This window comes from Amycolatopsis sp. NPDC104819 (genome assembly GCF_055583145.1).
Map to the genome: position 1 here is coordinate 1 of NZ_JBVJON010000015.1, position 113,432 is coordinate 113,432.

The 113,432-nt window shown below is 71.7% G+C and carries 108 protein-coding genes and 2 pseudogenes (1 of these 110 running past the window's edge); 50 read left to right on the forward strand and 60 right to left on the reverse strand.

Annotated elements, in window-relative coordinates:
* Positions 1–119 precede the first annotated feature (119 nt).
* From ACZ63E_RS37065 to ACZ63E_RS37080, 4 genes are all read right to left on the reverse strand, one after another.
* Complete coding sequence (locus ACZ63E_RS37065) at positions 120–554, reverse strand: hypothetical protein (protein ID WP_465340950.1); 435 nt, start codon at positions 552–554, stop codon at positions 120–122.
* A 111-nt stretch (positions 555–665) separates the two neighbouring features.
* A complete protein-coding gene (locus ACZ63E_RS37070; protein ID WP_465340951.1) occupies positions 666–1,328 on the reverse strand; it encodes a response regulator in 663 nt (220 codons plus the stop codon).
* Positions 1,328–2,830 (reverse strand): GAF domain-containing sensor histidine kinase, encoded by a 1,503-nt coding sequence (locus ACZ63E_RS37075; protein WP_465340953.1) that lies wholly within the window; start codon positions 2,828–2,830, stop codon positions 1,328–1,330. Before ACZ63E_RS37075 ends, ACZ63E_RS37070 begins: the two co-directional genes overlap by 1 nt.
* A gap of 150 nt (positions 2,831–2,980) precedes the next feature.
* Positions 2,981–3,382: a pyridoxamine 5'-phosphate oxidase family protein gene (locus ACZ63E_RS37080; RefSeq protein ID WP_465313826.1), complete on the reverse strand. Its 402-nt coding sequence runs from the start codon at positions 3,380–3,382 to the stop codon at positions 2,981–2,983.
* Between the two features lie 268 nt (positions 3,383–3,650).
* Between ACZ63E_RS37080 and ACZ63E_RS37085 the strand changes: the two genes are divergently transcribed.
* Together ACZ63E_RS37085 and ACZ63E_RS37090 are read left to right on the forward strand one after the other, a co-directional pair.
* Complete coding sequence (locus ACZ63E_RS37085; protein ID WP_465313959.1) at positions 3,651–4,271, forward strand: sigma-70 family RNA polymerase sigma factor; 621 nt, start codon at positions 3,651–3,653, stop codon at positions 4,269–4,271.
* 95 nt (positions 4,272–4,366) lie between these two features.
* Positions 4,367–4,828 carry a P-loop nucleotide/nucleoside kinase family protein gene (locus ACZ63E_RS37090; protein ID WP_465340955.1) on the forward strand — a complete coding sequence of 154 codons (462 nt, stop codon included), beginning with the start codon at positions 4,367–4,369 and terminating at the stop codon, positions 4,826–4,828.
* On the opposite strand, the gene ACZ63E_RS37095 is transcribed toward ACZ63E_RS37090, so the two are convergent.
* Positions 4,803–6,191 carry an MFS transporter gene (locus tag ACZ63E_RS37095; RefSeq protein WP_465340957.1) on the reverse strand — a complete coding sequence of 463 codons (1,389 nt, stop codon included), beginning with the start codon at positions 6,189–6,191 and terminating at the stop codon, positions 4,803–4,805. The genes ACZ63E_RS37090 and ACZ63E_RS37095 overlap by 26 nt on opposite strands.
* Positions 6,192–6,338: 147 nt before the next feature.
* Positions 6,339–7,133, reverse strand: a complete 795-nt coding sequence (locus ACZ63E_RS37100) for an IclR family transcriptional regulator (protein WP_465340958.1) — start codon at positions 7,131–7,133, stop codon at positions 6,339–6,341.
* A 118-nt stretch (positions 7,134–7,251) separates the two neighbouring features.
* On the opposite strand from ACZ63E_RS37100, the gene ACZ63E_RS37105 reads away from it, so the two are divergent.
* From ACZ63E_RS37105 to ACZ63E_RS37120, 4 genes are all read left to right on the forward strand, one after another.
* The gene (locus ACZ63E_RS37105) at positions 7,252–8,460 is read left to right on the forward strand and encodes a CaiB/BaiF CoA transferase family protein (RefSeq protein WP_465340960.1); all 1,209 of its coding nucleotides are present in this window, start codon (positions 7,252–7,254) and stop codon (positions 8,458–8,460) included.
* Between the two features lies 1 nt (position 8,461).
* On the forward strand, positions 8,462–9,364 hold the full coding sequence (locus ACZ63E_RS37110; RefSeq protein ID WP_465340962.1) for a hydroxymethylglutaryl-CoA lyase: 903 nt from the start codon (positions 8,462–8,464) through the stop codon (positions 9,362–9,364).
* Positions 9,365–10,042: 678 nt separating this feature from the next.
* Positions 10,043–11,473, forward strand: a complete 1,431-nt coding sequence (locus tag ACZ63E_RS37115; RefSeq protein ID WP_465340964.1) for a DUF1996 domain-containing protein — start codon at positions 10,043–10,045, stop codon at positions 11,471–11,473.
* 317 nt (positions 11,474–11,790) lie between these two features.
* A complete protein-coding gene (locus ACZ63E_RS37120; RefSeq protein WP_465340965.1) occupies positions 11,791–13,881 on the forward strand; it encodes a YcaO-like family protein in 2,091 nt (696 codons plus the stop codon).
* On the opposite strand, the gene ACZ63E_RS37125 is transcribed toward ACZ63E_RS37120, so the two are convergent.
* Positions 13,872–15,098: an MFS transporter gene (locus ACZ63E_RS37125; RefSeq protein WP_465340967.1), complete on the reverse strand. Its 1,227-nt coding sequence runs from the start codon at positions 15,096–15,098 to the stop codon at positions 13,872–13,874. The genes ACZ63E_RS37120 and ACZ63E_RS37125 overlap by 10 nt on opposite strands.
* A gap of 75 nt (positions 15,099–15,173) precedes the next feature.
* On the opposite strand from ACZ63E_RS37125, the gene ACZ63E_RS37130 reads away from it, so the two are divergent.
* Positions 15,174–15,737, forward strand: a complete 564-nt coding sequence (locus ACZ63E_RS37130) for an ArsR/SmtB family transcription factor (RefSeq protein WP_465340969.1) — start codon at positions 15,174–15,176, stop codon at positions 15,735–15,737.
* Between the two features lie 116 nt (positions 15,738–15,853).
* Here ACZ63E_RS37130 and ACZ63E_RS37135 read toward each other — a convergent pair whose 3' ends face one another.
* The 9 genes from ACZ63E_RS37135 to ACZ63E_RS37175 form a co-directional block, all read right to left on the reverse strand.
* Complete coding sequence (locus ACZ63E_RS37135) at positions 15,854–16,612, reverse strand: SH3 domain-containing protein (RefSeq protein WP_465313833.1); 759 nt, start codon at positions 16,610–16,612, stop codon at positions 15,854–15,856.
* A 145-nt stretch (positions 16,613–16,757) separates the two neighbouring features.
* Positions 16,758–18,197: a glycoside hydrolase family 3 protein gene (locus ACZ63E_RS37140; protein ID WP_465340971.1), complete on the reverse strand. Its 1,440-nt coding sequence runs from the start codon at positions 18,195–18,197 to the stop codon at positions 16,758–16,760.
* Between the two features lie 3 nt (positions 18,198–18,200).
* The gene (locus ACZ63E_RS37145) at positions 18,201–19,031 is read right to left on the reverse strand and encodes a carbohydrate ABC transporter permease (protein ID WP_465313835.1); all 831 of its coding nucleotides are present in this window, start codon (positions 19,029–19,031) and stop codon (positions 18,201–18,203) included.
* Positions 19,028–20,014: a carbohydrate ABC transporter permease gene (locus ACZ63E_RS37150; protein WP_465313836.1), complete on the reverse strand. Its 987-nt coding sequence runs from the start codon at positions 20,012–20,014 to the stop codon at positions 19,028–19,030. Before ACZ63E_RS37150 ends, ACZ63E_RS37145 begins: the two co-directional genes overlap by 4 nt.
* On the reverse strand, positions 20,011–21,315 hold the full coding sequence (locus ACZ63E_RS37155) for a sugar ABC transporter substrate-binding protein (protein ID WP_465340973.1): 1,305 nt from the start codon (positions 21,313–21,315) through the stop codon (positions 20,011–20,013). Before ACZ63E_RS37155 ends, ACZ63E_RS37150 begins: the two co-directional genes overlap by 4 nt.
* 644 nt (positions 21,316–21,959) lie before the next feature.
* Positions 21,960–22,337, reverse strand: a complete 378-nt coding sequence (locus tag ACZ63E_RS37160) for a hypothetical protein (protein ID WP_465340975.1) — start codon at positions 22,335–22,337, stop codon at positions 21,960–21,962.
* Entirely contained in the window at positions 22,338–23,120 is a 783-nt protein-coding gene (locus ACZ63E_RS37165; RefSeq protein ID WP_465340977.1) for an FHA domain-containing protein, read from the reverse strand.
* Between the two features lie 90 nt (positions 23,121–23,210).
* Complete coding sequence (locus ACZ63E_RS37170; RefSeq protein WP_465340979.1) at positions 23,211–25,304, reverse strand: (Fe-S)-binding protein; 2,094 nt, start codon at positions 25,302–25,304, stop codon at positions 23,211–23,213.
* Between the two features lie 31 nt (positions 25,305–25,335).
* Entirely contained in the window at positions 25,336–25,755 is a 420-nt protein-coding gene (locus ACZ63E_RS37175; RefSeq protein WP_465340981.1) for a hypothetical protein, read from the reverse strand.
* A 222-nt stretch (positions 25,756–25,977) separates the two neighbouring features.
* Between ACZ63E_RS37175 and ACZ63E_RS37180 the strand changes: the two genes are divergently transcribed.
* Entirely contained in the window at positions 25,978–26,640 is a 663-nt protein-coding gene (locus ACZ63E_RS37180; RefSeq protein WP_465313842.1) for a nitroreductase family protein, read from the forward strand.
* A 7-nt stretch (positions 26,641–26,647) separates the two neighbouring features.
* On the opposite strand, the gene ACZ63E_RS37185 is transcribed toward ACZ63E_RS37180, so the two are convergent.
* From ACZ63E_RS37185 to ACZ63E_RS37195, 3 genes are all read right to left on the reverse strand, one after another.
* A complete protein-coding gene (locus tag ACZ63E_RS37185) occupies positions 26,648–28,750 on the reverse strand; it encodes a diguanylate cyclase domain-containing protein (RefSeq protein WP_465340983.1) in 2,103 nt (700 codons plus the stop codon).
* A 90-nt stretch (positions 28,751–28,840) separates the two neighbouring features.
* Complete coding sequence (locus tag ACZ63E_RS37190) at positions 28,841–29,872, reverse strand: alpha/beta hydrolase (RefSeq protein WP_465341190.1); 1,032 nt, start codon at positions 29,870–29,872, stop codon at positions 28,841–28,843.
* Positions 29,873–30,004: 132 nt separating this feature from the next.
* Positions 30,005–31,333, reverse strand: a complete 1,329-nt coding sequence (locus ACZ63E_RS37195; protein WP_465340985.1) for a cytochrome P450 — start codon at positions 31,331–31,333, stop codon at positions 30,005–30,007.
* Between the two features lie 117 nt (positions 31,334–31,450).
* Between ACZ63E_RS37195 and ACZ63E_RS37200 the strand changes: the two are divergent.
* From ACZ63E_RS37200 to ACZ63E_RS37225, 6 genes and pseudogenes are all read left to right on the forward strand, one after another.
* A pseudogene (locus ACZ63E_RS37200) lies at positions 31,451–32,265 on the forward strand (SAM-dependent methyltransferase).
* Between the two features lie 692 nt (positions 32,266–32,957).
* Positions 32,958–33,965, forward strand: a complete 1,008-nt coding sequence (locus ACZ63E_RS37205) for a LacI family DNA-binding transcriptional regulator (RefSeq protein ID WP_465313847.1) — start codon at positions 32,958–32,960, stop codon at positions 33,963–33,965.
* Positions 33,966–33,998: 33 nt separating this feature from the next.
* On the forward strand, positions 33,999–35,231 hold the full coding sequence (locus tag ACZ63E_RS37210) for a sugar ABC transporter substrate-binding protein (protein ID WP_465340987.1): 1,233 nt from the start codon (positions 33,999–34,001) through the stop codon (positions 35,229–35,231).
* Positions 35,228–36,127: a carbohydrate ABC transporter permease gene (locus tag ACZ63E_RS37215; protein ID WP_465340989.1), complete on the forward strand. Its 900-nt coding sequence runs from the start codon at positions 35,228–35,230 to the stop codon at positions 36,125–36,127. The genes ACZ63E_RS37210 and ACZ63E_RS37215 overlap by 4 nt, the downstream gene beginning before the upstream one ends.
* Positions 36,124–36,939, forward strand: coding sequence for a carbohydrate ABC transporter permease (locus ACZ63E_RS37220; RefSeq protein WP_465340991.1), 816 nt, complete (start codon positions 36,124–36,126; stop codon positions 36,937–36,939). Before ACZ63E_RS37215 ends, ACZ63E_RS37220 begins: the two co-directional genes overlap by 4 nt.
* Positions 36,936–38,936: a glycoside hydrolase family 31 protein gene (locus ACZ63E_RS37225; RefSeq protein ID WP_465340993.1), complete on the forward strand. Its 2,001-nt coding sequence runs from the start codon at positions 36,936–36,938 to the stop codon at positions 38,934–38,936. The genes ACZ63E_RS37220 and ACZ63E_RS37225 overlap by 4 nt, the downstream gene beginning before the upstream one ends.
* 7 nt (positions 38,937–38,943) lie before the next feature.
* Here ACZ63E_RS37225 and ACZ63E_RS37230 read toward each other — a convergent pair whose 3' ends face one another.
* Positions 38,944–39,873 (reverse strand): pentapeptide repeat-containing protein, encoded by a 930-nt coding sequence (locus ACZ63E_RS37230; RefSeq protein ID WP_465340995.1) that lies wholly within the window; start codon positions 39,871–39,873, stop codon positions 38,944–38,946.
* Between the two features lie 54 nt (positions 39,874–39,927).
* Between ACZ63E_RS37230 and ACZ63E_RS37235 the strand changes: the two genes are divergently transcribed.
* Positions 39,928–40,533 (forward strand): TetR/AcrR family transcriptional regulator, encoded by a 606-nt coding sequence (locus ACZ63E_RS37235; protein ID WP_465340997.1) that lies wholly within the window; start codon positions 39,928–39,930, stop codon positions 40,531–40,533.
* 21 nt (positions 40,534–40,554) lie between these two features.
* Here the strand turns inward: ACZ63E_RS37235 and ACZ63E_RS37240 are convergent, their stop codons facing one another.
* Positions 40,555–41,112 (reverse strand): YceI family protein, encoded by a 558-nt coding sequence (locus tag ACZ63E_RS37240; RefSeq protein ID WP_465340999.1) that lies wholly within the window; start codon positions 41,110–41,112, stop codon positions 40,555–40,557.
* A 107-nt stretch (positions 41,113–41,219) separates the two neighbouring features.
* Between ACZ63E_RS37240 and ACZ63E_RS37245 the strand changes: the two genes are divergently transcribed.
* The 4 genes from ACZ63E_RS37245 to ACZ63E_RS37260 all read left to right on the forward strand — a co-directional run bounded on the left by ACZ63E_RS37245 (position 41,220) and on the right by ACZ63E_RS37260 (position 43,977).
* Positions 41,220–41,687, forward strand: a complete 468-nt coding sequence (locus ACZ63E_RS37245; protein ID WP_465341001.1) for a MarR family winged helix-turn-helix transcriptional regulator — start codon at positions 41,220–41,222, stop codon at positions 41,685–41,687.
* An 8-nt stretch (positions 41,688–41,695) separates the two neighbouring features.
* A complete protein-coding gene (locus ACZ63E_RS37250; protein ID WP_465341003.1) occupies positions 41,696–42,682 on the forward strand; it encodes a glutathione S-transferase family protein in 987 nt (328 codons plus the stop codon).
* 18 nt (positions 42,683–42,700) lie between these two features.
* Positions 42,701–43,483, forward strand: coding sequence for an SDR family NAD(P)-dependent oxidoreductase (locus ACZ63E_RS37255; RefSeq protein WP_465341004.1), 783 nt, complete (start codon positions 42,701–42,703; stop codon positions 43,481–43,483).
* Between the two features lie 65 nt (positions 43,484–43,548).
* Positions 43,549–43,977, forward strand: coding sequence for a sigma-70 family RNA polymerase sigma factor (locus ACZ63E_RS37260; protein ID WP_465341006.1), 429 nt, complete (start codon positions 43,549–43,551; stop codon positions 43,975–43,977).
* Positions 43,978–43,983: 6 nt separating this feature from the next.
* Here the strand turns inward: ACZ63E_RS37260 and ACZ63E_RS37265 are convergent, their stop codons facing one another.
* Together ACZ63E_RS37265 and ACZ63E_RS37270 are read right to left on the reverse strand one after the other, a co-directional pair.
* On the reverse strand, positions 43,984–44,544 hold the full coding sequence (locus ACZ63E_RS37265; protein WP_465341191.1) for an LmrA/YxaF family transcription factor: 561 nt from the start codon (positions 44,542–44,544) through the stop codon (positions 43,984–43,986).
* Positions 44,426–45,079 (reverse strand): GNAT family N-acetyltransferase, encoded by a 654-nt coding sequence (locus ACZ63E_RS37270; RefSeq protein ID WP_465341007.1) that lies wholly within the window; start codon positions 45,077–45,079, stop codon positions 44,426–44,428. The genes ACZ63E_RS37265 and ACZ63E_RS37270 overlap by 119 nt, the downstream gene beginning before the upstream one ends.
* Positions 45,080–45,334: 255 nt before the next feature.
* Here ACZ63E_RS37270 and rox point away from each other — a divergent pair, with 255 nt between their 5' ends.
* The 3 genes from rox to ACZ63E_RS37285 all read left to right on the forward strand — a co-directional run bounded on the left by rox (position 45,335) and on the right by ACZ63E_RS37285 (position 49,650).
* Positions 45,335–46,771, forward strand: coding sequence for a rifampin monooxygenase (rox, locus tag ACZ63E_RS37275; protein WP_465341009.1), 1,437 nt, complete (start codon positions 45,335–45,337; stop codon positions 46,769–46,771).
* A 28-nt stretch (positions 46,772–46,799) separates the two neighbouring features.
* Positions 46,800–48,959, forward strand: coding sequence for an RNA polymerase recycling motor ATPase HelR (gene helR / locus ACZ63E_RS37280; RefSeq protein ID WP_465341192.1), 2,160 nt, complete (start codon positions 46,800–46,802; stop codon positions 48,957–48,959).
* 91 nt (positions 48,960–49,050) lie between these two features.
* Positions 49,051–49,650: a hypothetical protein gene (locus ACZ63E_RS37285; RefSeq protein ID WP_465341010.1), complete on the forward strand. Its 600-nt coding sequence runs from the start codon at positions 49,051–49,053 to the stop codon at positions 49,648–49,650.
* Positions 49,651–49,653: 3 nt separating this feature from the next.
* Here ACZ63E_RS37285 and ACZ63E_RS37290 read toward each other — a convergent pair whose 3' ends face one another.
* From ACZ63E_RS37290 to ACZ63E_RS37335, 10 genes are all read right to left on the reverse strand, one after another.
* Positions 49,654–49,881, reverse strand: a complete 228-nt coding sequence (locus ACZ63E_RS37290; protein WP_465341012.1) for a hypothetical protein — start codon at positions 49,879–49,881, stop codon at positions 49,654–49,656.
* 67 nt (positions 49,882–49,948) lie between these two features.
* Entirely contained in the window at positions 49,949–51,640 is a 1,692-nt protein-coding gene (groL, locus tag ACZ63E_RS37295) for a chaperonin GroEL (protein ID WP_465341014.1), read from the reverse strand.
* Positions 51,641–51,650: 10 nt separating this feature from the next.
* Positions 51,651–52,676, reverse strand: a complete 1,026-nt coding sequence (locus tag ACZ63E_RS37300) for an NAD(P)-dependent alcohol dehydrogenase (RefSeq protein ID WP_465341016.1) — start codon at positions 52,674–52,676, stop codon at positions 51,651–51,653.
* Positions 52,673–53,371, reverse strand: coding sequence for an iron-sulfur cluster assembly protein (locus ACZ63E_RS37305; protein WP_465341017.1), 699 nt, complete (start codon positions 53,369–53,371; stop codon positions 52,673–52,675). Before ACZ63E_RS37305 ends, ACZ63E_RS37300 begins: the two co-directional genes overlap by 4 nt.
* A complete protein-coding gene (locus ACZ63E_RS37310) occupies positions 53,368–54,405 on the reverse strand; it encodes an amidohydrolase family protein (protein ID WP_465341019.1) in 1,038 nt (345 codons plus the stop codon). Before ACZ63E_RS37310 ends, ACZ63E_RS37305 begins: the two co-directional genes overlap by 4 nt.
* A gap of 40 nt (positions 54,406–54,445) precedes the next feature.
* On the reverse strand, positions 54,446–54,820 hold the full coding sequence (gene mimD / locus ACZ63E_RS37315) for a propane 2-monooxygenase effector subunit MimD (protein ID WP_465341021.1): 375 nt from the start codon (positions 54,818–54,820) through the stop codon (positions 54,446–54,448).
* A complete protein-coding gene (locus tag ACZ63E_RS37320; protein ID WP_465313867.1) occupies positions 54,817–55,986 on the reverse strand; it encodes a ferritin family protein in 1,170 nt (389 codons plus the stop codon). The genes mimD and ACZ63E_RS37320 overlap by 4 nt, the downstream gene beginning before the upstream one ends.
* A 17-nt stretch (positions 55,987–56,003) precedes the next feature.
* Positions 56,004–57,047 carry an FAD-binding oxidoreductase gene (locus ACZ63E_RS37325; protein ID WP_465341023.1) on the reverse strand — a complete coding sequence of 348 codons (1,044 nt, stop codon included), beginning with the start codon at positions 57,045–57,047 and terminating at the stop codon, positions 56,004–56,006.
* A gap of 20 nt (positions 57,048–57,067) precedes the next feature.
* Positions 57,068–58,720: a ferritin family protein gene (locus tag ACZ63E_RS37330; protein ID WP_465341025.1), complete on the reverse strand. Its 1,653-nt coding sequence runs from the start codon at positions 58,718–58,720 to the stop codon at positions 57,068–57,070.
* 144 nt (positions 58,721–58,864) lie between these two features.
* On the reverse strand, positions 58,865–59,113 hold the full coding sequence (locus ACZ63E_RS37335; protein ID WP_465341027.1) for a hypothetical protein: 249 nt from the start codon (positions 59,111–59,113) through the stop codon (positions 58,865–58,867).
* Between the two features lie 169 nt (positions 59,114–59,282).
* On the opposite strand from ACZ63E_RS37335, the gene ACZ63E_RS37340 reads away from it, so the two are divergent.
* Positions 59,283–61,085 (forward strand): sigma-54-dependent Fis family transcriptional regulator, encoded by a 1,803-nt coding sequence (locus tag ACZ63E_RS37340; protein WP_465341029.1) that lies wholly within the window; start codon positions 59,283–59,285, stop codon positions 61,083–61,085.
* Between the two features lie 16 nt (positions 61,086–61,101).
* Here ACZ63E_RS37340 and ACZ63E_RS37345 read toward each other — a convergent pair whose 3' ends face one another.
* The gene (locus ACZ63E_RS37345) at positions 61,102–62,256 is read right to left on the reverse strand and encodes an FAD-dependent oxidoreductase (RefSeq protein ID WP_465341031.1); all 1,155 of its coding nucleotides are present in this window, start codon (positions 62,254–62,256) and stop codon (positions 61,102–61,104) included.
* Between the two features lie 92 nt (positions 62,257–62,348).
* On the opposite strand from ACZ63E_RS37345, the gene ACZ63E_RS37350 reads away from it, so the two are divergent.
* Positions 62,349–62,921 (forward strand): TetR/AcrR family transcriptional regulator, encoded by a 573-nt coding sequence (locus ACZ63E_RS37350; RefSeq protein ID WP_465341033.1) that lies wholly within the window; start codon positions 62,349–62,351, stop codon positions 62,919–62,921.
* Here ACZ63E_RS37350 and ACZ63E_RS37355 read toward each other — a convergent pair.
* A complete protein-coding gene (locus ACZ63E_RS37355) occupies positions 62,905–63,522 on the reverse strand; it encodes a DUF4142 domain-containing protein (RefSeq protein ID WP_465341035.1) in 618 nt (205 codons plus the stop codon). The two genes, ACZ63E_RS37350 and ACZ63E_RS37355, sit on opposite strands and share 17 nt — an antisense overlap.
* Positions 63,523–63,736: 214 nt before the next feature.
* Here ACZ63E_RS37355 and ACZ63E_RS37360 point away from each other — a divergent pair, with 214 nt between their 5' ends.
* The 3 genes from ACZ63E_RS37360 to ACZ63E_RS37370 all read left to right on the forward strand — a co-directional run bounded on the left by ACZ63E_RS37360 (position 63,737) and on the right by ACZ63E_RS37370 (position 66,613).
* Positions 63,737–64,213 carry a MarR family winged helix-turn-helix transcriptional regulator gene (locus ACZ63E_RS37360; RefSeq protein WP_465341037.1) on the forward strand — a complete coding sequence of 159 codons (477 nt, stop codon included), beginning with the start codon at positions 63,737–63,739 and terminating at the stop codon, positions 64,211–64,213.
* Entirely contained in the window at positions 64,210–64,644 is a 435-nt protein-coding gene (locus ACZ63E_RS37365; protein WP_465341039.1) for a DUF5655 domain-containing protein, read from the forward strand. Before ACZ63E_RS37360 ends, ACZ63E_RS37365 begins: the two co-directional genes overlap by 4 nt.
* A 325-nt stretch (positions 64,645–64,969) precedes the next feature.
* On the forward strand, positions 64,970–66,613 hold the full coding sequence (locus ACZ63E_RS37370) for an SNIPE associated domain-containing protein (protein ID WP_465341040.1): 1,644 nt from the start codon (positions 64,970–64,972) through the stop codon (positions 66,611–66,613).
* 19 nt (positions 66,614–66,632) lie between these two features.
* On the opposite strand, the gene ACZ63E_RS37375 is transcribed toward ACZ63E_RS37370, so the two are convergent.
* The 3 genes from ACZ63E_RS37375 to ACZ63E_RS37385 form a co-directional block, all read right to left on the reverse strand.
* Positions 66,633–67,850: an FAD-dependent monooxygenase gene (locus ACZ63E_RS37375; RefSeq protein WP_465341042.1), complete on the reverse strand. Its 1,218-nt coding sequence runs from the start codon at positions 67,848–67,850 to the stop codon at positions 66,633–66,635.
* A gap of 31 nt (positions 67,851–67,881) precedes the next feature.
* Positions 67,882–70,887, reverse strand: a complete 3,006-nt coding sequence (locus ACZ63E_RS37380) for an ATP-binding protein (RefSeq protein ID WP_465341044.1) — start codon at positions 70,885–70,887, stop codon at positions 67,882–67,884.
* 71 nt (positions 70,888–70,958) lie between these two features.
* Positions 70,959–72,089 (reverse strand): epoxide hydrolase family protein, encoded by a 1,131-nt coding sequence (locus ACZ63E_RS37385; RefSeq protein ID WP_465341193.1) that lies wholly within the window; start codon positions 72,087–72,089, stop codon positions 70,959–70,961.
* 53 nt (positions 72,090–72,142) lie between these two features.
* On the opposite strand from ACZ63E_RS37385, the gene ACZ63E_RS37390 reads away from it, so the two are divergent.
* Positions 72,143–73,108, forward strand: a complete 966-nt coding sequence (locus ACZ63E_RS37390; protein ID WP_465341045.1) for a helix-turn-helix transcriptional regulator — start codon at positions 72,143–72,145, stop codon at positions 73,106–73,108.
* Here the strand turns inward: ACZ63E_RS37390 and ACZ63E_RS37395 are convergent.
* Together ACZ63E_RS37395 and ACZ63E_RS37400 are read right to left on the reverse strand one after the other, a co-directional pair.
* Entirely contained in the window at positions 73,077–73,556 is a 480-nt protein-coding gene (locus tag ACZ63E_RS37395; RefSeq protein WP_465341046.1) for an SRPBCC family protein, read from the reverse strand. The two genes, ACZ63E_RS37390 and ACZ63E_RS37395, sit on opposite strands and share 32 nt — an antisense overlap.
* A gap of 1 nt (position 73,557) precedes the next feature.
* The gene (locus ACZ63E_RS37400) at positions 73,558–73,893 is read right to left on the reverse strand and encodes an ArsR/SmtB family transcription factor (protein WP_465341047.1); all 336 of its coding nucleotides are present in this window, start codon (positions 73,891–73,893) and stop codon (positions 73,558–73,560) included.
* An 89-nt stretch (positions 73,894–73,982) separates the two neighbouring features.
* Between ACZ63E_RS37400 and ACZ63E_RS37405 the strand changes: the two genes are divergently transcribed.
* The 6 genes from ACZ63E_RS37405 (at position 73,983) to ACZ63E_RS37430 (ending at position 80,109) form a co-directional block, all read left to right on the forward strand.
* On the forward strand, positions 73,983–75,176 hold the full coding sequence (locus tag ACZ63E_RS37405) for an ROK family protein (protein WP_465341048.1): 1,194 nt from the start codon (positions 73,983–73,985) through the stop codon (positions 75,174–75,176).
* Positions 75,177–75,277: 101 nt separating this feature from the next.
* Entirely contained in the window at positions 75,278–76,297 is a 1,020-nt protein-coding gene (locus ACZ63E_RS37410; RefSeq protein WP_465341049.1) for an ABC transporter substrate-binding protein, read from the forward strand.
* Positions 76,294–77,067, forward strand: coding sequence for an ABC transporter ATP-binding protein (locus tag ACZ63E_RS37415; protein WP_465341050.1), 774 nt, complete (start codon positions 76,294–76,296; stop codon positions 77,065–77,067). Before ACZ63E_RS37410 ends, ACZ63E_RS37415 begins: the two co-directional genes overlap by 4 nt.
* Positions 77,064–77,906: an ABC transporter permease gene (locus ACZ63E_RS37420; RefSeq protein ID WP_465341051.1), complete on the forward strand. Its 843-nt coding sequence runs from the start codon at positions 77,064–77,066 to the stop codon at positions 77,904–77,906. The genes ACZ63E_RS37415 and ACZ63E_RS37420 overlap by 4 nt, the downstream gene beginning before the upstream one ends.
* A complete protein-coding gene (locus ACZ63E_RS37425; RefSeq protein ID WP_465341052.1) occupies positions 77,903–79,216 on the forward strand; it encodes an LLM class flavin-dependent oxidoreductase in 1,314 nt (437 codons plus the stop codon). The genes ACZ63E_RS37420 and ACZ63E_RS37425 overlap by 4 nt, the downstream gene beginning before the upstream one ends.
* Positions 79,213–80,109 carry a TauD/TfdA dioxygenase family protein gene (locus tag ACZ63E_RS37430; RefSeq protein ID WP_465341053.1) on the forward strand — a complete coding sequence of 299 codons (897 nt, stop codon included), beginning with the start codon at positions 79,213–79,215 and terminating at the stop codon, positions 80,107–80,109. The genes ACZ63E_RS37425 and ACZ63E_RS37430 overlap by 4 nt, the downstream gene beginning before the upstream one ends.
* Positions 80,110–80,128: 19 nt before the next feature.
* Here the strand turns inward: ACZ63E_RS37430 and ACZ63E_RS37435 are convergent, their stop codons facing one another.
* Positions 80,129–81,316, reverse strand: coding sequence for a M20 family metallopeptidase (locus ACZ63E_RS37435; protein ID WP_465341054.1), 1,188 nt, complete (start codon positions 81,314–81,316; stop codon positions 80,129–80,131).
* Positions 81,317–81,441: 125 nt separating this feature from the next.
* On the opposite strand from ACZ63E_RS37435, the gene ACZ63E_RS37440 reads away from it, so the two are divergent.
* Positions 81,442–82,536 (forward strand): carboxylate-amine ligase, encoded by a 1,095-nt coding sequence (locus tag ACZ63E_RS37440; protein WP_465341055.1) that lies wholly within the window; start codon positions 81,442–81,444, stop codon positions 82,534–82,536.
* Here the strand turns inward: ACZ63E_RS37440 and ACZ63E_RS37445 are convergent.
* On the reverse strand, positions 82,533–82,913 hold the full coding sequence (locus ACZ63E_RS37445; protein ID WP_465341056.1) for an STAS domain-containing protein: 381 nt from the start codon (positions 82,911–82,913) through the stop codon (positions 82,533–82,535). The two genes, ACZ63E_RS37440 and ACZ63E_RS37445, sit on opposite strands and share 4 nt — an antisense overlap.
* Positions 82,914–83,006: 93 nt before the next feature.
* Between ACZ63E_RS37445 and ACZ63E_RS37450 the strand changes: the two genes are divergently transcribed.
* Both ACZ63E_RS37450 and ACZ63E_RS37455 read left to right on the forward strand, forming a co-directional pair.
* The gene (locus ACZ63E_RS37450; RefSeq protein ID WP_465341057.1) at positions 83,007–83,378 is read left to right on the forward strand and encodes a hypothetical protein; all 372 of its coding nucleotides are present in this window, start codon (positions 83,007–83,009) and stop codon (positions 83,376–83,378) included.
* Between the two features lie 133 nt (positions 83,379–83,511).
* A complete protein-coding gene (locus ACZ63E_RS37455; protein WP_465341058.1) occupies positions 83,512–83,847 on the forward strand; it encodes a hypothetical protein in 336 nt (111 codons plus the stop codon).
* Between the two features lie 4 nt (positions 83,848–83,851).
* On the opposite strand, the gene ACZ63E_RS37460 is transcribed toward ACZ63E_RS37455, so the two are convergent.
* Positions 83,852–84,232 carry a VOC family protein gene (locus ACZ63E_RS37460; protein WP_465341059.1) on the reverse strand — a complete coding sequence of 127 codons (381 nt, stop codon included), beginning with the start codon at positions 84,230–84,232 and terminating at the stop codon, positions 83,852–83,854.
* 174 nt (positions 84,233–84,406) lie between these two features.
* On the opposite strand from ACZ63E_RS37460, the gene ACZ63E_RS37465 reads away from it, so the two are divergent.
* Complete coding sequence (locus tag ACZ63E_RS37465) at positions 84,407–84,727, forward strand: hypothetical protein (RefSeq protein WP_465341060.1); 321 nt, start codon at positions 84,407–84,409, stop codon at positions 84,725–84,727.
* Here ACZ63E_RS37465 and ACZ63E_RS37470 read toward each other — a convergent pair.
* A complete protein-coding gene (locus ACZ63E_RS37470; protein WP_465341061.1) occupies positions 84,718–86,310 on the reverse strand; it encodes a phytoene desaturase family protein in 1,593 nt (530 codons plus the stop codon). The two genes, ACZ63E_RS37465 and ACZ63E_RS37470, sit on opposite strands and share 10 nt — an antisense overlap.
* Positions 86,307–86,519, reverse strand: coding sequence for a hypothetical protein (locus ACZ63E_RS37475; RefSeq protein ID WP_465341062.1), 213 nt, complete (start codon positions 86,517–86,519; stop codon positions 86,307–86,309). Before ACZ63E_RS37475 ends, ACZ63E_RS37470 begins: the two co-directional genes overlap by 4 nt.
* Positions 86,520–86,583: 64 nt before the next feature.
* Here ACZ63E_RS37475 and ACZ63E_RS37480 point away from each other — a divergent pair, with 64 nt between their 5' ends.
* The 3 genes from ACZ63E_RS37480 (at position 86,584) to ACZ63E_RS37490 (ending at position 88,452) form a co-directional block, all read left to right on the forward strand.
* Entirely contained in the window at positions 86,584–87,189 is a 606-nt protein-coding gene (locus ACZ63E_RS37480) for a flavodoxin family protein (RefSeq protein WP_465341063.1), read from the forward strand.
* Positions 87,190–88,084: 895 nt separating this feature from the next.
* Positions 88,085–88,321, forward strand: a complete 237-nt coding sequence (locus ACZ63E_RS37485; RefSeq protein ID WP_465341064.1) for a hypothetical protein — start codon at positions 88,085–88,087, stop codon at positions 88,319–88,321.
* A complete protein-coding gene (locus ACZ63E_RS37490) occupies positions 88,285–88,452 on the forward strand; it encodes a hypothetical protein (RefSeq protein ID WP_465341065.1) in 168 nt (55 codons plus the stop codon). Before ACZ63E_RS37485 ends, ACZ63E_RS37490 begins: the two co-directional genes overlap by 37 nt.
* Positions 88,453–88,469: 17 nt before the next feature.
* Here the strand turns inward: ACZ63E_RS37490 and ACZ63E_RS37495 are convergent, their stop codons facing one another.
* The 3 genes from ACZ63E_RS37495 to htpG all read right to left on the reverse strand — a co-directional run bounded on the left by ACZ63E_RS37495 (position 88,470) and on the right by htpG (position 91,770).
* A complete protein-coding gene (locus tag ACZ63E_RS37495; protein ID WP_465341066.1) occupies positions 88,470–88,904 on the reverse strand; it encodes a DUF6292 family protein in 435 nt (144 codons plus the stop codon).
* Between the two features lie 120 nt (positions 88,905–89,024).
* Positions 89,025–89,675 carry a phosphoribosyltransferase gene (locus ACZ63E_RS37500; protein WP_465341067.1) on the reverse strand — a complete coding sequence of 217 codons (651 nt, stop codon included), beginning with the start codon at positions 89,673–89,675 and terminating at the stop codon, positions 89,025–89,027.
* Positions 89,676–89,865: 190 nt separating this feature from the next.
* The gene (gene htpG, locus ACZ63E_RS37505) at positions 89,866–91,770 is read right to left on the reverse strand and encodes a molecular chaperone HtpG (RefSeq protein ID WP_465341069.1); all 1,905 of its coding nucleotides are present in this window, start codon (positions 91,768–91,770) and stop codon (positions 89,866–89,868) included.
* Positions 91,771–91,935: 165 nt separating this feature from the next.
* Here htpG and ACZ63E_RS37510 point away from each other — a divergent pair, with 165 nt between their 5' ends.
* The 4 genes from ACZ63E_RS37510 (at position 91,936) to ACZ63E_RS37525 (ending at position 95,316) form a co-directional block, all read left to right on the forward strand.
* Complete coding sequence (locus ACZ63E_RS37510; RefSeq protein WP_465341070.1) at positions 91,936–92,874, forward strand: CE1 family esterase; 939 nt, start codon at positions 91,936–91,938, stop codon at positions 92,872–92,874.
* A gap of 117 nt (positions 92,875–92,991) precedes the next feature.
* Complete coding sequence (locus tag ACZ63E_RS37515) at positions 92,992–93,453, forward strand: HNH endonuclease (RefSeq protein ID WP_465313907.1); 462 nt, start codon at positions 92,992–92,994, stop codon at positions 93,451–93,453.
* A 97-nt stretch (positions 93,454–93,550) separates the two neighbouring features.
* Positions 93,551–94,915, forward strand: a complete 1,365-nt coding sequence (locus tag ACZ63E_RS37520; protein ID WP_465341071.1) for a protein kinase domain-containing protein — start codon at positions 93,551–93,553, stop codon at positions 94,913–94,915.
* A 68-nt stretch (positions 94,916–94,983) separates the two neighbouring features.
* On the forward strand, positions 94,984–95,316 hold the full coding sequence (locus tag ACZ63E_RS37525) for a hypothetical protein (protein WP_465341072.1): 333 nt from the start codon (positions 94,984–94,986) through the stop codon (positions 95,314–95,316).
* A gap of 4 nt (positions 95,317–95,320) precedes the next feature.
* Here the strand turns inward: ACZ63E_RS37525 and ACZ63E_RS37530 are convergent, their stop codons facing one another.
* Positions 95,321–96,220 carry a LysR family transcriptional regulator gene (locus ACZ63E_RS37530; protein WP_465341074.1) on the reverse strand — a complete coding sequence of 300 codons (900 nt, stop codon included), beginning with the start codon at positions 96,218–96,220 and terminating at the stop codon, positions 95,321–95,323.
* Positions 96,221–96,292: 72 nt separating this feature from the next.
* Between ACZ63E_RS37530 and ACZ63E_RS37535 the strand changes: the two genes are divergently transcribed.
* Positions 96,293–97,216, forward strand: coding sequence for a DMT family transporter (locus tag ACZ63E_RS37535; protein ID WP_465341075.1), 924 nt, complete (start codon positions 96,293–96,295; stop codon positions 97,214–97,216).
* On the opposite strand, the gene ACZ63E_RS37540 is transcribed toward ACZ63E_RS37535, so the two are convergent.
* From ACZ63E_RS37540 to ACZ63E_RS37575, 8 genes and pseudogenes are all read right to left on the reverse strand, one after another.
* Entirely contained in the window at positions 97,122–98,948 is a 1,827-nt protein-coding gene (locus ACZ63E_RS37540) for an exo-alpha-sialidase (RefSeq protein WP_465341076.1), read from the reverse strand. The genes ACZ63E_RS37535 and ACZ63E_RS37540 overlap by 95 nt on opposite strands.
* Before the next feature lie 2 nt (positions 98,949–98,950).
* Positions 98,951–99,706: a beta-galactosidase gene (locus ACZ63E_RS37545; RefSeq protein ID WP_465341077.1), complete on the reverse strand. Its 756-nt coding sequence runs from the start codon at positions 99,704–99,706 to the stop codon at positions 98,951–98,953.
* A gap of 121 nt (positions 99,707–99,827) precedes the next feature.
* Positions 99,828–100,667: pseudogene (locus tag ACZ63E_RS37550) on the reverse strand (beta-galactosidase); the annotation flags it as partial.
* A complete protein-coding gene (locus tag ACZ63E_RS37555) occupies positions 100,667–101,590 on the reverse strand; it encodes a dihydrodipicolinate synthase family protein (RefSeq protein WP_465341078.1) in 924 nt (307 codons plus the stop codon). The pseudogene ACZ63E_RS37550 and the gene ACZ63E_RS37555, both read right to left, overlap by 1 nt.
* On the reverse strand, positions 101,590–102,528 hold the full coding sequence (locus ACZ63E_RS37560; protein WP_465341080.1) for an oligopeptide/dipeptide ABC transporter ATP-binding protein: 939 nt from the start codon (positions 102,526–102,528) through the stop codon (positions 101,590–101,592). Before ACZ63E_RS37560 ends, ACZ63E_RS37555 begins: the two co-directional genes overlap by 1 nt.
* Positions 102,525–104,429 (reverse strand): dipeptide/oligopeptide/nickel ABC transporter permease/ATP-binding protein, encoded by a 1,905-nt coding sequence (locus tag ACZ63E_RS37565; RefSeq protein WP_465341081.1) that lies wholly within the window; start codon positions 104,427–104,429, stop codon positions 102,525–102,527. Before ACZ63E_RS37565 ends, ACZ63E_RS37560 begins: the two co-directional genes overlap by 4 nt.
* The gene (locus ACZ63E_RS37570; RefSeq protein ID WP_465341082.1) at positions 104,426–105,385 is read right to left on the reverse strand and encodes an ABC transporter permease; all 960 of its coding nucleotides are present in this window, start codon (positions 105,383–105,385) and stop codon (positions 104,426–104,428) included. The genes ACZ63E_RS37565 and ACZ63E_RS37570 overlap by 4 nt, the downstream gene beginning before the upstream one ends.
* Positions 105,386–105,397: 12 nt before the next feature.
* Positions 105,398–106,996 carry an ABC transporter substrate-binding protein gene (locus tag ACZ63E_RS37575; RefSeq protein ID WP_465341083.1) on the reverse strand — a complete coding sequence of 533 codons (1,599 nt, stop codon included), beginning with the start codon at positions 106,994–106,996 and terminating at the stop codon, positions 105,398–105,400.
* Between the two features lie 142 nt (positions 106,997–107,138).
* Between ACZ63E_RS37575 and ACZ63E_RS37580 the strand changes: the two genes are divergently transcribed.
* From ACZ63E_RS37580 to ACZ63E_RS37595, 4 genes are all read left to right on the forward strand, one after another.
* Positions 107,139–107,864 carry a FadR/GntR family transcriptional regulator gene (locus ACZ63E_RS37580; RefSeq protein WP_465341084.1) on the forward strand — a complete coding sequence of 242 codons (726 nt, stop codon included), beginning with the start codon at positions 107,139–107,141 and terminating at the stop codon, positions 107,862–107,864.
* 112 nt (positions 107,865–107,976) lie between these two features.
* Entirely contained in the window at positions 107,977–110,088 is a 2,112-nt protein-coding gene (locus ACZ63E_RS37585) for a hypothetical protein (RefSeq protein WP_465341085.1), read from the forward strand.
* Between the two features lie 14 nt (positions 110,089–110,102).
* Positions 110,103–111,251: a S53 family peptidase gene (locus ACZ63E_RS37590; protein WP_465341087.1), complete on the forward strand. Its 1,149-nt coding sequence runs from the start codon at positions 110,103–110,105 to the stop codon at positions 111,249–111,251.
* Positions 111,252–111,318: 67 nt separating this feature from the next.
* Positions 111,319–111,780 (forward strand): GNAT family N-acetyltransferase, encoded by a 462-nt coding sequence (locus ACZ63E_RS37595; RefSeq protein ID WP_465341088.1) that lies wholly within the window; start codon positions 111,319–111,321, stop codon positions 111,778–111,780.
* 397 nt (positions 111,781–112,177) lie between these two features.
* On the opposite strand, the gene ACZ63E_RS37600 is transcribed toward ACZ63E_RS37595, so the two are convergent.
* The 3 genes in view from ACZ63E_RS37600 to ACZ63E_RS37610 are tightly spaced (at most 33 nt apart) and all read right to left on the reverse strand, a layout consistent with a single transcriptional unit that may run on beyond the window.
* A complete protein-coding gene (locus tag ACZ63E_RS37600) occupies positions 112,178–112,819 on the reverse strand; it encodes a LuxR C-terminal-related transcriptional regulator (RefSeq protein WP_465341090.1) in 642 nt (213 codons plus the stop codon).
* Positions 112,820–112,822: 3 nt separating this feature from the next.
* Positions 112,823–113,212: a hypothetical protein gene (locus ACZ63E_RS37605; RefSeq protein WP_395922494.1), complete on the reverse strand. Its 390-nt coding sequence runs from the start codon at positions 113,210–113,212 to the stop codon at positions 112,823–112,825.
* A 33-nt stretch (positions 113,213–113,245) separates the two neighbouring features.
* On the reverse strand, positions 113,246–113,432 hold the 3' end of the coding sequence (locus ACZ63E_RS37610; RefSeq protein ID WP_465341091.1) for a cytochrome P450. Its footprint extends 1,022 nt past the window's final position; 187 of the gene's 1,209 nt are visible here — the last part of the coding sequence; its start codon lies off the right edge, out of view; its stop codon occupies positions 113,246–113,248.

Genomic DNA, 113,432 nt, shown 5'->3' on the forward strand with positions numbered 1-113,432 from the left:
CCCCCCCCCCCCCCCCCCCCCCCCCCCCCCCCCCCCCCCCCCCCCCCCCCCCCCCCCCCCCCCCCCCCCCCCCCCCCCCCCCCCCCCCCCCCACGGCCGTGTCCGATCCGGACGGTGCGCTAGTTGTCCCGGCGGTGCCGCCCGCCGCGCGACCCGGCGATCGCACGCACCCGCAGCGCCAGGTCGCTCCGGCGGGCCCGGCGCGCGTACTCCAGCAGCGCCTCGACCTGCTCCCGCGGGAGCGTGCCCTGGTCCGCGCCGACCTCCAGGCGCAGCAGGTGCGTCACCAGCTCGCGCGAGTCTTCACCCTGTTCCCCGGCCAGCTCCGCGAACCGCTCGGCCGCTTCGGCCTCACCGTCGCACCAGGCCGTCATCGACAGCAGGGTCGCCGTCGCCGTCAGGATGTCGCCGCGGTGGACGCCCCCTTCGGCCGCCAGGTGCTCCGCGAGCTGGAAGCTGTGTGTGCCGACCCCGCCGGCACCCTCTCTGCGCACCGCTTCCGCGAGCGCCCTGATCTGCTGCGTGACATAGTCCCCGCTCGACAACCCCGCCATGCTGTCCCCTCTGCCGCGCACGACAACTCGTGCGTCACCCCGACAGGTGTATCGCATCGGCGGCCAGATACCTCGGATGCCCCACCGGGTTTCCGCCGAGTGGTCGCATGATCAGGTCGGGCGGCCGCTCTCGCCGCGGCGCTGCGACACGTACACCGCCGCCGAGGTCCGCCGCTCGACCCCGAGCTTGTGCAGCACCGACGACACGTAGTTCTTCACCGTCTTCTCGGCCAGGAACAGCCGTTCGGCGATCTGCCGGTTGGTGAGGCCCTCCGCGACGAGGTCGAGCACCCGGCGCTCCTGCGGGCTGAGCTGCTCGTACCGCGGGTCCGGCGCCGCCGTCGACGTTTCTCCCCGCAGCTTGTTCATGACGGACGCGGTGAGCGTGGCGTCCAGCAGCGAGCCGCCGACGGCGACCGTGCGGACGGCGTCGACCAGCGACCGGCCGGAGACCTGCTTCAGCATGTACCCGGCCGCGCCCGCCATGATCGCGCCGAACAGCGCGTCGTCGTCCGAATAGGACGTCAGCATCAGGCACGCGGGCGGCGGCTCGACCGTCGAGCGGATCTCGCGGCACACCTCGACGCCCTGCCCGTCCGGCAGCCGGACGTCGAGGATCGCGACGTCCGGGCGGACCTGCGGAATCCGGACCAGCGCCTCGGCGGCCGTCGCCGCCTCCCCGGCCACCTCGATGTCGGCTTCGGGCTCGAACACGGTCTTCAGCCCGGTGCGGACCAGCTCGTGGTCGTCGAGCAGAAACACCGAGATCGTCATCACGCACTCCCCTGCTCGCCGGTTCGCGCCGGCAGCTCGGCCGTCCACTCCAGCCGGGAGCCGCCGCCGTCGGCGGCCACCAGCACGCACTTCCCGCTCCACCGCGCCGCGCGGGCGGCCAGGTTGCCCAGCCCGCTGACCCGCCCGGCCGCCGCCGGCGGGCCGGTCCCGTCGTCGCGCACCACCAGGCTCAGCCGCCGGCCGAGCCCGTCCACGGTGACCTCGACCGAGCACGACGTCGCCCCGGCGTGGCGCGCGACGTTCGTCAGGGCTTCGCGCAGCGACGCGGTCAGGTCGGTGCGGACGGCGTCGGGCACGGCGGCATCCAGCGGTCCGTCGAAGCCGACGCGCGGCTCGAAACCCAGCGTGTCCCGGGCGTCGACGGCCACGCGCAGCAGCTCGGCGCGAAGGCTGCCCTGGGCCTGTGACGGCGCCTGCAGCGAAAAGATGCTGTTGCGGATCTCGCGGATCGTGCCGTCGAGGTCCTGGGCGAACCCGGCCACGCGCGCGCCGACCCCCGGGTCGGAGATCAGCCTGCTGACCCCTTCCAGCCCGAGCCCGGTCGCGAAGAGCCGCTGGATGACGAGGTCGTGGAGATCGCGGGCGATCCGGTCGCGGTCCTCGAACACCGCGAGCTGCTGGCGGGCCACCTGGGCCCGGGAGAACTCGACGGCCAGCGCGGCGTGCCCGGCGAACGTCTCGGCCAGCTGGACGTCGGAGTCGGTGAACGGCGACTTGTCGCGGAACTTCGCCACGACGAGCACCCCGAGCGTCTCGTCGCCGACGATCAGCGGCACCGAGATCGCCGCGTCCAGGTCCTTGATCATCGCGGGCATCGGCCCGGCGCGGTCGCGCTGCTCGTTCTGGACGTGCTCGCCGTAGTCGCGGACCACGACGGGTTTGCGTGTGGTGTAGGCGATCCCGGTGGCCGTGCCCTCGGTCGGGACGGTCAGCCCGGTGAGCCGGTCGGAGTCCTCCCCCGGCGGCTCGACGACGTCGAAGACCAGCTGCCCCGGCCCGGCGGGCAGCGCGATCGCGCCGCCGGTGCCGCCCGCCACGACGCGGGCGCGTTCGGCGATCAGCCGCAGGGTCGCGCGCAGGTCCTGCGCGCCCAGCAGCGCGCGGGTGACGTCGTAGGACGCTTCCAGCCAGCGTTCGCGGCGGCGCATCCCGTCGACGAGCACGGCCTTCTCGACCGCCATCCCGGTCGCCGCGGTGAGCGCGCCCAGCACCTCGCGCTGACGACGGCCGAACTCGGCGCCGTCGCCGGGTTCGATCGAGAAGGTGCCGAACATCCGCTCGCCGGCCCGCAGCGGCAACTCGACCGCGACCCCGCTGCCGGGGCGCCCGTATTCGGCGACGGCGCCCTCGGGGCCGGTCACCTCGAGCCGGCCGTGGCGGGCGCCGAGCAGCTCGCACACCGTCTTGGCCGCGCGGTCCAGCACCGCCGGCAGTTCCAGCTCCCGTGCGATCCCGGCCACCGCGGCCAAGATCATCGGCATGCTGACTTCGTCCGCCACTGTTCCCGTCGACCCCGTTGGCTCGCCGTCTCCCGGAGGACTCCCCGGGCCGTCAAGGGTGCCACAGGGGGCTGCCCGTGTCGGTCCAATCCGGTTCGTCCATCCGGTGGGTCGATCGGAGCAGTGGCTTTGTTACTCGGCGTGGCAGGCGATGCGGTGACCGGTGATGGCTTCGACCGGGATGCGCAGGAACCGGCGCCCGGAAAGGGAGGGACACGGGCACAGGCAGGCGACTTCGTCGTCGACGGCGGACTCGGTGGCCCGGCCGAGGAGGCTCACGTACCAGCCCGCGCCGAAGTCGGCGGCGAAGTCGTCGGCTTCGAACGCGACGACGGCGTCACGCGCGCCCGCGTAGAGGGGACTGCCCGCCGGCACGGCGAACACGACGGCTTCCTCGACGACGGTGAACCGCACCGGGCGGACCGCGGGCATGGCGCGGTGGGTGAAGATCACCCGGCCGAGGCTCGCCGTCCGGAGCAGGGCGAGGCACTGCTGCCGGTCGAGCAGCAGCCCGAAGCCCACGTCGTCCACCATCGCGTACCTGTGTTTCTCCTGTGAAAAATCCCCGGTGACCAGCGTGATCGAAAGCCGTGGACGGCCGGTAGGGCCGTTCGGCCCGAGCGCCGCCGCGGTGGACCGCCGACGCCCTTTCGCCGCGGCGACGGCACAGCGCGAGCCCGCGCGGTAGGGCCGGAAGACCCGGGCCGTGGCGGTCGCCCGGCCGGTGTCGCGCTCACGCGCGGCGATCTAGCGTCGTGACCGTCCGTTGCCGGCGAGCGCTGCCGAGGGAGACGTGAGAACGATGCCGCCGCACTCCGCCGAGGGTGACGCCGCACCCACGGCGACGTTCGTGCTCGACCCGGCGCTGGTCCGCTCCGCCGTCGGCGGGAACCGGGCCGCGGTGGCCGGGCTGCTGCGCGCGCTGCGGCCGATGGTGTTCCGCTACTGCCTGGGCCGCCTCGGGGCGTGGCAGGACGGCTCGTCGGACGCCGAGGACTGCGCCCAGGACGTGCTGCTCGCGGTCGTCCGGGCGCTGCCGGGTTACCGCTACGAGGTGGACGGCTTCGTGCCGTTCGTCTTCGGGATCGCCGGGCACAAGGTCTCCGACTTCCACCGCCGCCGGGCGCGCGACCGCACGAGCCCGGTGGCCGACCCGCCCGCCGAGCGCTGGGTCGGCGCGGACCCGACCGGCGACGAGGTCGAGCGCTCCGCCGCGCTCGACTGGTCGGCCGGGCTGCTCGACACGCTCCCGCCGCGCCAGCGGGAGATCCTGGTGCTGCGCATCATCCTCGGGCTCTCGGCCGAGGAGACGGCCGCGGCGGTCGGCCTGGCCAGCGCGGGCGCGGTCCGCGTCGCCCAGCACCGGGCGCTCACGACGTTGCGGCGTGGCCTGCTCGCCCAGAAGCGCGAGGCGGCCTCGTAAAGCCCGGCTACGGCCGGGGTTGCCGCATCGAGGGACTTGGCCTCCTTCGATGCGGCTTCCTTCGTGTCCCGGGGCGCGGGACTTAGAGTCCCCGGATGAGACCTTCACGGACTTTCGCGGCGCCTCCCCGGCTGATCGTCGTCGGAGGGCTGCCCGCCACCGGGAAGTCCACCATCGCCGCGGAACTGGCCCGGCGCACCGGGTTCTCGTTCCTGCGGGTGGACACCATCGAACAGGCCATCGTCCGCGCGAGCCCGCTGGCGCAGCCGCTGGGACCGGTCGGTTACGTCGTCGCGCGGGACGTCGCCGCCGACCTGCTCCGCACCGGCGCCGGAGCCGTGGTGCTGGAGACCGAGATCGTCTGCTCGGACCCGGCCGAACACCGCCGCCGCGCCGAGTCCCGCGACGTCGGCATCGCGGACCTCGTGCCGCCGACGTGGCAGGAGATCCTCGACCGCGAGTACGAGCCGTGGACCCGGGACCGCCTCGTCGTCGACACCGCACGGGCCTCGGTCGACGAGGCGGTGGCGGTCATCGCAGCTGCGGCGCGGCCGTGACGTCGTCGTTGACGCTCTCCAGGCGGCGGCCGGTGGTGCGCGGGCCGAGGACCGCGACGTCCACCGCGACCACCACCAGCGCGGCGGCGACGATCAGGAACAGCGTCGTCGGGCCGTGCGAGCTCAGCAGCGGCACCAGCACGAACGGCATCGCGCCGCTCGCCAGCCGCGACAGCGAATAGGTGCCGCTGGAGGCCGTCGAGCGCAGTGCCGTCGGGAAGATCTCGGCCTGGTAGATGTGGTAGGCGTTCGAGAACAGGTTGCTGGTCGCGGTGTAGAGGAAGCCGAACACGAGGATCAGCGCCATCGAGCCCGCGTAGCCGAACGCGATGCCGAACACCGCCATCGCTAGTACCGAGCCGACCACCAGGTACTTGCGCTCCACGCGTTCGACGATCGGCAGCGACAGCGCCGAGCCGACGGGGTAGCCGAGATAGGTCAGCGCCGCGAACAGCAGCGACTGCGAGACGGCGTACCCCTTCGCCGCCAGCACGAGCGGCACGAGCGTGCCGAAGCCGTAGTAGCCGAGGGTCTGCAGGATGTGGAAGACGACCATCATCCAGGTGCGGCGGCGCAGGCCCGCGCCGAACAGCTTGCGCACCGGCGCCGCGGCGCGCTTGCGGGTGGTGCCGCGCGGCGGCGCGGGGTTTTCGTGCACGGCGCCCCGAGCTTCGGCTTCCAGCCCGGCCACCAGGTGCTCGGCTTCTTCGGTGCGGCCGACGGAGTCCAGCCACCGCGGCGACTCGGGCAGGCCGCGCCGCAGCAGGAAGACCGCGCCCGCGCCGAGCGCGCCGAGGACGAACAGCCAGCGCCAGCCGGCGATGCCGAGGACCTCGTGCTCGGTCAGCCCGCGGGCGAGGAAGCCGACCACCGGGAAGCCGCAGAAGGCGAGGGTGTAGGCCCAGGCGATGAACCGGCCGCGCTTGCGGGCGGGCAGCAGGTCGGTGAGGTAGGTGTCGGCCAGCGGCGGCTCCGCGCCGAGGCCGATGCCCGCGAAGAACCGCGTCACGAGCAGCATCAGCGCACTGCCGCTGAACGCGCCGAGCAACGAGAACAGCGAGTACAGCCCCAGGTTGAGCAGGAACGCGCCGCGGCGGCCGAACCGGTCGGCGAGCCGGCCGAGCAGCAGCGCGCCGAAGAACATGCCGACGAACGTCGACGCCAGCAGCGGCGGCAGGTCCGCTTTGGACAGATCGAACTCTTCCACCAGCACCGAGCTCAGCACGCCGGTCAGGAAGACCTCGTAGAAGTCGAAGAACAGGCCGAGCCCGACGGCGACGGTGGCCCGGCGGTGGGTGCGGGTGATGGGCAGCCGGTCGAGCCGGCCCGCGATCGTGCCGGTGTCCGGCGCGGTGTTCGCCATCCGTCGTCTCCTTTGACTTCGCCACGATGTGGTTGGCCGACCCATGATGTGACGGTCGACGCGCGGAGTCAAGGACACCCCGGACGAAGTCCGGATGCGTTAACGGGCAACGTGCCGCTCACCGGTACGAACCGGACAGCCTCGCGTTCAGAGCGCGGCGACCCGCTCGGCACCCGGGCGGTACCCGAGCCGCTCCGAGGCCCGGCGGCCCGCCTCGACCACGACCGGCGCCAGCCGCGGCACGTCGGCCGCCGTCATCCGCTGGGTCGGCGCGCCGATCCCGATCGCCGCGCTGACCTCGCCGTTCAGGCCGAACACCGGCGCGCTGAGCGACGCCGCGCCGAGGTCGCGCTCTTCGAAGCTCACCGCGTACCCCGTCTCGCGGATCTGCCCGAGCTGCTCGGTGAGCAGGTCGATGTCGACCGTCGTGCGCGGGGTGAAGCGGGCCAGGCCGTGGCCGATCGCGTCCTTGACCGCGAGCTTGTCCCAGGCCAGGAACACCTTCCCGGCCGAGCCGGCGTGCAGCGGCATCACCATGCCGACGACGAACAGCCGCACCACCGGGTGCCGGGACTCGGCGAGCGAGATGACCGTGCGGTACGCGCCGTCGCGGACGTAGAGGCACGCCGTCTCGCCGGTTTCGTCGCGCAGCTGCTGCAGCACCGGGCGGGTCAGCCGGACCAGGTCGAGGCCGAACGTGCCGGGCGCCGCCCAGCGGACCAGGCCGAGCCCGACGCGGTAGGTGTCGTCGTAGCGGTCGAGGAAGCCCTCGCGCACCAGGTTGTGCACCAGCCGCTGGCACGTGCTCGCCGGCAGCCCGGTGGACCGGGTGATCTGCTGCAGCGTCAGCTCGGGGTTGTCGATGGTGAACGACTCGAGGATCTGCTTGAACTTGCGCAGCACCAGCACCGGCGTGGTGCCACTGCGTTCTTCCTCGGCCATTCGCCCCGTCCCGTGCCCCGTGGTGTGCCGCACAGTCTATCCACGCTCATCGCTGTTGACTCTCCGACACCCGCCCGTATTCTGGGTTGACAACTCACATAGTGGTTGGGAGTCGGGCATGAGCGAACAAACCGGGCCGCTGACCGGTGTCCGGGTGGTCGAACTGGGGAACTTCATCGCCGCGCCGACCGCCGGGCGCCTGCTGGCCGACTTCGGCGCCGACGTCGTCAAGGTCGAGCGCCCGGGCACCGGGGACGAGCTGCGGCGCTGGCGGCTGCACGGCGGGGACACGTCGCTGCTGTTCCGCACGCTCGGCCGCAACAAGCGCTCGGTGACCGTCGACCTGCGCCGTCCCGAAGGCCAGGAGATCGTGCGTGGGCTGGCCGCCCGCGGCGACGTCCTGCTGGAGAACTTCCGGCCCGGCACCCTGGAACGCTGGGGACTCGGCCCGGACGAGCTGCGCGCGCTCAACCCGCGGCTGGTCGTGGTCCGCGTGTCCGGCTACGGCCAGACCGGCCCCTACCGCGACCGGCCCGGCTTCGGCGGGGTCGCCGAGGCGATCGGCGGCCTGCGCGCGCTGACCGGCTATCCCGACCGGCCGCCGACCCGGGTCGGGGTCAGCCTCGCCGACTCCGTCGCCGGGCTCTACGCGGTGATCGGCGCGCTGATGGGCCTGCTGCGGCGCGACCGCGAGCCGGGCGCCACGCCGGGCGAGGTGGTCGACGTCGCGTTGTACGAAGCCGTGTATTCGCTGATGGAGTCGCTGGTCCCGGACTTCGAGGCGTTCGGCGTCACGCGCGGCCCCGCCGGGTCCGCGCTGCCCGGCGTGGCGCCGTCCAACACCTACCGCTGCGCCGACGGGAAGTACATCGTCGTCAGCGGCAACGGCGACGCGATCTTCCGGCGGCTGATGCGCGCGATCGACCGCGACGACCTCGCGGACGACCCGCGTTTCGCGGACAACGCCGGGCGCGTCGAGCACGCCGGCCTGCTCGACGACGCGATCGGCGCGTGGACGGCGACCCTCGCCCAGGAGGCCGCCGAAGCGGCGCTGCGCGCGGCGTCCGTCCCTTGTGGACCGATCCTGACCGCGGCCGACATCACCAAGGACCCGCACTTCGCGGCGCGCGGCATGCACGAACGGCACCGCGTGCGCGGCCACCACACCGAAGTCACCTTCCCCGGCATCGTGCCGAAGCTGACCGAACGGCCCGGGTCGACCCGGGCGCTCGGGCCGGAGCTGGGCGAACACACCGAGGCCGTGCTCGCGGAGCTCGGTCTCACCGGCGAGGCCGTTGCCCACCTGCGCGAGAAAGGCGTGATCTGACATGAGCGAGGTCCTCATCACCGAGGTCGTGCTGCGCGACGGCCTGCAGGACGAGCCGGTCACCGTGCCGTCGCACGAGAAGGTCCGGCTCGCCCGTGGCCTGATCGACGCGGGCCTGCGCTCCCTGGAGGTCGGCTCGTTCGTCTCGCCGCGGCGGGTGCCGCAGCTGGCCGACACGGGCGAGGTGCTGCGGACCCTGCTGCCGGACGTGCCGGCGAGCCTGCACACGCTCGTGTTCACCGAACGCGGGGCGCGGCAGGCGATCGACGCCGGCGCGAAGGCGGTGCGGCTGGTCGTTTCGGCCGGCGACGGGCACAGCGCCGCCAACGCCGGGGTCCCGACGGCCGCGGCCCTGGACCGGCTGGCCGGGTGCGCCGAATTGCTCGCTGCGGCGGGCGTGGCGATGGAAGCGTCGGTCGCGACGGCGTTCGTGTGCCCGTTCGACGGGGACACCGACCCCGCCCGGACGGCCGGCGTCGCCGCCCGGCTGGGCGCACTGGGCGCGCGGGTGGTCCACCTCGCCGACACGATCGGCGCCGCCCGGCCCGGCCAGCTGCGCGCGACCGTGGCCGCCGTGCGCGACGAGCTGCCGGACGTGCCGCTCGGCCTGCACCTGCACAACACCTACGGCCGCGCGGCGGCCAACGCGTGGGAGGGGCTCGGCCTCGGCATCCGCCGCTTCGACTCGGCGCTCGGCGGACTGGGCGGCTGCCCGTTCGCCCCGGGCGCGTCCGGCAACGTCGCGACGGACGACCTCGTCGACTTCTTCCACCGCGAAGGCGTCGCGACCGGGATCGACGTCGGGAAGCTGGCCGAGCTGCGCGACCAGGTGGCCCTCGCCGTGGGCCACCGCCTCGACTCGGCCCTGGCCGCGATCCCGGCGGTCCCGGCGGCGCTGCGCTGACCTTCCGGCAACGCCGTGAATGACTCATTCCTGGCGTCGGACGTCAGGAATGAGTCATTCACCACGGCGGCCTGGCGCCCGGCGGCCGGGAATCTGATCTCCGGCCGGAACGGTTCTCCCGCCGTGGCGCGAACACAGATTCCCCAACCCGCGGCCGGCGGGCATTCCGCGCGCCTCACTCAGGGATACGGATGCCGGTTCGGATCGGTTCAAAGTTTTTCGCCACACCCCTCGAAGCTGGACAACGCCCTGGTCGGCGGCCCAAGATGACCGCGCACCCGAGACCGCCGGAGCGGGTCACGCGCGGCTACCCAGCGTGATCCACCTGTGAGCCGTCGCGTCCGCGTCATTTGGTGTGCGCCATTCTTCGTCAATTCTTGACGCCCTTTCACGCCCGCGCCCGGCTACGGAAACGGAAACCGGCCCTGACGGTTCGTGATTGCCGGAAATACCTTCTTGCCCGGCGTCAAGTCCCGGTGTAGCTTCCATCACGGAACGATAACCAGCCGGTTGACGGCGCGGCCACGGGCAGGTGGTCGCGCATCCGCCGATGTCGGGTCGGTGGACCAGCCGGGAATCGTTCCCCCCGCCGACGTTTTTCCTGATGGGCCGAGCCCTGCCTCGCGTCCGTTCAGTGTCGTGCGTTCCCGCCAGCCCGACACCCCCGGAGGATTCCGCATGTCCCGCACCCAAGGACGGCATCGCCTTTCCCGCAGAACGAAGATCGCGACCGGCGGCCTCGCCCTCGCGATCGCCGTGGGTGGCATCGTCGTCGCCACGACCACCGGCGGCACCGGCGAAGCCAGTGCCGACGAAGCCGATCCCGCGCTCTACGTCGACATCCTGAAGGTGAAGCCGAACCAGTTCGACCCGCGGCCGGTCTACGGCGCGTCGACCGGCACCTTCACCGTCGACTGCGGCCGCAACGAGAACGGCCACTTCAACCCCGACAACTTCATCGCCCAGCCCGGCGTCCGCAACGGCGCCCAGCACCTGCACGACTACGTCGGCAACCTCTCGACCAACGCCGACTCGAACAACAAGAGCCTCGTCAAGGCCGGCACCACCTGCCGCAACGGCGACAAGTCCGCCTACTTCTGGCCCGTCGTCCGCATCGACACCGGCGAAGCAGAAAAGAACGCGCCGGCGAAGAAGCCCGACGGCGACCGCGCGCAGGCCGACCAGGAGGCGAAGACCGTCCAGGTCGCCTGCCCGGACGTCGCGAGCAAGCTCACCGACGTGCCCGACCAGGCGATGGCGGAGGTCGACGGCAACCTCGACCAGCTCGACACGCAGACCGACGAGGCCAACCAGCGTGTCGCGCAGACGCAGGGCCAGGGCGGCGCGGACTTCGTGCAGAACGCCATCCTGAACCCGCTGAAGGACCGGCGCGCGGCGATCCTCGAGCGGATCGCCAGCATCATCGCCCGGTTCGCGCCGAAGCCGAAGGACCTCGGCGGGCTCGCGCCGTGCGCGCCAAAGCCCGGCAAGGACACCGGCACGCCCACCCCGCCGCCGAGCAGCACCGCGGGTGGCGCGCTGCCGGGCCAGGACGAGAACAACGAGCTCCCGGGCAACGACGGGGAGATCCAGCGGCCGCAGAAGGTCCAGATCACCTTCCGCGGCAGCCCGGTAGGCAAGGTCGTGGCGATGCCGCGCTTCCTGCGTGTCCTCTACGGCGACGCCAAGCAGAGCACCAACGGGCCGGCCAACGCCCGGGCGAGCTGGACGTGCACCGGCTTCGAGAACCGCGTCACGGACAAGTACCCGATCTGCCCGCAGAACAGCAAGGTCAAGCGGATCCACACGTTCCCGAGCTGCTGGGACGGGAAGAACACCGACAGCGCCAACCACCGCACGCACATCGTGTTCCCGGACAAGTTCGGGCAGTGCGCCAAGGGGTTCAAGGCCGTGCCGCAGCTGCAGATCTCGCTGACCTACGACATCCCGCACGACATCCAGGTCAAGAAGCAGTACAAAGTGGACGCCTTCCCCCAGGAGAAGCACAACCCGCTGTCCGACCACGACGACTTCGCCAACGTGATGTCGCAGCGGATCATGAACGGGCTGGTCAACTGCGTGAACCGCGGCAAGAACTGCCGCGCGTGAGCTGAGCGGACCCCCTCCCACGGCCTCCCACCGGCGATCCGCCGGTGGGAGGCCTTCATGGTTCCGGGCGTGCGTATCTCCCGGACCGGACCGTGACGAACGGGGGCCCGGCACGTGCGGACCGCAGTCCAGAAGACGCCGGAACACCCGGGCGCGACCGAAACTGGATCACCTCACCACTCTCCGGTTGCGGCCGGGGCCCGCACACCGAAGAGGAGGAACCGCGGGATTTCCGCCCCAACGCACCCCACCACGTGCCGCGGCCCCCTGGCTCCGGGGCCGCGGCACACCCACGTCCGGCCCACCGGAGGTTCGTGATGCCCGCCGACGACGTCCGCCTGCGGTTGACCGGGGCCGAGGTCCACGACCTCGGCCCCGGACGGTGCCTGCTGATCACGCCGAGCGGCGGTGAGGTCCCGATTCCCGCGCCCGCGCACGAGATCCGGGACTGGGTCCGCCGCTGCGACGGCACCCGCGGCCGCACCGAGCTGCTGTCCTGGATGGACCCCGGCTTCGGCGAGATCGTCGATCGCCTGGCCGCGGACAGCGTTTCCGCGCCGGCGCGCCACCCCGGCGTCAGGTCCCCCCGGATCACCACGACCACCGTGCTGCTGGCCGGCTCGCCGGAGCTGACCGCCCCTCTGGCGGACATCCTGGCGACGTCCGGTTACGCGCGGGTCGAGGTGCTCACCGGCCTCGACCGCCCCTTCCCGGTGACCACGGACGACACCGTCCTCGTCGCGGTGTACACCCGTCCGGCGCATGCCGAACTCACCGCGCTGGGCGCGTTGTGCGCCCGCCACGGGCTGCGCTTCTTCCCGTTCCGCGCCGAACACGGCCGGGGTCTCGCCGGGCCCGCGGTCACGCCGGGCACCGGCCCCGGATTCGCCGACGCGCTCGCCCGTCGTGCCGCCGCCGAGGATCCGCGGGAGCTCGACGAGGCCGGCTCGCGGTTCTCCCCCGCCGACGCCCGCTGGCTGCTCACCACCGTCGCCGTCCAGCTGGGACGCTGGATCGCCGGCGAACCCGCCGCCACCACCACCGGGGAGCTCGAGCTCGACCCGGCGCGGCTGACGGCGTTGCCGCGGCCCGTGCTGCCGTTGTCCTCCCGGCGCGGGCAGGCGGCGGACGAGCCGCGCCCCGGCCTGCTCGTCGACGACCGGACCGGGATCGTGACCGGCGTCCACGAACTGCCGGGCGCCCCGGCGCGGCTGCGGGTGTATGCCGCCGATGTCGCGGGCCACGGACGGGTGGTCGGCGCGTCGTGGCAGGACGTCGAGTCCGCTCGCGACGCGGCACTCGGCGAGGCGGTGCGGCTCTACTGCGGCGCGTCACCGCTCTCGGACGACGACGTCCGCCACGACAGTTACGCACGGCTGCGGCGCGACGGCGTCCCGGCGCTCGACCCGCGCCGGCTGAACCTCTATTCGCCGCGGCAGTACCGCACCCCCGGTTTCCCGTTCGCGCCGTTGACCCCCGACGTCGCGATCGACTGGCTGGCAGGGTTTTCGCACACCCGGCGGGAACCGGTCTGGGTTCCGGCGTGCCTCGTCTCGCCCGGGCCCGGCGCCCGCTTCACCGCCCCGCTCTCCGCCGGGGCGGCCGGTGGGACCAGCGAAGAGCAGACCCTCACCGCCGGTCTGGAAGCGGTACTGGCCCGGGACTCGGCCATGCTCTGGTGGGCCAACACCCCGCGGCTGCCGCGGCTCCGGCTGACGACCGAACTGCGCGCGCTCGTCGCCGAGACCGCCGAAACCCACGACGTCACGCTCATCCCCCTGGACACCGAGTTCGGCGTCCCGGTAATCGCGGCCGCCGTCTTCGACCGCACCCGGCGGCGGCTGACGACCGGGTTCGCGAGCCGCTCCGACGCGGTCGAGGCAGCCAAAGCGGCGCTCGCCGAGGGTTTTGCGTTGCAGCACACGCAGCTCACCCTCGACGACGAGCGGGCGCCGGGCCGGTCGGGCGCGCTCAAGCCGTACCGCGCCGACCGCCGGTACCTCGACTCCTACCGCGAGGACTTCGCCGACGTCGTGGATCCGGCGTGCCAGCAGCAGGTCCACCTCGACCCGCGCGCGGCGGCCCGGACCGCGCCGTGGGTGCGCGACCTGCCGGCGCGCGGCTGGGAAGGCCTGCCGGCGTTGGGAGAGCGGACTTTCAAGGCCTACCAGGATCGGGTGGAGGCGCGCGGGTTCGAGGTGATCAGTGTCGACCTCACCACTCGCGACGTCGCCGCCGCCGGCTTCCACGTCACGCACACGCTCGTGCCGGGACTGGTGCCCGCGTTCCCGGCCGGGCTGCCCCGCTGGGGCGACGGCCGGATCCGCCGCGCGGCCGTCGACCTCGGGTGGCGGGAGAAGCCGTTGCCGGAGGAGCGGCTGAACGTCTTCCCGCTCCCCTACGCCTGAGAAGTTCGTTCGGTGGCTTCGTTTTCCGCGCGCGTCAGCGTGTCTTCGGTGATCCCGAACAGGCCGCCGACGACGGCGAAGGCCAGCACGGTCATGAGCACGAACACGGTGTGCAGCCCGGCGGCCTGCGCGAGCGCGCCGCCGGCCAGGGCGCCGAGCGACTTGGTGCCCCAGGCGACGAGCCGGTGACTGCTGTTGAGCCGGCCGAGCAGGCGGTCGGGCGTCACGCGCTGGCGCAGTGACACCATCACGACGTTCGAGACGAGGATTCCCGCGCCGCCGAGGAAGAACGCGGCGCCGACGAGGAACGGGTCGGCCGTCACGGTGAGCACGCCGACCGTGAGCCCGCCGGCGAGCCACGACACCCACAGCGCGCGGACGCGGCCGAGCACCCGTTCCACCGGCTCGGCGAGCAGCGACCCGGCCAGGCCACCGGCGGCGGTCATGGCCATCAGCAGGCCGAAGGCGGGTCCGGACAGTCCCATCGCCGAGCCCGGGCCCGCCGCGTAGAGCACGAACACCGCGAAGGTCGCGCCGGTGGCGAAGTTGAACGTGCCGACCATGACCGAGAACGTCCGCAGCACCCGGTGCCGCACGAGGAACCGCAGGCCTTCGGTGATGTCCGCGCGGAGCGAGGTGGGCGCCGGGCGTTCGATCCGGTAGGACCCGCGCACGAGCAGCAGCGCCACGACGGCCACCGCCCACAGCGCCACCGGCGTGACGAGGGCGGCGACCACCCCGGCCGCGGCGAGCACCCCGGCGAGCGGCGGGCCGGCGAACTCGTTGGCCGTCTGCTCGGCGGCGAACATCCGGCCGTTGGCGCGGGCCAGCTGCGCCCGCCCGACCACCTGCGGCACGATCGACTGCGCGGCGGTGTCGTAGATGGTCTCGGCACACCCCACCCCGACGGCGGCGACGTAGAGCGCCCAGATCGACCCCCCGCCGAAGACGGTCAGCAGGCTCACTCCGGCGAGCAGTCCCCCGCGGACGAGGTTGGCGGCGAGCATCGCGCGGCGGCGGTCGAGGCGATCGACCAGCGCGCCGGCGGGCAGCGCGAAGAGCAGCCACGGCAGGCTGAAGGCGAAAGCGAGCCCGGCGATGAGCGCCGGCTCCCGGGTGTAACCGACGGCGACGAGTGGCAGCGCGACCTTGAGCACGCCGTCGGCGAGGCTGGACAGGCCGGCGGCGGTCCACAGCCGCCAGAACACGGGGTTCATGAATGGAGGTTCGCACATCGATGGGGATTTCTCCATCGATGTGACGCGATTCCATCGATGGACTACGCTGCGTTCATGACCGAGCCCCGCCGCCGCCGGCCCGCGACCCCGGCCGAGGCCAAGGCCCTCGGCCACCCCCTGCGGCTGCGCATCATGCGGCTCTGCCTGGTCGACGAGCTGACGAACAAGCAGCTGGCCGACCGCCTGGACCGCGACCCGGGCACGGTCCTGCACCACGTGCGTCAACTGGTGGCGGCGGGCTTGCTGGAGCCGGCACCGGTCCGCACGGGAGCAAGCGGCGCGCTGGAGAAGCCGTACCGTTCGAACAACGAGACGTGGTGGCTGGACGGCCCCTTGGCCGGCGCCGACCCCGAGACGCGGTTCGCGCCGCTGGAGATCTTCCAGGAGGAGCTTCGCGAGGCGGGGCCGGAGTCGGTGGTGGTGCACGAGAAGTTCCTGCTGCACCTGTCCCCCGACGAGGCTGCGGAGCTGGATCGGCGGATCTTGGCGGTGCTGGACGAGTATGTGGCGACCGATCATGAGCGCTCGGACCGCCCGGCCGTTGGGGGGATTTTTGTGCTGCACCACGTGAAGCGGGAGGGTGCGGATACGCCGGGGCGGCCCGAGCGTCGCGAATGACCCATTCGGGACGCCAGACGTCCCCAATGACCCATTCGCGACGCTGGACCAACGACACGCGCGGCCCCTGCCCGGGGGAGGTGGGCAGGGGCCGCGCGTGACTACCGCTCAAAACGTCAGTGGTTCACCTTGAACCAAGGCTGCGACCAGCCGAGGTACGTCTGCCCCCACTTGCTCTTGATCTGCGCGATCGTCGTCTCGGTGTAGCTGCCGTAGCCGTTGATGTCGTTCGACAGGAACTTGCCGCCGCCGATGGAGATCATCGTGTGGCCGGCGCCGCTGCTCTTGAAGAACGCCAGCCCGCCGGCCGGGACCTGGGTGTCGCCCGGGTGCTTGAACGAGGCCGGGATCTGCGTCCAGTGGACGTACGCCGTCTCCGAGCCCGATGCGGTCCAGCCGTAGTTCTGCGCGTTGATCCGGTCGCACCAGCCCTCGTAGGAGTCGAGGTCGTTCGTGTGGACGCGGGTCTTGGCGTAGGCCACCGCCTGGGCGCACGTCTTGGGGTTGCCGGTGCCCGCGGTGGTGCAGGTCAGGGTCGAGCCCGCGCAGTCCGGGGCCACGCGGCCGTCCGAGCCGGTGTAGACGTAGGCGTCGCTGATGTAACCGTCGCCGACCTTGTCCCAGATGTCCGAAGTGCCGTACTTGCCGTCGACGGTCGAGCCGTTGGTCTGGCAGGAGATGGTGACGGCGGTGCCGTCGGCGACCGTGCCGACCGGGCTCCCGCTGGTGCTCGGGGTGGCCCGCACGGTCAGCGCGATCCCCGAGTCCGTGTGCACGGTCCCCGTGGCCGCCAGGGCCGGGGTGGCGCCGGCGAGCACGATCGCCGCGGCGATGCCGGCCACGCCGGCCGCCCGCTTCCCGATCCGAATTCTCATGGTCTGTCCCTCCAGGATGTGTGTGGGGACAGCATGGAGACCGCCGGTACAAGGCCCGTACAAAAGTGCGGACCCCTTGTGGAGATGCGGCAAACAGGACGAGCCCCGCCGGTCGGCCGACCGGCGGGGCTCGTCGAAACCGGGCTCAGGCCAGGTATTCGGCCACCGCGCGCAGGCTCACGTACGAGCCGCTGAACGTGTCGATCCGCGGCTTGCCTTCGGCCACCGGACCCGGCGCGCCGGTCTCCACGCGGATGAAGTCCACCCCGGACAACGCGGCCAGCAGCTCCCGCACCCGCGGGTGCCGGTGCGCTTCCCGCGTGACCACGACGACGCTGCCGAACCCCTTCGCCGCCTCGAGGATCGTCTCGACGTCTTCGGGGGTCGCCGTCATCGCCCGGGTGCCGGGCACCAGCTCGGCCAGGTGCGCGCCGAGGCCCCACGGCATCGGGCCGGCCGCGATGGTCGGCTCGGTCTGGACGTCGACCACCAGCGGCGGACCGGCCAGCCGCGGCTCGCCGGTGACCCGCAGCGCCTTGCGCGCCGCCTCCAGGCCGAGCCGCCGGTCGACCGGGCCGACCGTCGCCGGGGCCGGGTCGGTGCCGAGCGACGCCGTTCGCGAAGCCGCCTCCTCGAGCCGCTCCAGCGGCAGCTCCCCCGACGCCACCGCGGCGACGATCGCCGCGTTGATGGCGTCCAGGGCGTCGGCCTCGAAGGCCGCGCCGCCGATGCACAGCGCGTCCGCGCCGGCGACCAGGGCCCGTACGGCGGACTGGCCCAGCCGGTCGTGCCGGCCGTACGCGCCGGACACCGCGCCCATCTCCAGCGCGTCGGTGATGATCGCGCCGGTGAAGCCCAGCTCGCCGCGCAGGACCTCGGTGAGGGCCGTCCGGTTGAGCGTGGCCGGCTCGTCGCCCCAGGCCGGGACGACCAGGTGACCCGACATCACCGAGCGCACCCCCGCCCGGATCGCCGCGGCGAACGGGACCAGCTCGATCTCGCGCAGCTCTTCCGGGGTCCGCGGCAGCACCGGCAGCGCCACGTGCGAGTCCTCGGTCGCCGCGCCGTGGCCCGGGAAGTGCTTCGCGCACGCCGCGACGCCGTACTTCTGCAGGCCCGTCACGTAGGCCGCGACGTGCGGTGACGCCTTCGCCGGGTCGGACCCGAACGCCCGGACGCCGATGATCGGGTCCTCGGCCGCCAGGGTCAGGTCCGCGCACGGCGCGAGGTTGATCGTGACGCCGCAGGCCGCGAGCCGTTCGCCGAGCGCGGCGGCGACCGCCGTGGTCAGCTCCGGGTCGTCGGCCGCGCCGAGCGCCAGCGGGCCCGGCACGAACGACCCGGTGTTGACGTCGAGGCGGGTGACGTCGCCACCCTCCTCGTCGATGCCGACGACCACGCCGTCCCGCTCGCCCCGCAGCTGCGCGGTGAGCGCGGCGACCTGCTCGTCGTTCACGACGTTGCGGCCGAACAGCACCACCCCGCCGAGGCCCTCGGCGATCCGGCGGCGGAGCCAGTCCGGCGCGGTGGTCCCGGCGAAGCCGGGCAGGACGACCGCTTCGGCGAGCTTTTCGGGAGCGGACACCGGCTACCCCTTCACCGCGCCGGCCGTCACGCCGGACACGAGCTTGCGCTGCACGATCAGGAAGAACACCAGCGCCGGGATCGCGTAGATGACCGACGCGGCCATCACGCCGCCCCAGTCGGTCGCGAACGCCGTGCGGAACGACGCCAGCCACACCGGCAGCGTCTCCTTCGGCTTGTCCCGGATGAACACCAGGGCGAACAGGTACTCGTTCCAGGCCGTGATGAAGCTGAACACCGAGGTGGTGACCAGCCCCGGCCCGAGCAGCGGCAGCGTCACCCGGCGGAACGCGCCGGTCTGGCTGCAGCCGTCGATCATCGCGGCCTCTTCCAGCTCGTACGGGATCCCGTTGACGAACCCGTAGAGCATCCAGACCGTGAACGGCAGCGTGGTCGCGAAGTAGATCAGCAGCAGCGACGGCAGCGTGTTGAGCAGCCCGGCGTCCCGCATCAGCAGGAACAGCGGGATGAACAGCGCCGACACCGGGGCCAGCTGCGCCACCATGACCAGCACCAGGAAGCCCTTGCGGCCGGTGAAGCGCAGCCGCGAGAGCGGGATCGCCGCCAGCGTCCCGGCGACCAGCGCGCACAGCACCGACCCGACCGTGACGATCAGGCTGTTGAGCAGGTACGTCGGGAAGTTGTCCTTGGACAGCGCGGTGGCGAAGTTGCCGAAGGAGAACGACGTCGGGATCAGGTCGTACTTGGGCGAGAGGATCTCGCCGGGCGTCCGCAGCGACGTGACGAACATCCAGTACGTCGGGAACACGATCGCGAGCGCCACGAGCACGCCGACGACCGAGAGCGCGATCCGCTGCGACAGCGGTTTCCTCACGTCAGATCACCTTCCGGGGTCCGGACCAGCAGCTGGATGTACCGGCCGGTGATGAGCGCCAGCACGATCAGCATCAGGGTCGCGATCGCGCCCGCCGCGCCGAAGTGGTTGCCCGCGATGCCCTTGAGGTACAGCACGACGGCGAGCGTGGTGCTCCCACCGTCCGGGCCGCCCTCGCGGATCGCCCAGATCTGGGCGAAGGCGTTGAAGTCCCACAGCACCGACAGGAAGGTCACCATCGTGGTGATCGGCCGGATGGCGGGCCAGGTCACCGCGCGGAACGTTTGCCACGGCCCGGCGCCGTCGATGCCGGCGGCCTCGTACTGCTCGCGCGGGACGCCGATGAGGCCCGCGTACAGCGAGAACGTCACGAACGGCACGGCCTGCCACACGATGAGCAGCCCGATCACGGCGAGCGTGCTGGGGCCGCTGGAGAACCACGAGAAGCCGATGAAGCTGTGGAACCCGAGCCGGTCGAGGGTCTTGTTGAGGATGCCGTACTGCTCGTCGAAGATCCACTGGAAGACGGTGGTCGTGGCGATCACCGGGGTCGCCCAGGCCAGCACGAGCGTCACCTGCACGATGATCCGGACGACCGGGTCGAGGTGGCGCATCAGCACCGCCAGCAGCAGGCCGCCGAGGATGGTCGCGGCGACGATCGAGGCGGTGAACACCAGCGTCCGGACCGTGATGGCCCAGAACTCCGGGTCCGAGAGCGTGTTCGTGTAGTTGTCGAACCCGACCCAGATGGTCTTGCCCGAGATGAGCTGGCCGATGTCGAGCTTGCGGAAGCTGATCGCGAGCACCTGGACCAGCGGCCAGGCGAGCAGGACGAGGATGGCGGCGAGGGCGGGGAGGAGGAGCAGGTACGGGAGCACCCGGTCGCCGAACCGGCCCCGCTTGCGCCTCCTGACCCCCGCGTCGCGCGGCGATGCCGGCGGGGTAGCCCCCGCCGGCATCGTCACATTCGCGGTCGCTGTCATCCGCCGATGAGCTTGTTCAGCGCTGCGTTGGCGTCGGCGGTCGCCTGGTCGAGCGTCTTCTTGCCGGTCAGGTACGCGGTCAGCATGTCCTTGACCGGGTTCTGGCCGGACTCCACGTCACCCCACTTCGGGCTGGCCGGCACGGCCTTGCCGTTGGTGGAGGCCTTCGCCATCACCGTGCCCAGCGGGTCCTTGTCCAGGCCCGCGAGGTCGGTCGACGTGCCGGGCACAACGCCGGCGGCGGCGAGCTGGCCCTGGTACTTCGCGCTGGAGAGCAGCTTGATGTACTCCTTGGCCGCGGCCACGTTCTTGCTGTTGGCCGGGATCGCCAGGTTGGAGCCGCCCAGGAAGACCGGGGCGCTCTGGCCGGCGGTCTTGCTCGGGATCGGGAAGGCGCCGGTCTTGGCGGTCAGGCTCGGGTCGGTCTTGGCGGCCGTCGGCAGCTCCCACGGGAGACCGATCATCATGGCCACCTTGCCGGCGCCGTAGACGGTCGCCTGCTGCGGCTTGGCCTCGTCAGCGTCCTTCGGCGCCTTGGTGCCGGAGGTGTCGACGAGCTTCTTGTAGAAGTCCAGGCCCGCCTTCGCCCCGGCGCTGTCCAGCGTCGCCTTGAAGTTCTTGCCGTCGGGCTGGGCGATGTCGCCACCGTTGTCCCAGATGAACGACAGCAGCGCGTACCAGTTCTGGCCCGGCATGTACAAGGGCTGGAAGTCGGGGTCGGACCCGAACTTCGTCTTCAGCTTGGTGATCGCGTCGACCCACTCGTCGTTCGACGTCGGCGTCTTGGTGATGCCGGCCTGCTCGAACATGTCCTTGCGGTAGATGACCTCACGGTTGGCCGCGTAGAACGGAACGCCGTAGACCTTGCCGTCGTAGCTGCCGGAGTCCGCGAGACCCTTCAGCCACTGCGCGCCGTTGAAGCTGTCCTTGTCGGCGGTCAGGTCGGTCAGCACACCGTCCTGCGCGGCGAACGCCGCGGTCTGCGTGTTGCCGATCTCGATGACGTCCGGCGGGGCGCCACTGGCCAGCGCGGTCGTCAGCTTCTGCTGGATGCCGTCCCACTGCTGGATTTCGTACTTGACCTTGACGCCCGGGTGGGCGGCCTCGAACTCCTTGTTGAGCGCGTCGGTCAGCGTGGTCGGCGCGGAGCCCGTCATCAGCCAGACCGTGACGTCGCCGGTGATCTGCGCGGGAGCACCACTCGACGAAGCGGCGGTGTCCGTGCCGCTGGAACCCGCGCAGCCCGCGGTCGCGAGGGTGAGTGCGGCGGCGCCCGCCGCCAGCTTGAGCCAGCGTTTCACTCGATGCCGTCCTTTCCATGCCCGGCCACCGTGGCCGGACGCCCCAAATGGTGTAGACCAATGTTGGAGCTAGAGTGGTACGTACCACAGGCGGTGTCAAGGCGGTTGCCGGAACGTTGTAAACGCACCGGGCACTCTGACGAAGAGTAGTCGACCGGTCACCCGCACTGCCCCGACCTGCGGCGGAAGTCGTCCGAATAGGAGGGTGTCCGGAACGTTTTTCACCGGTGGGCACGCGGAATCCGCGGCGGCACCACCCGGACGGCGCAGCAAAAACCGTCCCGGGAAAGAATTACCGGGACGGCGATGAAGCGCGTGCGGTTTCCGTTTCCGGTGACCAGGCCGCCGCGGGTGCGGGGTGACGGCCGGTCCGGTCGGCGCCGGTGTGCTTTCCGGCCGGAATCCGGCCTTGAACCGGCCCTGAAGTGCGGAAACGGGCTTTGCTCACCCGAGCGCGGCGGCACGGCCCGCCCGGCCGGTCAGGCGGCCGCGCTACCGCCGCCGCGAGCCCCCGCACGGCTGGAACGGGGAACTCCCACCACCGCGGCGAGCGCCCGCACGCTGGAGCGGGACTCCCACCGCCGCGCCAAGCACCCGCACGGCTAGAACGGGGGTCCCCACCGCCGCGCCGAGCACCCGCACAGCTAGAACGGCACTCCCACCGCCGCGCCGAGCGCCCGCACCGCCGTCCACAGCCCGGCACCCGCCGTCGCGAGGCCGCCGGCCTCGCGCAGCAGGTCTCGCGCCCGGCGCACCTTCGCGCCCGCGGACCCTGCCGCCCCGCCGTGGACCACGTCCCGGTCGACCTCGTCGAGGGCGTCGTGCACGGCGTCCTTCGTGGCCGGGGGCAGCCGGGCGGTGTCCAGCTCGGCGTGGACCGCGCGGACCAGCCCGGCGACCTGCCGCGCGTCGAGGCCGCGGCGGATCTCCTGGTGTCCACCGTGGACGGTGTTGATGTCGCCGTGGACGGCGTTGTTGACCGTCCCCGCACGGACTTCGCCGTGGAAGTGGATGCCGTCCATCTAGCCCCTCCTGCTCCGCTGACGGCGCCTGCGCTCGCGCGCCGCCTTGGCCATCACCAGCCCGATCATCGTCACGACCGTGCCGAGCACGAACAGCGCGAACCCGACGACACCCAGCGGCACCCCGTCGATCACGTCCGGGCCGAGTAGCGGCGGCGGCGCGTCGAACGAGCCCGCCGAAACCGCGTCGGAGCCCGCCTTGACGAACTTGAGGATCACCGACGCCCAGATCCCGAACCCGCCGAGCAGCATCAGCAGCCCCAGCAGCATCACCGCGCGGCCGGCGCCCTGCCCGGTGGCCAGCTCGGTGAACACCTGGCCCTCCGGCGTGCTGAACTCGTACTGGTGGTGCTGCCGGTGGTCGTAGCTGTCGTTGACGTCGCGGCCGGCGTTGTTGATCGTCCCGGCGGACACGTCCCCGAACGCGACCCCGCCGGCCGAGGACCGCTGCCACGTGCGGGTGTGCGCGGCGCCGCTCTCCCCGTCGGAGTAGACCGCGGCGATCGGGCCGAACTCGAGCCGGTCGCCGTTGCGCAGCGCGTGGTCCTGCCTGGCGGCCAGGCGGTGGCCGTTGACCCAGGTGCCGTTGCGCGAGCCGGCGTCGGACACCCAGGTGCCGCGGCCGTCCCGGCGGACCCACGCGTGGTGGCTGCTGACCTGGTCGGAGTACAGCCGCAGGTGCGCGTCCGGGCCGCGGCCGACCAGCCACGAGCCGCGGCGCACCACCAGCCGGGCGACCGCGCCGTCGAGCGTCTCGATCTTCGCTTCGTCCTGCCCGCTCATCGGCACTCTCCTCCCGCCGCGGGGCTCTCCGCTGCTTCAAGGAAGAGCCCTGCGGCGGCCGGGAGATATCCGGCGAACGGGTGAACCCGTTCAGGCCTTCGGCGCCGGTGTCTTCACCCGCTCCAGCAACAGCTGGGCCACGTCGCGGACGTCGACGTTCTCCGCCTTCTGCTCGCTCTGCCGCTGGACCAGGCCGTCGGTGAGCATCACGCGGCAGAACGGGCAGCCGGTCACGATCGTCTCCGCGTCCGTCGCGATGGCTTCGTCGACGCGCTCCAGGTTGATGCGCTTGCCGATCTGCTCCTCCATCCACATCCGCGCGCCGCCCGCGCCGCAGCAGAGCGCGCGATCGGCGTGGCGTGGCATCTCCTCGAGCGTCGCGCCGGTCGCCCCGACGAGCTCGCGCGGCGGGGTGTAGACCTTGTTGTGGCGGCCGAGGTAACACGGGTCGTGGTAGGTGACCTTCGGACCGTCTTCCACCGCCTTGACCGGCGTCAGCTGCCCGCCGCGCACCAGCCGGTTGAGCAGCTGGGTGTGGTGCACGACCTCGTAGTGCCCGTCGAGGTCCGGGTACTCGCGGCCGAGCGTGTTCAGGCAGTGCGGGCAGGTCGTGACGATCTTGCGCAGCCGCGGCTCGCGGCCCTCGAACACAGCGTTGAGCGTCTCCGCCGTCTGCTGCGCCATCATCTGGAAGAGGAACTCGTTGCCCGCGCGGCGCGCCGGGTCACCGGTGCAGGACTCCTCCTTGCCGAGCACGACGTACTTCACACCGGCGATGTGCAGCAGCTCGGCCGTCGCGCGGACGGTTTTGCGGGCGTTGTCGTCGAACGCGCCCGCGCAGCCGACCCAGTAGACGTATTCGACGTCTTCCGCGAGCTCACCGTCGAACACCGGGACGTCGAAGCCGAGGTCCTTGGTCCAGGCGAGGCGTTCGGAGTTGTTCTGGCCCCAGGGGTTGCCCTTGGTCTCCAGGTTCTTGAACAGCCCGCCCAGCTCGGTCGGGAACGCCGACTCGATCATCACCTGGTAGCGCCGCATGTCGACGATGTGGTCGACGTGCTCGATGTCCACCGGGCACTGCTCGACGCACGCGCCGCAGGTGGTGCACGACCAGAGGACGTCGGGATCGATGACACCGCCGTCGGCTTCCGGCCCGACCAGCGGGCGCGCGTCCTCGTGCTCCTGGCCCGAGAGGACGTAGGGCGCCTCCTCGAAGAGGTTGTCGCGCAGGCCCATGATGAGCAGCTTGGGCGACAACGGCTTCCCGGTGTTCCACGCCGGGCACTGCGACTGGCAGCGGCCGCACTCGGTGCACGTGGCGAAGTCGAGCATGCCCTTCCACGTGAAGTCGCCGATCTTGCCGCGGCCGAACGTGTCGTCCTCGCCCGGGTCCTCGAAGTCGATCGGCTTGCCGCCGGACTCCATCGGCAGCAGCGGGCCGAGCGCGTCCGGCAGCCGCTTCGCCGAGACGTTGATCGGCGCGACGAAGATGTGCAGGTGCTTGGAGTAGAGCACGATGCTGAGGAACACGAGCATGACGCCGATGTGCAGCAGCAGGCCGACCGTCTCCAGCACCTCGGTCGTGGAGTGCCCGAGCGGCTCGAGGAGGTTCCCGACGCCGAGCGAGACGTACGCGCCGTTGTCATACGGGAAGTTGCCCGACGCCGAAGACGCGCCGCGGAAGAAGAACATCGTCCAGACGACGTTGAAGATCATGACCAGGATCAGCCAGGCGCCGCCGGTGTGCGAGCCGTAGAACCGGGACGCGCGGTCCTTGCGCTCGGGGGCGTTCCGGATGCGGATCACGGTGAACACGCCCAGCGAGACGGCCACCATGACGGCGATGAAGTCCTGCAGGAAGCCGAGCACCGCCCAGTGCCCGATCCACGGGATCGCGAACCGCTCGTCGAAGAGCGCGCCGTACGCCTCGAGGTACACCGAAGCGAGGATCACGAAGCCCCAGAAAGTGAAGAAGTGCGCGAGGCCGGGCACCGACCACTTCAGGAGCTTGCGCTGGCCGAACACTTCGCGCACCTGCGCGAAGAGGCGGGCGCCCAGCTCGTCCGACCGTTTCGTGTCGGGCTGGCCGGCCTTGATCAGCCGGTACAGGAAGGCCACGCGCTTGCCGGCGACGGCGAGGCCGACGACCGTCATGAGCAGACCGAGGATGAGACGAACGAGCACGAGTCCTCCGTGACGTGCTGGAAGGAACGGCTCAGTGCGAGCCGGTGTAGTAGCGGCACGCCTGGCACGCGTACCGCATCTTCGCGACCCGCCAGTGTTTCCGGTACAGATCGAGGTCGGCCGACCGGCGGACGCCGAGGCGCTGGTAGCGCCCCGGACGGCGGCGGCCGGTTTCGTACTGCTCGGTCGCGCGGCCGAGGTGGGCGCGCCGCAGCACGCACCCCCGCGTCCCGCAGCGGCCGAGCGCGCCGCGGCAGAACCGGTGCAGCAGCACCAGCTCCCCGCTCACTTCGTCGACAACGCCGTAGCCGGGGTGGCTGCCCGGTCCGGTGAGCCGCACCGGCAGCCCGCAGTACCCGCATTTGAGGGTGCAGGAGAGACAGCCGGTGATGTGCCTGAGCCGCAGTTCGCGCCGATCTTCGGAGCCGGGTCCTCGGACGCGCGACACCATGGGGCCTCCTGGAGCGACTGTGATCGGCACCACTGCCTGCTACTGGAGGGTAATGAGAGGCTCACGTCGTGCGACAGGACCAAATAGCCTAGTTTGCATAGGCTGTTCGGCGTAAAAAAGAGAGGAAGGATCGCCTTACTGTCCGTACAGCGAACGACCTTGTGACGGAGATCGTACGTTCGGCCCTGCCGCGGCGACCGTGTCCCCCGCCACACTCCGGACATGACCTACCACCCCGTGCCCTACCGGCCCGCCCGGCTGCCCGCCGCCGAAGCCGTCGCCCGGTCCGCCGCGCTGCGGCAGCGGATGGAAGCACGGCGCTCGGTCCGGATGTTCTCCCCCGACCCGGTGCCGGAGCGCGCGGTCCTCGACGCGATCGCGGTCGCGTCCACCGCACCGAGCGGCGCGCACCAGCAGCCCTGGACGTTCGTCCTCGTCACCGACCCGGCGGTCCGCCGCACGATCCGCGAAGCCGCCGAGGAAGAGGAACGGATCTCCTACGGCGGCCGGTTGGGCGACGCGTGGCTCGACGCGCTGCGGCCCCTGGGCACGGACGCGGTGAAGCCGCACCTGACGGACGCGCCGTACCTGATCGTGGTGTTCCAGCAACGTTTCGCCCTCGACGAAGACGGCGGCGTACACAAGCACTACTACGTCGACGAGTCGGTCGGCATCGCGGTCGGCATGCTCCTGACGGCGTTGCAGGTCGCCGGCCTGGCGGCGTTGACGCACACCCCGTCCCCGATGCGGTTCCTCGGCGAGCTGCTCGGCCGGCCCCGTAACGAAAAGGCGTTCGCGGTGATCCCGGTGGGGTATCCCGCGGACGACTGCGTGGTGCCGGATCTGCAGCGGAAGCCGCTCGAGGAGGTGCTGGTCCGGGTGTGAGCGCTGCTCAGCTGCCGGGCAACCCGCCCGGCAGCTGCGCGAACACCGCACCCGCCACCAGATCCACCCCGCGCTCCCGCCACCACTGCGCCAACTCGCGGCTCCCGACCTCGGTCACCGAAACCGTCGCCCCGCCCAGATGGGCCACTTCGATCAAATTCGCCGTCGACAGCTCCACCAGCGGGTGGTCCCGGCGGGCCACCACGTGCGGCGCCAGGCGGACCGTGCGGACCGGCAGGTCCACCAGCCACGTCAAATCGCCCGCCGCGCCGTGGATCTCCGAGGCCACGCCGATTTCCGCCAGCACCTTGAGGTTGTCGGCCGCGTCGACGGCGTCCGGGGGCAGGGCCGCCGCCGGGAAGCCCGGGCGGAGCCGTTCCGGGGGCAGGCCGGTGTCTTCGAGCACCCGGCGGATCTCCCCCACCAGCTCCGGATCGGCCGCCTGCGGCGCCGTGAGCTCCACCGTCAGCGGCACCTCGACGCCGGACTCGGCCAGCCGCTCGGCCGCCGTGCGCAGCAGCCACGTGCCCAGCGGCAGCGCCAGCCCGGTCTCCGCGGCCAGCCGGACACACGTGTCGTGCGGCAGCACGCCTTCCCGCGGATGCGGCCAGCGCAGCCGCGCCTCCACCCCGGCCACCTCGTCGCCGGCGGCGACCAGCGGCCGGTAGCGGACCTCGATCTCGCCGTTCTCCCAGGCGCCCGCCATCGACGCCGCGAGCCCGAAGTCGTGCCGGTCGCGCCGGTCCAGCTCCCGGTCGTAGAGGCCCCACTGGTTGCCCGTGCGCTGGACGCGGCGCAGCGTCAGGTCCGACGCGCGCAGCAGCTCCGCCGGCGTGATCTCGCGCGGCGGCCGGTGGACGACGCCGATGCTGGCCGACACCGCCACCCCGCGGTCGCCGTCGACGTACTCCGCCTCCGCGAGCTCGTGGGTGATCCGGCGGACGAGCGTCACGACACCCGGCGTCTCGGCGGAGTTCTGCACCAGCACACCGAACTCGTCGCCGCCGAGGCGGGCCACGAGCGCCTTTTCCGCTTCGAACACCGTCTTCAGCTTCGCCGCGACGCCGCGCAGCACGCGGTCCGCGAGCTCCTGGCCGAGCCCGCCGGCGATCTGCGAGAAGCCGTCCAGGTCGAGGTGGAAGAGCGTGACGCCGCGGGCCGCGTCGGCCTCGCGCAGCAGGTTTTCCAGCCGGGTGCCGAAGAACTGCCGGTTCGGCAGCCCGGTGAGCGCGTCGTGCAGGGCCTGGTGGGACAGGCGCCGCTGCAGCAGCGAAACCTCGGTGTCGTCGTCGACGATCGTGAGCACCTGCCGCGGGGTGCCGACGGCGTCGCGGATCACCGAAGCGGCGAACGTCGCCCACATCGGTTCGCCGTCCAGGCCGAGCAGGCGCCGGCCCGCGCGCAGCCGGTGCAGCTTGCCGGCCACCAGGTCCCGGTAGGCCTCCCGCAGCAGCTCGACGTCCTCCGGGTGCACGAAGTCGAACAGGCTCAGCGCGGCGATCTCGGCCGGCGTGCGGTTGAGCGTCTTGGCGAGCGCCGCGTTGGCCCGCAGCACCCGGCCGTCCAGCTCGGTGAGCGCGATGCCGCTGGCGGAGCCGGCGAACACCTCCTCGAACTGCGCGCGGGTGATGACCTGCTTCTGCCGCGTCTCCTGCTCGACCTTCAGCAGCGCGCGGCTGAGGCCTTCCTGCCGCTTCTGGATGTCCTCACGCATCATCTCGCCGTACCCCGAGCTGAGCGCGCCGAGCACGACCACGACCCGCTCGGCCAGGCGGTCGACGTGGTGCAGCTCCGGCTCGCGCAGCAGCGCCTTGCCGAGCACCTCCAGGCTGCGGCGCAGGCTGTCCGCGCCGACGCACCGCAGTTCGACGAGCCGTTTCCCGGCCGCCGCGGCGCTCGCCTGGTCCGGCGGCTCGCTCGCGACCGCGTCGAACAGCCGGCCGGCCAGGACCGCCAGCTCGCGCTCGATCTCTTCGGGCGTGTGCGGCAGGTAGGCGGTCGTGCTGACCAGGTAACCCCACTTGCGCGCGAGGGTGCCGAGCCGGCGTGCCGCGCGTTCGGCGGACGGCTTCTTCCGCGGGGTGTCACCGCGGGGATGGGGAGCAGTCACCTCTGCCTGTCCAAGGGGTCTCGGGCATACTCCGATTCGGTCAGCCGATATATCTTGGCGCGAAACAACGCGACACGCACGGTTTAATATTCATCCAATCGAGTGATAACCCTGCGGAGCGATACCCAGGCTGTTTCGCAGCCACGACCGGGTGGCGTCCCGGTAGTCACCGGCGTTCCGGTGCAACGCAACGGAATGACCGGCACCCGGGAGGACGTACATCGACAGTTTCGACGGATCGGCGTAGTAGGGCGCCTCCTGCGCGCGCAACACTCCGGGTTCCGCGCAGTCACGCAGCGCGAGCAGTCCGCAGAAAAGAACGTCTTTTTCTCCCACCACCTGGAAAACCGGTGCGGTAATTCCCCTCGTCGCCGGCAGCACGATCCCGAACAACGCGACCGTGCCCATCCCGGGCACCGAGACCTGGTCCTTCGTGGCTTCGTCGGCCGCGATCACGCCCGGGTCTGCGTCGGCGGTGTTGTAGAACAGCCCGGCCCGCGCCCCCGGCCGCGTCGTGAAGTACAGCGGATCGCTGCCGAGGTGCCCGAGCTGGCCGTCGAGCAACGCGGGCTGGAGGCCGAGCGCCGCGCCGAGCGCCAGCACCGGCAGCGCGGGCAGGTGCGTGATGCCGGTGAGGACCACCCCGTCGACGTCGTGGTAGGTCGACGCTTCGACGGCGACCACACCGGAGCCGACCGAGTGCCCGACGATCACGACCTTCGCGAACCGCACCCCGCCGACGTGCCCGGCGCGCAGGTGACCGACCACCTCGTGCGTCGACTCCGCCGCGGCGAACACCGACAGCGGCAGGCTCAGCGGGTGACTGCTGTTCCCGGCGCCGAGCTGGTCCGCGGCGAAGGTCGCGTAGCCGTGCGCGGCCATGTCGCGCTGGTAGGAGTACCGCTCGGGCTGGTACGGCAGGTCCCAGTACGCGCTGTTGTACGTCCCGCCGTGCACGAGCAGCTGGACGGTGTCCGGCGCGTCACCGGCGGGCAGGCACAGCCGGCCGTGCATCGTCGCGGGCGCGCCCGGCACCAGCGGCGGCAGACCCGGGCCGCTGACCGGCAGATCCGTGTCGGTGCACGAGATCGCGGCGGCCTCGGCGGGCATCGCGGCGGTCATCGAGGCGAGCAGGACACCGCAGGCGAACAGGGCCGACGTCACCTTGACGGGCAGCTTCACGCCGCACTCCCTCTGGACTCGGACAGGTGAACGAACTCCGGAACACTACACCCGGTAGCCGAACGGGCACCGTCAGGTCCGCGGTACCAGCGTCATCGGCAGCCGGTTCGGCTGCATCGTGGCCTTGAGCTGCGCGTAGACCTTCTTGCCCGGCACCGGAACCAGCCGCCAGCGCGCCCCGATCGTCGCGGCGACGATGCCGAGCTCCGTCGGCGCGAACACGTGCCCGGGACACAGCCGGGCACCCGCGCCGAACGGAATGTACGCGCCCTTCGGCAGTTCCGCGGTGTGGCCGGGAGCCCACCGGCCGGGGTCGAACCGCCCGGGATCGGGGAACCAGCGCGGATCCCGGTGCAGGGTGTGCTGGCTGACCGCGACCTCGGCGCCGGCCGGGATGCGGACGCCGCCGAGCTCGACGTCTTCACGCGCCCGGCGCATGAGGATCAGCGGCGGTGTGCGGCGGACGATCTCGTTGACGATCTGGTGCGTGTACACCAGATCCGGCAGGTCCTCGAACCGCGCGGCCCGGCCGCCGAGCACGGCGTCGACCTCGGCGTGGAAGCGGCGTTCGACGTCCGGGTGCTGGCCGAGCTCGTGGAAGAACCAGGCCAGGGCGACGGCGGTGGTTTCGGCGCCGGTGGTGAGGATCGTGATGACCTCGTCGTGCACCTGCCGGTCGGACATGCCCTCGCCGGTGTCCTCGTCGCGCGCCATGAGCAGCATCGACAGCAGGTCGCCGTGGTCGGCGCCCTGTTCCCGGGCGGTGACCACGGTTTCGCCGATCACGTCGCGCAGCCGCGCGGCCGCGGCGTCGAACTTCCGGTTCGGCGGGATGGGCAGCTTCTCCACGAACTTCGGGGAAAACGCCCGGATCAGCACGTATTTCAGCATGACCGGGATGGAACGCTGGATTTCCGCGAGTGCTTCGTCGCCGAGCGCGGTCGAGAAGAGCGTCTGCCCCGCGATGGTCAGCACCAGGTCTTGCATCCGCCGGTCGAACTCGACGACTTCGCCCGGCTGCCACGATGTCGTGATCTCGTCGGCCAGCTTGGTCATGGTGTTTTCGGCGTAGCCCGCGATCCGCGTCCGGCCGAAGGCGGGCATCACGAGCCGGCGCTGACGGCGGTTGAGCTCGCCGTTCGAGGTGGCCAGGCCGTCGCCGAAGAGCGGGCGCATCTTGTCGAAGACCAGGCCCTTGTCGAACTTGTCGGCGTCGGTGGCCAGCACCTGCCAGGACAGTTCGGGGGTGGTGACCACGTGCACCGGCAGCGGGCCGAGGTGGAGTTTGACGACTTCTCCGTGCGCGGGCAGGGAAGTGAAGAGTTTAAGCGGGTCACGCAGCAGCGCCACTGTGTGCCCGAGCACGGGCCAGCGGCCGGGAACGGGACGCGCGTCGGTCATGTCTCGCCTCCTCGCGACCGGGACACCTTAGCGACGCGGCGGGGTCTCCGAGCGCGGGTCCACACGAACGGATGAGGGCGCTACACTCCGGCATCTCGAGCGAGGGTGGGAGGTCCCGTGACCGGGGAACCGAGCTGGGTGCCGGCGGAGATCGACACGACGGTGCCGAACCCGGCGCGGGTGTACGACTTCTGGCTCGACGGCGACCACAACTTCGCCGCCGACCGCGCGCTCGGCGAGCAGATCCTCAAGATCATGCCGGGCGTCCGCGACGCGGCCCGCCTCAACCGCGCGTTCCTGCGCCGCGCGGCGCGGTACCTCGTCGACGCCGGCGTGCGGCAGTTCCTCGACATCGGCTCCGGCATCCCGACGGTGGGCAACCTGCACGAGATCGTCCAGCAGGCCGACCCGTCGTGCCGCGTGGTGTACGTCGACCGCGAGCCGGTCGCCGTCGCGCACAGCGAGCTGCTGCTGCAGGACAACCCGGGCTGCCTGGTGCTGCAGGCGGACCTGCGCGACGTCGACGAAGTCCTGGAGGGTGCCGCCAAGCTGCTGGACCCGGACCAGCCGATCGCCGTGTTCATGTTGCTGCTGCTGCACTTCGTCCCGGACTCGTGGGACCCGGCGGGCATCGTCGCCCGGTATCGCGATCGTCTGGCCCCGGGCAGCTACCTGACGATCTCGCACGTCGCGGCGGACTCCGAGTCCGAGCGCCTCGACGAGGCGGTCGAGGTGTACAAGAGCAACCAGAACCAGCAGAACCAGCCGGTCCCCCGCACCCATGCCGAGGTCCTCCGCTTCTTCGACGGCTTCGAAATGGTGGAGCCGGGGCTGGTGGGGTGCGCGATGTGGAACCCCGCGGCGCCGGCGACATGTCCGACGACCCGGCGATCAACGCGCTGCCGTATGCGGGGATGGGCCGGAAACCCTAGTCACCGCAGGGAGAAAATCGCCGGTCGGCGAGTCCGGGCGCACGGTGAGGCGCGATTACTCCACTGTGGACACCGCGAAGCGGTGAACCGCGATGAGCCGTTCAGCGCGGGCGCCCCCGGCTCGAGCCCAGGGTTCCGGCAAAGTCGGATTCGCGCAGCCGAGCTGCCGTCGATGACTGCCACCCTCTGCAGCGGCGAGCCGCATCCCAACCCGCTCCGACCACGACCTTCGTGTCGCTCGAAAGTCCGGTCGCGATGGTGTTCACCTCATGTGCGCGGCCACCGCGCCGGTGCCCCTTGCGGCGCCACCGACGTTGCCGGAACCCTGTGGTCGAGCGCGGCACACGGACGGCCTCCCGGATTCGTCGAATCGTTTCGACGGCGCGGCGCGGAACATTCGCGTCGAAGGTGAGGATGGTGACGACCATTACAGTCGCCGGAGTCGAAGGTCAAGAGTTACTGGGAGCGCACCCAGGAAGTTTCGGTCACGCTCCAAACTGCACTCTGAGCTGGGAGAAGATCCGTTACCAGCGCCGTTCGACAAATTCGACTCCGAGGCCCGCCGTCGAATGCGAATCGAATATCTCCACACGGCAAAGCGTGCTTGTGTTTCGCGCGGGTGTCACCTACCTTCTTGCCATCGTCGATGCGCTTCGACGCACTTCTCCCGCTTCGTCCCCAGGAGGCCGCACGTGGTCACGATCAACGACGTCGCCAGCGCGGCGGGCGTGGCACCCAGCACGGTGTCGTACGTGATCAGCGGAAAGCGCTCGATCTCGCCGAAGACTCGCCGGCTGGTGGAAGAGAGTATCCGCAAGCTCGGGTACCACCCGCACGCCGGGGCCCGCGCGCTCGCCAGCAGCAAGACCAACGTGCTGGCCCTGGTCGTCCCGCTGCGCACCGACCTCAACGTCGCCGTGGTGATGGAGTTCGTCGCCGCGGCGGTCACCGCGGCCCGCGCGCACGACCAGGACCTGTTGCTGCTCACCAAGGACGAAGGCCCCGCCGCGCTGCAGCGGGTGGCGTCCTCGGCGATCGCCGACGCGCTGATGGTGATGGACGTCGAGGCCGCGGACCCGCGGGTGCCGATGCTCATCGCACTCGACCGGCCGGTGGTGCTCATCGGCGTGCCCGACCACCCGGCCGGGCTGAGCTGCGTCGACCTCGACTTCACCGCCGCGGGCTCCGCGTGTGTCGCGCACCTGGCCGACCTCGGCCACCGCTCGGTCGCGCTGATCGGTCCCTCCCCCGCCGTCTACCGGCGCGGCACCAGCTACGCGACGCGCTTCCTGCGCGGGTTCGACGACGCCGCGCAAAGCCGTGGTGTGCGGGCGACGAACCGGCCCTGCGCGCACTCCTACGAAGCCGTGAGCGCCTGTCTGGACGAACTGCTCGCCGCCGACCCGGACCTGACCGGGCTGGTCGTGCACAACGAGGCCGTGCTGCCCGGGCTGCTCTCGAACCTGCGCCAGCGCGGTCTGCGCGTGCCCGAGGACATCTCCGTCGTCGCGGTCTGCCCGGACAGCATGGCCGCGCAGCACGCGGTCGCGCTGACCACCGTGGCCATCCCGGCCGAGGAGGTCGGCGCCCAGGCCGTCGAGATGACCATGCGCCGGCTCGCCGGCCACACCACCCCCGAGGTCCGGCTGCTCGGGCCCCGCCTCACCCCGCGAGACAGCACCGCCGCGCCGCGCGCCTGACCGGTTCCACTCCAGCGACGAAGGAGAACCACCATGTCCGCAGCTCGTCGCGCCCTCGTCCTGGCCGCGAGCGCCACCCTACTGGCCGCCTGCAGCCCCAGCCCCGCGCCGCCGGTGTCGAGCGCCGCCGGCGCGCCGGCCGCCACCTCGATCACCGAGCTCGACTACTACGCCGACGAGCAGGGTTCGGCCGCGTGGCAGAAGATCCTCGACACGTGCGCCACGCAGACCGGGGTCAGGATCGACCGGCAGAAGGTGCCGACCGCGCAGATGCTGCCGAAGATCCTGCAGGACGCGAGCTCGAAGACGCTGCCGGACCTGCTCTTCACCGACAACCCGACACTGCAGCAGGTCGCCGCCACCGGCGCGCTGACGGCGCTGGGCGACTACGGCATCACCACCGACGGCTACTACGACAGCATCGTCAAAGCCGGGACCTACCAGGGAAAGGTGTACGGCGTCGCTCCCGGCGTCAACGGCCTCGCGCTGATCTACAACAAGGACCTCCTCACCGCGGCCGGTGTCGAACCGCCGAAGACCTGGGACGAGCTGAAGGCCGCCGCGGCGAAGCTCACCAAGGACGGCAAGTACGGCCTGGCGTTCTCCGCGATCCCGTCCGAGGAGGGCACCTGGCAGTTCCTCCCGTTCTTCTGGAGCAACGGCGCGGAACTGTCCCAGCTGGACTCCCCCAAGGCCGTGCAGGCCCTGCAGTACGTCACGGAGCTGGTCAGCTCCGGCTCGGCGTCGAAGTCCGTGGTGACGTGGAACCAGAACGACGTCGCCGACCAGTTCGTCGGGGGCGCCGCGGCCATGATGGTCAACGGGTCGTGGAACCTGGCCCGGCTCGACGAGCAGAAGTCGCTGCACTACGGCGTGGTCCCGATCCCGGTGCCGCAGGCGGGCGGCAAACCGGTGGTCGCCCTCGGCGGCGAGGTCGGCGCCGTGCCGGTCACCAGCGGGCCCGCCCAGCAGGCCGCCGGGAAGGTGCTCTCCTGCATCCTTTCCGAACCGACGATGCTGCAGTGGAGCAAGGCGCACGCCTACGTCCCGTCGAAGACGGCCGCGGCCACGAGGTTCGGCGCCGAGCAGCCCGCGATGCAGGCCTTCGTCGACGAGGTCGGCTCGGCCCGCTCCCGCACCGCCGAGCTCGGCGAGAAGTACCCGAAGGTCTCGCAGGCGCTGGCCGACGCGCTGCAGGCGGCGCTGACCGGGAAACAGCCGGCCGACCAGGCCCTGAAGACCGCGCAGCAGGCGAGCGGGTCGTGACACCGGCCGCCCGCCGCGAGCCCCGGTTCACGGCGTGGGCGTTCCTCCTGCCGGCACTGGCCTACGTCGGGGTGTTCTTCGGGTATCCCCTGGTCGCGAACCTGGTGATGAGTGTCCAGGACTACACGGTGAAGTCGTTCTACACCGGTGAAGCGCCCTTCGTCGGCTTCGCCAACTACTCCGCGGTGTTCGCCGACCCGTTGTTCTCGACGGCCGCGCTCACCACCGTGCTGTTCACCGCCGGGTCGCTCGTCTTCCAGTTCGGCATCGGCCTGGCGCTGGCGGTGTTCTTCACCGGCCGGTTCCTCGGCAGCGCGCTGCTGCGGTCGCTGCTCCTGCTGCCGTGGCTGCTGCCGCTGGTGGTCAGCGGGGCGGTCTGGCGGTGGATGTTCGACCAGGACCACGGGGTGCTCAACGCGGGCCTGCGCCTCCTCGGCTTCCCCGCGGTGCCGTGGCTGAGCAGCACGACCTGGGCGCTGCCCGCGGTGATCCTCACCAACGTCTGGATCGGCATCCCGTTCAACCTGGTGATCATGCACGGTGGGCTGCGCGCGATCCCGGCGTCGCTCCACGAAGCCGCGGCGCTCGACGGCGCGAACGTGTGGCAGCGGTTCCGGCACGTCACCTGGCCGCTGCTGCGGCCGGTCACCGGGATCGTGCTCATGCTCGGGCTGGTCTACACGATCAAGGTGTTCGACGTGATCATGGTCGTCACCGGCGGCGGGCCGGCCAACGCGACGCAGACGCTCACGACGTGGTCCTACCGGCTGTCCTTCCAGGACTTCGCGTTCGGGCAGGGCGCGGCCGTCGGCAACCTCCTCATCCTCGTCGCCACGGTGTTCGGGCTGCTGTACCTGCGCTCGGCGCGGGCGACGCTGGCCGAGGCGGCGACGTGAAGGCCCGGACGGTCTTCGGTGTCCTGATCGTCGCCGTGCTGCTGTTCCCGCTGTACTGGATGGTCAACGCGTCGCTGCAGCCCAGCGGCGCGCTGCTGCGCCCGGACGCGGCCTTCTTCCCGGTCGGCGGCACGCTGGACGGCTACCGCGAGGCCCTCGCCTCGCAGGGGCCCCACCTGCTGTCCAGCGTCGTCATCGCGCTCGGGACCGTGCTCGTGTCACTCGCGGTCGCGGCGCCCGCGGCGTACGCGCTGGCCCAGCTCAAGGTCCGCGGCGGCCCGGCGCTGGTGTTCGTGCTGCTCATCGTGCAAATGATCCCGGGGATCGTGATGGCCAACGCGCTCTACACCGTGTTCGGCAACCTCGGGCTGATCGACAACTACCTCGGCCTGGTGCTCGCCGACTCCACCGCGACCATCCCGTTCGCGGTGCTGCTGTTGCGGGCCTTCATGATCTCCGTGCCGAGGGAGCTGACCGAAGCGTCGCGAGTGGACGGCGCCGGGTACTGGCGGACGTTCGTCTCGATCATCCTCCCGGTCAGCCGCAACGCGCTCGTCACCGCCGGGCTGTTCTCGTTCCTGTTCGCCTGGGCGGACTTCCTCTTCGCCGTCACCCTCACCACCGGCCGGTCGATCGAGCCGATCACCGTCGGCGTCTACCGGTTCGTCGGCAACCAGTCCGCGGACTGGAACGGGGTCATGGCCACCGCCGTCCTCGCCGCGGTCCCCGCGGCCGTCCTGCTCGTCGTGGCTCAGCGGTACGTCGTCGCCGGGCTGACCAGCGGCGCCGTGAAAGACCAGGAGACCGCGTGATCGCCACGACCGAAGACGGCCGCTCGCTCGAAGTCACCGTGCGGCACGAGGTGCTGCGGATCGAACCGTGGGGCGCGGACAGCCTGCGCGTGCGCGCCGGACGACACCGGATCCTCGACGACGTCCCGGGCGCGCTGCTGCCCGCGAAGCCGTCCGCTGCCACCGCCGAGGCCGGCGAGCGGTCCGGCCGGGTGGTCAACGGCGCGCTCACCGCGATCGTCGAGCTGACCGACACCGACACCGGCGTCGACGCGCAGCTGAGGTTCGTCCGCACGGACACCGGCGAGGAGCTGCTGGCCGAGCAGCGCGCGCACTTCTGGTGGCCCGGCGCCCGGCTGTTCCTGCCGTCGCGCAACGGGTACGGCCGCCTCGAACAGCGGTTCGCCGCCCACGACGACGAGCGGGTCTACGGCCTCGGCCAGCACACGCACGGCCGGCTCGACCAGAAGGGCCTGGTCCTCGACCTGGTGCAGCGCAACGCCGAGGTGTCGGTGCCGTTCCTGCTCTCGAGCCGCGGGTACGGCTTCCTCTGGAACAACCCCGCCGTCGGCCGGGTCGAGCTGGCCGCCAACGGCACCCGCTGGGTCGCCGACGACGCGCGTCAGCTCGACTACTGGGTGACCACCGGCGACGGCCCGCGGCAGATGCTCGGCCACTACGCCGACGCGACCGGGCACGCGCCCATGCTGCCGGAGTGGGCGACCGGGTTCTGGCAGTCGAAGCTGCGCTACCGGACGCAGGAAGAGCTGCTGGCCGTCGCGCGGGAGTACCACTCGCGCGGGCTGCCGCTGTCGGTGATCGCCGCCGACTTCTTCCACTGGACACACCTCGGCGACTGGAAGTTCGACCCGGCCGAGTGGCCCGACCCGGCCGGGCTGGTGCGGGAGCTCGACGAGCTGGGCGTCAAGCTGATGGTGTCGGTGTGGCCGTCGGTCAGCCCGCTGTCGGAGAACTACCGCGAGCTGCACGAGCGGGGCCTGCTGGTGGCCGCGGAAAACGGCGTCCCGGCCCACGCGCCGTGGCGGGACAAGGGGTTCGACGTCGAGCTGCCGGTGGCGTTCTACGACGCGACCAACCCGGCGGCGCGGCGGTTCGTCTGGGGCAAGGTCAAGGAGAACTACTACGACCTGGGCGTGCGCGCGTGGTGGCTCGACGGCGACGAGCCGGAGATCCAGCCCGGCCACCCGCACAACCTCGGCTTCCACGCCGGGCCGGGCTCGGAGGTCTTCAACCTCTACCCGCAGGCGAACGCGCACGCCTTCCACGACGGCATCCGCGGCGAGGGCGACGACGAGGTGGTGCTGCTCAGCCGCTCGGCGTGGGCCGGCAGCCAGCGGTTCGGCGCGGCGCTGTGGTCGGGGGACGTCCCGGCGACCTGGGCGTCGCTGCGGGCGCAGGTGCGGGCGGGGCTCAACGTCGCGGTCGCCGGGATCCCGTGGTGGACCACGGACATCGGCGGGTTCCACGGCGGTGACCCGGCGTCACCCGGTTATCGCGAGCTGATGGTGCGGTGGTTCTCCTACGGCGTGTGCTGCCCGCTGTTCCGCCTGCACGGCTTCCGCGACCCGCGGCCGCCGTTCGGGCCGGAGATGACCGGCGGGCCGAACGAGGTCTGGTCGTACGGCGCCGCCGCGCTGGCGGCGATCGAGGAGTCGTTGCGGCTGCGGGAGCGGCTGCGACCGTACCTGATGGCCCAGATGCGGGTGGCGCACGAGCAGGGTGTCCCGCCGATGCGGCCGCTGTTCGTCGACTTCCCGGGTGACCCGGGCGCGTGGGACGTCGACGACGCGTTCCTGCTCGGCCCGGACCTGCTGGTCGCGCCGGTGCTCGAACCGGGCGTCACGGCACGCCGGGTGTACCTGCCCTCGGGTGCGCTGTGGACGGACGCGGTGACCGGTGCGCGCCACGACGGCGGGGCCACCGTCGAGGCGGCCGCCCCGCCGGAGCGGATCCCGCTCTTCCTGCGCGACGACACGAAGCTGCCGATCCGCGGCTGACGGCGGGTCACGAGCCGTGCAGCTCGGCCCAGAAACCCGGGCGCCACGGCACCGGCTCGCCCGCGTGGACGCCGTCCGGCCACGTGCGGACCACGTGGACGTCCGTGCGGACCCGCGCGCTGGGGAACCGGAACCGGGTGGCCGTCGCGCCGCTGAAGTCGGCGTGACCGCTGAACCGGGCGCCGCCGAAGAAGGCGTCGGTGAACCGGGCGTCGCGGAAGGTCGTCCGGCCGGCGAAGCCCGCGCCGGCGAACGACGCGTCGTCGGTGAACTCGGCCGCCGAGAAGTCCGTCAGCGCCGAGAACCGCGCGTTGTCGAACCAGGTTTCGCCGTGGCTGGTGCTCCCGGCGAACGCCGCCGTCCCGGTGAACGTGACGCCCTCGAAGTCCGCTCCCTCGGCGAACCGGGTGTCGCGGAACGAGGCGTGCCTCGCGAAGCACGAGCCTTCGAAGCTCACGAGGCCGGTGAAGACGGTGTCGTCGAAGCGCGCGTCGCCGACGAAGCGGACACCGCGGAAGACGGCGTCACGCACCGAGCACCCGCGCAGGTCGACCGCGGGCAGCACGGCGTACCCGACGTGCAGGTCCATGTCCGGCCAGAACCGCGGACCGGCCCGCCGCAAGCGCGGCCGCAGCAGCTCCCACAGCGGCGCGTGCGGACCGCCGTCGCGGAGCTGGGCGAGGACCTCGTCGACGCACTCCTGGCGCAGTTCGGGGTCTTCGTCGGCCGCTTCGGCCAGGTCCCGCAGCGCGGCGAGGCGTGCCGCGCCCTCGTCGGCGAGCAGGTCCGCCAGGACGTCCGGCGGCATCGGTTCCGGCCGCGCCGACGGCGTCAGGACCTCGGCCGGCCGGTCGCGGCGGAGCAGCAGCCACGCCGTGACCGCGCCCGAGACCGCACCGATGAGCGCGAGGACCGGGAACGGGGTGAGCGTGGACATGCCGGGATTGTCCCGTCCCGGCCCGGCTCGGCGACACCGGTTTAAAGTGGACCTGTGAGTCCAACGCTGACGAAGAAGGGCGCCGCGACGCGGCAGCGGATCATCGAAGGCGCGGCGGCGGAGATCCGCGAGCGCGGGGTCGCCGTCACGACGCTCGACGACGTCCGGGCGCGCACCGGCACCAGCAAGAGCCAGCTCTTCCACTACTTTCCGGACGGCAAGGAAGAGCTCCTGCTGGAGGTGGCGCGGTTCGAGGCCGGCCAGGTGATGGCGGCCCAGCAGCCGCAGCTGGGCGAGCTGGGCTCGTGGGCGGCGTGGAAGCGCTGGCGCGACACGGTCGTCTCGCACTACCGCGAGCGCGGGCAGTACTGCCCGCTCAACGTGCTGATCTCCCAGCTGGGCCGAGCGACCCCGGGCGCGCAGGCCGTGGTGACGGAGCTGTTGCGCGGCTGGCAGAACGAGCTGGAGGCCGGCATCCGCCGGCTGCGGGAGGCGGGCGAGGTGAGCGCGGAGCTGAACGTCGAACGCACCGCGGCCGCCCTGCTGGCGGGCCTGCAGGGCGGCGTGGTGGTGATGCTCTCAACCGGCCGCATCGACCACCTGGAAGCGGCGCTCGACGTCGGGATCGCGAACCTGCGGGCGAGCGGAAACCGGGGCTGAGCCCGGCTTCCGCTCCCGGGGTCAGGCGTTCTTGATCGCGGAGATCTCGAACTCGAGGGTGACCTTGTCGCTCACCAGGACACCGCCGGTCTCGAGGGCGGCGTTCCAGGTGATGCCGTAGTCCTTGCGGCTGATCGTGGTCGAGCCCTCGAAGCCGATCCGGTCGTTGCCGAACGGGTCCTTGGCCGAGCCCTCGAACTCGAAGGGGATCGTCACCGAACGGGTGACGTCCTTCAGGGTCAGGTCGCCGGTGACGTCGAAGCTGGTCTCGCCGGTCTGCTTGATCTCGGTGGTGGCGAAGGTGATCGTGGGGTACTCGTCCATCGACAGGAAGTCGTTGCTCTTCAGGTGCCCGTCGCGGTCGGCGTTGCGGGTGTCGATGCTGTGCGCCTGGATGGTCACCTGGGCGGAGGACTTCTCCGGGGCGTCACCGTCGATCGTCGCGGTGCCGGTGAAGTCGTTGAAGCTGCCGCGCACCTTGGTCACCATCGCGTGCCGGGCGACGAACCCGATCCGCGAGTGGGCGGCGTCCAGGGTGTACTCGCCGGTGAGCTGGGGGTACGTGGTCGCGGTGGTCATCGCTGGTCTTCTCTCCTCGTGCTGGCGTCCCCCCGGTGATTGAGGGCTCAACAACACTGTACTCAGAATGACTGGTTGCGCAAGCAAGCTTTGGATAGACTGCCGGTATGGGTGATCTGGACGAGGAGGAAGCCGCCTTCTGGCGGTCGCTGATCCGCATCACGACGGTGCTGCCACGCGCCCTCGACGACCAGTTCCTCCCCGAGACCGGGCTGACGATCAGCGACTACGGCGTGCTCGTCGCGCTGTCCGAGGCGCCCGGCCACCTGCTCCGCATCTCCGCGCTGGCGGCGACCACCGCGTTGTCGCTCAGCCGGATCAGCCGGGTGGTCGACGACCTCACGCGGCGCGGGCTCGTCGAGAAGCGCCGGTGCGCCGAAGACGGCCGCGCGTCCAACGCCGTGCTGACCGCGGCCGGACTCGCCAAACTGGAGGCGGCCTACCCGGGCCACCTCGCCCGTGTGCGGGCTTCGGTGTTCGACCACCTGAGCGCCGGGGACATCCGCACCGCCGGGCCCGTGCTGGCCCGGCTGGCCGCGGCCATGGAGGCCACTCCCCCGACCGACGACTGCTGAGGACGCCGATGACCGACCAGGGCGAGTACAAGCGCGACCTGAACTACATCCCGGACCGCATCACCGCCGACGGCCGCGACGGCTGGCCGGTCGAGGCCGGCCGCTACCGGCTGGTCGTCGCGCGGGCGTGCCCGTGGGCGAACCGCGCGGTGATCGTCCGGCGGCTGCTGGGCCTCGAGCCGGCGCTCTCGATGGGCATCGCCGGGCCGGTGCACGACGAGCGGAGCTGGAGCTTCGACCTCGACCCCGGCGGCAAGGACCCGGTGCTCGGCATCGAGCGGTTGCAGGAGGCGTTCTTCAAGCGCGACCCCGACTACCCGCGCGGCATCACCGTGCCGGCGTTCGTCGACGTCCCGAGCGGCCAGGTCGTCACCAACGACTTCGCACAGATGACGCTGGACATGTCCACCGAGTGGACCGCGTACCACCGCGACGGCGCGCCGGAGCTGTACCCGGAGAAGCTGCGCGACGAGATCGACGACGTCGCGCAGAAGGTGTTCACCGACGTCAACAACGCCGTGTACCAATGCGGGTTCGCCCGGTCCCAGGAGGCCTACGAGCACTCGTACCGCAAGCTGTTCTCGCGCCTGGACTGGCTTTCGGAGCGGCTCGCGGACCAGCGCTACCTGGTCGGCGACACGATCACCGAGGCCGACGTCCGGCTGTTCACCACGCTCGTCCGGTTCGACGCGGTCTACCACGGCCACTTCAAGTGCAACCGCCAGAAGCTCACCGAGCTGCCGGTGCTGTGGGCCTACACGCGCGACCTGTTCCAGACACCCGGGTTCGGCGACACGATCGACTTCGCGCAGACCAAGGAGCACTACTACGTGGTGCACAAGAACGTGAACCCGAGCGGGATCGTCCCGCTCGGGCCGGACGTGTCCGGCTGGCTGACCCCGCACGACCGCGAGCAGCTCGGCGGCCGCCCGTTCGGCGACGGCACCCCGCCGGGCCCGCCGCCCGCCGCGGAACAGGTGCCCGCCCTGGCCTGACTGGCTACGGTGATCGCCATGGAACGCCTGCGCGACCGCCGCATCCTGGTCACCGGAGCCGGCTCCGGCATCGGCCGGGCCACCACCCTGCGCCTGCTGGCGGAGGGCGCCCGGGTCATCGGCACCGACGTCTCGGAGGAGGGTCTGCTGGGTACCCAGCAGGCCGCCGACCGGCCCGGTCTGACGACGTTCGCGATGGACGTGGCCGACGAGGCGTCGGTGGCCTCGGGAGTGGCCTCGGCGATCGAGGCCCTGGGCGGGCTCGACGTGCTGGTCAACGCGGCGGGCATCCTGCTGGCGTCGCACACGCACGAGACGTCGCTGGAGCTGTGGAACCGGGTGCTGGCGGTGAACCTGACCGGCACGTTCCTGGTGACGCGCGCGGCCCTGCCGGCGCTGCTCACCTCGGCGCACGGCGTCGTGGTCAACTTCAGCTCGACGTCGGCGTCGTTCGCCCACCCGTACATGGCGGCGTACTGCGCGAGCAAGGGCGGCATCCAGGCGTTCACGCACTCGCTGGCCCTGGAGTACAGCAAGCAGGGCCTGCGCGCGGTCAGCATCGCGCCGGGCAGCGTGAAGAGCGGCATCACGGACTCGGCGGCGAGCTGGCTGCCCCAGGACGCCGACTTCTCCCTGTTCGGCCGGCTGCTGCCGATCATCCCGGCCGACCACACGACCGAGGTGGGCAACCCGGTGGCGGGCCCGGAGACGGTGGCGGGGGTCGTGGCGATGCTGGCGTCGGACGACGGCAAGTTCATCACGGGCACGGAGATCCGGATCGACGGCGGCACGCACACCTGAGGACTGAACCGGCGGGCCCGCTGACCCGCCTCGCCCACCTGCTCGGCGCCGACGCTCCCGAAGACGTGGCGCAAGAGGCCTTCCTCCGGCTCCGCGCCCCGCTGGGCGACCGCGCGGCCTGCCGCCTTCGCGCGACCGTGGTGCGCCGGTCGCGGAGACAGCGGGCGCGCGCGACGTTCACGGAGCTGGACGCGCTACCCCGGCCGCAGCGCGAGGTCCTCGTGCTGCGCTACGGGCTGGACCTCGGCACGGCCGAGATCGCGGAGACCCTCGGCCGTTCGCCGGGCCGGGTCGAGGCGCTGCTCCGCCGGGGGCTGGACCAGCTGGAAACCCGGCCGGTGGTGGTCCCGCGCGTGCGGCGCGCCGCGTTGGCGGGCGCGGCCTTCGTGATGTCGATCTGCGTGCTCGCCACGAGCCCGCTGGCGTCACCGGACCCGCGAGGCGCGACGCCGTCCCACGCGGACGGCACCTCGAGCCTCCCCGCGCCGACGTAGGCGCGTCTAGTCCACAGTGGACACGGCGGCGTCGAGCAACGGGCGCAGCTCCGCCACCACCGTGTCGAGCGGGGCGACGTCCTGGTGCGCCCGCGCCAGGACGATCGCGCCCTCCAGGGTGCTGAGCATCAGCACCGCCAGCGAGGTGCTGCGGGCCGCCGGGACGCCCATGTCCTCGAGCGCGCCCGCCAGCGGACGCTGCCAGCCGTCGAAGGCCTTGCCGACCGCCTCCCGCAGGAGGTCGCTGGTCGCCACGGTGTCGGCGACCGTCGCGACGAGCGGGCAGCCGGCGTCGAAGCCCTGCGCCGTGAACTCCTCGCGCCACTGGGCGGCCATCGCCGCGAAGAGCTTGCCGGGGGTCGGGTCCTCGAGCTTCGCGGTGACGCGCGCGACGCGCCGGGCCGCGTAGTCGCCCGCCCAGGTGACCGCCTCGGCGATCAGCTGGTCCTTACCGCCCGGGAAGTAGTGCTGCAGCGACCCCCGCGGGGCTTCGGCGTGCGCCACGACGTCCCGCATGCCGGTCGCCCCGACACCGTGGATCCGCACCAGCTGCGCGGCGCTGAGCACCATCCGCTCGCGCGGTGTCCTCGTCATCGGCTGCCTCCTTCATGACGTCCGTCATGGTAGCCCAGCCGGGAACGACCAGGACGAAGTCACGCTCTCCGCGTTCGAAAGCGGGGACCGGACGGAAGCCCTGGCGCAGCAGCAGTGCCTCGGCCCCGGTGTTCCCGGCCTGCACGGTGCCCCGCACGACCCAGCCCGGGAACCGCCCGGACGCCCACAACCAGCGGCTCAGCGCGCTGCCGATCCCCTGCCGCTGCCACGCGTCGGCGACCAGCAGTCCGATCTCCGCCTCGCCCGGGGTTTCCGCGACGAAGTTCAGCAGGCCCACCGGAACCCCGCCGCGGGTGGCCAGCAACGCCGGTGAGCCGGCGAGCAGGAACCGCTGGCAGCGCCGGAAGACGTCACCCGGCTCGGCCGGGCCGCCCATGATGAAGCGCCGCCGGAGGCTGTCCGGCGAGCAGGCCGCGACCAGCGCGGCCACGCACTCCCGGTCCGCCGGGCGGTCGCCCAGCTCCCGGATCTCCATGACGGCTGTCATAGTCCCATCACAGCACGATGCGGCCCGGAACACACTATGACCGCTGTCATAGATCGACGGCGCGCGAAAAGTCTGCGACCGTGCCTGAAGGCTGGACCTGGGAAGACGCTCCCGAAGCGGAGAGAGGAAAGACCACTCCCTTCCGTAACTAATATATAGCGCACCCCCGGGCTTGCGGCAAGACCCCGGTTGTCCCCCACAATTCTCGACCGAAGCCACAACCTGCACAAACGCGGGAATTTCCCAGGGGGTCTCTTGTCTGACGTGATCATCGCCGGGGGCGGGCCGACCGGCATGATGCTGGCGGCCGAACTGCGGCTGCACGGCGTCGACGTGCTCGTGCTGGAGCGCGACGCGGAGCCGACCAAGGTCGTCCGGTCGCTCGGCCTGCACGCGCGGAGCATCGAAGTGATGGACCAGCGGGGGCTGCTGGAGCGGTTCCTGGAACTGGGCACGAAATACCCGGTCGGGGGTTTCTTCGCGGGAATTCCGAAGCCCTCGCCGGAGCGGCTGGACACCGCGCACGGCTACACGCTCGGCATCCACCAGCCCGTGATCGACCGGCTCCTGGCCGAGCACGCGGTCGAGGCCGGCGCCGAGGTCCGGCGCGGCCGCGAGGTGACCGGGCTGGAGCAGGACGACGACGGCGTCACGGTCGAGCTGGCCGACGGCGAACGGCTGCGGACGCGCTGGCTCGTCGGCTGCGACGGCGGGCGCAGCACGGTGCGCAAGCTGCTCGGCGTCGGCTTCCCCGGTGAGCCCAGCCGGATCGAGACGCTGCTGGCCGAGGTCGAGGTGACGGTGTCGCGGGAGGAGATCGACACCGCGAACATCGAGGTCCGCAAGACCCAGAAGCGCTTCGGTTTCATGCCCGTGGAGGGCGGCACCTACCGCGTGGGCGTCCCCGCCGAAGGGGTCGCCGAGGACCGCCGGACCCCACCGACGCTGGCGGAGCTCAAGGAGCAGCTGCGGAAGACCGCCGGCACGGACTACGGCGTGCACTCGCCGCGCTGGCTGTCCCGCTTCGGCGACGCCACCCGGCAGGCCGAGCACTACCGGGTGGGCCGGGTGCTGCTGGCCGGCGACGCCGCCCACGTCCACCCGCCGACCGGCGGCCAGGGACTCAACCTCGGGGTCCAGGACGCCTTCAACCTGGGCTGGAAGCTCGCGGCCGAGGTGAACGGCTGGGCGCCGGCCGGGCTGCTGGACAGCTACGAGGCCGAGCGGCACCCGGTCGGTGAGGACGTCCTCAACAACACCCGCGCCCAGATGGAGCTGATGCAGCTCGAGCCGGGCCCGCAGGCGGCGCGCCGGCTGCTCGCGGAGCTGATGGACTTCGACGAGGTCAACCGGCACCTCACCGAGAAGATCATCGGGATCGGCATCCGCTACGACTTCGGCGAGGGCCACCCGCTGCTGGGCCGCCGGCTGCGGGACGTCGAGCTCAAGCAGGGGCACCTCTACGGGCTGCTGCACGCGGGCCGCGGCCTGCTGCTCGACCAGACCGGCTCGCTTTCGCCGGCCGGCTGGGAAGACCGGGTCGACCACGTCATCGACGTCACCGCCGTCGGCGAGGACCTGGACGTGCCCGCGGTGCTGCTGCGCCCGGACGGGCACGTCGTCTGGGCCGGGGAAGACGGCGCGGACCTGTCCGGGGCGCTGCACAAGTGGTTCGGCGCGCCCACCGCCTGAAACGCTGTTGTCCGACCACGAAGAGGGAATCTTGTCTCAGGGGTACGAAGAAGAGCTGCGGGCCGAACGCGGCTACGTGGCGGGGCTCTACGCGCGGCTCGACGCCGAGCGCGCCCGGGTGAAGGGCGAGTACGAGGCGGCGTTGCGGGGCGACGGCGCGGGCGCCATGGAACGCGACGTCGGCGTGCGCGCGCTCGGCCGTCAGGTGAAACGGCTGGACGTCGTGGACAACGGGCTGTGCTTCGGGCGGCTGGACGCGGTTTCGGGCGAGGTCTCCCACATCGGGCGGATCGGCCTCTTCGACGAGGAGGACGAGTACCGGCCGGTGCTGCTCGACTGGCGGGCGCCCGCGGCGCGCCCGTTCTACACCGCCACCGGCGCGAACCCGGAGGACATGCGGCGGCGCCGGCAGTTCCACACGCGCGGCCGGCGGCTGCTCGGGTTCACCGACGAGGACCTCGGCCGCCCGGACGCGCAGGCGCAGGGGGACGCGGCCCTGCTGGCCGCCGTCAACGCGCCGCGCGGCGAGGGCATGCGCGACATCGTCGCGACGATCCAGGCCGAGCAGGACGAGATCATCCGGCTCGACCACCCGGGTGTGCTCGTGATCGAAGGCGGGCCGGGCACCGGGAAGACGGTCGTCGCCCTGCACCGCGTCGCGTACCTGCTCTACACGCAGCGGGAGCGGATGGAACGCCACGGCGCGCTGGTCGTCGGGCCCAACCCGGCGTTCCTGGACCACATCGGCCGCGTCCTGCCCTCGCTGGGCGAGACGGACGTCGTGTTCACGACCGCCGGCGGGCTCGTCCCGGGCCTGCACGTCACCGCCGAGGACACTCCGGAAGCCGCGCGGCTCAAGGGCTCGCTGAAGATCCTCGACGTGCTGAAGGCGGCGGTCGCCGACCGGCAACGGCTGCCGGCGGAGCCGATCCCGATCCAGTTGAAGGACGTCACGGTGCGGATCGACGCCGAGACCGCCGAGTGGGCCCGGCAGGAGGCCCGCGACAGCGGGCTGGCGCACAACGAAGCCCGCGCGACGTTCACCGAGATCATCACCTACGTGCTCACCGAACGGGCGATCGGCCGGATCGGCCGCGGCTGGCTCAGCCGGGACGACAAGGAGGAGTGGGAGCAGTTCCGCGCGGGCCTGCTCGACGAGCTCGCCGAAGACCGGAAGTTCGCGGCGGCGCTCGACGAGCTCTGGCCGGTCCTGACACCGGAGGGCCTGCTGTCCTCGTTCTACTCCTCCGCCCCGGCGGACTCGGCGTTGCACCGGGCCCGCGGCGACGCCTGGACGGTGTCGGACGTGCCCCTGCTCGACGAGCTGACCGACCTGCTGGGCCACGACAAGACGGCCGAGAAGGCCGCCGAAGCCGCCGCCGCGCGGGAACGGAAGGCCGAGGCCGAGTACGCCGAAGGCGTCTTCCAGACGATGAAGCTCGACCGGGAGGAGATGGACGAGGACGTGCTGCTCTCGGCCGAGAACCTCCTCTACGCCGAGGACCTGGCCGACCGGTTCGTCGAGCACGACACGCGCAGCCTCGTCGAGCGCGCTTCGGCGGACCGGGACTGGACCTACCGGCACGTCGTCGTCGACGAGGCCCAGGAACTGTCCGAAATGGACTGGCGGGTGCTGATGCGGCGCTGCCCGGGCCGGTCGTTCACGGTGGTGGGCGACCTCGCCCAGCGCCGCTCGGCGGCCGGGGCGCGGTCGTGGGACGCCATGCTGGCGCCGTACGTGCCGGGCCGCTGGGCCTACCGCTCGCTGACGGTCAACTACCGCACGCCGGCCGAGATCATGGCGGTCGCCGCCTCGGTGCTCGCGGACTTCGCGCCGGAGGTCAAGCCGCCGGAGTCGGTCCGGGCCTGCGGCGTCCCGCCGTGGTCCCGGCGGGTGACCGCGGACGAGCGGGCGGCGGCGATCGAGGAGTTCGTCCGCGAGGAGGCCGGGAAGGAAGGCACCAGCGTCGTGATCGGGCCGCCGGGGGTGCCGGGCACGGTGCCCGCGTCGGAGACGAAGGGCCTGGAGTTCGACGCCGTCCTGGTGGTGGAGCCGGCGAGGATCCTCGCCGCCAGCGCGGCCGACCTGTACGTGGCCCTCACCCGGGCGACCCAGCGCCTCGGCGTGCTGCACGAAGGCGCGTTGCCCCCGGCGCTGGCCGGGCTCGCGGAGGTGGTCCGGAGCTAGCTGTGCTGTCCTTGGCCGGCCCACGGTTCGCCGGCGGGGAGCGCGGGTACGTTGCCGACGCCCGCGCTCCCCCACCGCGAAAGGCGTCCCGATGCAGCTTTACGCCGAACGGCCGATCCGCCGCACCGCCCAGCTCCTGGCCGACCTGCTCGCCCTGCTGGTCGTGGTGGTCGCGGTGTGGCTCGGGACCACGGTGTACGACGAGGTCATGAAGCTGCGCGCCCCGGGTGACGGGCTCGTCGACGCCGGAACGGGGCTGCGCGGCACGTTCGACTCGGCGGCGAACTCGGCCGGCGGCCTCCCGCTCGTCGGCGACGCCCTCGCCAAGGCACTCCACGGCGGCTCCGACGTCGGCACCAAGCTCGTCGACTCGGGCCGCTGGCAGATCGAGGCGGTGGAGAACCTCGCCTGGTGGATGGCGGCGGTCATCATCGCGCTGCCGGTGCTGACGTTGCTGGCGACGTGGCTGCCGCTGCGCTGGCACTTCACCCGCCGCGCAACGGCGGCGGCCCGGTTGCGAGCGCTCGGGGATGAGGGCCTCGATCTGCTGGCGCTGCGAGCGTTGGTGACCCAGCCACTGCGCAAGCTGGCTTCGGACGGCGAAGTCGCGACCGGCTGGCGGGAGCGGGACCGCGACGTCATCGAGAAACTGGCCGGCCGCGAGCTGGCCAGCCACGGCCTGGTGACCTGAGGCTCAGGCTCGCGGGCCCTGCTTCCGGCCCACCGACCGGCCGATGAAGTAGCCCAGGAGCAAGCCCACCACCAGGCCGATCGCGATGAAGAAGATCACCGTCGCCGCGGCGATCTTGCCGACCGTGCCGAGGAAGCCCTTGGCTTCGAGGTCCGTCACGGTCGCCAGGGCCTGGACCATCGTGTAGTGCGTCATGATCACCAGCGTCGCACCGGACGGCGTGGCCCGCACGACGTGAAGGTCCCCCGCCGGCGCTCAGGACACCGGCGGGGAGACCCCCACACTCCGCAGGCGGTCCTCAGCCGACGGAGGGGCCCATCCCGAGGGACTGCGGCGTGCTCGCGTCGGGCGAGGGCTGGTGCAGGCCTTCGTCCAGCGGGCCGAACTCGGTCATCAGCGCCGCGCTGCCGCCCCACGGAGTGGCTTCCTCGGCGATCAGGGAGTTCGTCGTCAGCAGCAGCCCGGCCACCGAAGCCCCGTTCTGCACCGCCGAACGGCACACCCGCAGCGGGTCGACGACGCCGAGCGCGATCATGTCGCCGTAGCGGTCGTGCAGGGCGTCGAAGCCCTCGTCGTTGCCCAGCTCGCGGGTGTGCGCGACGATCTCGTGCGCCGGGTGGCCCGCGTTGTGGGCGATGAGGTAGGCCGGTTCCGCCAGCGCGCGCCGGACGATCTCGACCCCGATCGCCTGGTCGCCTTCCAGCCCGAGACCTTCGAGCGCCTTCTCGGCGTGGAGCAGGGCCGCTCCCCCGCCCGCCACGATGCCTTCCGCCATCGCCGCCCGCGTCGCCGACAGGGCGTCCTCGACGCGGTGCTGCAGCTCCTTCAGCTCCGCCGGGGTCGCCGCCCCGACGCGCACCACCGCGACCTTGCCGGTCAGCGCGCCGATCCGCTCGGTCAGCACGTCCTCGTCGACGCCGAACTGCGCACGCTCGAGCTCCGCCCGCAGCTGCCCGACCCGGAACTCCACCGCGCCGGCCGAACCCGCGCCGCCCACGATGGTCGTGTTGTTCTCGGTGACGCGGACCTGCTTAGCCCGGCCGAGGTGCTCCAGCGTCATCGTCTCCATGCTGAAGCCGGAGTGGCGCGAGAGCACCGCGCCGCCGACGATGGCCGCGAGGTCCTCCAGCTTGTGCAGCCGCCGGTCGCCGAACCCGGGCGCGCGCACGGCCACCGACTGGAAGGTGCCGTTCACGTGGTTGTGGATCAGCATCTGCAGGGCCGTGCCCTCGACCGTCTCGCCGATCACGACGAGCGGCCGCGGGTCGCGCATCACCTTGTCCAGCAACGGCATCAGCTGCTGCACCCGGGTGATCTTCTCCGCGCACATGAGGATGTACGGGTCGTCGAGCACCGCCTCCAGCCGGCCCGGGTCGGTGACCAGGTACGGCGAGAGGTAGCCGTTGTCGAACTCGAATCCCTCGACGAAGTCGACGCTCATGCCGATCGTGGGCGACTCCTCGACCGTCACCACCCCGCCGTCACCGACGGTGTGCAGTGCCTTCGCGATCACCGCGCCGACGACGTCGTCGTCGTTGGCCGAGATCGCCGCGACCCGCGCGTAGTCCTGTTCGGACACCACCGGGTGCGCCTGCTTCTCCAGGTGCGCCACCAGCAGCCCGACGGCGTGGTCGATGCCGCGCTTGACGAGCACCGGGTTGCCGCCGCCCGAGATCGCCCGCATGCCTTCGTGGACGATGGCCTGAGCCAGCACGGTCGCCGTGGTAGTGCCGTCGCCGACGACGTCGTTGGTCTTGATCGCCGCTTCCTTGACCAGCTGCGCGCCCATGTTCTCGAACTGGTTCTTCAGGTGGATCTCGCGCGCGATGGTGACACCGTCGTTGGTGACCACCGGCGAACCGGTGATCTTCTCGATGATCACGTTGCGGCCCTTGGGACCCAACGTGGACTTGACCGCTTCGGCCAGCTTGTCGACGCCCGCCAGCAGCAGGTCGCGGGCGTCCGAGCCGAACCGCAGTTCCTTCGCCATGTTCCTGCTCCTAGGGTGTGAGGATGGCCCGACCGCGCACGCGTCCGGCATCGAGGTCGGCGAGTGCGTCGAGAGCCGCGTCCAGCGGGTACTTCTTCGTGTGGAGCGTGACCTTCCCGGCCTGGGCGAGCACCATCAGCTCCACGAGGTCGTTGTAGGTGCCGACCAGGTTGCCGATGACGTTCCGCTCGGTCGAGATGATGTCGATCGTCGGGATGTCGATGTTGCTGCCGTAGCCGATGACGAAGTGCGAGCCGGCCCGCCGGGTCATCGCGAAGGCGTCCTGCTGGGCGCCCTGCTCGGCGACGAAGTCGAGCACGACCTCGGCGCCGTCGCCGCCGGTCAGGTCGAGCACGGCGTCGACCTGCTTGCCGTCGCCCAGCACCGTCTCGTCGGCACCCAGTTCGGCCGCCAGCTTCAACGCGTCGGCGTTGCGGTCCACCACGATCACGCGGGTCGCGGTGAGCGCCTTGAGCGACTGGATGCCGATGTGCCCGAGGCCGCCGGCGCCGTTGACGACGCAGGTGGTGCCCGGGTACAGCAGCGGAACGGCCTTGCGCACCGCGTGGTAGGCGGTGATGCCCGCGTCGGCCAGGGCGGCGACGTCTTCGGGCTGGGTCGCCGGGTCGAGCTTGATGCACGCCCGCGCCGACGTCAGCAGGTACTCGGCCATGCCGCCGTCGCTGTCGATGCCCGGGAAGCTCCCGTTCGGACAGTGCATGTCGTCGCCCGCGCGGCAGGCGTGGCACAGCCCGCACGTCGGCGTCGGGTGCAGGATGACGGTGTCGCCGACCGCGACGTTCGTCACCGCTGGCCCGACCTCGTGCACCCAGCCCGCGTTCTCGTGGCCGATCGTGTACGGCAGCGCGACGCCGGACTTCTCGGCCCACTGCTCTTCGATGATGTGCAGGTCGGTGCGGCACACACCGGCCCCGCCGATCTTGACCACGACATCGAAGGGCCCGGTGGCGCGCGGCTCCGGCACCTCTTCGATCACCGGTTGCTGGTGGTACTTCTGCAGCCGCACGGCCTTCATCCCGTGCCCTCCTCATCCGAAGTCAGCGAGTACCGCGCGCGCAGCATGCCGCGGCACACGCCGGAGTTGGCCTCCATGCTCGTGCGGGTCAGCCGGGCGAAGGCCAGGTGGCGCTTCGCGTCGGCCGGAGCCACCGCCGCCCCGGTCGCGGGGTCGAGCAGCAGCGGGTCGCCGTCCTCGGCGGGCAGGCCCAGCTCACGGCGCCGGGCGCGCAGCCGCTCGAGGTCCGGCCCGAGCGGGACGTCGCCGAGCGTCAGCGACCGCGGGTCGCGCCCGCCGAGGGTCCGGCAGACGCGGTCGGTGCCGGCGAGCACGGCCTTGCGCACGAAGTCGTGGCGCAGCGTGTCGAGCTCGTCGACCGCCTCACCCTCGAACGACGCGACGAACCCCTGCCGCGCCGCCACCCCGCGGTTGATGACATCGGAGGCGAAGTGGTCGTCGAGCCGGATGTCGAGCCCGGTCAGGCCCGGCACCCCGGCGACGGCGTCGTAAGCGTCCGCGACCATCAGGAACGCGAAGTTGGGCGCGCAGAAGTAGGTCGGCAGCCGCAGCCGGATGACGGCGTGGCCCGCCGCGCTCACCTCGCAGCGGGCCACGAAACCCAGATCGGTGAGGGGTTCGTCCAGTTCGGGATCCCGGACGGTGCCCAGTGCCGCCCAGACGGCGGCCCGGACACTGGTGACCAGTGTGGTCATGAGTTCGGCACGCCGACGGGCTCGACGTTCTCCGGCGCCGCCAGCTGCAGCTCCTTCGGCACGTCGATGTCGTAGAGCCGGGCCGCGTTCAGGCCGAGGATCTTCTTCTTCTGGTCGACGGTCAGCGGCGGGAAGTCCGACAGGTCGTCGTCACCGGGCATGTTCCAGTCGACGAAACCCTCGACCTGCCACTTGGGCTCCCAGATGGCGTAGTCCGCGCCGAAGATCAGCTTGTCCTCGCCGAGCCAGAACATCAGCTCGCCCATGACCTTCGCGAAGAACTTCGGCCGGGCGTGCATCAGGCCGCCGACCACCACGGCCAGCCCCGCGTAGACGTTGCGCTCCTGGGTGGCCATGAAGCAGAAGTCCTCGATGCGCGGCAGGCCGACGTGCTCGACGATGAAGTTCAGGCCCTGGAAGTTGGTCGCCACGTGGTCCACATCGGACACGTCGAAGGCGTCCTTGTCCAGCGGCCAGATCGTCGGGCCCTTGTGGATGTGGACGTTCTTGACGCCCAGCTCCTCGCACTTCTCGAGGTACTTGGCGGCTTCCGGGTCCTTGAGGCTCCAGCCGCGGGAGTCCCCGCGCCACTCGGCCGTGTAGAGCTTGACACCCTTGCAGCCGTACTTCTTGACGCGTTCCTCGAACGCCTTCATGCCCTCGTCGCCTTCACGCGGGTCGAAGGTGGTGTTCACCAGGAACTTGCCGGGGTGCTTCGCGGCGAGCGCGCCGTCGGCCTCGGTCGTGTTGAAGCCGTTCGTGTACCACTGCCGCAGGTTGGTCGGCTGGAAGATGGCGGTGTCGACGTGCCCGACCTCGAACAGGTCGTGCATCATCAGCTCTTCGGAGTACTTCTGGAACCGGTCGATCGGCCAGTGCGTCTCCTTCGGGCCGAGGCCCTGGTAGGCGTGGAAGCACTCGATCCAGCCCTTGGCGTATTCCTCCTGCCCCTTCACCCAGTTGTCCGGGCTGGCGTCCCAGAAATGGGTGTGGGCGTCAACTACGAAATACTTTTCGCCGTCTTTTTCGTACACGGGTGACCCTCCTGAGCGGATCGAGTGCTTCCTGCCTGAATTACTTGGTGATGACCTTGAGGTCGAAGTCGAGGTATTCGGCCGCGTCCTCGGGGTTGGCGAACATGATCGTGCGGTCGTCTTCGTGGATCATCCGCCCGTAGTGGGTGGACATGCTCTCCTCGAACTCGGCCGCGTTGAACCAGCCCTCTTCCTCGCCGGCGGCTTCGTCGACCTCGGCGTAGACGAGGTCGGTCCGGCCCTGCGCGTCGACGCGGATCATCGAAGGCAACGGCGTCACGGTCACGTTGTCCTTGCTCGCCATGACTTCCGCGATGATCGCGCCGACCTGGTTGTTCATCAGCGTGAAGCCGCACATGTTGGACGCGGTGTTGTTCGTCTTGTACGGGCTTTCCGCGGTCTTGAAGACAGTCACTGGCTCAGCTCCTCCGGTGCTTTGAGGCCCAATTCGGACAGGATTCCGGCGAACCGGCTCTTCGCCCGGTCGAGACCGTCCTCGAACCGGATCGGCTTGGCGTCGGGCTGCGACCACAGCGGCTGCAGGGCCCGGGCGGCGGCGATGCTCTTCGGCACCCACTCCTCCAGCCACTTCTGCAGCAGCGCCTGGTTGTGCCCGGCGAACTCCTTGTCGTTGATCAGGAGGTGGAACATCGCCTTCGTGTAACGGAGGTCGCGTTCGGAGAAGTCGAACTCCTCGGCGCCGATCAGCGTCGGGGTGACGAAGTCGCCGTTCGCCGGCGCGGCCTGCTGCACCAGGTTGCTGCGGAACAGCTCGCCGACGAGGGGCTCGAAGACGATGTTCGCGGCGAAGATCGCCTCGCACCAGTCCCAGATCCCGGTCAGCTGCTCGGCGGTCTCCCGCACGCCCTGCCAGGCCGGGTCCTCGGCCCAGGTCGTCAGGTGGGCGCTGCCGTCGAAGCCGTCGACCTCTTCGGTCAGCGTCAGGTTGTACAGCGCCAGGTCCTGCGCCGCGCGGATCCGGTGCATGCTGTTCACCGAGATCGCGTTGTTGTGCATGTTCGTCGGGGCGCGCCGGTTGGCGTTGGCGTACAGGTAGAGGCCGAGGCCGTGGTCGACGTGCATCCAGGCGCCGACGTGCTTGGCGACGAAGTCGACCCAGTTCGGGTTCCACTGCTCGAACGCCTTGGCCTGCCGCGCCGCGTCGATGTTCTGGTTGAGCTGGCGCACCACGTTCGCGTTGTACCGGTAGAGGGTGAGCTCCCACTCCTCGTTGGGGTCGCGGAACTCGTGCCAGCCGTGGGCGGGCCAGTCGTAGCCCTTGCCGCCGGAGCCGGGGCTGCGCTCGGGCACCGGCCGGTCCGAGCCCCACGCCTTCAGCGCGGTCCACTCCAGCGGGTAGCCGCCCTTGCCGTCGGCGAAGGCGTAGAGCCAGCCCTGGGACAGGTAGTGCCGCGGGTCGGGCTGGACCTCGACCGTGACGTCCTCGTAGTGGCTCTGCTTGCGCTTGGCCGGGGTGAAGTAGTTGTACCGGCGGGCGTCCGAGTCCGGGAAGACCTTGGCGCCCGCTTCGGCGTCGGTGAACGTCGGCTTCGGCACACTGCGTTCGGAAGTGGCTGTCATGGGATCCGTCCTCTGTCTCAGGCGTCGGATTCGCCCGTGGTGGTGAACTTGTCGTAGAAGACGCGCTTTTCGGCGACGCCGAGCGCGGGCAGCAGTTCCAGCGCGGCTTCCACCATCGGCGGCGGCCCGCAGACGTAGGCGTCGGCGCCCTTCAGGTCGAGGCCGGCCCGGCGCAGGACGTCGGTGATCAGGCCGGTCTCGCCCTCCCAGGTGTCGTCACCCGGTTCGGAAAGCGCTGGGACGTAACGGAAGTTCGGCAGTTTCTGCTCGAGCTCCCGCAGTTCCGCGTGGAAGCAGAGGTCCGCCTCGCGGCGGGCGCCGTAGTAGTAGGTCGCCTTCCGCTCGATGCCGCGTTCCGCCATGGACCGCAGCAGCGACAGGATCGGCGCCATCCCGGCCCCGCCGCCGACGAAGACCAGGTCCGCGCTCGGGTTGTCCCGCAAGGTGAACACCCCGAACGGGCCGGTGATCCGGAGCTGGTCGCCGACCGCGACATCGGTGTCCAGGAACCGGGAGAACAGCCCGTCGGGGTAGATCTTGACGACGAACTCGAGCAGGCCCTCGCGGGCCGAGGTGTTGGCCATGGAGAACGACCGGGACTCCTCGGTGTCCGGGATCGCGAAGTCCATGTACTGCCCGGGGAAGAACTTCAGCGACCGGTCCGCGTCCGCCAGCTTGACGACCAGGTGACGCAGGTCGTGCGTGACGTTGTCGTTCGAGACGACCTCGACCGTGACCTCCTGGATCGGGAGCCCGGACTGGATCATCTCCTCGTCGTAGTTGAGCAGTTCGATGGTCAGGTCTTCGTAGGCGTGGGCCCGGCACAGCAGCGTGAAGCCTTCCTCCTTTTCGTAGTCGGGGAGCGCGAAGGTCGAATAGCGGTCGTGTTCGACGTCGTCGCCGTCGAGGATGAACGACTTGCAGGCCGCGCACTGCCCTTCCTTGCAGCCGTGCATGAGCATGACGCCCTGCTCGGCGGCGGCGCGCAGGATCGTCTGGTCCTCGGCGACGTCGATCTCGATCCCGACCGGCTCGAACCGGACGCGGTGCTTCTCTGCCATGCCAGGCCCTTCCTACGCGGTCAGGCCGTCTGCGGCGCCGGGCGCCCGGCCGGGCCCTGGCGGTTGTAGTCGGCCACGAACGCGGCCCGTTCCTCGGCGGACATCTGGTTCAGCAGCACGTTCGGCGACTGCACCTCCGGCATCCGGCGCAGGTGGTCGAGCGTCCACATCTTCTTGGGGTCGAGGTTCAGGTGCGGCTGCGCGACCATCGTCTTGCCGTCGTCACGCACGAAGCCCATGTCGGAGACGACGTCGGCCCAGTTCCAGCCGTGGTAGAGCGTCTCCCACTCGCGGGCGCCGACCAGCTTGCCCATGTTCGGGGTGTTGCGGCCCTGGTAGGTGGGCCGGAACGCCTCGGCGTCGGTCCAGCGGCACGTCTCCGAGCAGTACGTGCGGTGCTGGCCGTCGACCTCGTCGACCACCATGTCCTCGCGGATCAGGCACGGGACCATGCAGGTCCAGCACCGGTGCGGGTACACGTAGTCGACGTCCTCGGCGACGATCGGGTGGTGCCCGTTCGGCGTCGCGAGGCGGGCGTAGTTCTCCCACCACTTGCCGTACTTGTCGTACCACCCGGGGTACTTGTACTCGAACCACTCGAAGTCCTCGTCCGTCATCGGGTCGATGCGCCAGTAGTTGGCGAGCCACCCGGTGGCGAAGAACTGCGCGACCTCGTGCACGTAGCCCTTGTTCCAGATCCGGTTCCACGCCTCTTCGATGAGGTCGTGCGGGATCACGAGCCCGTACTTCTCGAGCGGGACGAGGTAGGACCGGTAGTAGTCGTCGTAGATCCAGCGGCGCCACATCTCCGCGTAGGACTCGCGGTCCTTGCGGCGGTCCTTGGTGCCGTACTCGATGAACGTGCCGATCGCGGCGTCGACGACGGCGTGGTTGTTCCACCACGCGTACCGCAGGTCGCGTTCGAGCAGCTGGTGGTTGCTCTCGTCCGACAACGCCATCAGCAGTGTCGCGTAGCCGTTGCTGATGTGCCGGGACTCGTCGGACTGCACCGAGTGGAACACCGTCGGCAGCAGGTAGTCGCCGTTCGCGGCGGCTTCGGCCGGCATGGCGACGAACAGCGTGTTGGTGAACGCCGTCTCCGCCACGATCGTGAGGTAGATGCTCGCCGCGGTGATGGCGTCACCGGTGATGAAACCTTCGGCGAACTGGCGGCCGATCGTGCCGCAGTAGTCGTTCTGGAAGTTGCGCAGGCTCGAGTTGAAGCCCGCCGGGTCGATGTAGTTCTGCATGTACAGGCGCTTGAGGTTCTGCTGGATCGTCGAGTGCCGGACCTCGTCGATCATCTGGATCGCCTGGCCGTTGTGCAGCTCCGGGTTGGGCACCGTGCGGAACAGCAGCGGCATCGCCCGCGCGGCCGAGATCTCCGGCAGCGGGATGATCGACAGGAACAGCTTCTGCCATTCCAGCCAGCGTTCCTGCACCTGCCGGAACATGTTGCCGCGGATCGCGCCGTCTTCGGCGCCGTAGACCCGGTGGTCCTTTTCTTCCTGCATCGGGAAGTAGGAACGGAGGACCTGCTTCAGCGGGTCCTTCTTCTTGGCCTTCTGGAAGGTGTAGTCGGTCCCGTAGTGCGAAACCGGGGTGTGGTACGCCGGTTCCCACGACAGTTCCTGGATCTTCTGATGGGCTTTCGCCACACTCTGGCGACTCATGGATCACTCCTTATCCGTGGCTCCTGCCTACGGCGGCCGAGCGGCTCCCCTCCCGGCCGGGGGATTCGGGGCGCACGTCCTGCGTCCACCATTCAAGGGGGGCCCGCGAGTGACGCGGGTCTCAATCTGAGACAGAACCGCTGCTCAGGGCGTTTCGTCTCCGCCGAGCACCCGGGCGCGCAGCTCGGCGAGCTCGCTGTGGACGCTGGTACGCACGCGCGCGTCCCCTTCCACGGTCGGGGTGATCCCGAGGGCGCGCAGCAGCGCCGCGGCCGGCTCACCCGGATGTCCCTCCCCGCCGAACACCGGGTGCAGCCCCTGTTCGGCCAGATGCGTGAAAACCAGGTTGACGATCGTCCACGGGTTGTAGGTCTCCGCGGCATCGGCGGCCATGGGCCCTCCTCCTGGTCAGCGGTCTCTTCCGGGTCCATCCGACCGCCGGCGGCGCGCCCCGGCCGTCTCAATTTGAGACACCGCCGCGGCGCAACGCGCTCTAGGCTGGACGGGCGGCACAACGGGTGTGCCCGCACCCACGTGGGCCGCGGGAAAATGGAGGTCACGCGTGGACGACATCGCGCCCGGAACCCTGCTCGCCGACGACGAGCTCGCCCGCACCCGGGTGCGTTTCCTGACCGCCGAACCGGTGCCCCCCGGAACCGTCCGGCAGACGATCCTCGCCTCCTGGCGGCGGTCGCAGGAGTTCCAGGTGCAGGCCGAGCGGATCGACCCGCTGTTCCACGGTGACCAGAACCTCGACATCCCGCTGATGCGCGGCGCCGAGCCGGTGCTCCACAAGCTGGGCGAGCAGTTCGACGGCCAGCCGATCAGCCTCATCCTCACCGACGCCAGCGGCGTGGTGCTCACCCAGCGGACCGGCGACGCCGACCTGCGCCGGCACCTCGAGCGCGTCGAGCTGGTGCCCGGGTTCAGCTACGGCGAGCAGTCCGTCGGCACCAACGGCATCGGCACCGCGCTGGAGGACGGCCGCGCGACGACGGTGTTCGGCCACGAGCACTACGCCGAGCACCTGGAGAACCTCGCCTGCGCCGGCGTCCCGATCCACCACCCGATCTCCGGCAAGAAGATCGGCGCCGTCGACCTCACCTGCTGGTACAAGGACGCGGGCGGCCTGCTCATCGCGCTGGCCCGCTCGACCGCCGAGCAGATCCGGCAGGCGCTGCTGCGCCACAGCGACCTGCGGGAGATGATCCTCTTCCAGGCCTACCTGCAGACCTGCCGCCGCTGGACCGGCATCGTGCTCGCGTTCAACGAGGACATCGTGATGATGAACGACCGGGCCCGGCAGCTGCTCGACCCGGCGGACCAGTCGGTGCTGCTCAGCCACGCCACCGAGGCGCTGGCCGACGGCCGCCGGACGTCGGCCACGCTCGCCCTCTCCAGCGGCCTGCGGGTGCGGGTGTTCTGCCGCCGCGTCCCCGGCCAGCGGGAGACCGACACCGCGGGCGGTGTGCTGTCGGTCAAGCTGATCGAGGCGGAGGAGACGATCGCGGCGTCGACGCCGATGCTGCCGATGTACCTGCCGGGCGTCGTCGGCTCGGCGCCGCTGTGGCTGCGCTGCGGGCACGACCTCGACACCGGCCACCAGCGCGGCGAGTGGGTCGCGCTGGAGGGCGAGCCGGGCACCGGCAAGCTCACCCTCGCGAAGGGCCTGCACCAGCGCCACCACCCGGCGGACCGGCTGCTCACCGTCGACGCGGCGACGGCGACGGGCCCCGACTGGGCAAGCTCGCTGCTGCGCGAACACGCCGAAACCCCGATCCGCACGCTGGTGGTGCGCCACGCCGACCGCCTGCCGGCGCCGGCGGCGAACGGGCTGGCGACGGTGCTGCGCGAACTGCGGGAGCGGCCCGACGCGCCCTGGGTCGTCGCGACGCTGGTGCCGGAGGCCGAGACCGAGCCGAGGCTGGCCGAGCTGCTGAAGTCGTTCCCGCGGACGGTGCTCGTGCCGCCGCTGCGCCACCACATCGAGGACCTGGCCGAGCTGGTGCCGCTGGTGCTGAGCAAGCTGGGCTACGGCGGCCGGCTCACGTGTTCGGCGGCGGCGCTGCACCTGCTGATGCGGGCGGAGTGGCCGGGCAACACCGGGCAGCTCTACCAGGTGCTGCGCAAGGTGGCCCAGCGCCGCCGGGCGGGCACCATCCGTCCGGGCGACCTCCCCGCGGAGTTCCACGCCGTCACGCGGCGGCCGCTGAACCGCTTCGAGTCGATCGAGCGGGACGCCATCGTCCGGTGCCTCGAAGACGCCGACGGGAACAAGGTGCGGGCGGCCAAGCTGCTCGGCATCTCGCGGGCGACGATCTACCGCAAGATCCACGAGTACGGGATCGTGCCGCCGACCCGCTGACCCCTGGCTCCGCCCCTCAGCGCGCGTCCAGCTCCGCCAGCTGGTGGGCGAGCTTCCCCCGCACCGGCGGCAGCGAAAACGCCGCCTTCAGCACGGTGTTGCGCAGCAGGCGCGCCGGGCGGGGCCGCAGGGTCGCCATCCGGGTCATGCGGTCGGTGAACGCCACGACGCCGGTCGCGATCGGGCGACGCGTCGTCTCGTAGGTGTCCAGCAGCGCGTCCGGCTCCCCGCCGACGACCCTGGCGAGCAGCCGGCCGAGCACAACGGCGTCCTGGATGCCGGTGTTCATGCCCTGCCCGCCCGCCGGGCTGTGCACGTGGGCCGCGTCGCCGGCCAGCAGGACCCGGCCCGCGCGGTAGTGGTCGGCCACCCGGTGGTGCACCCGGAACCGCGAGCTCCAGACGACCTCGGTGACCCGGCTGCGGGCGCCCTCCGGCCCGCGCTCGTCCACAATGGACTGGATGTCGGCGGTCCCGGGGTGCTCGGGGGCCTCGGCGACCGTCGCGACCACCCGGTAGTGGTCGTCGCCGCCGGGCAGCGGGGCGACCACCGTGACCCCTTCCGGCGAGAGGTGCAGGCTGACCTCGTCGCGTGCCAGCGGCCAGCTCATGCGGACGTCGGCCAGCACGAACGACTCGGCGTAGCTCGCCCCGGTGAAGCCGATGCCGGCCTGCTCGCGCACGGTGCTGTGCATGCCGTCGGCGCCGATGACGTGCTTCGCGCGCACGGCGCCGCCGGTCGTCGTGACCGTGACGCCCGTGTCGTCGCCGTCGACCGCGGTGACCTCGTACGGGCGGTGCACGTCGCCGCCGGCTTCGCGCAGCCGCTCGAGCAGCACCGCTTCGGTCCGGTCCTGCGGCACCATCAGCGTGTACGGGTACTCGGTGGGCAGGTCGCCGAACCCGATCCGGGCGAGCACGGTGGCGCCGTCGCGGACGGTGAACGTCGGGACGACGACACCCAGCTCCTTCAGCCGTTCGGTGACCCCGAGCTCGGCCAGCACCTCCAGGGTCCGGGCGTGGATCACGCAGGCCCGCGAGGTGTTCGCGCCCTCGGCCTGGCGGTCGAGCAGCACGAAGTCGACGCCGGCGTCGGCGAGGGCGATCGCGGCGGTGAGCCCGGCGGAGCCACCGCCGACGACCAGGACATCGGTGCGGGCGGGCAGGAACATGACGGCTCCTCCATAGTTGCCAACAACTGTTGGCATCCACGTAAGCACCGTCCGCCTGGCTTGTAAACAAGTGTTGGCCTACACTTGTTGACATGAGCTCCCCTCGCCGTTCGGACGCCACCCGGGCGACCATCCTGGAGGCCGCGCGCCGCCGGTTCGCCGCCGACGGCTTCCGCCGCGCGACGATCCGCGCGATCGCCGCCGACGCGGACATCGACCCGTCGATGGTGATGCGCTACTACGGCAGCAAGGACGGCCTGTTCGCCGCGGCCGTCGACGTCGAGCTCGACCTGCCGGACCTGGCCGCCGCCGACCCGGACACGGTCGGCGAACTGCTGACCCGGCAGTTCCTCGTGCTGTGGGAGCAGCCGCCGACCGACGAGATCCTGCTGACGCTGCTGCGCTCGGCCGTCGCGGACGACGCCGTCGTCGAGAAGATCCGCGACGTGTTCGCCGGCCAGGTCACCCCCGCGGTCCTGCGGTTCGGCAACCCGGCCGACGCCCCGCGCCGCGCGGGCCTGATCGTGAGCCAGCTGTTCGGCCTGGCGCTCACCCGGTACGTGCTGCGCCTGCCGCCGGTGGTGGCGCTGACCCCGGCGGAGATCGTCGCCGAGATCGCGCCGACCGTGCAGCGCCACCTGTCGGGCGTCACTTCGGCGGGTTGACCGCCGCCGCGACGTCGGCGATCGTCTGCGGGTCGACCAGGCCGGTGTCCTCCAGGACGTTCATGTGGTCGAGCACCGTCTGGTTCGCCTGCGTCGCGTGCCGGCGGATGACGTCGTTCTGCGTGCCGGCCCGGACCTCGGCGATGGTCGCGAAGATCTTGCCGTGCGAGGCGCGCAGCAGGTTCACGAACAGCTTGTCGAACTCGAGCCCCTGGGCGGCGGTCAGCTGCCGGACCCAGCCCTGCTGCTCGGCGCCGGCCAGGTCGGGCAGCGTGACGCCGAGCATTTTCGCGTCTTCGCGGACGAGCTGGTCGAGGTGGGAGTGCCCGTCCAGCAGGTGCAGCCCGGCGCGTTTCACCGCGTCGCTGCTGGCGTGGGTCTGCGCCAGGTCACCGGCGGGCATCTCCCACAGGCCCGCCTGGCGCACCTTGACCAGGAACGTCTTGTCCAGCTCGGTCACTGGCCCAGCGCCGGCGACGTTCGCTTCCGCCACCGAGCCCGCCTGCATGCCCGCCATGGTGTGGCCGTAGGCCGGGACCTGCGCCTGCGTCGACCCGGGGGCGGTCTGGGCGCTGGCCTTCAGGCCACGGTGATCCGGCATCGTTCCTCCTTCTGACGACGGGCGTGTACCGGGCACTACGGCTCCCGTCGTGGCGGAGTTCACCGGAATCTCGATTATTTTTGTTGCGCGCCAACGGTTTTCCACAGTCCACAGTGGAGGCACGAGGAAGGGCGGCCGATCCGGCCGGACGGCCCGGCGAGCGCCGGGGTGACCCATCTTGACCGATGCTCTTGCGGTTGGCAAGTATTGCGTCATGCAAACCCTCGAAACCGCGGAGCCGGGCGCCGACCCGGACGTCGAAGCCCTGGACGGCCTCACCCTGGTCCTGGTCGGCATCGCGTGGGAGTGCGCGCACGCGGCGCCGCCGGAGGTGTCGTTCCCGCAGACACGGCTGCTGCTCATCCTCGACCGCCTCGGCCGGGTCCCGAGCTCACGGCTCGCGGCGGCGATGGGCGTGAACGCGTCGTCGGTGACCCGGCTGGCCGACCGGCTGGAGGCGTTCGGGTACGTGGTCCGCGGCCGCGACGCGCGCAACCGGAGCGTCGTGACCCTGGAGGTCACCACGGCCGGGCGCGAGCTGGTGACGCGGATCCTCGACCGGCGGCACGCGGCGTTGGGCGAGCTGCTCGACCGCCTGCCCCCTGGCCAGCGGAAGACGGCGGCCACAGCGGCCCGGCGCCTGGTCCAGGCAGCCGCGACGATCCCCGCGCTCGGCCCGGTCCCGCTGTGAGTGCCATCCTGGACGGCATGCCGACCCGCTGGACGTGCCCGCAGTGCGACCGCGAGTTCGCCCGCGCCGGCCAGGGCCACACGTGCGTCCCGGGCTGCACGGTCGACGAGACGTTCGCCGGCCGCGCCCCCTGGCAGCGCGAGGTCTACGACGCGGTCGTCGCACACCTGCGCACCCTGGGCGACGTCCACGAGGACGCCGTCAAGGTGGGGGTGTTCCTCAAGCGCGATCGGAAGCTGGCCGAGCTGCGCCCGCGCTCACGCGACGTCCTCGTGTACCTGTGGCTGCCCTACCCACTGGAGACGGCGCGGATCGCCCCGGCGAGCTGGGCGAGCGGCCCCCGCGTGGGACACAAGCTGAGCCTGCGCATGGTGTCCGATGTGGACGACGACGTGCGCGAGTGGCTGACGGTCGCGTTCGAGATCGCTTGATCCACCCGCGACGGTCGGGGCGCCGGCCGCACTCCGGCGGCGTTCGTGCTCCCCCGGGCTCATCACGCGGACCTCGCCGAGTTGCCGGGCGACAGCGGCGCCCGGATGTGCGTGATTGCGAAGAGCTGGCGGAGGTGGCGATGAACGCACAGCGCTTAGGCGGGGCGCATATTCTCCGTGCGGTGCATCGCGGTCTTCTCGCCTTTGACGAGGTATTGCCGCCAACGCGCCGATAACGATTGAGGTAGCCGTCGTAACAAGCTCCGATCCGCCTCCGACCACGATGCAGACGCCACGATGCGACGCCAGGGAGGAGCTGAACGGCATGAGGTACCGGTTCAACCCGCCGCCGAACTGGCCCGATCTTCCTCCCGGATGGACGCCTCCCCAGGGCTGGCGGCCGCCACTCGACTGGCCGGCATTGCCGAAGGATTGGCAATTGTGGTTACCCGACACGGATCCGCAGGCGCAGTCCCCCGCCGTCGCTGCGCCGCATGGACGTCCTGGGTTGTTCGGAGCCCGGAAACTGCTGCGGACGACCGAGGCGGAACTCGCCGCGGCGCGGTTGCTCACGGACCAGACGTCGGCGGCGCTACGAGCCGAGACCGCGAAGGCTGACGACTTGGCTCGCCAGGTCCGCGCCGGCACCGCCCGGAACTCCGCGCTGTCGACTCGGCTGCGAGATCTCTCCGCGAGCTATGACGAGCTTCGAGGTAAAGACGCAGTCGCGCTCGCGCAGGAAATCGAGTCGATGCGCCGTACTCTCGACCAGCTGACCCGTGACCGGCAGACCCAGGAGGAAGCCCGCGAGCGAAGCAAGGTTGCGGCCGAGGCAGAACTGGCGGCTGTCCGGCAGCAGATCGACGAGGCCGGCGGAAGGCTGAAAACACTTCGCGCCGAGATCGTCGAAACCAAAGAGATCACGTTGCTCCAGGAAGCGGGCATCTACGACTTCCGGCACCGGTTGGCGGACGCCGTCGCTTACAAGGCTGCCCTGCAACGTCTCAAGGACTCGATCAAGATCTCCGCGAAGAACAACCACGCCATCACCGCGAGCACCGACTGGACCGTCAACGGCTCCGCGGTCGAAGGGCAGCGGATGATCCGCGACTTTTCGAAGCTGATGTTGCGCGCGTACAACGCCGAGGCCGACAACTGTGTCCGGTCGATGCGCCCGTACCGCTTGGACTCGGCCAAGGACCGCCTCACCAAGACACGGGACGTGATCTCCCGGCTCGGCAAGACCATGAACATCAACATCTCCGCCGGCTACCACCGGATGCGGCTGGAGGAACTTGACCTTACCGCCGATCACCTGGCGATGGCCGAGCAGGAGAAGGAACGGATCAGAGCCGAGCGGGAGCGGCAGCGAGACGAACAGCAGGCCCAACGCGAATTCGAACGCGAGAAGGCCCGGCTGAGCAAGGAACAGGCCCACTGGCAGACAGCGATGCGCAAGTGGGCGGAGTCCGGTGACGAGGCCAAGACCACTGCGGCCCAGGCGAAGCTTGACGAACTCGATGAAGCGATCAGAGGCGTCGAAGAGCGCGAGGCCAACATCCGCACCGGATGGGTGTACGTGATCTCCAACATCGGCTCTTTCGGGGAGGGGGTCGTCAAGATCGGCCTGACGAGACGACTCGACCCACTCGAGCGCGTGCGAGAGCTGGGCGACGCATCCGTGCCGTTCAGGTTCGACGTCCACGCGAAGATCTTCGACGCCGACGCGGTCAGCCTCGAGACCCGGCTGCACCAGCACCTCGCGGACCGGCGGGTCAACAGAGTCAATCTCAGACGGGAGTTCTTCTACGCAACTCCCAATGAGATCCTCGAGATACTCGAAGAGTTGGGCCTCCGGGACAACCTCGTCGACTACGTGCAGGAGCCCGAGGCTCAGGAATGGCGATCTAGTCGGCAGCTCGCCGGGACCGGCAGCCTCCACGGGTTGCTCCCCGCCGCAGCTCAGTAGGCTGCGGCGGGTACGTCGGTCACCGCTTGCCCGCGTTGAGCGGATAGTCCTTCAAAACCACAGCATTCGCCGCCTCCCGAATCGGGCGGGACATCTGCTCAAGCACCCGGTTGCGCCCCGGGAGGTGGGGCATCAGCTTGATCATCCGGGTGTTGAACCACGCGAACGCCCGGGACTGCGGGATGATCCCGCGCAGCGCCGTCTTCGCCAGCGCCTGGTTCTTCTCGATGTACGGCCGCATCTCGGTCTCGTACCGGGACAACGCCGTCGCGAAGTCGTCCGACGCCGCCAGTTCCCCCGCCAGGACGTACGCTCCCACCAACGCCAGGCTCGTGCCCTGGCCCGATGCCGGGGACGCGCAGTAACCCGCGTCGCCCAGCAGGGTCACGCGGCCGGTCGACAGGTGGTCCATGACGATCTGGCAGACCGGGTCGAAGTAGAAGTCGCCCGCCGAGCGCATGGCTTCCAGCAGCTCCGGGATCGCCCAGCCCAGCCCCGCGAACTGGCCGGCCACGAGGTCCTTTTGGCCCTCGACGTCACGGCGGTCGTAGGACAGCGGCGGCGCGGAGAACCAGAACGCGGCCTTCGCGTCGTCGGCGCGGGCGGTGCTGTAGACGTTGACCATCTTGCCCGGCGCCGCCGAGTGCAGCAGCTCCCAGCGGTCCAGGTCGAAACTGTTGGGCACGGTCGAGATCGAGATGTAGGCGTCGAACCGGCGCAGGAAGTCCTCCTCCGGACCGAACGCCAGCGCGCGAACGCCGGAGTGCAGGCCGTCCGCGCCGACCACCAGGTCGAACCGGCGCGGCGAGCCGTGGGCGAACGTCACGTGGACGCCGTCCGCGCGCTCCTCGAGGCCGGTGACCCAGTCGCCGAAGACGTACTCGGTGTCGTCGCGGGTCGCGGCGTAGAGGATCTTCGCGAGGTCGCCGCGCAGGATCTCGGTGTCGTCGCCGTGGCGGAAGCCGAACGTGTCGGCGTCCAGCGTCGCGAGCTCCTTGCCGCGCTTGTTCACGAACGCGGCGCCCTGCATGTCGGTGCTCGCCGCGTGCACGTGCTCCAGCAGGCCCATCCGGCGCACGACGTCCACGGCGACCCCGCGGATGTCGACCTTGTAGCCGCCTTCGCGCAAGCTCGGGGCCCGCTCGACGACGGTGGCGCGGAAGCCGTGGCGGTGCAGCCAGAAGGCGAGGGCGGGGCCGGCGACGCTGGCGCCGGAGATCAGGATGTTCTTCGTCATGCCCCGAACTCTGGGCGCGGCCGCCAACCGCTCACGAACCGAGCGCGAACCGCCGCTGACCGAACTCCTGAAGTGCCTGCTCAGGGGGCATCTCGCGGCCGCGGTCGAAGGCTTCGGCGTAAGCCTCGGCGCCGATGCGGGCCCGCACGCGTTCGGTCACCGCGGCGACGTCGGCGTCCCCGGTGACCGGCGCGCCGCGCAGCCCGACGGCGGCCCCGAGCAGGAACGCGGCCCGGTGGTCATCGGCCCGGGCGGCGAGCACCCCGGCCAGTCCTTCGACCGCCTGCGCCGCACCGGGCAGGTTCACGTGGTCGAGCGCCGTCGCCAGCGCCTCCTGGTGCAGCTCGGTCGCTTCGTCGAGCTCACCCTCGGCGGCCGCGGTCCAGCCGAAACCGGTGTAGAGGCGGATCCGCGTCTCGCCGCCGGTCACCGGGCCCGCGGGCAGCGCGAGCGCCGAGGTGTACCAGTGCCGGGCCGCCGCCGGGTCACCCGCGCGCCGCGCGATCTCCCCCAGCCCGCCGCGGGCCCGGGCCAGCATCACCGGTGTCCCGGCCGCGCGGGCCTGCTCGGCGGCGGCTTCGTAGTCGGCACGGGCGGCCTCGGCGTCCCCGGCCCGGAGCACCCCGTCGGCGCGGCGGCAGAGCAGGTCGGCGGCGTCTTCGCCGGCTCCGAGCTCACCGGCCAGCCGGACGGACTCGTCCATCAGCTCGCGGAACCGCGCGTGCTCACCGCGCCAGTCGGCGAACTCCGCGAGCTTCTCCAGCGCGCTCGCCTCACCCCAGCGGTCACCGAGGGTGCGGAACCCGTCCAGCGCCGCCGAAAAGTGCGTCTCGGCTTCGGCGACCCGGCCGCGGTACTGCGCGCCGAGGCCGTCGCCGACCCGGGTGAACGCGCGCGACCACGCGTCGTCGCCGACGAGCGCCGCCAGCCGTTCACCCTCCTTCACCTTGGTACGCGGGGAAAACGCCCACAGCAGGAAGAGGTACGGGTACCGCAGCGGGCCGGGGTGGGCGGCCAGGATCGGCTCGATCTCGACGTCGGTGTCCGACGCGTGGATCACGCACAGGACGTACTCCTCGACGAGCCCGGGCGGCGGCTCGGGCCCGACGGCGGCGAGCACGGCGTCCGCGAACAGCGCCGCCTCGCCGCGCAGGCCGCGTAGCCACCAGTACCAGGTGAGCGCCGCGAGAAGCCGCAGCGCGACGTCCGGCGCGTGCTCGACGCTCCAGCGCAAAGCCGCGTGGAGGTCGGCGTGCTCAGCGGTCAGTTCGGCCAAGGCGGTCAGCTGGTCCGCGCCGCGCAGTTTCGGTTCGGCAGCGCGGGCGAGGTCGAGAAAGTACTTCGCGTGCGCCTCGCGCCGGTCGTCACCCTGCTCGGCGCAGAACGCGCGGATCGTCTCGAGCATCCGGTAGCGGCCGCCGGCGAACTCGACGAGGGACTTCTCGACCAGGCCGGTGAGCACGAAGTCGGTGTCGGGGACGTCGCAGACCCGCTCGACCGCGTCGAGCCGGGCGCCGCCGGTGAACACCGCGAACCGGCCGGCGAGCCGCTGTTCGTCCGGCTCGAGGAGGTCCCAGCTCCACTCGACGACCCCGCGCAGCGTCCGGTGCCGCGGCTCGGCGGTCCGCTCCCCGCGGGACAGCAGCCGGAACGGCTCGCCGAGCCGGGCGGCGACGTCGGCCGCGGACATCGACTTCAGGCGCGCGGCGGCGAGCTCGATCGCCAACGGGAGACCGTCGAGGGCGGTGCAGATCCGCGTGACCGCCGTGGGATCGGGTTCCTGACCACCGGCCACCGCCGCGGCCCGGTCCCTGAACAGCCGTTCGGCGGCTTCGGCGGGCAGCGCGCCGACCGGCACCAGCGTTTCGCCGGTCAGGCCGAGCGCCTCCCGGCTGGTGGTGAGCACCCGCAGCCCGGCGCACTCGCCGAGCAGCCGCCGGACCAGGGTGGCGGCCCCGGCGACGACGTGTTCGCAGTTGTCGAGAACCAGCAGCAGCGGCCGGTCGGTCAACCCGGCGACCAGCCGGTCGGCCGGATCCGCGGGCGCGCCCGGCGCGAGCACACCCTGTTCCCGCAGGCCCAGCGCGGCGAGCACGGCTCGCGGGACGTCGGTCGTCGTGGCCAGCTCGACGAAGCACACTTCGCCGGTTTCGCCGGCCGCGGCTTCGACGGCGAGCCGGGTCTTCCCCGCGCCGCCGGGCCCGGTGAGCGTCACGAGCCGGGCGTCACGCAGGGCCGCGGTCAGCCGGTCGAGCTCCGTCCGGCCGACAAACCCGGTGAGCGGCACCGGGACCCGCCGCGCCGGCGCGGGCGCGGCGGCCCGCAGGACGGCGACGTGCGCGTCCGCGAGTTCCGGTGACGGGTCCGCGCCGAGCTCGTCGGCGAGGCGCTCCCGGATTTCCGCGAACACGGCGAGGGCTTCGGCCGGACGTCCACTGCCGTGCAAGGCCCGGACGAGCTGGGCGGCGAGCCGCTCCCGCAGCGGATGTTCCTCGGTGAGCTCACGCAGTTCGGCGACCAGCCGCTCGTGGTGGCCGAGCGCGAGCCCGGCTTCGACGCGGTCCTCGGTCGCGGCCAGCCGCAGCTCGGCCAGCCGGGCCGCGCGCGGCGGGTCCGCGAGCCCGTCGAGCGCCGGGCCGCGCCAGAGCGCGAGCGCCTCGCCGAACAGCTCGAGCTTGGTGGCCGGATCGGGTGTCTCCCGCGCTTCGGCGGTGAGCCGTTCGAACCGGTGGACGTCGACGGCCCGCGGTTCGACGGCCAGCCGGTACCCGGCGGGCGTGAACTCGACGAGCCCGTCGGGCGCGCCGCCGTCCCGCAATCGCCGCCGGAGCCGGGAAACCTGGGACTGCAGGGCGTCGGCGGCGCCCTCGGGCGGGTGCTCGCCGTGGAGACCGTCGATCAGCCGCTCGGCGCTGACGACCCGCCCGGCGTCGAGGGCGAGCAAAGCGAGCAGCCCGCGCAGCTGCGGCCCGCCGAGGGCGACCGGGGTCCCGTCGGGACGGCGGGCTTCGACCGGCCCGAGGATGGCGAACTGCACCCGCTGATTCTGACCCGGCGACGCCGGTCGCGGACGGCTTTCCGCCGAACCGCCCGCTCGCGGCCCGCGGCTCACCCCCGAAGCGTGCGGAAGAACGCCCGGATGTCGGCCACCAGCAGCTCCGGCTCCTCCATCGCCGCGAAATGGCCGCCCGCGGCGAAGTCCGACCAGTGCTCGATCTTCTCCTCCGGGTCCATGATCCGGCGGACCACCGGGGAGGAGTCGAACACCGCCCAGCCCGCCGGGACGTCCGACGGCGCGAGCCAGCCGTGCGCGGCGTGGGCGGCTTCGTAGAGGAAGCGGGCGGCGGTCGCGCCGCTGCGGGTGAACCAGTACAGGCTCACCGTCGTCAGGAGCCGGTCGCGCGCGATCCCGCCGGACGCGTTCGTCCACGCCTCGAACTTCTCCGCGATCCACGCCAGCTGGCCGACCGGGGAGTCGGTGAGCCCGGCGGCGAGCGTCTCGGGCTGGTGGGACTGCAGGTCCAGGTAACCGCGTCCGGCTTTCCACGCTTCGCGCGCCGCGTCCAGCTCGGCCTGCTCGGGCTCGGTCAGGTCCGGCGGCAGCGGCAGCTGCTCCCCCGCCAGCGCGATGGTGCCGCGGTCGCTGTTCACGTGGGTGCCGATCACGCGCTCCGGGTACAGCGCGGCGAGCCGTCCGGTGACACCGGCGCCGATGTCCCCGCCCTGCGCGGCGAAGCGGTCGTAGCCGAGGCGGGTCATCAGCTCGGCGAAGGCGTCGGTGGTCCGCGCCAGCTCCCAGCCCGGCCCGCTCAGCGGCGTCGAGAACCCGAAGCCGGGCACCGACGGCACGACGACGTGGAACGCGTCCGGGCCGGCCTCGGTCAGCGGGCCGATCACGTCGAGGAACTCGGCGAAGGAGCTGGGATACCCGTGGGTGAGCAGCAGCGGCATCGCGTCGGCGCGGGGCGACCGGACGTGCAGGTAGTGGATCGTCTGGCCGTCGATCACGGTCGTGAACTGCGGGACCGCGTTGATCGCCGCTTCCTGGGCCCGCCAGTCGTACTCGTCGCGCCAGTACTCGGCCAGCTCTCGCACGACGGCGGCCGGGATGCCCCGGGACCAGTCCGGCTCGTCGCCGGGCACGGGGTCGGCGAACCGGGCTTCGGTGAGGCGCCGGTGCAGGTCGTCGAGGTCGGTCTGCGGGATGTCGATCCGGAAGGAGTTCGTCATGAGCACCACGGTAGGAACCATTGCGGAAGGCTTTCTTCCGCGATTCGTGCGATGCTCGGAAAATGTTGCAGACCTCCGCCCGCCTGCTGCGGTTGCTGTCGCTGCTCGAAACGCGGCGCGACTGGACCGGCGCCGACCTGGCCGAGCGGCTCGACGTCACCCCGCGCACCGTCCGCACCGACATCGGCAAGCTGCGGGACCTCGGCTACCCCGTCGAGGCCTCCCCCGGCGTCCAGGGTGGCTACCGGCTGGGCGCCGGCGCACAGCTGCCGCCGTTGCTGCTGGACGACGACGAGGCGGTGGCCGTCGCGGTCGGCCTGCGCACAGCCACGGGGGTCGCCGGCATCGGCGAGACGTCGGTGCGGGCGCTGGCCAAGCTCGAGCAGGTGCTGCCGTCGCGCCTGCGGCATCGGGTGCAGGCGCTGGAGGCGGCGACGGTCTCGGTGCCCGGCGCCGGCCCGGCCGTCGACGCCGGCGTGCTGACCGCGATCGCTTCGGCGATCCGGGCCGCCGAGCGGCTGCGGTTCGACTACACCAGCCACGACCGCGCGGCCGGCCGCCGCGACGTCGAGCCGCACCGGCTGGTCAGCTGGGGCCGGCGCTGGTACCTCGTCGCCTGGGACACCGGCCGCGAAGACTGGCGCACGTTCCGCGTCGACCGGATGACCCCGCGGGTGCCGAACGGGCCGCGGTTCACCCCGCGCGAGGCGCCGGAGGGTGACGTCGCCCAGTTCGTGCAGCGCAGCGTGGGCGCCGCGACCTGGCGGTTCCACGCGAAGGTGCGGTTCCACGCGCCGGCCGAGCAGGTGCGGGCCCGCCTCCCGATGGCCGTCGAGGTGACCGCCGAGGGGCCGGATCGCTGTGTCGCCGAGGTCGGCTCCGACCACGCGCCGATGCTGGCGCTGTACCTCGGGCTGCTCGAAGTGGACTTCGAGGTGCTCGACGCGCCGGCGCTGGCCGCCGAGCTGGCCCGGGTGGGCGCCCGGTTCCTGCGGGCTAGCGCAGGGAGTTCGCCAGCTCCTCGATGAGCACCATCTGCTCCCGGACGCCGACCTCCATGCCGGACCCGAGGATGACGTCGCGCAGCTCCTTGCTCCCGGTCTCGGTCAGCAGCTCCAGGCGCGTCCGGTCGCCGTCGAGGGCGGTGAAGGTGGCGGTGTTGAGCGGCCCGTCGACGGAGTCGAGGTCGACCCCGGGCAGCTCGAACACCTCGGTGTAGACGATCTTCTCCTCCGGCACGACTTCGCGGTACTCCCCGTGGAAGCCCACCTCGGCGCCGTCGTTGGTCTTGAGGACGTACCGCCAGCGGCCGCCGGGCCGCAGGTCCAGCTCGACCTTCGTGGTCGTGCCCCGGTGCCCGGCCCACCAGCGTTTCACCAGCTCCGGCGTGGTCCACGCGCGGTAGACGAGGTGCTTCGGCGCGGCGAACTCCCGGGTGATGAGGATCCGGTCGTCGGCGGGGGTGGTGATCTCCACGTCACTGCTCCTGTTCGTTGAGTTCTTCGAGGACGTCGTCCAGCAGCTCGAAGCGTTCCGACCAGGTCCGCTCGTAGCGGCTGACCCAGTCGTGGATGGGTTTGAGCGCGGGCCCGTTGAGCCGGTAGAGCCGCTGCCGGCCGGCCCCGCGCACGTCCACGGCGCCTACCTCCCGCAGGACGCGCAGGTGCTTGGACACCTGCGGCTGCGCGAGCCCGAGCGCGTCGACGAGGTCGCCGACCGACCGCTCGCCGGCCATGAGGACGTCGAGGATCTGCCGCCGCCAGGGTTCGGCGACGGCGTTGAAGGTGTCGGTCGTTGTTGCTGCTCGTGCCACGCCGCCATCATATGCCGATATGGGTATGCGTCAACACCCACATCCTGGGCACGCTGGGCGGACACCCCGGCGTCTGCCACCATCAGGCCATGACGGGGGCCGGCGGTCCACAGAGGACGGACGCGCGCGGCGCCCGGCGCAGCGCCAGTGCCAGCGCCGTCCTGCGGGCGGTCCTCGACGGCGGGCCGATCGCGCGCAGCACCGTCGCGCGGCGGACCGGGCTGTCCGCCGCCGCGGTCAGCGGGCACGCCGGCGAGCTCCTGCGGCGCGGGCTGCTGCGCGAACTGCCCGAAGCCGAACCGCGGCGGAACGTCGGGCGGCCGCACGTGCCCGTCGACCTCGACACCGGGCGGCACGTCGCCGGGGCGCTGCACCTGGCCGTGCACCACGCGACCGTCGCGCTGCTCGACCTGCGCGGGAACGTCCTGGTGCAGCACGAAGAACCGCACGACGGCCTGGCCGCCGAAGACCTGCTCGCCCGGTCCGCGGAGATCCTCGACGACCTGCTGCTCGGGCACGCGCCGGACCGCGAGCCGCTCGGGCTCGGCGTGGCCACCGGCGGCTGGGTCGACCGCGAGTCCGGCACCGTCGTCGAACACCCGCTGCTGGACTGGAAAGACGTGCCGGTGCGGGACCTGCTGGCCGAAAGCACGGGGCTCACCGTCGCGGTCGACGGGCACGCGCGCTCGTTGGTGCACGCCGAGCAGCTCTTCGGGCATCCGCGTGCGCGGGAGAGCGTCGTTCAGCTGTTCACCGGCAACGTGGTCGACGCCGCGTTCGCCACCGGCGGCACCGTGCACCACGGGCCGCGCTCGGCCGCGGGCGCGGTCGCGCACCTGCCGGTCGACGACAGCACGGAGGCGTGCCGGTGCGGGCGCACCGGCTGCCTCGAAGCCACCGTCTCGGAAGCGACCATCGCGCGCAAAGCCGGGATGCCCTTTCCGGAACTGCTCGCGCTCGCCGCACACGGCGATTCCGCGGCGGTGCGGTTGTTCCACGATCGCGCCCGGCTCATCGGTCAGGCGGGCGCCTTGCTGCTCGACGTCCTCAACCCGGCCGTGCTCGTGGTGGTCGACCGGAGCGTAGCCGGGGTGCCCGGCTGCCTTCCCGCCATCCGGGACGAGGTCGGCCGGCGGTCCCGCCGCCTTGACAGCGCGGAAACCGTTGTGGCTACGAGCTTCCCGGGCACCGAGCTGGCCACGGCCGGCGGCGCGGTCCTGCTCGACCTCCTCTACGAAGACCCGCTCGGGCCGCTGCTCTCCGAACTCTCCCACGCCTCGTGAACCTCCCGAGTTAATTCAGAAACTCGCAAAATTGACCGTCCGCTCGGCCGCCCCGAACAATCGAGGCATCCCCGCCGAATCCCGGAACGGACGAAACCACCGTGAAGAAGATCCTGCCCCTCCTCGCCGCGGCCGCGGTGCTGCTGACCGGCTGCGCGTCGGCGACGGCCACCGGCGCGCCCGGGCAACCCGAGAAACTCGAACTGCGCTACCAGGGCAGCGCGAACTCCGTCACCCTGCCCGAGCTCGCCGAAGACCTGGGCTACTTCGGCCCGGTCAAGCTGAAGTGGGTCGGCAACACGATCAGCGGCCCGCAGGACATCCAGTCCGCGGCCACCGACCAGACCGACTTCGGCGGCGCCTTCACCGGCGCCGTCGTCAAGCTCGTCGAAGCCGGGGCGCCGGTCAAGGCGGTCGTCAACTACTACGGGTCCGACGACCAGGCGTTCATCGGTTACTACGCCAAAGAGGACAGTCCGATCCGGACGGCCCGCGACCTGGTCGGCAAGAAGGTGGGCGTCAACACGGCCGGCGCCAACCTGGAGGCCGCGCTCGACACCTGGCTGAAGAAGCAGGGCCTGTCCGACGACGAGATCAAGCAGGTCCAGCTCGTGGTCATCCCGCCGGTGAACGCCGAGCAGGCGCTGCGCAACGGCCAGCTCGACGTTGTTGCCCTGCAGGGCATTTTGCAGGACCACGCCCTCGCCGCCGGCGGGGTCCGCGCCCTGTTCAGCGACGTCCAGGCGTTCGGCCCCTACAACGGCGGCCCGTACGTGCTGCGCACCGACTTCATCAAGAAGTACCCGGAGACCACGAAGATCTTCGTCTCCGCGGTGGCGAAGGCGATCGAGTGGGAGCGCACGACCCCGCGCGAAGAGGTGATCGCGCGGTTCACCAAGATCATCAACGCCCGCGGCCGCAACGAGAACACCGGCACCCTCAAGTACTGGAAGAGCGTCGGCATCACCCGCGGCGGGCTCATCTCCGACCAGGACTACACGCTGTGGGAGCCGTGGCTGAAGCAGCAGGGCTACATCAAGGGCGAGAAGATCGACACCTCGAAGCTCTACACCAACGAGTTCAACCCCTACCGCGACGGCGCCCCGGCGGTGACCAAGTGATCGGCATCCGGTCCGTCACCAAGACCTTCGGCGAGCTGACCGCACTCGACGACGTCACGCTCGACGTCGCCGAAGGCACCTTCCTGTCCCTCGTCGGGCCGAGCGGGTCGGGCAAGTCGACGCTGCTCGACCTCCTCGGCGGGCTCACCACGCCGACGTCCGGCGAGGTGCTCATCAACGGCGAGCCGGTGCGCGGCCCCGGCCTCGACCGCGGGGTCGTCTTCCAGCAGTACGCGCTGTTCCCGTGGCGCACCGCCCGCGCCAACGTCGAGTTCGGCCTCGAAGGCGGCCCGCTCGGCAAGCGGCAGCGGGCGGACCGGGCACGCGAGTTCCTCGCCCTGGTCGGGCTTTCCGGCTTCGAGGACCGTTACCCGCACGAGCTGTCCGGCGGGATGAAACAGCGGGTTGCGATCGCCCGCAGCCTCGCCTACGACCCGGCCGTGCTGCTGATGGACGAGCCGTTCGCCGCTCTCGACGCGCAGACCCGCGAGCAGCTGCAGGACGAGCTGCTGCGGATCTGGCGCCGCACCGGCAAGACGATCGTGTTCATCACCCACGGCATCGACGAAGCCGTCTACCTCGGGCAGCGGGTCGCCGTGCTGACGTCGCGGCCCGGGCGGCTCAAGGCCGTCGTCGACGTCGACCTCGGCGACCGCACCGGGGACGTCCGGTCCGACCCGGCGTTCGGGCGGCAGCGCCACCGGCTGTGGGAGCTGCTGCACGACGAGGTCCGCAAGGCGGCCGAACACGAACGGAGCGTCCTCGGATGACCACCACCCTCGAAGCGCCACTCGTCCACAGTGGACCCACGGCTCCACCGCCGAAACCACGGCGGTTCACGAAGAAGCTGACCCGCGCGGTGCACGGCTCGGCCGCGATCGTGCTGTTCGTCGCGCTCTGGGAGCTGGTCCCCCGGTTCGTGCTCGACGAAGGCACCCGGACGTTCCTGCCGCCGCTGTCCGAAGACCTGCAGGCCCTCTGGGACCTCGTGCTCGACGGCCAGCTCGCCGACCACTTGCTGGCCAGCGTCGGGCGCTCGGCCGCCGGGTTCGCCATCGCCGTGGCCGTCGCGGTGCCGCTCGGGCTGCTGATCGGCTGGTACCGGCCGGTCGCGCGGTTCCTGCAGCCGCTACTGGAGCTCGCCCGCAACACCGCCGCGCTGGCGCTGCTCCCGGTGTTCACGCTGCTGCTGGGCATCGGCGAGCTGTCGAAGGTCACGCTGGTCGTCTACGCGTGCGTGTGGCCGGTGCTGCTCAACACGATCGCCGGGGTGAACACGGTCGACCCGCTGCTGATCAAGGCGGCCCGCTCGCTCGGCCTGTCCAGCCCGCGGCTGTTCCGGAAGGTGATCCTCCCCTCGGCGGTGCCGACGGTGTTCACCGGCATCCGCATGGCGGCGTCCTACTCGATCCTGGTGCTGGTGGCTGCCGAGATGGTCGGCGCGAAGGCCGGGCTCGGTTACCTCATCAACACCAGCCAGGTGAACTTCCAGATCCAGCAGATGTACGCCGGGATCATCGCGGTCTCGGTGCTCGGAGTGCTCGTCAACCAGGGTTTTGTCGTCCTCGAGCGGCGGTTTTCCACCTGGCGTCCCAAGGAGTCTCAATGATGCATCTCAACGCGTTCGTGATGCCCAACGGCCACCACGAAGCCGCCTGGCGGCACCCGTCGACCGACCCGCACCGGGCCCGGACGCTGCAGCACTACGCCGACATCGCCCGGACCGCCGAGCGCGGCAAGCTGGACTCGCTGTTCCTCGCCGACGGCGTCGCGCTGTGGGGCAACGTGAAGCACAACTCCCACAGCCACTTCGAGCCGTTGACGCTGCTTTCGGCGCTCGCCGCGTCCACGGTCCACATCGGACTGATCGCGACCGCGTCCACGACGTACAACGAGCCGTACCACCTGGCCCGGAAGTTCGCCTCGCTCGACCACCTCTCCGGCGGCCGCGCGGGCTGGAACATCGTCACCTCGGCCGGCATCGACGAGGCCCGGAACTTCAACCTGGCCAAGCGCCCGTCCCACGACGCGCGGTACGACCGGGCCGAGGAGTTCGTCGACGTCGTCAAGAAGCTCTGGGACAGCTGGGACGACAACGCCGCGATCGTCGACCGCGAGACCGGCGTCTACGCCGACACCGACCGGATCCGGCCGATCGCGCACGACGGCGAGCACTTCCAGGTCCGCGGGCCGCTCAACATCGAACGCCCGCCCCAGGGTCACCCGCTGCTGGTGCAGGCGGGCTCGTCCGAAACCGGCAAGGAGTACGCGGCCCGCCACGCCGAAGCCGTCTTCACCGCGCAGCAGACCTTCGCCGAGGGCAAGGCGTTCTACGACGACGTCAAGGGCCGCCTGGCGAAGTACGGCCGCACACCAGACGAGATCAAGATCCTCCCCGGCATCTCGCCGATCCTCGGCCGCACCGAAGCCGAAGCGCGTCAGCGGGAAGCCGAACTGAACGCGCTGATCACACCGGACTACGGGCTGCGGCAGCTGTCGAAGATGCTCGACCACGACGTCACCGGTTACCCGCTGGACGGCCCGCTGCCCGACGTGGGCAGCTTCACCGAAGGCGGGCAGAGCCGGTTCGAGCTGGTCGTCGGCCTGGCCCGGCGCGAGGACCTGACCATCCGGCAGCTGCTCGAACGTCTGGCCGGCGGCCGCGGGCACCGCGTCTTCGCCGGCACTCCCGTCCAGGTGGCCGACGAGCTGGAGGCCTGGTTCACCGGCGGCGCCGCGGACGGCTTCAACGTCATGCCACCCACCCTGCCCGGCGGGCTCGACGACTTCGTCGACCTCGTCGTGCCGGAGCTGCAGCGGCGCGGGCTGTTCCGCACCGAGTACTCCGGCGCCACCTTGCGCGAGCACTACGGCCTCGCGCGTCCCGTCAACCGCAACCGAGTGAAGGAGCCCGCATGACCACCCTCAGCACCGACGTCCGCAAGCTCACCGGGAGGATCGGCGCCGAGATCGTCGGTGTCGACCCCGCCGGCGACCTGGACGCGGCCCAGGTGGCGTTCCTCGCCGACGCCCTGCACGAGCACAAGGCGCTCGTGTTCCGCAACGTCACGCTCGACGACGAAGGACAGCAGCGGTTCGCCGCGCGCTTCGGCGAGCTGACCAAGGCGCACCCGACCGTGCCCGCCGTCGACGGCGCGCCGACGATCCTGCCGGTGGACAGCGAGCAGGGGCGCGCCAACCACTGGCACACCGACGTCACCTTCGTGCTCAACCCGCCGAAGGCCAGCACCCTGCGCAGCCTCGTGGTGCCGCCCTACGGCGGGGAGACGCTGATCGCGAACTCCGCGGCGGCCTACCGCGACCTGCCGGAGCCGCTGCGGGCCTTCGCGGACACGCTGCGCGCGGTGCACACCAACGACTACGACTACGTCCAGCCGCCGGAAACGGTGGACGACAAGGAACAGGCCCGGCGCACGCAGTTCGTCTCGCGCAAGTACCGGACCGTGCACCCGGTCGTGCGGGTGCACCCGGTCACCGGCGAGCGCGGGCTGTACATCGGCGGCTTCGCGCAGCGGATCGAAGGCCTGTCGGTGAGCGAGTCGCGGGACCTGCTGCGGCTGCTGCAGTCCTACGTGACGCGGCCGGAGAACGTCGTGCGCGTGGCGTGGGAGCCGAACCAGCTGGTGCTGTTCGACAACCGGATCACCCAGCACTACGCGATCGACAACTACGACGGCCTGCCGCGGCGGCTCAACCGGGTGACGGTGGCCGGCGACATCCCGGTGGGGATCGACGGCCGGGCGAGCGAGTCGCTGGAGGGCGACGCCTCGCACTACACCTCGGTGGCGTGAGCCGGGGCGCGGAACGGGCTCAGTGCTCGTTCCGCGCCTGTTCCCGGAAGTGGTCCCAGGCCCGGCTGACCAGCGACGGGTGCGTCCGCAGGTCGATCGCCGTGCGGGCCAGCGCCGCCGCCGACGCGAGCATCACCGACCGCCCGCGCGCGCCCGCCGACGCGGCCGCGAACTCTTCGGTGTGCACCGCGTACTCCTCCGCCGTGATCGCCACGAACGGGTGGATCGCCGGGACGCGGACGCTGACGTCGCCGATGTCGGACGACCCCGGGTAGCCGCCCGGCTCCGGCGGTGTCGCGTGGATCCCGCACGCCGCCAGGTGTTCGGTGAACCGCTCGGACAGCACCGGGTTGTCGCGGAAGTGCGCGAACCCGCGCCCGAGCCGTTCGACGTCGACCTTCGCGCCGGTCGCCAGCGCGGCGCCCTGCGCGCACGTGCCGACGTCCTCGGCCAGGCGGTCCAGCGCCCCGGTCGTCAGCGCGCGGAGCCCGAACCGGCCCTCGGCCCGGTCGGGGACGATGTTCGTCGCCTCACCGCCGTGGGTGATGATGCCCTGGACGTGGGAGCTCGCGGGCAGCCGCTGGCGCAGCGCCGAGACCGCGCCGAACGCCTGGACCAGCGCGGCGAGGGCGTCCACGCCCTGTTCGGGGTCGCCGGTGGGGTGGGCCGCGCGGCCGTGGAAGGTCACCTTAAGCTCGACCTGCGCGGTCAGCGGCGCCCAGGACCACGAGTGCACGCCGGGGTGGACCATCAGGGCCGCGTCGACGTCGTCGAAGACGCCGGCCTCGGCCAACGCGACTTTGCCGCCACCGCGTTCCTCGGCCGGGCAGCCGATCGCGAGCAGCGAACCCGGGCTGTCCGCGAGGATCTCCTTCACGGCCAGCGCGGCGCCGAGCCCGGACGCCGCGACGAGGTTGTGCCCGCAGGCGTGGCCCAGTCCGGGCAGCGCGTCGTACTCGAGCAGGAGTGCGACGCACGGCCGTCCGCTGCCCGCTCGTGCGACGAACGCCGTGGGCAGCCCGGCCACGCCGGACTCCACCGCGAAGCCGGCCGTGGTCAGCTCGCCGGTCAGCAGCTCCGCGGCGGCGTGCTCCTCATAGGACAGTTCCGGCCGTTCGTGCAGCGCGACGGCGACGGCCCAGAGCCGTTCGGCCCAGTGCTCGATCCGCTCGTCGGCCCGCTCGTGCAGGTCTTCGTGCCACTCCATGCCCACCGGAATACCCCCGCCCTGCACGGTCACACCACCCGCAGTGTTCCACACGGCCCGGCCACGGTTTGCACGCCGGACCGCACGGGTATCCGGGTGACTCCCCGATCCCCAGGAGAACCCCGGTGAACCAGGCCCCCGGTGAAGTGCTGACGTTCGGCATCGAAGAGGAGTTCTTCGTCGTCGACCGCCGTGGCCACCTCTCGCAGGCGGGCGACAACGTCGTCGACGCCGCGGAAGCCACGGCGAACGACCAGGGCGAGCTGCAGCACGAACTGACCCGGTCGCAGGCCGAGGCCGCGACCGACGTCTGCCGGACCCACGGCGAAGCGCTGCGGCAGCTGCGCGGGATGCGTGCCGGCCTGTCGGGCGCCGCGCGCCGGCGCGGGCTGCGGGTGCTGCCCGCCGCGGCGCCGCCGCTGGCCGAAGCGGGCCTGCCGACCATCACGCCCAGCCCGCGGTACGAGCGGATGGCCGAGCACTTCGGCGCCACCGCGCGGACTTCGCTCACCTGCGGCTGCCACGTGCACGTCGCGATCCCCGACCAGGACAGCGGCATCCGCGTGCTCAACCACGTCCGGCCGTGGCTGCCGGTGCTGCTCACGGTCACCGCGAACTCGGCGATCGCGGACGGCTACGACACCGGCTACGGCAGCTGGCGGTACCAGCAGTGGAGCCGGTGGCCGTCAGCGGGCCCGCCGCCGCGGTTCGCCTCCCTCGACGAGTACGAAAGCATCGTCGACGGCTGGCTGCGCGCCGGTTCGATCCTCGACCGCGGGATGATCTACTGGGACGTCCGGCTTTCGGAGAAGCAGCCGACGATCGAGTTCCGCATCGCCGACGTCGCCGCGACCCCGGAGGAGGCCGTCCTGCTGGGCGTGCTGGCGAGAGCCCTGGTCGCGACCGCGCTGGCCGAGGCCGCGCCCCCACCGCAGCTGTCGAACGAAGTGCTGCGCGCGCAGCTCTGGCGGGCGTCGCGAGAAGGGCCGACCGGCTGCTGCCCGCACCCGGACAGCGGGGACCTGGTGCCGGCCAAGGCGGTGCTCGACGACCTGTTCGAGCGCACGGCGCCCGCGCTGGAGGCGGCGGACGACCTGGAGTTCGCGCGAGACGGGCTGACGCGGCTCGTCGCGGAAGGCGGCGGCGCGGACCGGCAACGCCGCCGGTTCGCCGAACGGAACCGGCCCGAAGACGTCGTCGACCTGCTGACGGGCGGCTAGCGGCGGCCGAGCCGGTCGGCCAGTTCGAGTGCGCGCACGGCGGCGCGGGAGCGGCCGGGATCGAGGACGAAGCGGATCCCGGCGGCTTCGGCCCGCTGCTGCGCCCGGAGCAGCACGTCGATGCCTGCCGCGCCCAGGAAACGCACTTCGCCGAGGTCGACCCGCAGCACCCCGGGGCAGGCCTGGACGTGCTCGGCCAGCGCGGTTTCGAGGCCGGGCGCCGTGCACAGGTCGACCTCCCCCGCCACCTCGACGACGATCGCGTCGGCCGTCTTCCAGCGGATCCGGCTCCGCAGGTGACCGTCCGCGGGAGCGCGCGGCGAAGGCAGCCGGTCCGTTCGCGGCGAGACGACGCGCGGACGGTCGTAAGTCGTCATGACCACGAGGTACCCCGGGCATGATCATCACGAAACACGCCGGGACGCAGCTCAGGAAGCGGGCGGCAGCTCTTCCATCATCAGCAGCGCGCCGTGGCTCTCGTCGCCGGTGCTGTGCAACGGCCTCACCCGCAAGCGGAGCTCGCCGGCGACGACTGCACCGCGAAGGACCTGCGCACCTGGAACGCGACGGTGCCGGCGGCGGCCGCGTTCGCCGCCGCGGACCCGCCGTCGTCGACCGCCGCCCGCAAGCGCGCGGAAGCGGGCGTGATGAAGGAGGTTTCCCTGACACTGGGCAACACCCCCGCGGTGTGCCGATCGTCCTATGTGGACCCGCGGCTGGTCGAGGCCTACCGCGACGAGCGCACGATCGCGGCGGCGCTGAAGCGGGCGGCACGCGTCGACGGCGACGACGCGCGGGCGGTGCTGGAGAAGGCGTGCGCACGGCTGCTGAGCAGCGCGTGATTGAACATCACCCGGGCGGGGAAATCCGAGGGTGTCCGGACGGCCGCAGACAGCAGGGGGCACGGTGAGTGAGCGTCGATCCACCCGTACGTGTACTGGCCCGCGGACCCGCTCGTCCGGGAACCTGGGACCGATGAATCCCGACGTTTCCTCCGTGCGCTGGCGCGCGTCGATCGGCCTCGTGGTCGGCGGCGACGGGCCGGTGTCGAGCATCGTCGAATCCGACCACGGGAGCGAGGGCTCGGCCCGCGAGTGGATCGAACGGAAGCTGCCGCGGGCGAGGTTCCCGGCGTGGATCCCGGCGGCCCGCCGTGCCGACGGCGCCGAGCTGTTCGGCCGGGTCGACCGCGGTCGTGTGGTGACCGGACGCCTGCTGCCGACGTGGGAGTCCGAGGGGACACCCGTGTGGCACGCGGACCAGGCCGGCGACCGGGTGCAGTGGCGCCGCTGCGCGGCCGAAAGCGACTGACCGCTCAGGCGGCGCCGACGTCCGTGTGCAGCAGGCAGAACTCGTTGCCTTCCGGGTCCTGCAGCACTTCCCAGGACTCAGTGCCGTCCTGACCGACGTCCGCCGGGCGCGCGCCGAGCGCCAGCAGCCGGGCCAGCTCCGTCTCGTGGTCCGTGCCGGCCGGGCTCACGTCCAGGTGCAACGGCAGCTTCCCGCGGCGCGGGTTGTCGGTCTGAGCCAGGATCAACGTCGGCGGCCCGGCGCCGAACTTGCCACCCGGCGGGCCCAGCTCGAGACCGTCGGGCTCGTGGCCGACGATCTCGTAACCGAGCACGGCGCACCAGAACTCGGCGAGCCGGCCGGGATCGGCACAGTCCAGGACGAGCTCGGTGATCCGGCAGGCCATCCGCTCAGCTCCGTTCGGTTTCCCGCGCCACGGCAGTGGCTTCGTCGTCGACCACCATCGTGGCACGCGACGGCGAGCAGGAGGTAGCCGTGACCCAGGTCAGCCGGGTGATCGACGTGCCACCCGAAGCCGTGTACGACGTCCTCGCCGACGGCTGGCTCTACGCCGGCTGGGGTGGTCGGGAGCTCGCGGATCCACCACAGCGTCGGCCCGTGGCCGGCGCACATCCAGGACGAGACCGTGGTGACCGCGGTCGAGCCGGGGCTTTCGTTGGCGCTGGCCTCGCCCGTCGGCGCCGCGGCGGTCGGGCTCACGCTCGTGCCGCACGGCGACGGAAAGACCCTGGTCAGGATGACCGAACACGTCGTCCGCGGGCCCGGCAAGCTGCTGCCGGCGGCCCTGCAGTCGCTGCTGGTGAAGCCCCGCAACACCGAGTCCCTGGCTCGTCTCGCCGACCTCGCGACCGGCAAGCACGCCAACCCGGCTCAGCCGTAGATCGCGCGGTGGGCCGCCCGGATCACCGCCGCGTACCCGAGACCCAGCTTTCCCGCCCGGGCCAGCGCCGCCCGGGCCGCGTTCGCGCCCGGGCCGCCGTGGACCGCGCCGCCCGGGTGCGCCGACGCGCCCGCCAGGAACAGGCGGTCCACCGGGGTGTCCGCGCGGCCCGCGCTCGGCACCGGGCGGAAGAACAGCTGCTGGTGGATCGCCGTGGTGCCACCGTTGATCGCGCCGCCCACCAGGCCCGGGTTGTGGTTCGCCAGTTCCACCGGCCCCTGGACGTAGCGGGCCTTGACCAGGTCGCGGAAGCCCGGCGCGTTCGCCTCCACTGTCTCCTCGATGCGCTTCGCGCGCCGCTCCAGCGCCGCGCGGTTCTCCATCGTGCCGCGCGGGACGTGCGTGTACGCCCACGCCGACTCCGTGCCGGGCGGGGACCGGTCCGGGTCCGCGGTGGTCATCTGGCCGAGCAGCAGGAACGGCCGCCGCGGGGTGCGGCCGCGGGTGAGCTCGCTCCCGTAGGCGGACAGGCCGTCGAGGTCCGTCCCCAGGTGGATCGTGCCGGCGCCGCGCGCGGCTTCGGCCGTCCACGGGATCGGGCCGGACAACGCCCAGTCCACCTTGACCGTCGCACTGTCCCATTCGAACCGGCCGAGGTCCTCGACCAGCCGCCGCGGCAACCACTCCGCGCCGACCAGGTCGCCGTACAGGATCGGCGCCGGGACGTCCGCGAGCACGGCCTTGCGGGCGCGCACCGGGGCGCCGGAAGCGTCGCGGACCCCGAGCGCGCGTCCATCGCGGACGAGCACCTCGGCCACCGGACGTCCACAGTGGACGGTTCCACCGCGGGACTCCAGCCGTCGCACCAGCGCTGTGATCAGCTCCCCCGCGCCACCCGCCGGCACCGGAAACCCTTCGTCCTGGCCGATCATCGCCATCAGCCAGCCGAACACCGCGCTGCCCGCGTTGTCCACCGACAGGTCGCTGTGCGCGGCGTTCCCGGCCAGCAGCAGCTTCGCGCCCTCGCCGTCGAACAGCTCGTCGCCGAACCGCCGCGCGGGCAGGGTGAGCATTCGCGCCAGGCGCAGCGCTTCCGGCGTCCCGGTGCGCCACAGCAGCTTCAGCCCCGGGCGGACCGGCGGGAACGGCGTGAACAACGCGTCCAGCAGCGGTTCCCGGATCTCCCGCCACTGCTCGACCAGCCGCCGCCACGCGTCGCCGTCGCCGGGGGCGAACGCCTCGACCGACGCCGCCGTGCGGTCGAGGTCCCGCGACAGCACCACGCTCCGGTCGTCGGGCAGCACGTGCGCGAGGACGTCGGGAGCGTGCCGCCAGCGCAGCCCGTGCTCCCCCAGCCGCAGCCCCTGGATCACCGGGGACACCGCGCTCATCGGGTAGAAGGCGCTGAACAGGTCGTTGCGGAAGCCCGGTTCGGTGACCTCGGCCGTCCGGACCGCGCCGCCGGGGTGCCCGGTCGCCTCCAGCACCAGCACGGACCAGCCCGCGTCGGCCAGCAGGTTCGCCGCCACCAGGCCGTTGTGCCCGGCGCCGATGACCACGGCGTCGACGGCTTCGGTACTCACTGGGACCTCCCGGGGGCCGGCTCGTCCCCGTCGAGGTTGCCAGCCCGCCGCGATCTCCGCCAGCGTGGGCGGCGCGGCTCGGAACGGCAGGTTCCTCCCGTGGACTGCTGGCTGGGCTGGAGCAGGATCTTCTGCGCGCCGTCGAGCTTCTTCTCGAAGATCTCGTACGCGCGCGGCGCTTCGGCGAGCGGCAGCTTGTGCGTCGCCAAGCCAGCGGTTGGCGCCCGCGCGGACCGGGTAGCCGGAGTGGTCCGAACCCACCGGGAGGAACCCATGCCCCTGCGCGTCCTGGCGCTCACCTGCACGCTCAAGCCGTCGCCGTCGAAGTCGAGCAGCGACCTCATCGCGCGCCAGCTGCTGGACCTGTTCGCCGAACGCGGCGCCACCGGCGAGATCGTCCGCGTGGTCGACTACGACGTCCGCCCGGGTGTGGAAACCGACATGGGCGAGGGTGACGAGTGGCCGGAGATCCGGCACAAGATCTTGGCCGCCGACGTCCTGCTGGTCGCCACACCGACGTGGGTGGGCCACATGTCGAGCGTCGCGCAGCGCGTCCTCGAACGCCTCGACGCCGAACTGTCCGAACAGGACGGCGAAGGCCGGCCCGCGATGTTCGGCAAGGTCGCGGTCGCCGCGGCGGTCGGCAACGAGGACGGCGCCCACAAGATCATCGCCGACCTGTTCCAGGCCCTCAACGACACCGGCTTCACGGTGCCGGCGCAGGGCGGCACGTACTGGAACGGCGAGGCCATGCAGGGCGGCGACTACCACGACCTCGACGAGACGCCCAAGGCCGTGGCCTCGGCGAACGCGACGCTCGTCCGCAACGCCGTCCACCTCGCGAACCTGCTCCGGGAGCAGCAGTACCCGGCTTCGTGAGGGCTACATCGATCCACGTCAGCGGCTTTCCAGCAGGTGCCGCGCGGGCAGGGTCAGGGTGCCGAGCCCCAGCCGCGCGGACACCCCCATCGTCCGCAGTGACCAGCTGGGAAGCCGGCGGCCACAGCGCGATGAGTGTCGCGAGTGGACGTTCGTGGCGGCCGCCCGCCCCCGGCCGGCGGCGCAGGTTGAGCAGCCGTCCCTCCTTGGTCAGGCCGGCGGCGTCCTCGGCCAGCTGCACGAGGCTCCGCACGTCACGGGCCCGGGCCAGCAGGTCTTCGACGTCCTCCGGCGGCTCGGCCAGCGCGGTCGCGAGCCGGCCGGCGGCCGAAGACAGCCGTTCCCCGTGCAGCGGCGGGAAGATCAGGGCGTTCACGACCGCGCCGATCGTCGCGCCCACCAGGAACACCGCCGCGTACGGCGCGAGGAACGACTGGGGCAGCCGCAGCACCAGCGTGGCCAGCAGCCAGGCACCGGTGGCGGCGAACGTGGCTTTCGCGGCTTGGACGAGACTTAGCCGTTCGGTTCCCGGGACCCGCAGCGCGCGGGCGAACCAGCCCACCGGCGTCCGGTCGTGCCGCTCGGTCAACGCGGTCCCGAAGCGCGACCGCGGCCGCTCCCCCGGCGCTTCGGCCATCGGCCCTCCCTCCGCGGATCGGTCACCGCGCACCGGTTGCCCCGGGCCCGGTGGGCCGAACCGCGATCGTCCACTTCGGACTTGGTTTGGTCCCGCGTGGACGTGGTAACCGGCCGGGACACGGACTTCGTTACCCCCACCGGACCGGGGGCCCGCGTCCTGGTTGCAGGGACCGGCGCCACCGGGTAGCCGGAAAGACACGGCGTGAAGGAGGGCTCCCATGCACCGCACCACCACCCGGCCGACGGGCGAGCACGCATGACCGCGGCGCCGGTCGTCGTGCAGTACCGCCTGCACGCGGACTTCGCCGTCGGCCACCCCTGGGTGCGGCGGCTGCTCGGCCCCCGCAGCGGCCTCGGCGTCCGGCTTTCGCTCGCCGACCGCGGCCTGACGTTCGGCACGACCTCCGCGGGCGGTGTCTGCCTGCGGTTCCGGGAGCCGGTGCCCGGCATCGAGCCGTGGGGACACGCACGTGGACGGACTCACACGGCCTGACCTATCACCAGCTCAACCTCGCCCCGATCGGCCGCGACCAGCGGGCCGAGGTGGCGCGGCTCGTGACGCTCGGCGCGACGGTCCTCGACGACCCAAACGACAACGAGCTCTGCGTGCTGCCGCCGCGTTGACGCGGGCGGTGGACTGCTCAGGACTGGCCCTCGGGCAGGCAGACGGGGTTGCTCGCACAGCCGGCGAGACGCTCGTCGAAGCCGTCCGGGGCCCCGGGTCTCCGCAGGTCCGGCGGGTCGGGCTGGCCTGGGTACGCGTCGCCATAGAGATCCTTCACGAAGGCCAGGACGGTGTCCGGCGCCGCCAGCACGTCGACGCCGAGGTAGGCGAGCACCACCACGTCCTCGCCGGCCGCCGACTCGACCGCCGCGGCCCAGCCGTCGCGCTCGTCCCACAGCAGGGCCGCTTCGTGGTCCGGGAACCGCGCGAGCCGGCGCTCCAGCGCGAAGTACGCGGACGCGGGCACTTCCACCTCGCAGAACCACGCCGGAACGTCCAGCTTGGTCGCCACGGCCAGGAAGTACTGCCGCAGCCCGCGCGCCGGAGCGCCGAGCCCGTCCCGTTCGATCATCTCGCCCGCCCATCCGGTTCGCGGCCCCCGCCGGGTGATACCCCGCCACCCATCCGGTCAACCCGGGTCTCCCCGGGTGGAGCAGCACGTCACGGCCCGTCCTCAGTGGAGGTCCCAGGGTCACCGGCCGAGCAGCGAAAGCACGTCCTCGTCGCTCGTCTGGCGGAAATCGGCGTACCACTCGCCGACCGCGCGGAATCCCGCCGGTTCGGCCACGCAGACGACGTCGTCGGCCTCGTCCCGCAGCCTCGCGACCGCGTCCGGCGCGCCCACCGGCACGGCGAAGACGACGGTCCGCGGGCGCCCGGCCCGCAGGTCACGCAGCGCGGCCGTCGCGGTGACGCCGGTGGCCAGCCCGTCGTCGACGAGGATGACGTCGCGGCCCGCCGGTCCGGCCGGCGCGCGGCCGCCGAGGTACCGCTCGAGGCGGCGCCGCGCCTCCGCCCGTTCGCGCTCTTCCACGCGGGCCATCCGGACGGCCGTCAGCTCCATGACACGCAGGATCGCTTCGTCGTAGATCGCGGGACCGTCCGGGGTCACCGCGCCGACGCCGTACTCGCGGCGGCCCGGCGCGCCGATCTTGCGGGCGACCGCGACGTCCAGCTGAGCGCCGAGCCGCCGCGCGACCACGACGGCCACCGGCACCCCGCCCCGGGCGAGCCCGAGCACGAGCGGGTCGGTCCAGGTCCGCCGCGCCAAGGCGTCGGCCAGCCGACGCCCGGCATCCTCTCGGTCGGCGAAGACGCGCGCAACGCTCTCGCGGGTGCCCACGGGTCAGCCACCCGCCGCGGGCCACTCGCCGGGTACCTGCGGACAGCGCGGCGGCCTGGCGGCTTCGAGCACGGTTCCGGCCATACGTCGCGCATGCCCGTTCGGAAGCCGCGCGAAACCTCACGCACGGCCGCACCGATCGTCCACAGTGGACGAAGCCCGGGCGGGGTGGTCCCGCCCGGGCCCGGTCTCACAGCGTCTTCTCGAGCCGGCTCGCCAGCAGCTTGATGAACCGGCCCGGGTCACCCAGCTCGCCGCCTTCGGCCAGCAGCGCCATCCCGTAGAGCAGCTCGGCCGTCTCGGCCAGCCCCGCGTCTTCCGGCCGCGCGGTGTGCGCCTCGCGCAGGCCGGTCACCAGCGCGTGCTCGGGGTTGAGCTCGAGGATCCGCTTGATCGGCGGCAGCTCCTGCCCCATCGCCCGGTACATCTTCTCCAGCGTCGGGGTCAGGTCGTGGGTGTCCCCGACGATGCAGGCGGGCGACGTCGTCAGCCGCGACGAAAGCCGGACCTCCTTGACCGACTCGCCCAGGGACGTCCCCATCCACGACAGCAGGCCTTCGAAGTCCTTCTGCTGCTGCTCGCGGGCCACCTCGGTGGCCTTCTTGTCCTCGTCCGACTCCAGGTCGACCTGGCCCTTGGCGATCGACTGGAACTGCTTCCCGTCGAAGCCCGGCACCGCGTCGACCCACATCTCGTCGATCGGGTCGGTGAGCGCGAGCACCTCGTACCCCTTGGCCCGGAACGCCTCCAGGTGCGGCGAGTTCTCGATGGCCGACCGGGACTCGCCGGTCATGTAGTAGATGTGCTGCTGGCCGTCCTTCATCCGCTCGACGTAGTCGCGCAGCGAGGTCGGCTTCTCCGCGTCGTGCGTCGAGGCGAACGACGAGATCTCGAGGATGGCCTCGCGGTTCTCGAAGTCGTCGAGCAGGCCTTCCTTGACCGCGCGCCCGAACTCGCGCCAGAACGTCGCGTATTTCTCGGCGTCGGCGGTCATCATCGACTTCACCGTCGAGAGGACCTTCTTGACCAGGCGACGGCGGATCAGCTGGATCTGCCGGTCCTGCTGCAGGATCTCGCGCGAGACGTTGAGCGAGAGGTCCTGAGCGTCGACGACGCCCTTGACGAACCGCAGGTACTCGGGGACGAGCGACTCGCAGTCGTCCATGATGAAGACGCGCTTCACGTACAGCTGGACCCCGCGCTTGCGCTCCCGCAGGAACAGGTCCATCGGCGCGTGCGAGGGCAGGAACAGCAGCGCCTGGTACTCGAACGTGCCCTCGGCCTGCAGCCGGATGGTCTCCAGCGGGTCCTGCCAGTCGTGGCTGACGTGCTTGTAGAACTCGTGGTACTCGGCCTCGGTGACCTCGCTCGACGACCGCGCCCACAGCGCCTTCATCGAGTTGACCGTCTCGACCTTCGGCTCTTCACCCTCGGCGGCCTCGCCGGCCATCCGGATCGGCCAGGTGATGAAGTCGGAGTACTTCTTGACGATCTCCCGGATCTTCGCCGGGGACGTGTAGTCGTAGAGGTGGTCCTCGGTGTCCTCGGGCTTGAGGTGCAGGGTGACCGCGGTGCCCTGCGGCGCGTCTTCGACCGGCTCGATCGTGTAGGTGCCTTCGCCGGTCGACTCCCAGCGCACGCCCTCGGCCGTGCCGGCCTTGCGCGTCACCAGCGTGACCTTGTCCGCGACCATGAAGCTCGCGTAGAACCCGACGCCGAACTGCCCGATGAGGTCCTGCGACGCCGCCGCGTCCTTCGCCTCCTTCAGCTTGGTCAGGAAGTCGGCGGTGCCGGACTTGGCGATCGTGCCGATGAGGGCGACGACCTCGTCGCGCGTCATGCCGATGCCGTTGTCGCGCACCGTGAGGGTGCGCGCGGCCGGGTCCGCCTCGATCGCCACGTGCAGGTCGGCCGTGTCCGCGTCCAGGTCCTTGTCGCGGTACGACTCCAGCCGCAGCTTGTCGAGGGCGTCGGAGGCGTTGGAGACGAGCTCCCGCAGGAAGGTGTCCTTGTTCGAATAGATCGAATGGATCATCAGCTGCAGTAGCTGACGCGCTTCCGACTGGAACTCCAGCGTCTCGATCGGGGTGGTCACTTCCGGTCCTTTCCGGTGCACAAAAGCCGAGGTGGGCCGATCCTACCGAGAGGCACCGACACTCCGGGGCGTCACCCGGTCGCGCACTTTATGAACGCAATCTAGGTGGGGTCGGACTCCGAGGGTGATGCTGGCCACGCCCCGCTGCCGATCAAGGAGGATCGAGTGCCCGGACCCCTGCCCCGGTGGGCGGCCGCGTTCGCCGCGGCCTGCGCCCTGACCACCGCCTTCGCCGCGCCCGCCGCCGCGGCGGGCGTCGTCGACCACCCCGTCCGCACCACCGGCTGCGGGCGCCCCGCCCCGGTCCCGGCCGGGGTGACGACCACGCAGCACGTCGTGTCCGGCGGCCTCGACCGCACCTACACCGTGCACTTGCCCGCGCACTACAACCCGCGGCGCGCGTACCCCCTGGTCCTCTCCTTCCACGGGCACAAGCGCACCTCCCAGTACCAGGAGGAGCTGTCCGGGTTCTCGGCGCTGGACACGATCTCGGTGTACCCGCAGGGCCTGATCGGCACCGACGGCGAGTCGGCCTGGACCGGCGCGCCCTACTCCGCGGCCGCGGACGACGTCCTGCTCACCAGTGACCTGCTGAACTCGCTGCAGCGCACGCTGTGCGTCGACGACAACCGCATCTTCGCCACCGGGAAGTCCAACGGCGGCGGGTTCGTCGGGGTGCTCGCGTGCCGGCTGGCCGGCCGGATCGCGGCGTTCGCCCCGGTTTCCGGCGCCTTCTACCCGCAGGGCGGCGCCTGCCACCCGAGCCGGGACGTCCCGATCCTCGACTTCCACGGCACCGCCGACACGACCATCCCCTACACCGGCAACCCGGACAAGGGCCTGCCGTCGATCCCGGACTGGCTGGCCGGCTGGTCCACAAGGGACGGTTGCCGCGCCAAGCCCGTTTCGTGGAAGCCGGTGCAGGGGGTCGTCGCGCAGAAGTGGCTCGGCTGCGACCACCGCGGCGCCCTCGAGCACTACCGCGTCGAAGGGGCCGGGCACGTCTGGCCGAGCACGAAGCCGAACCTCGACTCGGCCACCCCGACGGTCATCGACGCGACCCCGGTGATCTGGCGGTTCTTCCGGGGCCATTCCCTGCGGTAAACACGATTGACGCGGCTCGCGCCCCTCGGCGACCATGAACCGCACCAGGCAGAAGCCGCCCGTCGGACCGCCGACGGGCGGCTTTCTGCGTCTCCCCACCGAAGGAAGAGGTGCGCCGTGAAGGTTCTTGTCCTCAACGCCGGCTACGAGCCGCTGCAGACCGTGTCCGTCCCGCACGCCATCCGGATGCTCGTGCGCCACGTCGCCGAGATCCACGAAGCCGAAGACGGTCTCGCGTACGGGCTGTTCCCGCGCCCGAAGATCGTCCGGTTGCTGCGCTACGTCGTCATGAAGTGGCGATATACGCAGCCACCGCGCTGGTCCCGGCGCGGGGTCCTGGTCCGGGACGGGCACCGCTGCGCCTACTGCGGGCAGCGCGCGACCACGATCGACCACGTGACGCCGCTGTCCCGCGGCGGCGCCAAGACCAGCTGGCTCAACACGGTCGCCGCGTGCGGCGGCACGCCCCGCAGCTGCAACGCCCGCAAGGCGGACAAGCTGCCGGCCGAGGCTGGCATGAAGCTCCGGTTCACCCCGGCCGTCCCGACGTGGGACCAGCTGCACCGGCCCGGCGCGTGAGCGCGGCCTGCCCGTCGGCACCCCCGGCGGGCAGGCCGTAGGCTCGAACCGATTGCCACTGGCATCCGTGTGTTCCGGGGAAGGCCGGGAGGTCGTCGTGACCGACGCAGGAGAGCTGATCGCCGGGCGCTACCGGCTGGACGAGCGGATCGGCCAGGGCGCGATGGGCGTCGTCTGGCGGGCCCGCGACGAGCGGCTCGACCGGGTGGTCGCCGTCAAGCAGCTGGGGTACGACCCGGCGATCGGGCAGGCCGCCGGTGGGCAGGCGGCTTCGCGCGCGATGCGCGAGGCCCGGCTCACCGCGCGCCTGCGGCACCCCCACGCCATCACCGTGCACGACGTCGCCGAGCACGGCGGCGAGCCGTACCTGGTCATGGAGTACCTGCCCTCGCGCAGCCTCGCGGAGATCCTGCTCGACCGGGAGAGCCTGCCCGCCGACGAGGTGGCGCGCATCGGCCTGCAGGTGGCTTCGGCGCTGGCCGCGGCGCACGCCGAGGGCATCGTGCACCGGGACGTCACCCCCGCCAACGTGCTCATCGGCGAGTCCGGCGTCGCGAAGATCGCCGACTTCGGGATTTCGCGGGCCACCGGCGAGGGCACGGTGACCGGCGGCGGGTTCATCGCGGGCACCCCCGCCTACCTCTCGCCCGAAGTCGCGAACGGCGCCGACGCGGGCTTCCCGGCCGACGTCTTCTCCCTCGGCGCGACGCTCTACCGCGCGCTGGAGGGTGTGCCGCCGTTCGGGAACGACGACAACGCCATCACGCTGCTGCTGCGCGTCGCCCGGGACGAGGTCACCCCGCCGCGGCACAGCGGGCCGCTCGCGGAGGTGCTCGGACGGCTGCTGCGGCGCGACCCGGCCGAGCGCCCGGTGATGGCCGAGGTCCAGGACCTGTTCGAAGCCGTCACCGGCGGCCGTCCGCTACCTCCGCCGCGACCTCGGCCGCGAGGGCACCTGGGGACCCGGCTGCTGCGCGTCCACCGCCCGCGCCGCCGGCTCGTCCTGGCGAGCACGGGCGGTGCGTTGCTGCTGGCCCTCGGCGTGGTGATCGGGACGGCGCTGGTGCCGGACCGACCGGCCCCGGCGGCGGCCCCGGTCGCCGCGCCGGTCCCGGCCACTCCCCCGCCCACCACCTCGACGACCCCGGCCGACCTGGGCTGCGCGGCCCGCTACCAGGTGACGAACTCCTGGCCCGGCGGCTACCAGGTCGAGGTGACGGTCCGCAACGACCGCGCGGCCGCGCTGTCCGGCTGGCGCGTCCGCTGGACCCTGCCGGACGGGCACCACATCAGCGGCCTGTGGAACGGCACGTTCACGGTCGACGGCTCGACGGTGACGGTCGACAACGCGGCGTGGAACGCGAAGCTCGACGCGGACGGCTCGACGACGTTCGGGCTGATCGCGCTGACCGGCGACGGCGCCGCCGACGGCCGTCCGGAGCTCACCTGCCGGACGCTCTGAACCGTCCGGACGGCGTCTTCCGGCGGCACTGGGCCGCTGGGATAGTCGTGGTGACGACGGGAGGTCCGGTGAAGCCCATCAGATCCCGCCGTCGGTCCCTGCGCTTCGACGGGAGCGCGATCACCCTGACCATCGCGACCAAGATCTGGGCGGTGGTCCCGGACGACCAGAAGAACCGGTTCCCGCTCGCGAAGATCACCGCCATCCGCCACACCCCCGCCACGGCGTGGAAGCCCGGGAAGATCGAGTTCGTGACGCCGGATGGGCCGGGCGCGGTCGTCGAGAACGTCCCGTTGTTCGCCGACAAGCTGGCCGGCAACACGTTCCAGTACGACTACGGCGACCGGAAGAAGGTCGCGAAGTTCCTGGAAGCCGTCGAGAAGGCGCGGGCCGCCAAGTAACGGCTCACGCTTCCGCGACCCACTCGGCCGCCGACCGCTCCAGCAGGTCGAGCACGGCGCGAATGTCCGGCCGCCGGGCCGTGCCGCTCCGGGTCACCGCGAACACCTTGCGGGTCAACGGTTCCGCGAGCCGGTGGAGACTGACCTCCAGCGGTCCGGCGGGCAGCGCCATCGCCGGCACCAGCGCCACGCCCGCCCCGGCCGCGGCCAGCGCGATCAGCACCGCGAAGTCCGGCGACTCCGCGGCCACCGACGGCACAAAACCCGCCGCCCCGCACGCCCGCTGGATCATCTCGTGGCACGAGAGATCGGCCGTGGGCACGAGCCACGGCCGATCGGCGAAGTCGGCCAACCGCACGGGCTCGCCGGAGCCCGGCGGATCGGAAGCCGCCAGCAGGACGGGCTCCGAGAGCAGCACCCGGTCCTCGCACCGCGGCGGGACGTCGCGCGGCAGCAGCGAATACCCGTGCACCACCGCGATGTCCGCGTCCTGGGTGCGCAGCGACCGGAAGGCGGTCTCCGGTTCCTGCACGGCCAGGCGCAGGGACACCGCCGGCGGCAGCTCGGCCCACACCCGCGGCAGCAGCTGCCGGGACGCCGAGGCGAACGCCGCGACCCGGACCGTGCCTGTGCCGCCGTTCTCGGCGACCGCCGCCAGCGCCGACTCGGCCGCCGCCAGGTCGTCGAGAATGACCTCCGCGTGGGACACCAGCAACCGCCCGGCCGGGGTGAACGCCAGCGTGCGGCCTTGTTTCTCCAGCAGCGGTGTTCCGGCCTCGCGCTCGAGCGCGGCCAGGTGCTGGGAGACGGCGGGGCCGGTCAGGTGCAGCGCCGCGGCCGTGGCGGCCACGGTCCGGTGCTGGGCGAGTCCGTGCAGGATGCGCAGGCGGCGAAGCTCCAACATGAAGTCCGACTTCCTGGTTCAAGAAGAAACCATAACTGGTACTTCAGTATCGCACGGCCGACGATGGAGAGCGTGAAACTCGCAGCTCTCGCCGTCACCGTCGTCCTGTGGGCCTCGGCGTTCCCCGCGATCAAGGTCGGCCTCGACGGGTACGGCGTCGCGGGCCTGTCGTTCGCCCGGCTCGCGGTCGCCTCGGCCGTCCTGCTGCTCGCCGCGCCGATCCTCAAGGTGCGCGTGCCGCAAAAGGCCGACTTGCCGATGGTCGCCGTGTGCGGGCTGGCCGGGATGAGCGCCTACCAGGTCCTGCTCAACTGGGGCGAGGTCCACGTCCCGGCGGGCACCGCGAGCCTGCTCGTCTCGGTGGCGCCGGTGTTCAGCGTCCTGCTCGCCGCGGCGTTCCTGGGCGAGCGGCTGACCGCGCGCAAGGTCCTCGGCAGCGCCGTCGCGCTCGGCGGCAGCGCGCTCATCGCGGTGGGCGGCGGCCTGGGCTACTCGGGCGCGGCGTGGGTCGTGCTGGCCGCCGCGGCCGTCCAGGGCGTCTACCACTTCTGCAGCAAGCCGCTGCTCAAGCGCTACACCGGACTCGAAGTCGCGTGTTACGCCATGTGGGCCGGAACGCTCTTCCTCGCGCCCCTCGCCCCGCAGGCGCTGGACGCGGTCGGGACGGCCCCGGCCGCGGCGACGCTGTCGGTCGTGTTCCTCGGTGTGCTCCCCTCGGCCGCCGGCTTCGTCGCCTGGGGCTACGCGGTCGCGCGGCACTCGATCGCCGTCGCGACCGGCGCGCTCTACCTGGTCCCGGCGGTCGCCCTCGCCGTCGCGTTCGGCTGGCTCGGCGAGGTCCCGACCTGGGTGGACGCCGCCGGCGGTGCGCTCAGCATCGCCGGCGTCGTCCTCATCTCCCTCAGCCGCGGACCCGGTCGAACGGCAGCCGCAGCACCTGTCCCGCGGGAACCGGCGCGTTCCGGAGGCGGATCGCGTCGAGCTCCGGCGCCGTGAGCGCCCGGCGGTAGAAGCGGACCTCGTCGAACGAGCCGTTCCACCGGAACGTGTTGTCGAGCCGCTGGCCCAGCTGCAGCTGGAACGACACGGTCTGGCTGACCGACCCGGCGACCGCCGCGCCGGCCGCGGCCTGGACACCGTCCACCCACAGCAGCAGCCTGCCGCCGGTGCGCTCCAGCGCGACGTGGTGCCAGGCCTGGTCGTCGTAGGCCTGCGCCGTCGTGATCGACGCGGTCCCGGCCGCCGCGGTCATCGTCGTGCTCAGCCGGTGGTTCGCGGGTTCGCCGCGCAGCCACAGCTGCGGCGCCGTGGTGCCCATCCCGCCGAGCCAGAAGAGCACCTGGTTGCCTTTGCTCGCCCCGTACCGGAACCAGCCGGTCCACGTGAGGTCACCGTCGCCGGGTGGCTGCGCCGGGTCGTACGGCACGCGGACGTAGTCGTCGACGCCGTCCAAGGTCAGCGCACCGCCGAACCGGCCGGGCGTCACCGGCGCGCCGCCCAGCACCCGGGCGTCGGCGTGGCCCGAAACGTCCGGTGTGGACGGTCCCGCGGAGCGGTGCCGGCCCAGGTAGTCCTCGGTGAACCGCGCGAAACGGATCTCGTCACGGGCGTCGGCCGCGCCGCCTTCGTACAGGAGCCCGATCTCCGGACCGCCGATCTGCACCAGGTCGGAGTAGCCGGACCAGTCCGTCGTGACCTGCGTGCCCTGCTCGGCGTTGTCCCACGTCCGGCCGCCGTCGTAGGACGAGCGGATCATCATCCACCGCCGCCGGTCGGTGTCCGACGGCGACGAGAGCAGGAGGCGATCGCCGACCCGCACGATCGCCCCCTGCACCATCGGCGTCACCAGGTCGGGGATGGTGGTGAAGGACCTGGAGAACGTCTCGCCGCCGTCGCGGCTGACGGCGTAGTCGCGGTTGCCGATGTCGGTGCCGCCCTGCTCACGGCCCCCGGCGTAGATCGAGCCGTCGGCCAGCTCGACGACGGTGACCTCGGACGGCTTCTGCGTGTACGTCCCACCCACCGGGTGCGGGTAGCTGTTGACGGCGCCCACGTGCCAGCTGCGTCCGCCGTCGTCGCTGTAGACGAGCCCGGCGTGGTTCTCGATGGAGTTCGTGCCGTCGCTGGTTTCCGCGTTGACGCCGAACACGAGCCGTCCCGCGTGGCGGCCACGTGTCAGCTGGATCCCGTGCACCGGGCCCGAGGCGTACCACGAGTCCCAGTTCCGCAGTTTCGCCTGAGCGCTGATGTCGACCGGGGCCGACCAGGTCCGGCCGTCGTCGTCGCTGTACTGCGAGTGCGGGGTCCGCGGGCACGGGACGTCGCAGGCCTTGTCATCGGTGCGGCCCTTGTTGTACGTCGTGACCAGCACGATCCGGCCGGTCCGGCGGTCCACTATGGGCACCGGGTTGCCGTGGGTGTCCCCGCCGCCGCGGTTGACCACCTGCAGCGGTGACCACGTCTTCCCGCCGTCGGTGGAGCGTTTCAGCACGAGGTCGATGTCGCCGGTGTCACCGCAGTTGTCGATGCGGCCTTCGGCGAAGGCCAAGAGCGTGCCGTGCGTGGACCTCACGATCGCCGGGATCCGGAAACAGCTGTACCCGGGATCCTGCGACGCCTTGAACAGGACCTGCTGGTCGAACTGCGGCGCGGCCTGCGCCGGGCTCACGGCGAGCAGCGTGCCCGCGACCAGGGCCACCAAGGCGGCCCATCTCCCCAGTGTTCTCATTCTCATCCCTTCAGGACGGCGACACCTCGCGGGGCGAGCCGGACCTGGTCCACCGGCCGCGACGGGTCGGTCAGCAGGTCCGGCGCGGTGCGGCGCAGGTCGACGGTGACCGGCTCGGTGCCGTGGTTGAGCAGGATCAGGTAAGCGCTTTCCCCGCCGCGCCGGACGACGGCTTGGACCCCGGGCGGAGCCGCCAGAACCGGCGTCACCCCGGCTTCGGCGGTGACGCGGCTCAGCACGGCCAGGTCACCACTTGCGAACGACGCGACGACGTCAGCGCCTTCGAGCTCGATCCATTCGGACCAGATCGCCCCGGAATTCGTGGTCCCGTCGCCGAAATCGAGTGAGACCGTCCCGTCAAGCGGCCAGAACTCGTCGACGCGCAGGCCGAGGACGTCCCGCAGCGGCGCGGGGTGACCCCCGGGGTACGCGCGATCGCAGCCGTCGACGATGCCGCTGAAGTACGACACCACGAGGTGCCCGCCGCCGGCGACGTACGCGCGCAGGTTGTCCGCGGAAGCCTGTTCCAGGAGGTAAAGATTCGGGACGACCACCAGCTTGTAGCCCGACAAGTCGCGCGAGGGAGCGACGACGTCGCAGGTGATGTTGGCGTCGAACAACGGCGCGTAGTGCGCGAGATGCGTCTCGAGCTGGTCCAGCCGGGCCGGGTGCGAGTCCAGCTCCAGGCCCCACCAGCTCGGCCAGTCGTGCAGCAGGGCGACGTCGGCGCGCACGCGCGTCCCGGCCAGTTCGGGCACGCGGGCCAGCTCCTGGCCGAGCGCGGCGGTTTCGCGGAACGTGCGGGTGTCGCGGCCGCCGTGCGCTGCCGAGCCGCATCGCGCCGGGCGGCTTGGGGCTGTTGCGGGGCCGCCAGTTCACCGCACTGGGGGCCTGTTCGAGCAGCAGCCACGGTTGGTCCTTTGTGGACCGGACGAGGTCGTAGGCGAACGCGGCTTCGACGTGCGCGCGCGGGTCGTACGGATCCGGATAGGAGTCGAGGCTGACGACGTCCTCGTGCGGCGTCCAGGTGTGCCAGTCGAGCGCCTTCTGCACCAGGCCGACGAAGTTGGTCGTGACCGGGATGCCCGGCGTGATCCGGCGCAGGACGCGCTTTTCGGTCAGGTAGCAGCCGAGCGCGGCGTCGGAGGAGAACCGGTGGAAGTCCAGCTGCTGCGCGGGGTTCGGGAACGTCGGCGCGACGCGCGGCGGCAGGATCTCGGCCCAGTCGTCGTACCGCTGCGACCAGAACGTCGTGGTCCACGCCGCGTTCAGCGCCTCGACCGTGCCGTACCGCTCCTCCAGCCACCGGCGGAAGTCCGACGCGGACTCGTCGCAGTAGCAGGCCCGGACGTGGCAGCCGAACTCGTTGCCGATGTGCCACATCGCCAACGCCGGATGCCCGGCGTACCGCGTCGCCAGCTGTTCGACCAGGCGCTCGGCGTGTGCCCGGTAGACCGGGCTGGACGGGCAGAACTGCTGCCGGGCGCCGGGTGAGAGCCGGACGCCGTCGGCGCGCACCGGCAGGATTTCCGGGTGCGCGTGGGACAACCAGGCCGGCGGTGACGCCGTCATCGTCGCCAGGCACTTCTGGACACCCGCGCCAGCGAGGCCGTCCAGGACGTCGTCGAACCAGCCGAAGTCGTACTCCCCCGGCCGCGGCTCGACGGCGGCCCACGAGTAGATCCCCGCGGTGACCATCGTGACGCCGGCTTCGGCCATCAGAGCAGGCCCGCCTCGGCGAGCTTCTCCTTGATGCGCAACAGCTCCTCGTCGTCGAGGGGCAGCTGTGGCGGCGCCATGACAGCGTTGTCGACGAAGCCGCGCATCTTCATCGCGGCCTTGAACGCGCCGAGCCCGGCCGAGCCGCGGCCCATCCGGCTCGGCGGCGCCACCGAGGTGATCGAGAACAGCTTCAGCAGGCGTTCCTGCTCGCGGCGGGCCGCGGCGAGGTTGCCGGACCTGAAGTGGTCGTGGATGAGCACGTACCCGACGGGGTCGACGTTGGCCAGGCCGGGGACGGCGCCGTCCGCGCCCATCGCGAGCGCCGCGTCGACGACCAGCTCGGAGCCGGTGAAGACGGCGAAGGAGTCGAGACCGCGTTCACGCTTGCCGAGCAGCACCGAGCGAAACGCCGCTTCATCGCCGCTCGAGTCCTTCAACCCGGCGATCACGCCGTCGGCGGCGAGGTCGAGCACCATCGCGCCGTCGAGCTTCGTGTGCACCGCGACCGGGATGTCGTAGGCGACGATCGGCAGCGCCGTACGCTCGGCGAGCAGGCGGAAGTGCCGGTCGACCTCGGCGACGTGGGTCCGCGTGTAGTAGGGCGCGGTGACGACGACGGCGTCGGCCCCGGCGGCTTCGGCGGCCCGGATGTGCTCGGCGACCCGCAATGTCGTCATGTCGATACAGCCGGCGAGCACCGGGACGCGCCCGGCGACCTGGTCGACCGTCGTCTCGACGACCACGCGGCGCTGGGCGTCCGGGAGGAAGGCGACCTCGCTGGACGAGCCGAGGACGAACACGCCGTGCACCCCGGCGTCGAGCTGGACCTCGACGTGGCGGCGCAGCGAGTCGGTGTCCACGCTGAAGTCGTCGTTGAACGGCGTGCACAGCGGCGGGACGATTCCGGCGAACTTCGGCATCAGGTGGTCACTCCGGTCGGGATCTCGGGATGGATGCATCGGTAGGTGTGCCTGCCCTCGGCCACGGCGAGCGGCGGCAGCTCGGCCGCGCACTCGTCGGTGGCCTTCGGGCAGCGGGTGCGGAACGGGCAGCCGCTCGGCGGGTGCGTCGCCGACGGCACCGGCCCGGTGAGCACGACCGGCTCGACGGGGTGCAGCAGGCTGGGCGTCGCCGAGAAGAGCGCGCGGGTGTACGGGTGCCGGGCCGTGGCCCCGACCGGCGCCTCCTCGACGATCCGGCCCAGGTACATCGTCACGATCCGGTCGCTCATCTTCGACACCGTCTGGATGTCGTGGGAGACGAACACCATCGCCAGCTCCAGCTGTTCGCGCAGGTCGAGCAGCAGGTTGAGAATCTGGGCGCGGACCGAGACGTCGAGGGCGGACGTCGGTTCGTCGGCGACGAGCAGCGCCGGCCGCAGGGCCAGCGCGCGGGCGATCGCGACCCGCTGGCGCTGCCCGCCGGAGAGCTGTCCCGGCACCGCGTCGGCGACGCTGGCGGGCAGTCCGACCAGTGACATCAGCTCGCGGACGCGGTCGTCGCGCTCGGCCGGGGTGCCGACGCGGTGCACGTCGAGCGGGTCGCGGATGATCCTGGCGACGGCGAGCCGCCGGTTCAGCGCGGTCGAAGGATCCTGGAAGACCATGCCGACCTCGCGCCCGGAGACGTGCGGCTCTCCGCGGAAGCGCACGGTGCCCGAGGTCGGCCGCTGGAGGCCGACGATCACCTTGGCCAGCGTCGACTTGCCGCAGCCGGACTCGCCGACGACCCCGATCGTCTCGCCCGCGTTCACCACGAGATGGGCGTCGGTGAGCGCGTACACGTTGTCGTGGCCGAACAGGTTCGCGCCGCGGATCCGGTGGACAACGTGGACGCCGTCCAGTTCGAGCAGGTTCACGCCGTCGCCTCCTTCTCGCGGGCGAGGTCGACCGCCGGGAAGTGGCAGGCGACCAGGTGGTCGACGGGCTCGCCGAAGCGGACCGGGGTCTCTTCGCGGCACTGGGCGCGGGCCGCCGGGCAGCGGTCGGCGAACCGGCAGCCGGCCGGGAACTCGGCGGGGGCCGGGACGACCCCCTTGATCTGGGTGAGCCGGGCCTCGTTCTCCTCCAGCGACAGCACCGCGCTGAGCAACCCGCGGGTGTAGTGGTGCCGCGGTGAGCCGACGACCTCGGCGGTCGTGCCCAGCTCGGCGACCTGCCCGCCGTACATGACGACGACGCGGTCGGCGATCTCGGACACCAGCGCGAGGTCGTGCGAGACGAGGATGAGCGCGAACCCGAGCTCCTCCTGCAGCCGTAGCAGCAGCGCCATGATCTGGGCCTGCACCGTGACGTCGAGCGCGGTGGTCGGCTCGTCGGCGACGATCAGCTTCGGGTCGCGCGAGAGCGCCATCGCGATCAGCACCCGCTGGCGCTGGCCGCCGGACAGCTCGTGCGGGTACGCGCGCAGCGTGCGGCCCGGGTCGAGGTTGACCAGCTCGAGCAGCTCGGCCGGGGTGCGCGTGCCGCCGCGGCGGGTGAACTGCTTGAGCTGGGCCCGGATGGTCATCGCCGAATTGAGGGAGCTGAGCGCGTCCTGGTAGATCATCGCGATGTCGTGGCCGAGGTGGCGGCGGCGTTCGCCGGGGCGCAGGGCGAGCAGGTCGCGCTGCGCGAACCGGATCTGGCCCGTCACCTCCGCACCGGCGGGCTGCAGGCCGAGGATCGACAACGCCGTGAGCGTCTTGCCGCAGCCGGACTCCCCGATCAGGCCGAGGACCTCGCCGGCGCGGACGCTGAACGACACGCCGTCGACGACGTCCACACCCTCGTGCCGCCCGGGGAACGCGATCCGCAGCCGGTCGACCTCCAGGACCGTGTCGCGGTGGTCGAGGGACCGGGCGGTGCGGGCCAGCCGCTCCCCCGCTTCCCGCAGCCCGGCGATCGGCAGGACGGGCGCGGTGTCGGCGTCGTCGCGGGCTTCGACGGCCTTCGCGACTTCGGCCGCCTTGACCGCCCGCGCCGAGGGTGCGGCCCAGGCGTCGGAGATCCGCTCGGACAGGATGTTGAGCGCCAGCACCGTGACCAGGATGAGCAGGCCGGGGAAGAGCGTCGCCCACCAGCCGCCGGTCAGCACCAGGTCCTTGCCGTCGGCGAGCACCGAGCCCCACGACGGGTCGGGCGGCTGGATGCCGGCGCCGATGAACGACAGCGACGCCTCGAACACGATCGCGTCGGCCACCGTCACCGTGCAGTACACCAGCACCGGCGACGCGCAGTTGATCGCGACGTGCCGGGTCAGCACGAAGAACCGCCTCGCCCCGATGACGCGTTCCGCGGCGACGTAGTCCTCGCCGTACTGGGCCAGCACGTTCGCCCGGATCACCCGGGCGACCGCGGGCATGTTGAGGAACCCGATGGCCAGGATCAGCACGACGATCCCGTGCCCGAACACCGCGACCAGCACCGCGGCCAGCGCGATGCCCGGGAACGCCATGATGACGTCGAGGACCCGCATGATGACGGCGTCCACCCGGCGGTGCGAGGTCGCGGCGAACGCCCCGATCACCGCCCCCGACACGAGCGCGAGCGCCACCGCCCCCAGGCCGATGGCGAGCGACCAGCGCGTGCCGGCGACGAGCCGGGAGAAGATGTCGCGGCCGGAGGTGTCGGTGCCGAACCAGTGCGCGCCGCTCGGGCCGCCGGTGTCGGTGCTCAGCGCGTCCGGGTTGTGCGTCGCGACGAGCGTGCCGAGCACGGCGACGAGGATGAGCACGCCGAGGATCGCGAGAGCGGGCCAGGACCCGCGCAGGCGCCTCACGCGTGGCTCCGCAGGCGCGGGTTGGCGATCAGGTACAGGACGTCCACGACCAGGTTGACCAGCACGAACCCGATCGCGATCGTGATCACGAAACCCTGCACCTTGGCGGTGTCGCCGTCGGTGACGGCCTGGATCATGTTCTGCCCCATCCCCGGCAGCGCGAACATCGTCTCGATGACGACGGCGCCGCCCAGCAGGTAGCCGACCCGCAGGCCGAGCACGGTCAGCGGCGTGACCAGCGCGTTCCTCAGCACGTTGCGCCCGACCACGACGACCGGCGGCAGCCCGCCGCCGCGCGCGGTGCGGACGTAGTCCTTGTCCAGCTCCTCGACCATCGACGTCCGGATCACCCGGGTCAGCTGCGCGGCCACCGGCAGCGCCAGCGAGACCGCGGGCAGCGTCAGCGAGTTCAGCCAGCCGCCGAAGGAGTCGGCCGGGCTGACGTAACCGCTGGTCGGGAACAGGCCCTGGCCGACGGCCAGCCACTGGACCAGCAGCAACGCCACCCAGAACGCCGGCGCGGCGACCCCGGCCAGGGTGACCACGCGGATCACCTTGTCCGGCCAGCGGTTGCGGAACAGCGCCGACGTCACGCCGAGCACCAGCGCCGTCACCAGGGCGATGACCAGCCCGAGCAGGGTGAGCTGGACGGTCAGCGGCAGCGCGGTCGCGATCGTGTCGCCGACCGGCTGCTTCGTGATCACGCTGGTGCCGAAGTCGCCCTGGACCAGGTGCCAGACGAAGTGGACGTACTGCAGCGGCAGCGGGTCCAGCAGCCCGTTCTCCAGCCGGAACTGCTGCAGCTGCTCGGCGGTGGCGTTCGCGCCGTCGAAGGCGGCCAGCGCCGGGTCGGTCGGCGCGAACCGCATCACGATGAACACGAACAGGATCACGCCGAGCAGCAGCGGGATCAGGGCGAGGATGCGGCTGAGCAGCATCCGCACGACGACGGCCACGGGGTTCTCCTCCTAGACCGGCTTGGCCTGGTTCAGGTAGATGCCGGGATAGCCCTGGGCGTGCACCCCGGTGATCGCCTTCGGGTCCCACGCGGTGCCGAGCTGGGTGAACACGACCGGGTAGATGACAGCCTGCTCGGAGATCCGGTCCAGCAGCTGCTTGTTCAGCGACGTCCGCTTGGCCTCATCGGTCTCCGCCGCAGCCTGGTCCTGCAGGGCGAGCAGCGACTGGGCGTCGGCGCCGGTCCACCGGGCGTACTTGGTGGTCAGGATCGACTTGGCGTCGTAGTAGTAGCGGATGAGCAGGTCCGGGTCGTTGCCGAACTGCATCGGGTTGTTGGTCGTCGCGACGACCTGGAAGTCGGTGCCCGCGTCCAGCTTGGAGAACAGCGCCTTGGTGTCCTGGGAGTCCAAAGTGGTCTGGACGCCGATCGCGTCCCAGCCCTCCTTGATCACCTTGACGCAGTCGGCGACCAGCGAGGTGTTCGTCGTGGACAGCGTCACCTTCAGCCCGCTGACGCCGGCCTGCTGGAGCAACTGCCTCGCCTTGTCAGGGTTGTAGGCGAAGTCCTGCGACGCGGGCTGGGACGACGGGAGCTTCGGGTTGATGAACGACGTCCCGGGCGAGCCGGCGCCCTTCAGGCCGATGTCGATCATCTTCTTCTTGTCGATCGCGTAGTGCAGCGCCTGCCGGACGAGGTTGCTGTCGAACGGCTGGTGCTCGGTGTTGAAGAGCAGGAAGAGGTTGTTGCCGCCGTCGGCGAACTCGACCGTCCGGCCCGCCTTGCGGAGCTGCTCGGCGTTGGCGGCCGGGATGTTCTCGGCGATCTGCGCGTCCGGCGTCGCCCCGGAGATGGCCGCGACGCGCGGGGCCGAGTCCACGATGGACTTCCAGAGCATCTTGTCGTACGCGGCCGGGCGCGGGCCGTTGTAGGCGGCGAACTTCTCGAAACTGGTGTGGGACAGCGGGGCCTGCTCGACGACCTTGTAGGGGCCGGAGCCGACGACCTTGCCGCCCTTGGCGTCGTCCCACTTGCCGTCGTAGACGTGCTTCGGGACGATCTTGCAGCACTGGATGCGCTGCAGCGCGTACGGGAAGGGGAACTCGAGGACGAACTCGACCGACCGGTCGCCGGTCTTGCGGACCTGCTTCAGCCACGTGGAGAAGAAGCTGTGGATCAGCACGTTCTCCTGGTCGTCCAGCGCCCGGGCGTAGGTGAAGACGACGTCGTCCGCGGTCACCGGCTGCCCGTCGTGCCACTGGGCGCCGTCGCGGAGGTCGAACTTCAGGCTGGTGCCGCCCGGGTCGGCGGGCAGCGCCTTCGCCAGGCCCGGGAACGGCGCGCGGGTGATCGGGTCACCCTCCACGAGGGACTCGTAGCAGTGCAGGATCGCGGCCATCGAGAACGCGGACGCGGTCTGCAGCGGGTCCCAGGTCTGGTTGTTGCCGTAGCCGATCACGGCCGTCAGCGAGCCGGTCGAGCTGCCGGTCTTGTTGGTGGACGCCGGCCCGCCGCACGCGGCGAGCACGGTCGGGAACGCCAAGGCCGCCCCGGCGAAGGTGGTGTAGCGCAGCAACTGGCGGCGGCTGAGCGACGGGCTCTGGGACATCGGTGTCTCCGGCTGGCCTCGAACGGTAGGACATGGGACGTCCTATGACCGGCGTGAGCCTAGGATGGGTTCGCGTGCCGGTCAACCCTTCTGGACGTATGACGTAGGATGTCCTCTCACGACGCATCCGGGGAGGACAGCAGTGGCCCGTCCGCAGCGCAGCGAAGAGATCACCAAGCGCATCATCGACCTGATCGTCGAGCGGGAGCTCCCGCCGGGCGCGCCCATGCCCACCGAGCTGAGCCTGATGGAGGACATCGGCGTCAGCCGCAACTCGATCCGCGAGGCGATCAAGGCCCTCCAGGCCCTGGGCATCGTCGAGATCCGCCACGGCTACGGCACGTTCGTCGGTTCGGCCGGTTCGGAGTCGCTGCAGACGTGGCTGCTGTTCCGCACCCGCGCGCGCGGCGCGACCGACGTCGGGCGGCTGCGTGACCTCCTGGAGGTCCGGGAGATGCTCGAGACCGAGCTGACCCGCCGCGTGGCCACCGACCACCGGCCCGGGCTCGTCGAAGACCTGCAGGCCTGCGTCACGCGGATGAAGCGCAAGGGCCCCGACGCCGCGGAGGCCGACCGCGAGTTCCACGACCTCATCTGCGCCGAGGCCGGGTTCGACCTCGCCCGCGAGCTCACCGGGCTGTTCTGGGACGTCTACCGGATCGCCGAAAGCGAGCTCGGCGGCCCGGCGTCGTCGGCGACGGCCACCGCGAAACGCCACCAGGCGATCGTCGACGCCCTGGTGCTGCGTGACGCCGATGCGGCCGCCGAAGCCGTGCACCGGCACTTCGACGAGGTACGCAAGCGCGCGAAAGCCGGTCCGTACGGCGGTTTCGGCGTCGCTCGGCCGGTGCCCGCGGCCCATTCCTGACTCTGGGTCGTTGACCCGATCGAGGTAACTTCCGAAAGATCGAGAACCGGGCTCAACGGGTTCGGCGTCCGGCTCGTCGGTAGTGGTGATCAACCACCACACGGAGGTGCCAGTGCGAAGAACACTTTCGGTGCTCGCGGTCCTGCTCGCCGGTGCGGCGGGGCTGGCCGGGCTCGCCCCGCCGGCCGCGGTCGCCGCGACCAGCGCCGTTCTGCCCACCGGGGAGCGGATCGCCGTCCGGACCAGCACGGACGGCCGGTTCCACTATGAAGTCGAGCCGGCCGCCGGGAAGGGCATGGCGCGGGCGCTGGTGCACCTGCGGCTGGGCGAACGCGACTACGAGGTCCCCGGCACCGCGCTCCCCTACCTGGGGCGCGGGCTGGATCTCAGCCTGTTCGACGTCCAGGCGCTGCTGGCCGGCGCTTCGGCGCCGGTCGACCCGTCGACGTTCGGCGCGGCGCTGGCCAAGCAGTTCAAGGAAGACAACGCGAAGGGCCGCTTCGGGGGTCAGGGGCTCTTCGCCGGGGGTAAAAGCTTCGCGCTCTCGGGGGCACCGCAGCGGCGGGCCGTGCAGCCCCGCTCGGTGATGCGCACGGTGTCGGTCGACGCCAAGGACATCGCGGGCAAGCCCGCCGACACCGGCGTCGCCTTCCTCTACAACACCGACGACGGGAACCTGCTCGACCCGAACGAGAGTCTCAACTACTTCTCGGGCGGCACGGCGAAGTTCAGCGCGCCGGACGGGAACTACAGCGCGCTCGGGCTCTTCTGGACCGCCGACGCCGACGGCAACCCGACCGAGGTGCGCTTCAGCACACAGCCGGAGTTCGCGGTGAAGGCGGACAAGACGGTCCGGGTGGACGCTTCCCGTGCTAACAGCAAGCTGACCTGGGTGACCCCGCGACCGGCGCTGCTGGACGACACCGGGTTCTTCTTGCGGAGGGCGGCGAAGACGGGGCCGGCGCTGGCCGTCGACTTCGACGCCGGTCCGGGTGTGCCGATCGCGGTGTCGCCGTCGCCGGTCCCGGTGCGCACCGGGGCGCTGCAGACGTACCCGTACAGCAGGCTCGTGTCCCCGCCGGGGCCGGGCACGCCGTACGAATACGTGTTGCAGAAGGCGAGCGTGGGCACGATTCCGCAGCAGCGGTACGTCATCACGGCGCAGGACGTCGCCGCGGTGAACGCGACGTACTTCAGCGAGTTCGCCACGCTCGGCCGTCGCCAGCGCAGCGGGATGTTCGCCTTCGAGGACAGCAGCGGCCGGGGGTCGCACCTGATCGAGACGCCCCGGAAGCAGACCGAGTACGTCTCCGCCGCGCCGGACCTGCGCTGGTTCGGCGGGTTCTCGAAGTACGTCGTGCCCGCGCCGTTCCCGGCCTGGGCCGGCGGGCAGTACGAGCCGTTCCACGTCTACACCGGCGGCACCACGGTCACCGAGGACTGGAACAGGTTCCCGCTGCACCCGGCGGGTGACGTCGCGCTGCTGCCGCTGTCCGACGGCAGCGCGCCGGTGATCCCGGCCGCGACCCGCGCCGGCGACCTGCTGCGGTTGTCGATCACGCCGTTCAGCGACAACCAGCCCGGGCACACCGGGTTCGGCTTCTCCGGTGAGCCGACGGACACGATGACCGGGCACTACACGCTGACCCAGGACGGCGCGACGATCGCCGAGGGCAGCCCGGTGGGCGCGCCCGAACTTTCGCTGGCGCAGGAGGTCGCGGCCGGGCCGTCGACACTGGGGCTCACGATCGACGCGGGGCGCACCGGCCCGATGTACCGGCAGAGCACAGCGACGCACACCGAGTGGACGTGGCCGTCGCAGCACACCGAGGGCACGCTCCCGCCGGCCCTGTCCTGCGCGCGCGGCCCGGACCGGGCGTGCACGGTCGAACCCCTGCTGACGCTGGGATACGCCGTCGCCGGGCTGCGGCCGGACGGCTCGACGGTCTCCGGGCCGCAGGGCCTCGACCTGACGGTCGGGCACCTGCAGCAGAGCACGGGTTCCCCGGTGACCGCGGCGACGGTGCAGTACTCGACCGACGGCACGACCTGGCGGGACGCGACCGTCACCGCTCGTGGTGGCGGCGTCTTCCACGCGGACTTCACCGCGACCACGGAGGCGTTCCGCGGCGGGGACGTCTCGCTGCGCGTCACAGCTTCCGACGCCGCGGGGGCGACCATCGCCGAGTCGATCACCGCCGCCTACCACATCTATACGTCCTGAGGGGAGTGTCCACTGTGCACAGATCGATCATCGGCGCCCTGAGCGCCGCCGTGGTCGCCGTCGGCGTGTTCGCGCCTGTCGCGTCGGCCGCTCCGGTGCCGCGCGCCGCGTGTCCCGAGCGGCCCGGCGTGCTCCGCTGCCTGACCACGTACACACCGGGTTCGGTGCGCGGCCTGGCCGACGGCCCGGCCGGCTGGGGTGCCGACGACCTGGCGTCGGCGTACCGGCTGCCGTCCGATCCGGGGCCGGGGACCGTCGTCGGCATCTCGATCGCCTACGACGCGCCGAACCTGGAAGCGGACCTGGCCGCGTACCGGGCGCAGTACGGGCTGCCGCCGTGCACAACGGCGAACGGCTGCTTCACGAAGGTCAACCAGCAGGGCGCCGCGGCTCCCCTGCCGCCGGCCGACTTCGGTTGGGCCATCGAGTCCACTTTGGACGTCTCGATGGTGTCGGCGGCGTGCCCGTCGTGCCGCATCGTGGTCGTCGAAGGCAACACGCCCGGGTTCGCCGACCTGGCGGAGACGGAGGACACCGCGGTCCGGCTGGGCGCGAAGGTGGTGTCGAACAGCTACGGCGCGCGGGAAAGCGGTGCGCCGCTGGCGTACGCGAGCCACTACCAGCACCCGGGGGTCACCGTGGTCGCCTCGTCCGGCGACTTCGGGTTCACGTCGGCGAGCTACCCGGCGGTGCTGGCGTCGACGGTCGCGGTCGGCGGGACGACGCTCGCCCGCGACCCGGACTCCGCGCGCGGCTGGGCGGAGTCGGCGTGGGAGTACGGCGGCAGCGGCTGCTCGGCCTACATCCCCAAACCGAAGTGGCAGAAGGACATCCACTGCGGCAAGCGGACGGTCGCGGACGTGGCGGCGGCCGCGGACGGCATCGCGATCTTCAACGCGGACGCGGGCGACTGGCTCCCGGTGAACGGGACAAGCGCGTCGGCGCCGTTCGTCGCCGGGCTGTACGGCCGCTCGGGCCGCGCGGGAGCGGCGGGCCCGGCGGACCTGTACGCGCACGCGTCACAGTTCGTGGACATCACCACGGGCCACAACGACCCGACGGGAGCAGGCAAGAAGTGCGGCGGCGACTACCTGTGCGTGGCCGGCCCGGGTTATGACGCGCCAACGGGCGTCGGAGTGCCGAACGGCCTGATCGGCTTCTGATCGGCTTCTGACCGGAGCCGCTCCGCCGGGGATGCGCCCGGCGGAGCGGCTTTGCCAGAATCGAGGAGTGCCGAAGATCGAGATCCGCCCGGCAGGCGCCGACGAGTTCGAAGCGGTCGCGCGCCTGCGCTGGCGCTGGGTGGCCGAGCAGGACGGCCTGACGGACGCGGGCAAAGAGGAGTTCGTGCGCGAATTCGCGGCGTGGGCCCGGGAGAACACGCCGACTCACCGTTGCCTGGTCCTGATGCGCGACGGCGAGGTGACGGGAATGGCGTTCCTCGCGATCACGGCGAGGGTGCCAACGCCCCGCGAGTTCACCCGCGCCGCGGGAGATGTGCAGTGCGTATACGTGGCACCGGAAGCCCGCGCCAACGGCCTCGGCGGCCGGCTGATCGAGGCGGTGCTGCAGTTGGCGGCGGAACTGGGCCTGGAGCGCGTGACGGTGCATTCCTCGGAGAGAGCGGTGCCGGCGTATGAGCGGCGCGGGTTCGCGGTATCGGCCAAGCTGCTGCAGACAGAGCCCGGCTGAGCAAGCCTTCGGCCAGGCTGCCATGAATGACTCATTCATGACACCAGACGTCATGGATGAGTCATTCACTACGTCCGGTCGAGGCCCTGCTCTCTCGCTGACAGGCGGCACAGCCCAAGGCCCAGCCGAGCAAGCGCTCCCCGCACCGCCAGCCGCCTCAGCCGAGCGGCGCAGGCGCACCGCGCCGCCAATGTGGCACAGCCGGCCGAACGCGCCCACATCGCCGCCGCACTAACCTCGAGCGGCGCAGCCTCGCCGCACCAGCGAAGGCCGCAGCCAGCACTCCGCCCGTCGAGTATGCCCACACCGCCAGCCGCCTCAGCCGAGCGGCGCAGGCGCACCGCGCCAACCGGGTCCCGTAGGTTCACTGTGTCCCCGCACGATCCCCCAGACCACCTCAACCCGGGCGGCACAAGCCCCGCTCATACGCCAGCAACCCGGCCTCCGTCCGATGCGCGCACCCCAGCTTCCGCACCACCTGCGCCACACACCCGCGCACCACCGGCTCCGCCAGCCCCAGCCGCTCGGCGATCTCCGCGTTGGTCAGCGCCGACCCGATTCCGACCAGCACTTCCCTCTCGCGCTCCGTCAGCCGGTCCACCTGCGCCAGCCGCTCATCCCGGGGCCCCGACAACCGAGTTGCCGCAGACACCAGGCGACGCGAGGCATCCGGGGAAAGCACCACGTGCCCGTCCGCCGCCAGACGGACCACCTTGATCACCTCGTTCCGCCGAGCCGACCGCAGCAGAAACCCCGCCGCGCCGTCCCGCAGCGCGCGCAGGATTCCCGTCTCGGAGTCGAACGTCGCCAGCACCACCACCGCCGGGCGGCGGGTGACCGGGCCCAGCGGGCCGAGGCGCGGGTCCAGCAGCACCACGTCGGGCAACCTCCGGCGGAGGGTGACCCTGGCCGCCGTCGCGTCGGTCACCGCGCCGACCACCTCGATGCCGTCCGCTTCCGCGAGGATCGCGCTCAGGCGGTCCCGCACGCCGGCGTCGCGTTCGACCACCAGGACCCGGACCGGCGGCGGTGGGAGCACCGGTCAGTCCTTGGGCCGCAGGCGGATCAACGGCAGGTCGGCGCGCGACGCCCCGACCAGGTCGCGGCCGCCCGGGCCACGCAGGCGCAGCTCGCGGAACCGCACCGAAGACAGCTGCGCGGCCTCGATCGGGTAGACGTCGCCGTAGCGCTTGATCTTGTCGACCAGCTCCTTGCCCAGCAGCTCCACGAGCCCGGCGTGCCGGGTGGCGCCGCCGCCCAGCGGGACGTCCAGCTGCTTGCGCACCTCCGGGAACCGCTGGTCCAGCTCGACGGCCAGCTGGTGGATCGTGACGTACGCGGGCCCGAAGTCCCCCGCGTCCGGGCCCGGCGGGATCTCCTGCAGCACCTTGACGAGCTTGTCGTCCATCCCGAGCTTGTCCCACAGGGTCATGCTGTCCCGTTCTCCTCTGCCGCCGCCGCAGGTCTACCAGAGGACCGGCACGCGGTCCACTCCCCCGGTGACACGGTTCGCCCGCACCTCCAGTTCATCCACCGAAGCGGCCAGCCGCAGGCCAGGGAACCGCCGGAACAGCGACCCGAACACCACCCGCAGCTCGGTGCGCGCCAGGCTCGCGCCGATGCAGAACCAGCCGCCGTAAGCGAAGGCGACG

Coding starts and splice junctions, on each gene's coding strand:
- ACZ63E_RS37300 (WP_465341016.1), bottom strand. CDS start 52,676: ATGAAGGCCGTGCGGCTGCAGAAGTACCACCAGCAACCGGTGATCGAA.
- ACZ63E_RS37435 (WP_465341054.1), bottom strand. CDS start 81,316: ATGGAGTGGCACGAAGACCTGCACGAGCGGGCCGACGAGCGGATCGAG.
- ACZ63E_RS37480 (WP_465341063.1), top strand. CDS start 86,584: ATGCCCCTGCGCGTCCTGGCGCTCACCTGCACGCTCAAGCCGTCGCCG.
- ACZ63E_RS37350 (WP_465341033.1), top strand. CDS start 62,349: ATGAGCTCCCCTCGCCGTTCGGACGCCACCCGGGCGACCATCCTGGAG.
- ACZ63E_RS37230 (WP_465340995.1), bottom strand. CDS start 39,873: ATGTCCACGCTCACCCCGTTCCCGGTCCTCGCGCTCATCGGTGCGGTC.
- ACZ63E_RS37105 (WP_465340960.1), top strand. CDS start 7,252: ATGAGCGAACAAACCGGGCCGCTGACCGGTGTCCGGGTGGTCGAACTG.
- ACZ63E_RS37530 (WP_465341074.1), bottom strand. CDS start 96,220: ATGTTGGAGCTTCGCCGCCTGCGCATCCTGCACGGACTCGCCCAGCAC.
- ACZ63E_RS37100 (WP_465340958.1), bottom strand. CDS start 7,133: ATGGCCGAGGAAGAACGCAGTGGCACCACGCCGGTGCTGGTGCTGCGC.
- ACZ63E_RS37575 (WP_465341083.1), bottom strand. CDS start 106,996: ATGTCCCAGAGCCCGTCGCTCAGCCGCCGCCAGTTGCTGCGCTACACC.
- ACZ63E_RS37070 (WP_465340951.1), bottom strand. CDS start 1,328: ATGACGATCTCGGTGTTTCTGCTCGACGACCACGAGCTGGTCCGCACC.
- ACZ63E_RS37240 (WP_465340999.1), bottom strand. CDS start 41,112: ATGACCACCGCGACCACGTACCCCCAGCTCACCGGCGAGTACACCCTG.
- ACZ63E_RS37110 (WP_465340962.1), top strand. CDS start 8,462: ATGAGCGAGGTCCTCATCACCGAGGTCGTGCTGCGCGACGGCCTGCAG.
- ACZ63E_RS37455 (WP_465341058.1), top strand. CDS start 83,512: ATGAATCCCGACGTTTCCTCCGTGCGCTGGCGCGCGTCGATCGGCCTC.
- ACZ63E_RS37360 (WP_465341037.1), top strand. CDS start 63,737: ATGCAAACCCTCGAAACCGCGGAGCCGGGCGCCGACCCGGACGTCGAA.
- ACZ63E_RS37425 (WP_465341052.1), top strand. CDS start 77,903: ATGATGCATCTCAACGCGTTCGTGATGCCCAACGGCCACCACGAAGCC.
- ACZ63E_RS37165 (WP_465340977.1), bottom strand. CDS start 23,120: ATGAGCGGGCAGGACGAAGCGAAGATCGAGACGCTCGACGGCGCGGTC.
- ACZ63E_RS37285 (WP_465341010.1), top strand. CDS start 49,051: ATGCAGCTTTACGCCGAACGGCCGATCCGCCGCACCGCCCAGCTCCTG.
- ACZ63E_RS37405 (WP_465341048.1), top strand. CDS start 73,983: ATGACGGGGGCCGGCGGTCCACAGAGGACGGACGCGCGCGGCGCCCGG.
- ACZ63E_RS37175 (WP_465340981.1), bottom strand. CDS start 25,755: ATGGTGTCGCGCGTCCGAGGACCCGGCTCCGAAGATCGGCGCGAACTG.
- ACZ63E_RS37445 (WP_465341056.1), bottom strand. CDS start 82,913: ATGACGACTTACGACCGTCCGCGCGTCGTCTCGCCGCGAACGGACCGG.
- ACZ63E_RS37135 (WP_465313833.1), bottom strand. CDS start 16,612: ATGAGAATTCGGATCGGGAAGCGGGCGGCCGGCGTGGCCGGCATCGCC.
- ACZ63E_RS37250 (WP_465341003.1), top strand. CDS start 41,696: ATGACCGACCAGGGCGAGTACAAGCGCGACCTGAACTACATCCCGGAC.
- ACZ63E_RS37180 (WP_465313842.1), top strand. CDS start 25,978: ATGACCTACCACCCCGTGCCCTACCGGCCCGCCCGGCTGCCCGCCGCC.
- ACZ63E_RS37120 (WP_465340965.1), top strand. CDS start 11,791: ATGCCCGCCGACGACGTCCGCCTGCGGTTGACCGGGGCCGAGGTCCAC.
- ACZ63E_RS37190 (WP_465341190.1), bottom strand. CDS start 29,872: ATGACCGCCGCGATGCCCGCCGAGGCCGCCGCGATCTCGTGCACCGAC.
- ACZ63E_RS37245 (WP_465341001.1), top strand. CDS start 41,220: ATGGGTGATCTGGACGAGGAGGAAGCCGCCTTCTGGCGGTCGCTGATC.
- ACZ63E_RS37390 (WP_465341045.1), top strand. CDS start 72,143: ATGTTGCAGACCTCCGCCCGCCTGCTGCGGTTGCTGTCGCTGCTCGAA.
- ACZ63E_RS37210 (WP_465340987.1), top strand. CDS start 33,999: ATGTCCGCAGCTCGTCGCGCCCTCGTCCTGGCCGCGAGCGCCACCCTA.
- ACZ63E_RS37430 (WP_465341053.1), top strand. CDS start 79,213: ATGACCACCCTCAGCACCGACGTCCGCAAGCTCACCGGGAGGATCGGC.
- ACZ63E_RS37080 (WP_465313826.1), bottom strand. CDS start 3,382: ATGGTGGACGACGTGGGCTTCGGGCTGCTGCTCGACCGGCAGCAGTGC.
- ACZ63E_RS37370 (WP_465341040.1), top strand. CDS start 64,970: ATGAGGTACCGGTTCAACCCGCCGCCGAACTGGCCCGATCTTCCTCCC.
- ACZ63E_RS37095 (WP_465340957.1), bottom strand. CDS start 6,191: ATGGCGAACACCGCGCCGGACACCGGCACGATCGCGGGCCGGCTCGAC.
- ACZ63E_RS37085 (WP_465313959.1), top strand. CDS start 3,651: ATGCCGCCGCACTCCGCCGAGGGTGACGCCGCACCCACGGCGACGTTC.
- ACZ63E_RS37255 (WP_465341004.1), top strand. CDS start 42,701: ATGGAACGCCTGCGCGACCGCCGCATCCTGGTCACCGGAGCCGGCTCC.
- ACZ63E_RS37065 (WP_465340950.1), bottom strand. CDS start 554: ATGGCGGGGTTGTCGAGCGGGGACTATGTCACGCAGCAGATCAGGGCG.
- ACZ63E_RS37325 (WP_465341023.1), bottom strand. CDS start 57,047: ATGGCAGAGAAGCACCGCGTCCGGTTCGAGCCGGTCGGGATCGAGATC.
- ACZ63E_RS37130 (WP_465340969.1), top strand. CDS start 15,174: ATGACCGAGCCCCGCCGCCGCCGGCCCGCGACCCCGGCCGAGGCCAAG.
- ACZ63E_RS37160 (WP_465340975.1), bottom strand. CDS start 22,337: ATGGACGGCATCCACTTCCACGGCGAAGTCCGTGCGGGGACGGTCAAC.
- ACZ63E_RS37125 (WP_465340967.1), bottom strand. CDS start 15,098: ATGAACCCCGTGTTCTGGCGGCTGTGGACCGCCGCCGGCCTGTCCAGC.
- ACZ63E_RS37460 (WP_465341059.1), bottom strand. CDS start 84,232: ATGGCCTGCCGGATCACCGAGCTCGTCCTGGACTGTGCCGATCCCGGC.
- ACZ63E_RS37605 (WP_395922494.1), bottom strand. CDS start 113,212: ATGACCCTGTGGGACAAGCTCGGGATGGACGACAAGCTCGTCAAGGTG.
- ACZ63E_RS37495 (WP_465341066.1), bottom strand. CDS start 88,904: ATGATCGAACGGGACGGGCTCGGCGCTCCGGCGCGCGGGCTGCGGCAG.
- ACZ63E_RS37485 (WP_465341064.1), top strand. CDS start 88,085: ATGACCGCGGCGCCGGTCGTCGTGCAGTACCGCCTGCACGCGGACTTC.
- ACZ63E_RS37335 (WP_465341027.1), bottom strand. CDS start 59,113: ATGGCCGCCGATGCCGCGGAGACCTACAACCCGTGGACGATCGTCAAC.
- ACZ63E_RS37150 (WP_465313836.1), bottom strand. CDS start 20,014: ATGACAGCGACCGCGAATGTGACGATGCCGGCGGGGGCTACCCCGCCG.
- ACZ63E_RS37195 (WP_465340985.1), bottom strand. CDS start 31,333: ATGACCGACGCGCGTCCCGTTCCCGGCCGCTGGCCCGTGCTCGGGCAC.
- ACZ63E_RS37320 (WP_465313867.1), bottom strand. CDS start 55,986: ATGACAGCCACTTCCGAACGCAGTGTGCCGAAGCCGACGTTCACCGAC.
- ACZ63E_RS37090 (WP_465340955.1), top strand. CDS start 4,367: ATGAGACCTTCACGGACTTTCGCGGCGCCTCCCCGGCTGATCGTCGTC.
- ACZ63E_RS37270 (WP_465341007.1), bottom strand. CDS start 45,079: ATGACAGCCGTCATGGAGATCCGGGAGCTGGGCGACCGCCCGGCGGAC.
- ACZ63E_RS37330 (WP_465341025.1), bottom strand. CDS start 58,720: ATGAGTCGCCAGAGTGTGGCGAAAGCCCATCAGAAGATCCAGGAACTG.
- ACZ63E_RS37555 (WP_465341078.1), bottom strand. CDS start 101,590: ATGCCGAAGTTCGCCGGAATCGTCCCGCCGCTGTGCACGCCGTTCAAC.
- ACZ63E_RS37115 (WP_465340964.1), top strand. CDS start 10,043: ATGTCCCGCACCCAAGGACGGCATCGCCTTTCCCGCAGAACGAAGATC.
- ACZ63E_RS37420 (WP_465341051.1), top strand. CDS start 77,064: ATGACCACCACCCTCGAAGCGCCACTCGTCCACAGTGGACCCACGGCT.
- ACZ63E_RS37075 (WP_465340953.1), bottom strand. CDS start 2,830: ATGCCGATGATCTTGGCCGCGGTGGCCGGGATCGCACGGGAGCTGGAA.
- ACZ63E_RS37375 (WP_465341042.1), bottom strand. CDS start 67,850: ATGACGAAGAACATCCTGATCTCCGGCGCCAGCGTCGCCGGCCCCGCC.
- ACZ63E_RS37305 (WP_465341017.1), bottom strand. CDS start 53,371: ATGACCACACTGGTCACCAGTGTCCGGGCCGCCGTCTGGGCGGCACTG.
- ACZ63E_RS37355 (WP_465341035.1), bottom strand. CDS start 63,522: ATGCCGGATCACCGTGGCCTGAAGGCCAGCGCCCAGACCGCCCCCGGG.
- ACZ63E_RS37345 (WP_465341031.1), bottom strand. CDS start 62,256: ATGTTCCTGCCCGCCCGCACCGATGTCCTGGTCGTCGGCGGTGGCTCC.
- ACZ63E_RS37540 (WP_465341076.1), bottom strand. CDS start 98,948: ATGAGAACACTGGGGAGATGGGCCGCCTTGGTGGCCCTGGTCGCGGGC.
- groL (WP_465341014.1), bottom strand. CDS start 51,640: ATGGCGAAGGAACTGCGGTTCGGCTCGGACGCCCGCGACCTGCTGCTG.